This is a genomic window from Brucella tritici (assembly GCF_008932285.1).
In the GTDB taxonomy this organism is placed as follows: Bacteria; Pseudomonadota; Alphaproteobacteria; order Rhizobiales; family Rhizobiaceae; genus Brucella; species Brucella tritici.
This window is the reverse complement of sequence record NZ_WBVY01000005.1, coordinates 115,344-222,461: the sequence shown is the minus strand read 5'-3', so window position 1 is coordinate 222,461 and position 107,118 is coordinate 115,344. Positions and strand designations below refer to the sequence as shown.

The window sequence follows — 107,118 nt, the reverse complement described above, 5'->3', positions numbered from 1 at the left end:
CATCAACAGAACTCTCATCCCGCCAATGCCGCCGATCTACTCAAGCCAAACATCGCTGTCAAACTCTTTCAACCAACTCAAGGGACGAACCAGTCTGCCGCTAGCAGCGTCGCCGCCCTCGTTGTGGCGCCATATAGACCCCACTAAACAAATCTGTCAACGACCAATCCAAACTTTTCCAAAAAATCTTTCAACAGTCCAAATCCACCACAGACGCATCAGGCTCTTTATATATGGAACCATCCTGCTCTAGGCAGAGAGCCATCCCATGCGGTCCGCCACATCATTCGCAAGAGCGCGTACCCGCTTGCCCATATCCTCTATAGTGTCAGGACGGGCTTCTGCTGCCATCATGGACAGAGCGATGCCAGCCGTGGGGTGGAAAGGTCGATCGCATATCGCAGCGCCAATGCAGAACATGCCTTCGCGCAACTGGCCATTATCCAATGAATAGCCCCTTGCTCTTGCCTCAACCATCTCTGCCTCCAGCACCTTGAGCGAAGGCGCGCTCGCTGGCGTAATCAGTTCCGGCCATGCAGGTGGCAGATGACGCGCCAGTTCCTGCGGCGACATGGCGGCCAGCATGGCCTTGCCGGTCGCGGTAAAGACTGCGGGAACGCGCATACCGATGCGGAATGTGATTCCAAGAGGCGCGGTAGAGTTACGGCAGGAAAGATAAATGACATCCGGCCCTTCGAGATGCGAGAGTGTCAATGTATGCGCGCCGAGCCCATCCGCCTCCGCAACCGCTTCATGAAATGCATCGACAATGTCGCTGCTCGCCATGAACACATTGGCCCAGCGCACCGATTGCGACCCTATCGTGAAGCTTCCGTCACTGTTGAGCTTCAGCAGTTTGAGATGCACCAGCGTCTGGCAAAGTCCATGCACACTGCTTTTCGGCAAGCCGGTCCGGCGGGCCAGATCAGAAAGCTTGAGCCCGTCAGCAGATCCCTTGCCGCCTTCCTGAACGGATTGCGCTACCTGATCCAGGATTTGCGCCGCGCGCATAACCGCCGGCACCAGTTTCTGGGAACTCTCTTCGTCGCTCACCGTTTTCGTCATAGCTTTGCCATTCACCTCATCGACCGCCTGATTAACCGTTTGACTTTGGGTGTTGCGGCCTGTTTAATTCGAAATATCGTAAGCTGTTCAATATACTGAACACGCTTTCTCTGCAAGACTGGGATGGAACATCAATATGCTCGCTTTGAAAGACCCCTCACTGCTCAAATCGCAATGCCTCGTTGACGGGCGCTGGATAGACGCCACGGACGGCACCAAGATCGACGTCACCAATCCGGCAGACGGTTCGGTCGTCGGCACGGTTCCCTCCCTTTCTGTCGCGACCATCAAGGAAGCCATCGACGCTTCCGCAAAGGCTTTCCCGGCATGGGCCGCCAAGACTGCCAAGGAGCGCGCCGCGATCCTGCGCAAATGGTTCGACCTCATCGTGGCCAATGCTGACGATATCGCTCTTATAATGACGTCCGAGCAGGGTAAGCCGCTTGCAGAAGCACGCGGCGAAGTTCTCTATGCGGCATCATTCATCGAATGGTTCGCTGAAGAAGCAAAGCGCGTTTATGGCGACACCATCCCTGCCCCGCAGGCGGGACAGCGCCTGACAGTCATCCGCCAGCCGGTCGGCGTCACTGCCGCAATCACCCCATGGAACTTCCCGGCAGCGATGATTACCCGCAAGGCAGCACCTGCCCTTGCCGCCGGTTGCACCATGATCGTGCGCCCTGCCGACCTCACGCCGCTGACGGCACTGGCGCTCGGCGTCCTCGCCGAGAAGGCTGGCATTCCGGCTGGCGTTCTCCAGATCGTTACCGGCAAGGCGCGTGAAATCGGCGCCGAGCTGACTAGCAATGATATTGTGCGCAAGCTCTCCTTCACCGGCTCGACGGAAGTCGGTCGCCTGTTGATGGCGCAGTGCGCCCCGACCATCAAGCGCATCTCGCTGGAACTTGGCGGCAATGCGCCGTTCATCGTGTTCGACGATGCCGATCTGGACGCAGCCGTCGACGGCGCCATGATTTCCAAATACCGCAATGCGGGCCAAACCTGTGTCTGCGCCAACCGCATCTATGTGCAGCGCGGGATCTACGACAAGTTCGCCGAGAAGCTCGCGGCCAAGGTCAGGGAACTCAAGGTCGGCAATGGCACAGAACCGGGCGTGGTCATCGGGCCGATGATCGAGCCGAAGGCTATTACCAAGGTCAAGGCACATATTGACGATGCCGTATCCAAGGGTGCGAAGCTCATCACCGGCGGCAAGGAACTGGGCGGCCTGTTCTTCGAACCGGGCGTGCTGACCGGCGTAACCCCCGACATGATTGTCGCAAAGGAAGAAACCTTCGGCCCGCTGGCGCCACTCTTTGCCTTCGACACGGAAGAAGAAGTCATCGCCATGGCCAACGACACGATCTTCGGTCTGGCGGCTTACTTCTATACGGAGAATTTCAGCCGCGCGATCCGCGTCAGCGAAGGGCTGGAATACGGCATGGTTGGTCACAATACCGGGCTCATTTCCAACGAGGTCGCGCCGTTTGGCGGTGTGAAGCAGTCGGGCCTCGGTCGTGAAGGCTCCAAATACGGCATCGAGGAATATCTCGAGACCAAATATATCTGCAGCGCCTACAAGCGTTAAAAACCGCTGCTTTCCATACCGTTCCATGGAAAGTAGTCTCAAAGAAGATGGCGCGCATTGTTCGCGCCATCTTTTTTATTTATAGACGGTGCAACCGCTAATATGGCTCTCGCCTAAGATAATCCGGAAAATACATGCTGCGCCGCCTTTACGACTGGACGATTTCGCTTGCTGCAAGAAAATCCGCCGAATGGTGGCTTGCCATCATCGCCTTTGTAGAAAGCTCGGTCTTTCTTGTCCCGGCCGATGTCCTGTTTCTGCCCATGGCGCTTGCACGCCCCGAACGCGCCTGGCGCTATGCCTTCATCGCGACGGTTTCGTCTGTCCTCGGCGGCATTGCGGGCTGGTATCTAGGCTATCACGCCTATGAACAGATCGCCAAACCGGTGCTCGAAATGTACGGCAAGCTGGACACGTTCGAGCAATTGCGCGGCACAACCAGCGCCGATGCTATATTGTTGATGCTGATTACCTCCGGCCTCGCGCATCTGCCGCCGATCAAGGTGGTGACGATCCTGTCCGGTGCAGCCGGCATCAATATCTGGCTGTTTATAGCATCGGCTATCGTTGCGCGCGGTGCGCGCTTCTATTTTCTGGCCTGGCTGCTGCGCCGATATGGCGAACCGATCCGCGATTTCATCGAAAAGCGCCTTGGCCTGATTGCCAGCCTCGTGGCCGTCGTCCTCATTGCGCTCTTCTTTGCTGTGAAATATCTTCACGTCTGAGCAGTTCGCCCAAACTCGGTCAAAATAAATTGCTTGGAGACAAGCCAATTTTTTCGCTTAGGTTTATCTAAAGAGCCGTTTCAGGGAATCCCATATGGCGTTTGCACTCAATAATCCGGTCGGCAAAACACAGGCCTGGACCGCAGGCATCATGACCATCGGCCTTGCCGCAACTGTCGGCACGGCACTGGGCTTCGAACATCTGGCTGGCTTCATGCCCTGCAAGCTCTGCCTCGAACAACGTACGCCTTATTATATAGGCGTTCCGATTCTGGCTGCGGCATGGGTCTCCTACGGCCTGAAATGGCCCCCGATCCTGACGCGCGGTCTTATTTTGATCGGCGCGCTCTTGATGACCTTCGGGCTGGCGCTTGCCATCTATCATACCGGCGTGGAACTGAAATACTGGCCGGGACCGATCGACTGCAGCGCCGCAACGATGAAGGTGACGCTGGATGCGGGCAATCTCCTGAGCGACCTCAATTCCACGCGTCCACCCGCATGCGACAGCGCGCCGGGTCACTTCCTCGGCTTGTCTTTTGCCGGATGGAACGTCGTCGCAAGCCTGCTCTTTGCAGCTATCGGCTACTACGGCGCTTTTGCGAAAAGTGGGAAGTAAGAGTGGAAAACTATAGGGATTAGGGCTCCAGTTCGACATCCCAATACAGAAAGTCGAGCCAGCTATCGTGCAGATGGTTGGGTGGGAAAAGGCGACCGTTATTGTGCAGGTCCTGCACGGTCGGCATGGCCGGTTTCTGGCGCGGCCACATATGCGCGACGGCGGGCATCATGCCGCCCTTGCGCAGGTTGCATGGTGAACAGGCGGCGACCACATTTTCCCACGTCGTCTCGCCGCCATGGCAACGCGGGGTAACGTGATCGAAGGTCAGGTCATGCGGCGAGCCGCAATACTGGCACTCAAAACGATCACGCAAAAAGACGTTGAAGCGCGTGAACGCAGGGTAGCGCGGCGGCTTCACATAATCCTTCAGGCAAATCACGCTCGGAACGCGCATGGAAAACGACGGCGATGAAACGATGTGATCGTATTCCGCCACGATGTTCACACGTTCGAGAAACACCGCCTTGATCGCATCCTGCCAGGACCAGAGCGACAGGGGATAATAGCTGAGCGGACGGTAATCAGCGTTCAGAACCAGCGCGGGCAAGCCACTGGTCGAGACAGTTCTGGGTGAGACGGCAACAGTCAAGGGCGCACCTCCTTCAGAGCAACTCCGAAAAAGGGCGAAATGGCTCTCCATGCGGAATTGCGCTTTCATCGAAGCGCCGCGCGTCCATTTGGGCGCAACAACGACGCTCCAACCTTCCACGCATCGGTCCAAAAATCGAAATCGATTTTTGAAAAGCCCGATGCGTATTCTCAAATAATTAGAGCACCTTTGTGCGCCCCATAGGGCGCACGGCGCTCTAAGGACGGGACTGCAATCAGCAGAAAATCAAGCGTCTGCGAATCGAAATTCCGTCATCAGCCGATACGGATAATGTAAGCCCGACGTGACAGGATTGTGAAGCGGAAACGCATTTATGCTTCGGGAAACACGCAAGTTTTACAGCAGCATCTATAAAAGTGGGGCCGCTTCGCGCCCCTTGATCGCTGCATAATAAGCCCAGAACAATCGCGCCGCCACGCCGCGCCACGGCGCCCAGTCTTCCGCCAGCTTGCGAAGGGCGACGGCATCGGGCCGGATCTCATGGGCGAAGGCGTGGCCAACAGCCGTCTGCAAGGCCACGTCGCCAGCCGGAAACACATCTGGATGACCGGCAGCAAACAGAAGATAGACCTCTGCCGTCCACGGGCCGATGCCCTTGATCGCCGTCAGGGCCGCGATTGCTTCCTCGGCAGGCAGATCGCAAAGCCCGTGCAGGTCGAGGCCACCTTCGGCAAGCGCTTGCGCGACTGCCAGAAGCGTTCTTTGCTTGGGGCGCGAGAGACCGGCAAAACGCCAGGCCTCCTCCCCGCCCGCAATATAGGCCTCCGGCGTCAGCGGATCGATGGCCTGCTTCAGCCGCGCCCAGATCGCGGCGGCACTGGCGGTTGAAACCTGCTGCGCAACAATGATGGAAGCCAGACTTTCAAATCCGGGTTCGGACCGGCGTAGCGGCACCGCATGGGAGCGGCTGCGAATATCGGCCAGCCGCATATCGGCGAGAACCAGAGCATCCAGCCCGGTCTCAATATCGCTCAATGTATCGATCCGCCGCATCGCACAGCCTTTCATTCTCTCGGTGCACAACGTACCAATGGAATCAGATGACATTCAACTGACATCGGCAACTGACATCGGCAACTGACACCGGAAACTGACACCGGAAACTGACATTGAACCCGCCATGACCGTACCCGTTTTCCGCTTTGCTCCAAGTCCCAATGGCCAGCTTCACCTTGGCCATGCCTATTCCGCTCTTCTGAATGCAGACATGGCCAGAAAGAGCAACGGGCGCTTCCTGCTGCGCATGGAAGATATCGACACAGCACGCTGTACGCCTGCGCTGGAACAGGGTATTTACGACGATCTCCGCTGGCTTGGCCTGACATGGGAAACCCCTGTGCGCCGCCAGTCGGAACATTTCGGCGAATATCGCAACGCCCTGACCAAACTTGCCGACAAGGGCCTCGTCTATCCGGCCTTCCTCAGCCGGGGCGAAGTTCGCGAGCGGATCGGCGAAGCTTTCGCCAAGGGCAAGGACTGGCCTTCCGACCCGGATGGAACACCGCTCTATCCACAAAGCGAGCGCGATCTGACTGAGAAAGAACAGATGGAACGCATCGCCTCGGGCATGTCCTATGCCTGGCGACTCAATATGGAGAAAGCACTCGACGTGGCTGGCGAAGCGCTCTTCTGGAACGAAAGCGGCCAAGGCCCGGACGGCGAGACCGGGCGCATTGCCGCCGACCCTGCCCGCTGGGGCGACGTGGTGATTGCACGCAAGGACACGCCGACCAGCTATCACCTCTCCGTTGTCGTGGACGATGCCTTGCAGGGCGTCACCCATGTCGTGCGCGGGCATGATCTGTTTCACGCGACATCCGTGCACCGGCTGCTGCAGAAGCTGCTCGGCCTGCCCGAGCCATTTTATCACCATCACGATCTTGTGCTGGGTGACGACGGATTGAAACTGTCGAAAAGCCGCCAGGATACGGCGCTCGCATCATTGCGCGAGCAAGGCTTTACGCCCGACGATATTCGCGCCAAGCTATCGCTATAAAAACTATTTTCGCCGCAGCGTCACAGATGATGTGCCTGCGCACCGATTGACGAAAGCCCGCCAAAGCGGTTCAAAGGCAGCATGATAGCTGGCACTGAAGAGTGCTGGCGGCAGATTTGTTTATTTTGAAGGAGGCAGAGCCATGGTTTCTCAGAAAGCCGGTAATTACGTTGAGATTGAAGGCTTGCGCGTTGCCCCTGAACTGGTGGAGTTTCTGGCTGCGGAAGCCGCACCCGGTACTGGCGTTGAACCAGAAGCCTTCTGGAAGGGCTTTGCTGCCATCATCCGCGATCTCGCACCAAAGAACCGCGCCCTCCTCGCCAAGCGCGACGACCTGCAGGCCAAGATCGATGCCTGGTACAAGCAGAACCGCGACAAGGGCTACAGCCAGGCCGATTACCAGCAGTTCCTCAAGGACATCGGCTATCTTCTGCCGGAAGGTGGAGAGTTTTCGGTTTCGACCACCAATGTCGATCCGGAAATCACCCATATTGCCGGTCCACAGCTTGTCGTTCCGGTCATGAACGCACGCTATGCGCTGAACGCCGCCAATGCGCGCTGGGGTTCGCTCTATGATGCGCTCTACGGCACCGATGCGATTTCCGATGCCGACGGCGCGGAAAAGGGCAAGGGCTACAATCCGAAGCGCGGCGAAAAAGTCATCGCCTGGGCGAAAAACTTCCTCGATGAAAGCGCGCCGCTTGCCACCGGCAACTGGACCAATGTCGCCGGTCTCGCCGTCAAGGACGGCAAGCTTGAAATCAAGCTGACCGACGGTTCTGCAACGGCGCTGAAGGATGCCAGCCAGTTCAAGGGCTACAATGGCGATGCCGCCGGCCCGACCAATGTGCTGCTGGCCAAGAACAACATGCATGTCGACATCGTCGTCAATGCGGACCATCCGATCGGCAAGACCGATCCGGCCCATATTGCCGATGTTGTTCTGGAATCCGCCGTCAGCACGATCCAGGATTGCGAAGATTCAATTGCTGCCGTGGATGCGGAAGACAAGGTTGCCGTCTATCGCAACTGGCTTGGCCTGATGAACGGCAAGCTGGAAGACACGTTCGAGAAGAACGGCAAGCAGATGACCCGTCGTCTCAACGGCGACCGCACCTACAAGGCTGCGGACGGTTCCACGCTGTCGCTCAAGGGCCGCTCCCTGATGCTGGTGCGTAATGTCGGCCACCTGATGACCAACCCGGCGATCATCGATGCCGAAGGCCACGAAGTGCCGGAAGGCATCATGGATGCAGCCTTCACCAGCCTGATCGCGCTGCACGATATCGGCCCGAATGGCCGTCACATGAATTCGCGCGAAGGCTCGGTCTATATCGTCAAGCCGAAGATGCACGGGCCGGAAGAAGTGGCGTTTGCCAATGAAATCTTCACCCGTACCGAAGAACTGCTCGGCATGAAGCCGAACACGCTGAAGATCGGCATCATGGATGAGGAGCGCCGCACCACGGTTAACCTCAAGGAAGCGATCCGCGCCGCCAAAGACCGCGTCGTCTTCATCAATACCGGCTTCCTCGACCGTACCGGCGACGAAATCCATACCTCAATGGAAGCTGGCCCGATGATCCGCAAGGGCGACATGAAGCAGGCCGCCTGGATCGGCGCTTATGAACAGTGGAATGTCGATATCGGTCTTGAATGCGGCCTTTCCGGCCATGCGCAGATCGGCAAGGGCATGTGGGCCATGCCGGACCTGATGGCGGCAATGCTGGAACAGAAGATCGCCCATCCGAAGGCCGGTGCGAACACCGCCTGGGTGCCGTCGCCGACCGCCGCCACCCTGCACGCGACGCACTATCATCAGGTGGACGTTGCCGCAGTTCAGGCAAAGCTGAAGAGCCGCCCGCGCGCCAAGCTCGACGACATTCTGTCGGTGCCGGTCGCAACCCGCCCGAACTGGACGCCGGAAGACATCCAGCACGAAATCGACAACAACGCGCAAGGCATTCTGGGTTACGTCGTGCGCTGGGTCGATCAGGGCGTTGGCTGCTCTAAGGTTCCGGACATCAACAATGTCGGCCTGATGGAAGACCGCGCAACGCTGCGCATCTCCGCACAGCACATCGCCAACTGGCTCTATCACGGCGTCGTTTCGGAAGCCCAAGTGATGGAAACCATGAAGCGCATGGCTGCCGTCGTCGATAAGCAGAACGAGGGCGATCCGCTTTATCGCCCGATGGCCGCTGACTTCGACAAGTCGATTGCCTTCCAGGCCGCCTGCGATCTGGTCTTCAAGGGCCGCGAACAGCCGAATGGTTACACCGAGCCAGTCCTGCATCGCCGCCGTTTGGAACTGAAGCAGGTCTCCTAAAAGTGGGAACCGGTTTTAGGAACAAGAATGCGCCAAAGCAAAAAGTGAAAGCTCAGGGGTGATTCTTTTCACTTGCAAATGATTGAATACGGCGGGAGAAATCCCGCCGTTTTCTTGTTCAATAAGGCTCTGAAATGACCCTCACCATCCGCCACGCGACGGAAGCCGACCTCCCTGCCCTGCTCGCCATCTATAATGATGCGGTAGAGAACACACTCGCCATCTGGAATGAAACGCTTGTCGATCTGGAAAACCGTCGTGAATGGCTCAAGGCCCGCAATCGTGATGGCTTTCCGGTTCTGGTTGCCGAACGTGAAAGTCAGGTCGTTGGCTATGCGAGCTATGGCCCATTCCGTCCGTTCGAGGGTTTCCGCCATTCCTCCGAACTTTCGATCTATGTGGCGAGCGACGCACGCGGCGGCGGCATCGGACGCGCTCTCCTGACCGAGCTTGTGGACGAAGCGCGCGAGCGCAAGGTGCATGTGCTGATTGCCGGTATCGAAGCGGGCAATACCGCTTCCATCGCGCTGCATAAATCGCAGAGCTTTGAGGATTGCGGCACGCTGAAACAGGTTGGCCAGAAGTTCGGGCGCTGGCTCGATCTGACCTTCATGCAGAAAATTCTCTGATTGAAAAAAGGCCGCTTTCGCGGCCCTTTTTATCAGTTCGGCTGTGGAACTACATTCCCGGCCGAGAGCTCAGTCAGACCGATCTCACCTTCGACCTGATCGCTGCGGGCCATCAGGTAAAGACCAAGGCCGCAGGTCAGAACGGCGATGAACACCAGATACCAGGCATGGGCCATCGGATTGACCGCCAGAAGCGACGTCACGATCACCGGCGTCAGACCGCCAAAGACCGCATAGGAAACATTGTAGGAAAACGACAGGCCTGAGAAGCGAACCGGTGCCGGGAATGCGCGCACCATCACATAAGGCACCGCGCCAACCATGCCGACCGAGAGCCCCATTACCGCATAAAGCGCGAACAGAACCGGCAGCGAAACCGCCGCATAGGTGTAGAAAACAAAGGTCGCGACGCCGAAGAAAATACCCGCAACGGCAAAGAAGCGCCCGCTGCCGATACGGTCCACGATAGCACCCGCCGTCACCGTTCCGAACATCAGGAACAGCGTGCCGAAGCTTGTGGCTGCAAGCGACTGCAAAGGCGTATAGCCATAAAGCTTCTGCAGGAAAGTGGCCGTCATCAGCGTGGTGACAACAATGCCTGCCGACAAGATCCAGGTCAGCAGCACGGAAATGACAACCCCATGCATGTGGTTGCGCAGAACGGTGCCAAGCGGCAGCTTGTCCTTCAACAGATGGCTGTTCTTCATCTCGGTGAAGATCGGCGTTTCCGCCAGCCAGCGGCGCAAATAAACGGCAAGCAGGCCGAAGATACCACCGATGAAGAACGGAATACGCCACGCATAGGCGGACAGCTCTTCGGGTGTGAAAATCCAGTTGATGGCAGTGGCGATCAGCGAACCGATCATGATGCCTAGCGTCAGGCCCGAACAGAGAAAACCACACGCCATGCCAACACGATTGGCAGGCACATGCTCGGCCACAAAGGTCCATGCGCCCGGCACTTCACCACCAATGGCGGCACCCTGCAACATACGGAACACGATCAGCAGGATCGGCGCGCCGACGCCCAGCGTCGCATAGGTCGGCAGGCAGGCCATGGCCAGCGTTGAAATCGACATCAGGAACACCGAGAAGGCGAAGACGCGCTTGCGGCCGAATTTGTCGCCGAAATGCGCCAGTACGATGCCGCCCACAGGTCGCACCAGATAACCGGCTGCGAAAATACCGAAGGTCTGGATCAGCACCAGCCAGTCCGGCATGTCGGGCGGAAAAAACAGATGACCTATGACGCTCGCAAAGAACACGAAGATGATGAAATCATAAAACTCCAGCGCGCCGCCAAGGGCCGAAAGGCCCAGCGTGCGGAAATCCTGCCGGTTAAGCGGACGCGGACTATTGCTTGCGTGGAGATTCGTCGATGCCATCGATTCGCTCTCTTCTGATCGGGTCGCTGATATGATGCCCTTATTTCAGGGCCGCGTTTTAATGCGCCAATTGTGCATGCACTGCAAGACTTGACTTCCGGACACCAAATCTTATTTTAGAATTATTCTAAACTTTGGATTCCCCAGATGCTGAACCGATTCTTTCGCAACGACCGACGCCCTTTCGATTCGCTTTCCGAACAGGAAATTCTGGCGCTTGCCATATCCTCCGAAGAGGACGATGCACGCATCTATCTCGCCTATGCCGATGGCCTGCGTGACGAGTTTCCGCAATCGGCGAAAATCTTCGAACAGATGGCAGCGGAAGAACACGGGCACCGGGATGCGCTGATCGAACGCCACAAGGCCCGCTTTGGCGACCGGATTCCGCTGATCCGCCGCGAACACGTCAGCGGCTATTACGATCGCAAGCCGGATTGGCTGGTGCGTCCGCTGGGCATCGACAAGGTGCGTGAAGCTGCATCGGAAATGGAAGAACAGGCCTATCGATTCTATGTCGAGGCGGCCAAGCGCGTCAGCGACGCAGACACTCGCAAATTGCTGGGCGACCTTGCCCAGCAGGAAAAGCAGCATGAAGCCAAGGCCGAATCGCTGGAACACACGCTGACACCGGATGATGTGCAGGATGAGGAGCGCGCAGCCGAGCGCAAGCAGTTCATCCTCACCTATGTCCAGCCGGGGCTTGCAGGCCTGATGGACGGCTCTGTCTCAACGCTCGCCCCGATCTTCGCTGCGGCCTTCGCGACACAGGATACGTGGCAGACCTTTCTGGTCGGCCTGTCCGCCTCCGTCGGCGCCGGTATCTCGATGGGCTTCACCGAAGCAATCCATGATGATGGCAAGCTGTCCGGTCGCGGCTCGCCGATCAGGCGCGGCCTGTCCTGCGGTATCATGACGACGCTGGGCGGCCTTGGCCATACCCTGCCCTACCTGATCAAGGATTTCTGGACCGCCACAAGCATTGCAGCGATTCTGGTCTTCTTCGAACTCTGGGCCATCGCCTTCATCCAGAACCGTTATATGGAAACACCGTTCCTCCGCTCTGTGCTTCAGGTGGTTCTGGGCGGCGGCCTCGTGCTGGCGGCAGGCATCTTGATCGGGAACGCCTAAACCGTCACCGCATCCTGCGGTCGGGAAATCGGTTCCTCGAAAGTCTCGATCGCAATGCGGCCTTGCCGGGAAACGGTGACAAAACTGTTTGCCGGCACCGCCATCCAGTTGGCGGCCTCGCCGTCCAGCGGCTCCGACACCACGCATATGCCGGACGATCCGCCAAGTGTCGCCGTATAAAGCGTCGGCGCGAAAGCGTCGGTCGCATAGCGGATAGCGTAAAGCTGGTTTCCATCGGAGAAGGCCGCAGTCAGCCGCAGAAATGGCGGCACGCCGCCGCGCACCGATTCCTCGACAACCGTTGCCACCATGCGCTTCATGGCAAGCACAGGGTCACTGTCGAGACCGAATTCCAGCATCAGAAGAAAGATCAGTTCCGAATCGGTTGCGCCATGTTTCTGGCCATAGACATCATCGCTCAAATGGCTTTCCAGCCTGCGACGCAGCCGGTCGAAGTGACCGATCTGGCCGTTATGCATGAAGCTCCAGCGTCCGGAAACGAAGGGATGGCAGTTGGACCGGCTGGTCAGGCCGCCGGTCGAAGCCCGTACATGCGCAAGGAAAAGGCGCGATTGAATTTGTCGCGCCAGACTACGGAGGTTCTGGTCGGACCATGCGGGCAGAATATCCCGATAAAGGCCGGGCTCATCACGATGGCCATACCAGGCAACGCCAAATCCGTCGCCATTGGTACGCGTTTTGGCTTCATGCGCATCGTGGCTTTGTGCCACGAGCGAATGGCAGGGAGACGATATGATGTCTTCCAGATAGGTTTCAGGTCCGAGATAGGCGGCCCAACGACACATTTGCGATCCGGTGTTTACCGGCCCCGGTTATGCGTCCGCTCATAAAGCTGGCGAACGATTGTGCTCGCCGTCTTCTCGAACAAAAATGGCAAAATTGCATGAATCAGTGCTGCAAAGGCCGCACAAAAAAGCTTGAACGAAAAACGTCCGGCAAAGGCCATATGTTCAAAATAGGTCTCGTCAACCGATTGAGGGTGCTCGGTGAAGAGGCGCGTGATGCGAGTGGTCATTGGAAATACTCCCGTCAATGAGTAAGTTGTTCCCGTTATACGGCGCATATCGCGCCTTTCTGGAAAATAATTCTAGCAAATGCATCTGAGATGAAATCTCAAAATATCCTTGATAATTACCATTTATTGGGACAATCATCCCACTATGAAACCAGTTCTCGACGAAATTGATCGCAAAATCTTGGATGAGCTGCAAATCGATGGCACCCTGTCCGTTGATTCTCTCTCCGAGCGGGTACACTTATCGCGCAATGCCTGCTGGCGGCGGGTCAAGCGCATGGAGGATGAGGGGATCATCAAGGCGCGCGTGGCCCTGGTCGATGCCGAGATGGCGGGTTGCGGCCTGTCCGTCTTCATTCTTGTTCGCACATCGAGCCACGACCCCGATTGGCTGGGCAAATTTCGCAGTGCCATGGGGCGCTTTCCGGAGATCGTCGGGGTTTATCGCATGACCGGCGATCTGGACTATGTGCTGAAGGCGCGCGTTTCCGACGTCAAAGCCTATGACCGGCTTTATCAGCGGTTGATTGCCAGCGTTCCGCTGTCAGATGTTTCGGCTTCATTCGTCATGGAAGAGATCAAGGAAACGACTGCGGTGCCGCTGGAACGGGATTAAATCCGCTGCGAAGGGCAGCTCATAGTGTAAAAGCATGATCCTGTGCAGCACTATCATTGCAAAACGCCAAATAGACGGTACACCTTTCATTGGTTTTCACGTATGAGCGTCGCCAATTTAGAGCGCATCCTGAAAAGTGTGAAACGGTTTTCAGACAAGATGCGCGATGAAACAATGTCTCGCAGGCCAACTGAATTCTTGCAGGAAAGGCTCCCTCATGACCGCAGCTTCCTCTTCCGCGCCAACGCTCGGCATCATCCGCCTCGAACACGCGAAAGGCCTTGAACTTCCGGCCTATGAGACATCGGGTTCGGCTGGCATGGACCTGCGTGCAGCCGTTGCCGAAGATCGCCAGATCGTTCTCCTGCCGGGGCGCCGCACGCTGGTGCCGACAGGGCTGATCTTCGAAATTCCCGAAGGCTTTGAGGTACAGATTCGCCCGCGTTCGGGCCTTGCCTTCAAGAACGGCATCACCTGCCTCAATACGCCCGGCACAGTCGATTCCGATTATCGTGGCGAGGTGAAGGTTCTTCTCATCAATCTGGGAGATGACGATTTCCGCATTGAGCGCGGCATGCGTATTGCGCAGGCTGTTTTTGCACCTGTCGTCCAGCCGAAGGTTGAAGAGCGCACGAAAGTAACCGAGACGGCGCGCGGCGCTGGCGGCTTCGGTTCGACCGGCACGGCGTAAACAAACAAATCGCACGAAAAAGCCCGGTTCGCCGGGCTTTTTTATTGCCTGTTTTTTACTGCGTCAGCGCCGCACGCTGGCAAAGAACGCCAGTGACCTGAACGTCAGCTTGTCCAATCTTGATACCCAGCATATCAAGCAATCCGAAAATCAGACCATCCACCGGCGGTCCCAACGGCGTGAGCAATATGCCTAGAAGCTGAGTAAGCCCTCCCAAAGGTAATGGCAGAATGCCGATCAGCACGACTTCAAGATCGAGGCCGCTTATCAATCCACCAAATAGCGACCCAACAAGCTTGTTCGTATCCGCCGTCTGTACCCGTTTGGCGGCGATATCGGCAGAAGTGAAGGTCTTGATCTCCTGTTTGGGATTACCAAGAGGCAATTCAACGCGTCCGCGAAGCTCGGCAACTTTGAGAAACAGTACTTTCACTTCAGCAATGGTCGTCTTTTTGACAACTGGTGTTTTGCTGAAATTCCTCATCAAATCCGTATCCGTGTCGCCGAGATAAACACCAGCCACACCCGGTTTGACACCAAGTTTGACCGTGGCACTTCCCGGTCCCTGCGGGCAGCTTATACTTTTGAGTTCGGCTTCTCCGCTCGCCACATCAATAAAGATAGGCACGTGAACATTGGCCAGATAGGAAACAATACCGTCATTGCCGACCTCAAGTGCCAAAAGCAGACGTATCTGTGCGGTGCGTACCAAAGTGCCTGCCCCTCCCACAGCGAAGAAAGGCGTCTGTTGGGCCGGCTCTCCAACGGCGATATCCAGCTTGAGCCCGACAAGACCGGGCAAACCGATCTCGGAACCAAGCTTGACTTGATTTCCCCCGCCCAACATTGCCGCTGCAGTTATCATCTGCAGCACATTGGCAGTGACATTGTAGTTGTTGGACGATCCGAGTGATGCGTCAGCTATAGATCCAAGGCCCAGCAATTTTCCAATCGGCAACTTCGTTTTAAGCGCCCCGGTGTTTTTCCCGAGGAGCGACAGGGCAGCCTTTGCTGTTGGATTATTCGTTATGACCTCCGCCATAACGCTGGCGAGCGCGCCGACAGATACATTTGTATCAAGCAGACTCTGGTATGTGCCTGCCGTCAGATTCACTTTGGGCGATATGGCAAGTTCATCGAGAAACTGCAGCAGATTGATATCGGTTGCCGCAAGAGCGTTATAGTCCGCGAGCTTCAGATTGAGGGTGGTCCCCAGGAACCCGCCAAGAAGACCGTTTAACGCGCTGTCTGTCGTATTCAGGCTCAACAATCGCGAACCGATCGAAAATGCCGCCTCGGCCTTTGTCGCCGCCATGCCGGTAGCCCCAAGCGCGGGACGATTGAGGAATGCCTGACCGAAATAGAGATTGCCCGGACGCGCCAGCCGGACGCGAACCGCATCGGGGCTGGCCCCGCCAGCCACGAAACGGTTCTCAACCGCACGATTCTTGTCGGGAAAGTAATTGCCCTTCTCCACCCAGACACGGGTCTTGTTATCGGCCTTTCCGTTGACCACGGACGGATCGTAAGCGCCTGTCATCAACACCGGATCAAGACCGTTTGCCTGCAATTGTCGCAACACCGCATCATTGGCCTGCGAAAGGGAAGCTGCGCCCGCAACGGCGGCAAAATCAGCCATGCTTTGCAGCTGGCGCCGCTCCAGAAACAGCGAACTTGTGTCTACGCAGAATGCCGCTACCGCCAGAAACAGTGGAGATACCAGCGCCGCCATCGTCGCCAGATTGCCGCCCCGCGCACGCAGGAAACGCGATACCAAACCCCGCATATCGAATGCCCCCACCCCTTAGTCAGATTCCGCCAAGCCTTATTGTCGATGCCCTTGTAATGGTCGTGTCCGGAAGCGGCAGGCCCGTCATCAGGTTCCAGATGGGCAGGTTTTGCGCATTGTAGCGGATCGTCACCGTGAACTGGTTCGGGTCCGACTGGGCATTGTCGACATTCACCTGCATCTTCGCCGGATCGATCAGCGAATATTTTGCCGCGTTTTTCTGGATGTAGGTTGTCGCCAGCGTCAGCCGCTCCGGAGGATCGATACCCGCCAGCGCAGTGCGCGTGGCGTCAGCCGCAAGCTGCTGCACGGCATTCGCCACGCCCAGATAAAGGCCGAAGGCGATCATGCCCATCAGTATCAGAAGAAAAACCGGCGCCAATATTGCGAATTCGACCGCTGCCGTGCCGCTTTTATTTCGCTTGAAAAATAACAATGTAGGTATTCTTCGGTGCAGGCTTGAAAACCTGTCCGATATAAATGAAAACCTTTTCCGCCCCATAATAAGGTAAGCCATTTGCCCTCCCGTCCAAGAGCATCGAAACCTTATTTCCATGTCAGTCTGAAGCAACATGCATCATGCATGCGCCGACCATCCGCCTTTGCGGACAAGTCACGTTTTAAATTCTTCCGTCTACTTTCAGATGTGATTTCCCGATCTTATTTAATCAGGAGATAATTTAAGAACACTTAATTACTGCAATCAGTTTGTTTCTAATGGAAAATTCCGAAAGAATAACCGCAAGTTGTATATTGGTGCCAACTTGGTTCGCTTCATCGCTTGCTGTCGTGCGGCGTCCCAAAGGAACCGGGAGGCGTCCATCCCTTTGTGTCACCGGCAATTATTGCATGACAAATAATTAAGATGAAATCCTGAGCTTTCAGGGATAGATATCCCGTCAGCGATCCATAGTGGGCAAGTATTGTCTCGCTTTGGTTGCATACGACAGAGAATATGCGGGACATATTGATAAATCTCCGGAGATCGGAGGTTCTGAAAGCTAGAGGGTTTGACGGTGCTTACAACTTCCGATTCTTCCAAAACCGGGCAGCGGACGGCACCTTCGCAGAAGCGCACGCGCAGCAAGGGGCGCCGTTGGTGGCTCTGGCTGGTCATTGCGGCAATCGTGGCTGGCGCGGGCTGGTATTTTTACGGATCAGGCCAGGCAGACGGCCAGAAGACGAGTTATCTGGCCGAGACAGTCACACGTGGCAATATCGAAAACGCCATTACCGCCGTCGGCACACTCAGTGCACTGCGCAGCATCAATGTCGGCGCGCAGGTTTCCGGCCAGCTTAAAAGCGTGAAAGTCGAAGTGGGCGATCAGGTCAAGCAGGGCCAGCTTATCGCCGAAATCGACCCGTCACCCTTCGAGAAAAAGGTGGAAATCGCAAGCGCGCAGCTCGACAATCTCAAGGCACAGCTTTTGAGCAAGGAAGCCCAGCTAACGCTCAAAAAGGCCAATGCGGCGCGACAGCGTTCGCTTCTGGCCACGCGCGGCGTATCCCAATCCACCGTCGATCAGGCCGATGCCGATCTCGCCATGGCCGATGCGGATGTGAAGGCGCTCGGCGCGCAGATCCGCCAGCAGGAAGCCCAGCTTGCCAGCGACAAGGTCGATCTCGGCTACACCAAGATCTACAGCCCCATGGAAGGCACGGTCGTCGATCAGGCCGCCAAGGAAGGCGAAACGCTGAATGCCGTGCAGAGCGCACCAACCATCGTGACCGTGGCCGACCTCAAGGTCATGACCGTGGAAGCGCAGGTTTCGGAAGCCGACATCGGCAGGCTGAAGCCCGGAATGCCGGTCTATTTCACCTTGCTTGGCCAGCCGGAGAAACGCTTTACCGGCACGCTGCGCCAGATCAAGCCGACACCTGCGACCGAGAACAATGTCGTGCTCTATTATGCACTGTTCGACGTCCCGAACCCGACCGGCGAACTGATGATCAATATGAGCACGCAGGTCTATTTCATTCTTGATGAGGCGAAAGACGTATTGATCGTCCCCTCCTCCGCTCTGAACTACAAGCGCGAAGGCCCCCAGAACCAGAAAGGCAAGCCGCAGATTTCGGTCAAGGTCGTCAGCGACAACGGCTCGATTACCGAACGTCAGGTTCAGATCGGCGTGCGCAATCGCGTGCAGACCGAGATCAAAAGCGGCCTTGAGGAAGGCGACAAGGTTATCGTCACCAGCGCTTCCAGCGGAGCCGAAGCCGCCGCAGGGCAGCGTGGCCGCAGGCCCGGCATGCGCCTGTTCTGATGAGCCGCCTCATGACCAACACGCCGCTCATCAGACTGGATGATATCCGCAAAACCTATCACAATGGCGACCTTGCCGTTGAGGTGCTGCACGGCATCACGCTCGATATTCAGGCCGGGGAGTTCGTCGCGATCATGGGCGCGTCCGGCTCCGGCAAATCGACGCTGATGAACATTCTGGGCTGTCTCGACAGTCCGAGCGGCGGACAATATCTGCTTGATGGCGAGGACGTGTCGACACTGGATACCGATGCGCTGGCAGCATTGCGCCGCCGAACCTTCGGCTTCGTCTTCCAGAGCTATAACCTCATCTCGACCTCGACCGCACAAGAAAACGTCGAAGTGCCCGCAATCTATGCGGGCCTGCCCGCATCGGAGCGCCATGCACGCGCCGCAGAGCTGCTCAATTCGCTGAAGCTCGGCGACCGCCTCGATCATCGCCCGAACCAGCTTTCCGGCGGCCAGCAGCAGCGCGTTTCCATCGCCCGCGCGCTCATGAATGGCGGGCGTATCATCCTTGCCGATGAGCCGACCGGCGCACTCGACAGCCAGAGCGGCGAGGATGTGATGGAATTGCTGCGCTCCATGCACGCGCAGGGTCATACCGTCATCGTCATCACGCATGCCCGCGAAGTGGCTGAACGTGCCGATCGGCTGATCGAAATCCGCGACGGCCAGATACTCTCCGATACTGTGAAGCGCGCCATTCCCGATACGCAGGCGCCGTTCCGGTTGCAGGAGAGCCTTGAAGGCAATTCCGCCCGCATTGCCGATGTTTCGGAAGCGGTCAAGATGGCCATGCGCGCCTTGCGGGCCAACATCTTCCGGACAATTCTCACCCTGCTCGGCATCATCATCGGCGTCAGTTCCGTCGTGACGATGCTCGCCATCGGCACCGGCGCGCAGAACTCGATTCTCGACCGCATCAATGCGATGGGCACCGATCTCATTCTGGTGCGTCCCTCCATGGCGGGTTTCCGCGGCACAGGCTCGATAGCGACACTGGTTCCCGAAGATGCCACTGCCATTCTGGAACTGCCGAACATCAAAACCGCCGTCCCCGAAGTCACCGGCACCGTGACGCTGCGCCGTGGCAATGTCGATTATCAGTCGCAGGCAAACGGGACTGTTCCTGCCTTTTCCGAAGCCAAATCGTGGAAGGTTGCCACCGGTGATTTCATCAGCCAGAGCGATCTGGATAATTATGCGCCCGTCGCAGTGCTGGGCAAAACGGTCGTCAACACGCTGTTCCCCGATGGCGGCAATCCTATCGGGCAGTATATCCTGATCCAGAAGATTCCGTTTCAGGTGATCGGAACTCTTGAACCGAAAGGCGCAGGCTTTGGCGGTTCGGATCAGGACGATGTGGTGATCGTACCGCTCTCCACCGGCAATTTGCGACTGTTTGGCCAGAAATATGTGCGCACCATCACCGTACAGGTGAAGGATTCCGACCTCATCAACACGACGCAGGAACAGATTCAGGACCTGCTCGACCAGCGCCACAAGAAGCAGGACACGATGATAACCAACATGTCGTCCATCCGCGAAGACGCGACGGCAATGGGCAATACGATGACGCTGTTTCTGGGGTCCGTCGCTGCAATCTCGCTTCTGGTCGGCGGCATCGGCGTCATGAACATCATGCTGGTGAGCGTGACTGAGCGCACCCGCGAGATTGGCGTGCGGATGGCGACCGGCGCAAGGCGGCGCGATATTCTGCTGCAATTCATCACCGAGGCATTGACCGTCTCGGCCATTGGCGGTGCATTTGGCGTCGTGATCGGGCTTGGCGCTGCGGCCATCGCTGGCTGGGCCGGTCTTTCCGTCGGCTATAGTGTCGGGCCTGTCCTGCTGGCCTTCGCCTGCGCTTTCGCCACCGGCCTGATCTTCGGCTTCCTGCCTGCGCGCAAGGCTTCCCGCCTGCTCCCGGCTGTGGCACTGTCTTCTGAATAACCAATACAAACCGGAAGGCAGTGCAGCGATGATTCTCCTCAAGCGAGGCCTGCCCGTCGCAGCCATAGCGCTTGCCGCGGTAGCTGCGCTGACGCAGCCGGGCCGCACGGAGACCTGCAACCGCCAAACCTTTGAAAATACAGACTACACCATCTGCCATGCAAAGGCGGATGGCGCGGGCTTGCATCTGTTCTGGAAAAATGGCGACGACGAGCCCTATCGCAATTTTTCAAAAGTAGCTGACGCTGCTGCAAGTCGCGGCAAGACACTGGTTTTTGCGCTCAATGCCGGCATGTATCAACCTGATTTTTCGCCGATGGGCCTCTATATCGAAGATGGCCGCGAGCTCCGCCCGGCAAGCAAAACAACGCCTGTTCGTGGGTCCGGTCCGGTGCCTAACTTCTACAAGAAGCCGAACGGCATCTTCTATCTCGGCGACAAGGGCGCGGAAATCCTGCCGACAGACCGTTTCCTGAAACAAAAGATCAAGCCGCAACTGGCCACCCAGTCCGGGCCGATGCTGGTTATCCGCAACAGGATCAATCCGATTTTCATCGTCGGCTCAACCGACAAGACCCGGCGCAGCGGCGTCGGTGTTTGCAGTGGCGGCGCGATCCGATTCGCGATCAGCGAAGACGCGGTCAATTTCCACGATTTCGCAAAATTGTTTCGAGACCATCTCCAATGCCCCAACGCCCTGTTTCTCGACGGCGGTGGTGGCGCTGGCATTTACGTTCCAGCGCTGGGACGGAATGATGTCTCGTGGCACGGCGGTTATGGCCCGATCTTCGGTTTTGTGGAGTAATGTTGAATCGGCAGGAAATGAAAAGGCCGATCTGATTTTCAGACCGGCCTTTCAGATCATCGCGCTGACGACTATTCAAACTTCATAGGCACCAAAACCGCATTCCGAGGCTGAGCGATAGCAGCGGGAGGAGCGGGCAAAGGTGAAGCTCGTTTTGCTGCCTCCAGTGCAAGCTGGTCCAGTTTCGGGTTACCTGATGAGCCCGACAGCTTCGCCGAAAGGATATTTCCAGAAGGGTCTACGACAACATAAAGCTGCAAGACACCCTTGGCATCTCTACCCAATTGACGCTTAAGATATCGGGTATGTCTCATCATGTGCGAATAGAGCTTGGATTTCCACTTGTTGGAGACTACTCCCGACTCGGCAGCGTTCTGCCCACGTCGATTCGCCGTTGCTTTGGCTCCGGCATCGGCATCCATACGCGGCGCTGCCGCCTGACGGGTTTCCGGCGCTTTCTCGGCCTTCTTGGGCTTGGGCTTTTCGACCTTGGGCTGCTTCGGCTTTTCCGGCTTCGGCTTCTCGACCTTTTTCGGTTCGGGCTTCGGCTCTAGCTTGGGTTCCGGTTTTACTTCCGGCTTTTCGACCGGCAGCGGAACAGCCACTTCGGGCTTTTCAGCCTCGACCACATCCGGAATGACTTCTTCCGGTTCCTGAACGGCTTGTGGTTCCGGCTCAGGTTCGGGTGGCGTCACCTCTTCCGGTTCAGGCGGTGTCGGCTCTTCCTGCGCCGGTTCCGGTTGCGGGGCCGGTTCCGGCTCAGCCTGTTCCTGCGGTGCTTCAGCCGTTTCCGGCTGGGCTTCTTCCGCAACCTGTTCTTCCATCGGCGCTTCCGGCTCCGGCGCAAGTTCCACCACCATGGCGGCAACCTGTGTGCCATCGGGCTGGTCATCTTCCTGTGCCATATGAATGGCATAGGCACCGGCGGCATGAACTGTCAGAACAAGGATACCCGCGCCAAGCCAGCGCCCCGCATCATGCCAGAAGGAATGATGATGAGTGTCAGCCGAAGCCACCTTTACAGGAGGATGGTCGGGCGGAAGTGCATTCATTGCGCGGCTCCCTGCGCTGCGGGAGTTTGCGAAGCGGGTGCCGGTTGTGCAGGCGCACCGGCAGGTGCTGCTCCGCTCTGGTCGGCGCCAATGGTTTCGAGACCGACCAGCGCAATCTTCAGATAACCGGCTTCACGCAGAAGATTCATCACGCGCATCAATTCGCCATAGCCGACATTCTTGTCGGCACGCAGGAAGATGCGCGCTTCCTTGTTTTTCTCCGACAGGCCGTCCAGCGCCACACCAAGACGCTCGCGGGCAACCGTATCATTGCCGACACTGATGCTGAGATCGTCCTTCAGCGTCACATAAAGCGGCTTGTCGGGGCGCGGTGCAGGTGCTGCCGTCGAGGCAGGCAGATCCACCTTCACATCCACAGTCGCCAGTGGTGCAGCCACCATGAAAATGATGAGCAGAACCAGCATGACGTCGATGAAGGGCGTCACATTGATCTCGTGGTTCAGCTCGAGATCGTCGCTGCCGCCTTCGCGAACTTTACCAGCCATGGTGCCTACTCCGCTGCGTGCAGCGTGCCTTCACGCACACCGGCCGTTCTGAAATCGAGGTCACGGCTGACAAGGCGCTCGACCCCTGCCGAAGCATCGGCCAGCAGCGACCGGTAGCCGGTGATGGAACGGGCGAACACATTGTAGATAACCACGGCAGGAATAGCGGCGACGAGGCCGATGGCCGTCGCGAGCAACGCTTCGGCAATACCCGGCGCCACGACAGCGAGGTTCGTCGTCTGCGCCTGGCTGATATTGATGAACGAATTCATGATGCCCCACACCGTGCCGAACAGACCGACAAACGGCGCAACCGAACCGATGGTCGCAAGAATGCCGGTGCCCTTGGAAAGACGGCGTCCAGCCTTGGCCTCGATGCGCGACAGGCGCGACGAAACACGCTCCTTGAGGCCTTCGCCACCGGCGCGCGCCAGCGCAGGCCCCGAAAGGCGAACCTCATCTTCTGCTGCACGGACCAGAATTGCACCCGGCCCCTTGGCGCCCTCCAGCGAACGGACAGCTTCGGCAAGCGTGGCCGAATGACCGATAACTTTCAATGCCTTGGTAGCACGGCGGCGCGCACCGGCCAGTTCAAGCGTCTTGGCGACCCAGACCGTCCATGTGGCGAGCGAAGCCAGTGCCAGACCGATCATCACGGCCTTCACAACCCAATCCGCAGCCATGAACATGCCCCACGGCGACAGGTCGTGTGGGAGGATCAAACCGCTCTCGCTTTCAACCGGCGCGGCGGCAGGAGCAACCGTCTGGGACTGGATCAGTTCAGGCGAAGGTGCTGCGGCAGCAGGTGTTGTCGCGCTCGGCGCTGAAGCGGCGGCAGGTGCTGTATTGGTTGGTGCGGGACTGGAAGGCACCTCTGCGGCGGGGGCGGCCGGGGCATTCGTCGATGGGGTTACGTCCTGGGCCAATGCAGAAGCCGCACCCAGCAAGCCGATGCCCATCGCCGCAGCCATGAAGCCTTTTCGCCAGAAACCAGTCATTTTGATCGCCTTTTGATTGTTCAAATCCGCGCGCACATGACTAAACCTTCATGCAGGCCGTCGCGCCGCCTGTTGGGCCTCTTCTTAACTCCCAATAATATGATGACGCAAGTCATGTTTTCATTTTAGGGGCAATTTCGTCATGTAATCCAAGGGCAGACGAACATTTTTCGGCTCTCGCCTTTTTGCCAGTTGCACAATCGCGCCAAATCAGACCTGATAGGGTTAACGAAGCGCCTGAGGGTTGGATTTAAAAGAAAATTCCGGGTGCGCGGGAGGAAGTGCGGTTCCGGCCAAGCCGGGTTCTGGAGGACATGCCAATGATGCTCAAGGATATCCAGACGCTTGAACATGCGGCGCGCACCGCCATGGCGGGAAATGACGATCCGCTGCCGGTACAGCAGCGTTCGCTGAAGCCTACACATGTCGGACTGGCCTTCATCATGCTGGCCGGAGCGGCTTATTTGCTGCTCGCCTGAAGCAAAGCATTTCAACCCAGAAGAGCGCTCGCCCCATTTTTGCCACATGGAAACCACGTGTTTCACAATTTTGACGCCTGAATAACACAGAGTTTGAGCGGAACTGAAACCGTTTCCCCTCGTTTTTTCTCCTGTTGACGGCGAGATTGCCTCTCGCCTTCGGTTTGCCTTAATTACCGACAGGAGTTTCCATGAAAAGACTTCTCGCCTCTACGGCTCTTGCCGTGCTGATCGCACTGCCCGCTTTCGCGCAGGATGCTTCACCGGTTTTCTCCGACCAGAAACAGGAAAAGCCGGTTGCCAGCGAGAACGGATATTTCGTGGCATCGCCCGGTCAGTTGCTGGTGTCGGGCTTTGTCGGACAGGCGGTCTATAACGGCCCTTCCAACGATGCCGCGAATATCGGGACGGTCAACGACATGATCCTTGGTGCCGATGGCAGCCCGCAGGCGATTGTCATCGGAGTCGGCGGCTTTCTCGGCGTCGGAGAAAAGAATGTCGCAATCGGCTTCGACCATCTATCATGGGTGGTTCGCGATGACGGCAAGCGCTGGCTGATCGTGGACGCGACCAAGGAACAGCTTGAAAAGGCACCGGCATTCGACCGCAGCGCTGCCTTCGAGGCGGATGGCGCGCCGCGCGCCGACCCGCCTGCCGCCGCAAAGACGATCACCACGCAGAAGGCGGACAGGGTCATGCCCGATGGCATGAAGCCGGTTCCCTCCGAAGGACTAAGTGCGGACAAGCTGATCGGCGCAACGGTTTTCGGCGCGGATGAAACGAAGATCGGAACGGTCGGCGATGTTCTGATGACTGCCGACGGACAGACCGAGGCCTTCGTTGTCGATGTGGGCGGTTTCCTTGGCATCAATTCCAAGCCGGTGGCTGTTTCCATCGCCAATCTCGACGTTGCGACCGGCAAGGACGACAAGGTGAGCGTCTTCACACAGTTCACCAAGGAGCAGCTACAGGCGCAGCCTGCCTATTCGGACGCAGCCTATAAAAAGGACCCGGAAGGCACGATTCTTCACGGAGAAGCGGAGTAAGGCAACGATCTTGGCGGAAGCATTTCCTGCCATGCTTCCGCGCCCTGCGGCCACTTATGCCAGGGCGCCGAGATGCTAACGCATCACGCCCTGAAAATGCTCAATCGCCGCACAGGCTTAACCAAAACTCCATGAGTCAAACTCATCAAGTTTCGGCATGACTCCACCATTTACCATGACTTGCAACAACCGGCGGGTCTTGTTGCCGCTGATGGCTTTGCGTGCAACCATTAGGCCAGCCGCACGTTATCCGGACAACCCATTCGAACGACAACCAGAGAATAAACAGGAGAGCTGATATGGCGCGTGCATCCGCGAAAACGAGCAAGATCGAAGAAAAGATCGAGGAAGCGCTGACCGATGCCAGCACGGAAGACCTTCAGGCACAGGTCGAGCAACTGAAGGAAGACATCGCTGCCATTGCGGCAACACTTGCCAATCTCGGTTCGCAGACAGTCCGCGACGCAAAACGCAGCGCGAAGGAAACCTACAAGAGCGCCTATGTTCAGGGCGAGGACGCCATCGACGATCTGCGCAACAAGGCGCAGGATGTTGAAGCCCAGCTGACGGCAACGGTGCGCGAACGCCCGATTGCCGCACTCGCCACTGCGCTCGGTGTCGGCTATCTGCTGGCCCTGCTCTCGCGCCGCTGAGGCGGACCATGCTGAAAGCTCTCATGCCCCTTTTGGCCGCAATGGCAGGCGAGGAATTGAAATTCGTCGCGGGTCAAACCAAACGTGCGGCGATTTTCGGTGCGGCCATCGCCGTCTTCGCGATCATTGCGATCACCTTCTTCTGCGTCGCCGCCTTTCTGGCACTGGCGCAGAACTATGGCGGGCCGCTGGCGGCTCTCATCCTCGCTGCATTGTCGCTGATCTTGGCGCTTCTCATTCTCGCAGTCCTGAAAATTCAGGCTGCATCCGAGGCCAAGAAACGCAAGCAGAAAGTGGAGGCCGACAAATCGGCAATGGTGGCGACGGCTGCAATCGCAACCGTGCCTGCCATTCTCAAACGGCCCATACTGGCCGCCGCCCTGCCGCTTGCAGGCATCGCTCTGGTCTCGCTGCTTTCCGACAAGAAAAAGCGCCCGCCGCAGAGTTGACCGCTTGCTGACCGCTTCCCGTCATAACAAAAACGCCGGCTTCATGTCGGCGTTTTGTTTTCCCACTTTGTCGACAACGATAAGCTATTTGCCATTTGACGTTTGAAACGAGGATTTATATCGGAAGGGTATCAAACATCACATTCAATCGACTAGAGACGACAGACGAACAATCACCCTGGTTCCGACGCCGTCGTCGGTCTTGCAATAGACAGGCTTTTCGCCGAACTGCATGCAAAGCTGTTCGATTACCAGCGTACCGAGACCGTTCTTTTCAACGGATTTCTGATGGTCCTTGTCGAATCCCACGCCATCATCCTCCACGACCAGCACCGGAACCGCATCGTCACCCGGCTTCAGGCTGATCCGGATATGCCCTTCCGGGCGTCCCTTGAATGCATGCTTGATGGCATTGGTGACAAGCTCGCCCAGAATGATGCCGATTGTCGTTACATCGCGCGCTTTCAGATCCAGCGGCGCGAAATCGGTCGTGAACTCGATCTTGCGGTCCTGCCCGATGGCGTTGCGAATATCGTTGATGACGGTTCCGAGAAAATCGTCGACGCGCGCCGATTCCATATCCTCGCCCAGACGCAGGCGCCGGTGCGCCGTCGATACGGTCTGGACGCGATCACGAGCGGCGGCAAGAGCGGCACGGGCATCTTCGCTGCGCGTCTGCCGCATCTGAAGGCCAAGCAGGGATGAAACCGTTGCCAGCGAATTGCCGATGCGATGATTGGTGTCCTGCAGCAAAAGCTCGACGCGCTGGCGCTCGTGCTCGGCAATGCGGCGCTCCTGCTCCAGCTCGGCGGTCCGCTCCTTCACGCGCTGTTCCAGCAATTGCTTTTCGGAACGCAGCACCGTCTGCCCCTCGAACATCGACCGCGCATAACGCTGAACGCGGCTGAACAGCAAAAGCGCCAGCATGGCGGCCGAGGCCAGCGCTACAATGGACGTTGCCGTCATCCAGTAGCGCATGCTGTTGATCCGCTTGTTGCGTTCGAGAAGCTGCTGTTCTTCCGCATCGATGAATTGCGTGACGGTGTTGGCAAGCTGATCCATCAGCACCTTGCCCTCGTCACCGCGCACTTTTTCAACTGCTGCCGACACATTGCCCGACTGGGCAAGATTGACCGTCTCGCGCACATCTTCCTGTTCGCGCTCGACCAGCGCGCGGATTTGTTTGACCCGCGCATCCTGCTGCGGGTTCTGGCCCGTCAGGGCTTCAAGATCCCCCAGCGTCTTGTCGACGCTCAAGATCGTATTGCGATAGAGATCGAGATAAGTCTCATCGAGCGTCAGAAGATAGCCGCGACGGCTCATCTCGATATTGCTGGCAAGACGTGCAACCTTGTCGACCTGCTGGCGCAAGGCGTAATTGCGGGAAATATCGACAACCTGATGGTTGACCCCGGACGACAGAAACAGCGTCATGACCGCCGACAGCAGCACAAGGCCGAGCGAGACGATAACCGCAACCGGCTTCGACGACGATTGAAGCAGTTTTTGCAACAAGGCTGATGGCAAGGACGCAACCCACAAACAAACAATCACTTTGCCGACAGGAAATATCAGCAGAAGCTAACCTACAATTGGTTGGATAAAATGCAATCGCTGTGGGCGAAAACAGGCGATGGTTTGGGATTTTAGCAACACAAGCCCCCCTTCCCATCTGAAAGGGGGGCGAGAGCAGCCTCGCTTTACGCGAAGCTTCTCAAGGTTGCCCGCGATGAATCGGCATCCGGACCGTAATCGCTTTCGCCTTCAATCTTGAGGATTTCCTGCAGGCGCGTGCGGGCACGGCTGACACGGCTCTTGATCGTGCCGACAGCACAGCCACAGATTTCCGCAGCTTCCTCATAGGCAAAGCCTGAAGCGCCGATCAGAATGATCGCTTCGCGCTGGTCGTCGGGCAATTGCTCCAATGCTGCGCGGAAATCCTGCAGATCGAGCGTGCCATATTGCGAAGGATGGACGGCGAGCTGCTCGCTGAACACGCCATCCGTGTCCTGCACCTCGCGACCGCGCTTGCGCATCTGTGTGTAGAACTCGTTGCGCAAAATGGTGAAGAGCCAGGCCTTCATATTAGTCCCCATTTCAAAGGACTCCTGCTTGGCCCACGCTTTCATGATCGTATCCTGAACGAGATCATCCGCCTTGTCGTGCTGGCCGATCAGCGATACCGCAAAGGCGCGCAGGCTCGGCAGCGATGACAGAAGCTCTCGCTTGAACTGTGCATTACTTTCAACCGACGGATCGGGTGCTGTGCTCACGCATACTCTCCTGTTCAGCCTGATCGAGTTTTTGGAGAAGATCGAGGAAGCGATCCGGAATCGTCTCGTCCTGTATCGAGGTGTACAGCGCCTTTAGTTTCAATCCGACTTCACAATTTGGTCCTAATATATCCTTCTGAACGCGACGGGACGACCGAACCCCGGCTCCGTTCATGTGAAGGTTTTCTTTTTCTGCCATATCTTGATCGTTCCGGGCTGATTGCCCTACCCTATTAATCTAAGCCCCTGCTTGTCCGGGAAATGCACGGGCTATCAAAAAGTTCCCTAATATATCTCCCAATGTCGGAACTTTTTTCAAAGCGTCCCGTTTAGAGTAGCATAATGCTGCGCTCAAAGCATGGGTGGGAGAGGACAATGATCTTGTCCGCCGATGTGCATTCAATGAACGAAAGCGGCAGTTGAGGAGTTCCAATACCATGACGTTATCGACGCGTATCGCGCCGCACCTTCCCTATCTCCGTCGTTTTTCTCGTGCTCTTACCGGCTCCCAGGCTTCCGGCGACGCTTATGTTGCGGCTGCCCTTGAAGCCCTCATCGCCGATGTGAGCATTTTTCCGGACACCTCGTCAGACCGGATCGGCCTCTATCGCCTTTTCTGCGATCTTTATAAGACGGCCTCCGTTCGTGTGCCGGAGCCGGCGTCGGAATTTGCATGGGAACAACAGGCGGCAAGAAATCTCTCGCATATCGCGCCCCTGCCGCGGCAGGCATTCCTGCTTGTGGCCGTGGAAGGCTTTTCCGACAAGGAAGCTGCCGAAATTCTCGAACTCGACGATGCCGAGCTGAGCCGTGTTCTTTCGGCTGCATCGACCGAGATTTCGCGTCAGGTTGCAACGCGCATCATGATTATCGAGGATGAACCGCTGATCGCGATGGATATCGAGCAGATGGTGGAAAGCCTTGGCCATGAAGTGGTCGGCATCGCGCGCACCAAGGACGAGGCGCTGGCGCTCTACAAGCAGGAAAAGCCGCGCATGGTGCTGGCCGATATCCAGCTTGCTGATGGCAGCTCGGGCATCGATGCGGTGAATGAAATCCTGCAGAGCGATACGATTCCTGTCATTTTCATCACAGCCTTCCCGGAACGTCTGCTGACGGGCGAACGCCCGGAACCGACCTTCCTTGTCACCAAGCCGTTCAATCCGGATATGGTGAAAGCGCTGATCAGCCAGGCCCTCTTCTTCGAAGAAGCCTCGCAGGTCGCAGCCTGAAACCAGAGATCATAAACTCCCGAAAGACAGACGCCTTTCGGGAGTTTTGTTGTTGACGCTTCCCGCCACGAAATCACACCGCGTTGCGTTCTGTCATGAGTATTTAGAGTTGTGAGTGCCTTAATTTTCCCGGAACCGCGGAACCAATATGGCTTCGATGTCGTTTCTCCTTCACACAATAAAGAGGAGACCAGACATGCTTTATTATGCGCTCGTATTTCTTGTGGTGGCACTCGTGGCAGGTGCGCTCGGCTTCGGCGGCATCGCTGGTGCGTCAGCTGGGATAGCGCAGATTCTGTTCTTCGTATTCCTTGCGCTGCTCGTCGTTTCGCTCGTCGCGTCCGCGATCCGCAAGGCATAACAGATAGAAAATCAAAGGCTGTTTTTGACCTGACGATACACCAGCCTATATTGCAGCTTAATGAGATTGCCCGCCGCATACGACTGTGCGGCGGTTTACCGGTTCCAAAATCCGGGCCAGTTCAAGGATCAAAAGACGATCACTCGATCCAGACCCGCCGACCAGTCGATGAAATGGACGCCATGGCACGGAAATTTCCGCTCAGTTCTCCCCGGACTTTTGCCTCTTTGCCAACGGGCGACCCAAATATTTGTTGCGTCGCATTCTCCTACGCAAAACCGTTTCGCACTTTTGCTGGAAATGCTCTGAATTCGGTTGCGGGATAATCGGGGCAAACATGACCGCTGGCACAAAATTCACCCTGCAGGAAACCGAACCCGACGCCGCCCGCCTGCGCTCATTGCTAAGGGCAGTGCGCAACAGCAATGTCTGCGTGCTCTATCAAACGCCCGATCTGGTTTATTCGTGGGGAGAAAACATCCCCCTCTACTGGCAGGAAAAATGGAAAGTCGGCGGAAACGACTGTGATTTCATTTTCTCCGCCACCCTGCACAAGCTCGATGGCGCAAAGCGCGCGGCGCTGGATACCGGCGAAGCGCAGAATGTGGAGATCGCCATCAATGATGGCGACAAGCTGCGCTGGATCGAATTCCATATCGATTGCGACCGCGACGACACCGGCAATATTCTGGGTCTCGTCACCACGGCCATCGAGATCAGCGAACTGAAGCGGCGCGAGCAGGTGCTGAAGACTTTGCTGCGTGAAGTCAGCCATCGCTCAAAGAACCTTCTGGCCATCGTGCAAAGCATCGCCAGCCAGACGGCACGCTTCACCGATTCCATCGACGACTTTCTGCTGAAATTTCGCGGGCGCATCCAGTCCTTGTCCTATTCGCAGGATTTGGTGACCGATTCGAACTGGCGTGGCGCCCTGTTTCGCGATCTCGTGCATTCACAGGTCGAGAAATATATCGATGTCAGCGACGAACGCCTGAGTATCGAGGGCGATAATCCCTATCTTTTCCCCGGCGCCGCACTGCATGTCGGCCTCGCACTGCATGAGCTCGTGGTCAATGCGACCTCCTTCGGCGGTCTATCGATCCCTTATGGCCGCGTGAAGATTTCAGCACAGGTCATGCATGTCGCCAGCGGCGACGACAGGCTGGAGCTTCGCTGGGAAGAAACCAATCCTGCAATGCCCGAGGTTTTCGAGCACGATCCGCGTTTTGGCAGCGCCGTGTTGCAGCGCATCGTGCCGGCCTCCGTCAATGGTCACGCCGAATATCGCATCGACGGGACCGGGGCCGTCTATTCTCTCGTCATCCCCACGGAACAGTTTGACGCCTGATCAGGCGACTACTTCTCAACAGCTACAAAAAAAGCCGCCATGGTCAGACCTGGGCCTGAACCACGGCGGCTTGCTCTGAATTTGCGGAACGCCAGCTGCATAACGTTTGACGGTTAGCGCGGCATTCTCGCCGCTCGCCTCGTGCGGGGAGGTTGAGGCGAACTCTGAAGGCCGCGTTGTGGGGGCGGGGTCACGACCTTCATGCGCGCTTAACGCCACAGAAGAAACTTGGTTCCGTCAGTTTCGTATTTTTTTGCAATAAAGTTCGAGCCGGTGATGCACGATCTCGTAACCGAGCGATCTGGCGATCTCTTCCTGCAGTTTTTCGATCTTGTCGGAGCGGAATTCCACCACATCGCCAGAGTCCATATCGATGATGTGATCGTGATGCGCGCCGCTTGCCTGTTCGAAACGCGAAGGCCCCCCGGCAAAGGCGTGCCGGTGGATGGCACCGCGTTCTTCGAGAAGCTTCATCGTGCGATAGACGGTCGAAAGCGAAATACTGCTGTCGATCTCGACCGCGCGGCGAAAAATCTCCAGCGCGTCAGGATGATCTTCCGTCTCGGTCAATATGTTCAGGATGATCCGGCGCGGCCGCGTGATGCGAACGCCTGCCTGGCGCAGTTCCTGTTCATAGTCGGGCTTCTTGTACGATTCTCTCATGCGCCGATTATGCACCGTCGCATCGCCAGTTGCAAATTTTTGCAACTGGCGCCGGCCCGATCTCCCCAAGCCATTATTGTGAATGTACTTTAGAGCGCGTTTCGATCTGATTGAATCAGATCGGCGCTCTAACTGTTTGTTTTAACGCGCATCATATCCGAAAACCGTTTCACACTTTTCGGAATGCGCCCTAGTGACTAATATCCACTAACCGTTCGACATCCGACACGTCAGCCTTGTCGTTCAGATGGTATTGTCCCCTGCCCACCCGCACGAAAAGCGCATTGCCTTCCGGTTGGTTGTCTGTGCAGTTTTCGGCAAGAAACGAGAAGTATCTGGAATAAGGCCAGCCCGGAGCGACCCGTCGCACATCTCTCGGCGAGAAAGGTTCGGCAAGAATACCTTCCACCCTGACAGCATTATGGATTTGAGGATAAATATTCGACCCAATTTTCCACATGCATTAACTTTATCACCACCACATGCAGCATTCATATCCCGCGAACACGGGATAATTGCAGATTTTTTGCTTGGTCATAAAATGCTTAGATAGATAAGCGAAAACAGGCAGAGAAAGAGGCCGATAAACGCAACGAGGCTGCGCCAGTAAAACAGCCCCCAAAGACCGAAAATTATCGCCACGGGCGCAGTATAGATGCTGAATATGACAAGATATCCATCATCACCGACGCCAAACAGCACGATATAGAAAAATATGAGTGCGGTCGCAGCACCAAAAGCCAGCGACACGATGGCGGAAAAGCACCAGTCCCGCTTGCGCACCGATCGGTGCGTATCCGCTTTATCCAAAGCCATTACCAACGATCGTCATCCGGCTGGAGCAAGCACGGTAAAGAGTGCAGCTCCGTCGCGATCCAGCTCTTCGACGGCCACCGGATAGGTGTCGCCTTCATGCGATTTTAGGCCGACCACGGACGCATTCATCGCATCGGATATCGCATCCTTGCTGCCCCAGAATTTGCCGCGCTTTGTCAGGTCCGCCCCGTCATCGGGAATAGCAACGCTAAACTCCACCGCACCTTTATCGATGCCGTCGCAAATGAGGTTCGCCGATCCTGTCTTGATTGAAACGCTCATTGTTCCTCCGTGCCTGGTTGGTCCCTCATCGGGTAGGTAACCTAGCGCGCATCCGGAAAAGTGTAAAATACTGCGTGGGAAAGAAGATGATGGTACGCCCAAGGGGAATCGAACCCCTGTTTGCGCCGTGAGAGGGCGCCGTCCTGACCGCTAGACGATGGGCGCTTAGAGCATAAGCCGACCGGAGTGAAACGCGCTTCCAGCCATGTTGCTGATATAATCGCCAAAGAGAAAAAGCGCAATCCTCGAAGGCAGAAACAAACAAGGCGGCAATCATGCCGCCCTGAAAATGCTCAATCGCCGCACAGGCCTAACCAAGTCTCGATGAGTCAAACTCAACGCGACTTGGTATTACTCGACATTGCCGAGTTTAATCCGGCCGATGATACGCGATTCGCGATAGTCATAGATGATAAGTTCCGTACCGCCATCCGGCAGCAGCGTTTCCAGCGAAAGTTCGTTGCCGGAAAGGCTTTGCGAGAGAAGACGGGTGCCCGGCGTCAGGTTGATCTGCGATTCGATCAGCTTCGGCGGTTCCGGCTTTGCCGGAGCGGACGCAGCCTGTCCGGGGATATCCGAACGGGCTTCTTCCGCTGGCGGGGTTTCCGGCGCGCGATTGATCTTGTAGACAACGGCGACAAGCACGGCCATAAGACCGATCAGCATGACACCGATGGAGACGGCCAGAAGCCGGATCATTTTGCGGCGCACACGTTCCATGGCTGGATCAAGCTGGGGCTCGGCCTGTTCTTCCGGGTAATAGCCCTGCTGATAGTCCTGATAGCCTGAATCCTGATGATTCTGGTATCTCGGATAGTGTGGATCCTGCATTCAACGACTCCGGTTCGAACTTCGCCATGTTATGGCGTGTGCCGCGTGATAGAGCATTTTGCAGCCAAATGGAAACATTTGACGCCGCATAAATGCGGTAAAACCAAGAGATAGAGCTGTTCTGACGATTTCGTTAAAACACGCCCGCTCTCATAGAGGCCCATTCTCTTAGAGGAAAGACACGAGTGAAAGAGCTTACGACCGACTCCAATGCCACAGGCAAGCGTCTCGACCAGTGGCTGGCCGCAGCATTGGGGCCGGAACTCTCGCGCAGCCGCGTTCAGTCCCTGATTGCCGAAGGCCATGTGACCATCGACGGCGCACCCGCCCGTGAAGCCAAGCAGAAGCTGCGCGAAGGCATGACAATCGCCATCGTGCTGCCTGAGCCGGAACCAGCCGAACCCATCGCCGAGAACATACCGCTCGATATTCTTTACGAGGATGATGATCTCATCGTGATCAACAAGCCCGCCGGGCTCGTCGTTCACCCAGGCAACGGCAACTGGACGGGAACACTCGTCAATGCCCTTATATATCATTGTGGCGATAGCTTGTCGGGCATCGGCGGAATTCGTCGTCCCGGTATCGTTCATCGTCTCGACAAGGACACGAGCGGCGTCATGGTTGTTGCCAAGAATGACCGTTCGCACCGGCATTTGAGCGAACAGTTTGCCGATCATGGTCGCACCGGCGATCTGGAACGCGCTTATCTCGCGCTCGTCTGGGGTATGACAGAGCGCCCGCAGGGCTTCATCGATGCGCATCTTGGACGCTCGCATCGCGACCGCACCAAGCAGGCCGTAGTCAATGAAGAACGCGAGGATGCCCGCCACGCCATCACCCATTATGTAACTGTCGAAAAATTCGGCCCCCGCGAAGATGCAACCGCACTGGCCTCGCTCGTCGAATGCCGTCTGGAGACTGGCCGCACCCACCAGATCCGCGTGCACATGGCGCATATCGGTCATCCGCTTGTCGGTGACATGGACTATGGCAGTGCCTACAAGACCAAGGCCAACAAGCTGCCGGAACCATTGAAAGAGGCCGTGCGCGGTTTCCACCGGCAGGCACTGCATGCATGGCTGCTCGCTTTCACCCATCCAGCGACAGAAGAGCTGATGCGTTTCGAAGCGCCGGTGCCGGAAGATATGGAGCACCTTCTGGAAAATTTCCGGAAGCACTCTATATAATACTGGTAATTATCACGGTTCGCCGGAACAATGGACGGTATATAAGTAAGAAGCTGATCCAACATCAAAAACGAGGGCGCGGTCGTAGCCGCTCCCTTGCCACAAAAAACAATTCATTTCAGACCAGCGCGCATCCCGAAAAGCGGGAACCGGTTTTCGGAACAAGATGCGCTAGAGCATGTCTCCCGAAAGTGGGAACCGGTTTCGGGATAAAGACATGCGTAAAAACAAACAGATAGAGCATTTCCAATGATTCAATCAAAACAGGAAATGCGCTAGAATAAAAAGACAGGGCATTTCCTGTGCTTCAGGAAATGCAGGAGACGCTTCAGCCATGCAACCTTTGGCCTTGAGCGGCGTTCACATTGTAGTGACAGATTGTTTCATGCGTTAAAGGATCGTGTTTTCGCCAAAATCATGCCTATATATGAGAGCTCGCGAGAGGGAAGTGCAGGAGGCAGCCCCCGCGACAGGTTCGCCAAACGGGAACCTGAAATTATAAAGGAGGGTGCTCTATGGCCCAGATGAATCTCCCAAGCATCACGTCCGGTGACGGTGGTCTTACCCGTTATCTGGAAGAAATTCGTCGCTTTCCCATGCTTGAGCCGCAGGAAGAATACATGCTGGCCAAGCGCTATCACGAACATACTGATCCCAAGGCTGCCCACAAGCTGGTGACGAGCCATCTGCGTCTCGTGGCCAAGATCGCCATGGGTTATCGCGGCTATGGCCTGCCGATCGGTGAAGTGATCTCGGAAGGCAATGTCGGCCTCATGCAGGCTGTAAAGCGTTTCGAACCTGAACGCGGTTTCCGTCTTGCCACCTACGCCATGTGGTGGATTAAGGCCTCGATCCAGGAGTATATCCTGCGTTCGTGGAGCCTTGTGAAGATGGGCACGACCGCCAATCAGAAGCGCCTGTTCTTTAATCTGCGCAAGATGAAGAGCAAGATTCAGGCGCTCGATGATGGCGATCTTAACCCGGATCAGGTCAAGCAGATCGCAACCAAGCTCAAGGTCAGTGAAGACGAAGTGGTTTCCATGAACCGCCGTCTGTCCGGTGATGCTTCGCTGAATGCCCCCCTTCGGGCTTCGGAAGGCGAATCCGGCGAATGGCAGGACTGGCTGGTCGATGACAGTAGCAGCCAGGAGCAGGTCCTGATCGAGCAGGACGAACTCGAAAACCGCCGCTCGATGCTGGAACAGGCGATGGATACGCTGAACGACCGTGAACGTCGCATTTTCGAGGCTCGCCGCCTTTCGGACGACCCGATGACGCTGGAGGATCTTTCCGGCGAGTTCGACATCAGCCGTGAACGTGTGCGCCAGATTGAAGTGCGTGCGTTTGAAAAGGTTCAGGCTGCGGTGAAGGCCGCTGCCTACAAGCAGCAGAAGGCGCTGAACCATGTCGAGGAAGCGCACGCCTGAAACAGATAATCTGCTGATTCTTTTACTGCCGCAAAGTGGGAGACCATTTTGCGGCAGAACTATTTGAGCGTTAAAGCATGTCGCAGCTAAATGGATTCATTTAGCGTTCGCGAACATGCGGCAAATAAAAGAATCTAGAGCGAGCGCTATGAATTCCATTAAACGCGACGCGCTCTAGTGTTCCCCCTCGCCTTTGGCGAGTTCAAACCCTTCATCTATCCAGCCTGCCAGCCCACCCGCCATGATCTTGACGGGCCGGTCGAGATTGGCGAGCCGCAAGGCACCACGCGCCGCGCCATTGCAATGCGGTCCCGCGCAATAGGTCACGAAAATAGTTTCCTGCGGCCATTCCGCCATCTTGGACCCGATGATCTTGCCGTGCGGCAGATTGATTGCGCCTGGAATATGCGTCTGTGCAAAAAGCGTCGGGCTACGCACGTCGAGAAGCACGAAATCGGCTCCTTTGGACAAAGCATCATGCACGTCCCAGCAATCCGTCTCGAATGTGAATTCGGCTGCAAAATGATCCCGCGCCAGTACGCTTGGCGCTGGCGGGATGGCAGTTACGGCTGATTTCCTGTCGGTCTTTGTCACACTATCCATGGGTGATCTCCTTTGTCTTCGGAAAGATTGTCGCCCATTTTCCAAATCACTTGCAATTGGCGTGATTGACAATATACGTAAAGATAATGACAAATCAGATACCAGACCTCAAAGGCCCACTCGTCGTAGCGCTTCTCTATGATCGGCTTTGCACTTTTGAATTCGGCATTGTCGCCGAAATCTTTGGTCTGCCCCGCCCCGAAATGGGAACGGGATGGTATCGCTTCGCCAGTTGCCCGATTGAGGACGGCCCGCTGCGTGCGCATGGCGGCTTTGTCATCACGCCCGATGGCAGCTCCGATCTCATCGATGAGGCTGACCTTATCATTGTTCCGGGCTGGAAAGGTGCAGAGGTTCCGGTGCCGGAAGCCATCAGCGAAAAGCTGCGTCGTGCTCACCGACGCGGCGCGCGGCTTGCCTCCATCTGTTCGGGAGCCTTTGTGCTGGCCGCGACAGGACTGCTGGACGGCGGCACCGCCACCACGCACTGGCGCTATGCCGACGCGCTGCGCAACAAACACCCTGCAATCGATGTCGATGACGCGTCGCTCTATCGCGAACATGATAGCATCTTCACTTCGGCGGGAAGCGCAGCCGGAATAGATCTACTGATAGAAATCGTCCGGCAGGATTTCGGAGCCGCCGCCGCAAATTCCGTTGCCCGGCGGCTGGTCATGCCCGCTCACCGCACGGGCGGACAGGCACAGTTCCTCGAACGTCCGGTCACAAAGCGCGAAGGCACCGCAATCAGCCCGGTTCTGGACCGGATGCGCACCGATCTTGCTACAGGATGGACAATCGAGCGCATGGCTGCCGAATGCCGGATGAGCCCACGCACATTCCTGCGACGCTTCACTGAGGCAACCGGCGCCACGCCCGGCGACTGGCTCACCATGGAGCGTATCGCGGCTGCCAGGGAACTCCTCTCCCGGGGAGAAACGAGCATCGACGATATTGCCGCCGCGGTCGGCTTTGGAAGCGCCCACACGCTTCGCCATCATTTCCGTCAGAAAATTGGCATCAGCCCCGCGGAATATCGCAGGCGGTTCCTCGCGGAAACCGTCACCCAACCGATATAAAACTGTCAAATCACTGTAATGGATTGGCTTTAGGGACGAGGGCGTGTTTCACCCAAGCTTCAAGGTCTCCCAATGAAAAAGCTCCTGCTCGCCGCAGCTATCGCGCTTACCGCTGCCACCGCCGCATCTGCTTCCGAATATGTCTCCTTCCTTGATTATCCGCAGAAGGAACAGGACGGGACGGAGTTCTTCACAGCCATCGAAATCCCGCAAGGCAGCTTCACCAAATACGAAATCGACGACAAGACCGGCCATATCGTCGTTGACCGCTACCAGTCCATGCCTGTCATCTATCCGGCCAATTACGGCTCGATCACCAGCACACTTGCTGGCGATGGCGATCCGCTCGACGCACTCATCTACACGCGTGAGCCGATTGTTCCCGGCGCGATCATCAAGGTTCGTCCCATCGGCGTCCTGAAGATGATCGATGGCGGCGACCAGGACGACAAGATCGTCGCTGTTCCGACCACGGACATCGATCCGACCTATGACAACATCAAGGAAATCACCGATCTGCCGAAGATCGAACAGCAGCGTCTCGAAGCTTTCTTCCGCGTCTACAAGCAGTTGCCGGAAGGCCGCAAGGTCGTTGAACTGGGCGGTTTCGACAACGCCGAAGCTGCGCGAAACGAAATTGCCAAAGCCATCAAGGCTTTCGCCGAAAAGAAGTAACCAGCGCGACTTTGGTTTGCCTCAAAACAAAAAAGGCCGCTTTGAGCGGCCTTTTTCGTCTTTGTGAATGATATTAGTTCGTACCGAGCACGTCGTTGAACGCCTTCTCGCCCGGCACGCCCTTTTCAAGGCTGATAAGGGCGCGGCGACCATTGCGATAGGAGATCGGAATATCGATCCACTGCAAGCGGCGCATCAGCGAAAGATTGGTGTCCTGCGCGGTGCGGGCATCGTTCAGCCACACGATGAAGAAATTGTCGCCGATCTTCGAAGGCACGGCGATCAGCGGATTGCCCGCCGCCTGTTCCGTGTCCTTGAAAGTGATGCGCTGCACATTATCCACAACGCCGCCGGGGAAACCTTCCGGCACGGTGAAGACCAGTTCGATCAGATGGCTCGCCGGAATGGACTGATCCGTATTCTTGCGGATGGTCATTTTCAGCTCGACCTTGCTGGTCGGCATCGTGACGGTGGCGCGGACCGCCGGTTCGGCAGGCTGGCCGTCTTCCGGACTTTCCTCGATGGTCGACCACACCACATTGCCACGTTCGACCGAATCCGAACCCGCACCGCCACGTTCTTCATAGAGAAGCGCCTGCTGACCCACGGCAACGGTCTGGTTCTGTCCGGGCTGCGCGCCGGTCTGCGTATTCGTTTCGGCAGGCGCAGGCGTGGAAGCGGCAGTCGACGTGCCCTCGCCGATACCATTGGCACCGGCGGCAGGACCACTATCGGTTTCGCTGCCATCAGGCATCAGCCGTTGCGTCATTTTCGGCTCGCCTGCAGGCTGCTGCGGCGTCTGTTCGCCACCTGTCGTCGCCGTATTGGTGTCGGCTGGCGGCGGCGTCGTATCTTCGGGATGCGTTTCGGTATCGGAACCGGTCGCAGGCGCGTCGCTGCGTCCGAGGCTCGATGCCAGTTCCTGAATCTTGTCCTTGTTGGCCCAAACCGCATAACCGGCACCGCCGACAAGCAGGACTGCAATCAGACCGGCGATCAGGCCCTTGTAGGAGCGCTTCTCCTTCTTGGAGGTGCGCTCAATATATTCGCTGCGGCGAGCCTGCGCCTTTTCCTTGGCGCGGTCCAGTTTCCAGTCGTCGCTACGCTCGGCTGCAAAGGCCGGCGCATCATCATCTTCGCTGGAGAAACTGTCGCGACGCTCATCGCGCGGTGCACTGGTGAATGCGGGTTCGTCATCATCTTCATGCGGCGGTGTGCGCTCTGCTGCGTCCTGATTCGCTTCCTGCAGGAAATCTTCCAGCGCATCCTCAACCGGCTCTTCCGGCGCGGCGGCTGGCGGCGCATAAAAAGCTTCGACCTCGGCAATGGCATCTTCGAGAATATTGCGCTGGCGGACAGCGACAGCCTGCGAGGCATTTGCCGTAACAAGCTTTTGCTCGATCGTCGCGCGCGCTTTCGCATATACGCGCTGGCGCAATTCGGGCGACTTGTCCGCCTGCGCATCGATCGTCTTTTTCAGTACCGCTACAAAATCCGCCATTCCGTCTTACCCGGTTTCCGCCCGTCCAGATGAACAATAAGCACAGGATGCAATAAATGTCCCAATAATCACAATAATCAAGGGAAAGCAAAGTCTGCGGCTACGATTTAGCGAAGACTTTCAAAATGATGCGGTGAAATAGTGGCAAAATTCACCCTGTTGCGAAGCTTTGTACGGCCGATTGCGTTCTTTGTACAACGGTCGAAACAAAATCGGAGCAGCTTCCGGAAAAGCTGCTCCGAACATATCGCTCATTGACTGCAAACAATCAGTCGTGGAACGGATCGGTGACGAGGATCGTGTCCTCGCGTTCCGGGCTGGTGGAGAGCATCGCCACCGGCGCGCCGATCAGTTCTTCGATGTGACGGACATATTTGACAGCCTGCGCCGGAAGATCGTTCCACGAACGCGCACCTGCGGTCGTTTCCGACCAGCCCGGCAAGGTTTCATAGATCGGCTTCACCCGTGCCTGCGCGCCCATGGAGGACGGCAGATAGTCGATGCGCTTGCCATCAAGCTCATACGCAACGCAAATCTTGATTTCATCCAGACCGTCGAGAACATCGAGCTTGGTGAGCGCAATGCCGGTGATACCGGAGGTACGAACCGTCTGGCGCACGATTACGGCGTCGAACCAGCCGCAACGACGCTTGCGACCCGTCACCACGCCGAATTCATGGCCCTTGGTGCCAAGGAATTCGCCGATCTCGTCGTCCAGTTCGGTCGGGAACGGACCTTCGCCAACGCGGGTCGTATAGGCCTTGGTGATGCCAAGCACATAGCCGATGGCCGTCGGGCCAAGCCCCGAACCGGCGGCAGCCTGACCGGCAACCGTGTTGGAGGACGTCACAAACGGATAGGTGCCGTGATCGTTGTCGAGCAGTGCGCCCTGCGCGCCTTCAAACAGGATGCGGTCGCCAGCCTTGCGGCGCTCATCGAGAACACGCCAGACCTGATCGATATAGGGCAGAATCTGATCGGCAACCGAGGTCAGTTCGGTCAAAATGGTTTCAACCGCGATTTCCTCAAGGCCCATGCCGCGACGCAGCAGATTGTGGTGGGCGAGCAGGCGTTCGACTTTCGGCTGCAGCGTCTCCGGCTCGGCCAGATCGATAACGCGGATGGCGCGACGGCCGACCTTGTCTTCGTAGGCCGGGCCGATGCCGCGCTTGGTCGTGCCGATCTTGAGACCCGAATTGGAGCCTTCGCGCATGGCATCGAGATCGCGATGGATGGAAAGGATGAGCGGAGCATTTTCAGCAATGCGCAACACATCCGGGTTGATGTCGATGCCCTGCGCACGCAGCTTCTCGGTTTCAGCAACGAAATGATGCGGATCGACAACGACGCCGTTGCCAATAACGCTCAGCTTGCCGCGCACAAGGCCGGATGGCAGCAGCGAAAGCTTGTAGCTGACGCCGTCGATAACAAGCGTATGACCTGCATTATGACCACCCTGGTAGCGCACGATGACATCGGCGCGTTCGGACAGCCAGTCAACGATCTTACCCTTGCCCTCATCGCCCCATTGCGATCCGACGACAACCACATTTGCCATTGAAGAAACTCCTTGGCTTCTATTTGAAAATCCAAGGATCAAAGCGGCCCGTTCATCGCCAGCTTGAGGCTACAGGGTGCTGATCCCTCGTCTCTATACAGATTGAAACGGGATTGCGCGACTCTTTCGTGCAATAAATTCGCGATTTTTAGTGCGAAACGTGGAAAAGAAAGGCGCTTAGGTTGCTTGAGATTCCGTTTGTGGCGTGGCGAAAATGGTGATCTTTGAGAACCGGCGCGCAACGTACTATGAGTACGTGAGCACCGGAAGCGCAAAAGAGCGCCATTTGCAGCCCGCCAGAATCGGAAGATCTGCAACCTAACCGGCGCGGACCATATACAGCGCATCCTCCGAATAGCTTTTCAGCTTTTCCTCAAGCGCCGGAAGGTCGCGCACGACGAAGCCCTTCTTTTCCCAGAAGCCCTGTGAGCCGCTGACGGCAACGAGAGACATGGTGACGAAGCCATCACGTTCAGCCTGCAAGGCCATCAGTTCGACGACGCGCGTGGCAGCACCGCTGGAACGGGCTTCGGGCAAGAGCGCTATATCGTGGATATAATAGGTGTTGGTATCCTCGGGGAGCTCTCCCAGAACAGCGTTGAGAGCCGGAACCGTATCAAGCTTCCACGGATGGCTGATGCCATAACCAAGGATTTCGGTGTCACGGGCGAGTACGAAGCAACCCGCCGGATAGAGTTTGAAGCGGTCCCGGAAGACCGCCTCATCTTCGAAGAAATCGAGATGGACAACATTAGCAACCGCAGTCACGCTCGCAATATCCTGCTCGTGCATGCGCCGCCATTCCGGCTGTACCATCTCTTCAACCATTTTCTCAAACTTCTCCGACGTTGAACTCAAGCGGTGTTGCCGCCTTGATTGCCTCTTGAGCCGTCAGTTCGTCAAGTGCTGCCTGTGGAATCTGTTCATCCACATAGAGCATGGCAATCGCGTCACCACCTGGATGGTCACGTCCGAGCGAGAAGTTTGCGATGTTGATATTGTGCTTGCCGCAGATCGTGCCAAGCAGGCCGATCATGCCCGGAACGTCATTGTTGGTGACGTAAAGCATGTGGGGGCCGACCTCGGCATCGAGATTGATTCCCTTGATCTGGATGAAACGCGCCTTGCCGTCCGAGAAGCAGGTTCCGGCGATGGAGCGTTCACGCAAGGTGGTCTTCACCGTAAGCTTGATATAGCCGTCGAAGATACCGGACTTGTCGCGCTTGACTTCCGAAACGATGATGCCGCGTTCCTTCACCATGATCGGTGCGGAAACCATGTTGACGTCGGCGACCTGCGGACGGATGAGACCGGCCAGAGCCGCACTCAACAATGCGCGCGTGTTCATCGTGGCTGTAGAACCGTCGAACAACACTTCCACTTCCTGGATCGGCTCATCCGTGACCTGACCGACGAACGCGCCAAGCACATCGGCAAGTTTCACGAACGGCTTGAGGCGCGGCGCTTCTTCCGCAGTGATCGAGGGCATGTTGATGGCATTGGAAACGGCACCCTTCACGAGATAGTCCGACATCTGCTCGGCTACCTGAAGCGCGACATTTTCCTGCGCTTCCGAGGTCGATGCACCGAGATGCGGCGTGCAGACGACATTGGGCAGCGAGAAAAGTTCGTTTTCCGTCGCCGGTTCCGTTTCGTAAACGTCTATACCGGCACCGGCCACATGGCCGGATTTCAGCGCTGCCACCAGATCCTTTTCCACGATCAGGCCACCGCGGGCGCAATTGACTATACGCACACCCGGCTTTGTCTTGGCCAGGTTTTCCGCATTGATGATATTGCGGGTCTTGTCGGTCAATGGCGTGTGCAGCGTGATGAAATCGGCGCGGGCAAGCAGCTCGTCAAGCTCAACCTTTTCAACGCCCAGTTCCTGCGCACGGGATTCGGACAGGAACGGATCGAAAGCCACCACATGCATCTTCAGGCCAATGGCCCGGGTCGCGACAATCGAACCGATATTGCCGCAACCGACGACACCCAGTGTCTTGCCGGTGATTTCCACGCCCATGAAGCGGTTCTTTTCCCACTTGCCTGCGCGGGTGGAAGTGTCTGCCTCCGGCAATTGCCGCGCCACAGCGAACATCAGCGCAATGGCATGTTCGGCAGTGGTGATCGAGTTGCCGAACGGCGTATTCATGACGATGATACCGCGACGCGAAGCCGCCGGAATATCGACATTGTCCACGCCGATACCGGCGCGACCGACGACCTTGAGCTTCTTGGCGGCTGCGATCAGCTTTTCCGTGACCTTGGTGGCCGAACGGATCGCCAGACCATCATAATCGCCGATGACTTCGAGAAGCTTTTCCTTGTCCTTGCCGAGATCAGGCAGGTAATCGACTTCCACGCCGCGATCCTTGAAAATCTGGACGGCAGTGGGCGAAAGCTTATCGGATACGAGAACGCGAGGTGCCATGGAGGCCTCCTTCAAACATTTTCAGACCAAACATTTCCCGTAAACACAGACCGATCTGCTTCAGGAAATGCTATGAATAATGGGGGATGCGGACCGTGGCCGCCCCAACGCGGACCACGGCGTCATGCACGAAATGCTCAGGCAGCAGCTTTCAGCGCAGCCTTCTGCGTTGCAAAAGCCCAATCCAGCCAATGCGTCAGCGCTTCCAGATCGGAAGTTTCCACCGTGGCACCGGCCCAGATGCGCAGACCCGAAGGTGCATCGCGATAGGCACCGATGTCATAGGCAACGCCCTCCTTGTCGAGCGCAGTGACGATGCCCTTGGCAAAAGCGGCCTGCTCGTCGGCAGACAAGGCAGTCACTTGCCTGTCGACAATCGTAAGGCAGACGGAAGTGTTCGAACGCGTTTCCGGCTTCACAGCCAGATTGGCAATCCACGGCGTCTTTGCGACAAAACCGTCGAGAACTGCAAAATTCGCATCGGCGCGCATAACCAGCGCATCGAGACCGCCAAGCGATTTCGCCCATTTCAGCGCATCGAGATAGTCTTCCACGCAGAGCATGGACGGCGTGTTGATGGTTTCACCGACGAAGATGCCTTCGATCAGCTTGCCGCCCTTGGTCATGCGGAAAATCTTCGGCAACGGCCAAGCAGGCTTGTAGCTTTCCAGACGCTCGACAGCACGTGGGCTGAGGATGAGGATGCCGTGTGCACCCTCGCCGCCCAGAACCTTCTGCCAGGAGAAGGTCACGACATCGAGTTTCGGAAAATCGAGGCGTTGCGCGAAAGCGGCAGATGTTGCATCGCAGAAGGTCAGGCCCTTGCGGTCAGCCGGAATGAAATCGCCATTCGGGACGCGCGCACCGGACGTGGTGCCGTTCCAGGTGAAAACGACATCGCGGTCGAAATCGACCTGCGAAAAATCGACAATCTCACCGTAAGGCGCTTCGAAGGTGCGAACATCTTCGAGCTTGAGCTGCTTCACCACATCCGTGACCCAGCCCGAGCCGAAGCTTTCCCACGCGACCATATCGACGCCACGCGCGCCGAGCATGGACCACAGCGCCATCTCGACAGCGCCGGTGTCGGAAGCCGGCACGATACCGATACGGTAATCGGCAGGCACCTGCAGCACTTCGCGGGTAAGGTCGATGGCTTCCTTGAGCTTGGTCTTGCCGATTTTCGCGCGGTGCGAACGGCCAAGCGCCGCATCGACCAGCGCATTCAGCGACCAGCCGGGACGTTTTGCACAGGGACCGGATGAAAAGTTAGGATTAGCCGGGCGAACTGCCGGCTTCGCAATCGTCGTCATGTTGTTTCTATCCTCTCAGATAGCACGCGTCTCGTTGGGGAGACGTGGCCCACTTACTGGGATAGCCGAAAGTGCATTTTTCCTCAATACGGCTTTCGGGGAATATTTTCATCAAACCCGCCCGGATTGCTCCAGGCGGGTAGAATTTCATTATCGCGTGACTGTTTGCGTCTCCGATGGCTCTTCTTCCATGCGCGCATAGTAGCTTGCGATCAGCGCACCGGAGATATTGTGCCAGACGCTGAAGACAGCGCTTGGCACAGCCGCCAGCGGCGAGAAATGCGCATTAGCGAGAGCCGCGCCAAGCCCACTGTTCTGCATGCCGACCTCGATGCTGATCGCCTTGCGCTTTGCCAAGGAAAGCCCGGCAAAACGCGCAGCGAAATAGCCAAGCAGCAGACCGCAGCCATTGTGCAGGAACACCACCGCGAAGATCAGCAGGCCGGACTCCGCTATGGCAGCCTTGTTGACCGCGACCACGGCAGCAACGATGAGCACGATACCGATAACCGACACAAGCGGCAGCATGGGGACTGCTGCCTTGACGAGGCCCGGAACCAGTTTCTGCAGGACGAAGCCAAGCGCCAGAGGCACTAGGATCACCTTCACGATGCTGTTGAACATGCTCATCGCATCAACGGGCAGATACTGGCTGGCGAAGAACCAGACCAGAAACGGCGTCACGAGTGGCGCCAGCAGTGTGGTGACACTTGTGCAGGCTACGCTCAGCGCCACGTCGCCCTTCGACAGATAGGTCATGACGTTGCTGGCCGTTCCGCCGGGGCAGCAACCGACCAGAATGACGCCCGCGGCCACTTCCGGCGACATCGGAATGATGCGCGTCAGCAAGACGGCGAGAAGCGGCATAATGATGAATTGAGCCAGCACGCCGATGGCGACCTCGAAAGGTCTTTTGGCGACTTCGGCAAAATCCTTGCCGGAAATGGTCAGGCCCATCCCGAACATGATGATGCCGAGCAGGACCACGATCCACGGCGCAAAAACGCTGAATGTAGATGGAAGTACAAAACCCAGAATGGCAAAAACAATAACCCAGACAGCGAATGTCCGGCCTACGAAATCTGAAAATGCTGCAATTGCTTTCATTACCCTCTCCTTTTCAGGAAATGCGTTCAACGCATTCTGTCACCTGTAAGGATTTGGGCCGCATATGAAAACGAAAAATTCGATATAGCTGAAATAATGAATTGCAAAGCGGGCCCGAAGGCCCGCCGCAATTATAGCAGGGCGCCAAGGTGCTAACGCATTACGCCCTGAAAATGCTCAATTTCCGCACGGGCTTAACCAAGTCTCGATGAGACTTGGTATTACCAGGTCGTAAAGCGCACACCAGCGCGCAACTGATGCGACTGAATATCCTTGTCGCTGAGCGTCAAGCCTGCTGCGCTTGCAATATCCGCACCTTCGATGACCCCATAACGATAGCCGATATCGAGCTTGATGTTGGATGCCACGTCGATGCCCACACCCGCCATCAGCGCCCAGGCGAGACGATAATCATCATCCGTCTTGTAGTCACCATAGGCCGTATTGATGGAATAGCGCACATTGGCGAAGCCGAGGCCCGCACCGAGATAAGGGGTGAAGCCGTAATAATTGCCGAGATCGACATAGGCGTTGGCCATCATGTCCCAGTTGCGAACATCGACGTCCAGATCCTCGAGGTTCTGCTTGGAATAGCCGAGCGTCACGTCGCCGCGCAGATTATCCGTGAACTGATAGCCGACACCGACAGACGCCACGACATTCTTGTCCAGATCATAGCTCTGAGATGCGCTCCACGAAGGCGCCTCGGTCTGAACCTTGACCTTGGAGGAGAGATTGTAGCCGATATCGCCACGCAGATACCAACCGGACCCGACCTCGACCGGCTGTTGCACCGGTGCGCCCGGCTCATAGCTGACCATATCGAGATCGGCGGCAAAAGACTGCGATGCGACGCATAATCCGGCCAGCACAGCAGCCGACGAACAGAAAGCACGCCATTGCATAGACATGATGAAATCCCCGCTTATGAATGTATCATCACATATGAATGAACATGGTTAAGATCACATAAATATAGGGATATGTTTACTATGATTCTAAACAAATAAGGCCCGGATGACCGGGCCTTATTTGTCTCGGAAATTACTTTTTTACTTGTAAACCGGACCGTCTACGATGGTCGAAACCTGCTGCGGGGCATAGGCTGTGCCTGCACCGCCGAACATGTAACGCAAGCCAACGCGCACATCATGCACATTCATGCCATTGTCGTGGCCGTCGCCGATCCACTGATTGCCCTCGAACATCTTGCCGCCATTGATGTGGCGGTAGCGATAGCCTGCATCGAGCTTGAGGTTCTGCGTGAGATCAACCGACGCACCAGCCATGAGTGCATAGGTAAAGCGCCAGTTGGCAGCGCCTTCCTGCGTACCGCCATAACGAACGTCGTCGAGATCGCCCCACTTCACGCGGGTGCCGCCAATACCGGCGCCGACATAGGGCGTAAAGCCAGCAAAATTGCCAAGATCGACATAGGCATTGGCCAGAATGGAGAGAGCGGAGAACCGGCCGCGCTCATCGGAAGCGCAGTTGATATCGCCGTTACAGGCCGAGCCGTAGGTATGACCATTGAACTTGGCGCGGGTCATGTAGTCGACCGTCAGATCGGTACGGAAATAATCCGTCACCTGATAGCCGACACCACCGCCCACAAGGAACGAACCCTTCAGATCGCCGTAAAGCGTGTTGCTGCCGAAGGTCGGCGAGCCGCCGCCGCAAGTCGCGCAATTATCAATGGTCGCGTAGTCGGCATCCTTGAACTTGGCCTTGGAGTAACCGATATCGCCGCGCAGATACCAGCCACCAACGGCAGGCGGAGCGACAACGACTTCCGGAACCTCCGGAACAGGCTCAATGATATCCGCCGCAAGAGCGACAGACGCCACAGCCATCAGGGCAACCGATGCCGCCACACCGGCAAAAAGAGTTTTCGTAAGACTTTTCATATGTCTGCCCCATCGAAGAATCGCGCCGCCGAAAGCGACGGTACGGATGTTTGAGGGGAGACTATTCGGCAAAAGTTAAATACAACTTAACCTTGTTTTTTTACCAAGTTCATTAACGCTTGCTAATTTACAGCAGGCGACCTGGCTGTCCCGACGGGCATCGCGAAAACCGCGCTCACTTTCAGGGTTCGCTCCAAACAAAAAGGCACGGGACAAAACCCGCGCCTTTGCTGAAATTGGTCGTGAAGTAATCAGGCGGCAGCGCTGCCTTCGGAGGAGATCACGTCGATGATGTCGTTGACGACCTTTTCCACCAGACCACGATCATCGCCTTCTGCCATGACACGAATAAGCGGCTCCGTGCCGGATGGGCGAATGACCAGACGGCCCTGAACGCCAAGACGCTCGGTTGCCTCGTCGATTGCGCTCTTCACGCGCTTGTTCTCCAGCGGCTTGCCGCCAGCGGTGCGCACATTTTTCAAAAGCTGCGGCACCGGATCGAACTTGCGGCAAACCTCGCTGATCGGCCTGCCCTGTTCCTGCGCAACCGCAAGAATCTGCAGCGCAGAGATCAGGCCGTCGCCCGTCGTCGCGAAATCGGACAGAACAATATGGCCGGACTGCTCGCCGCCGACATTGAAACCATGCTCGCGCATGTGCTCGACCACATAACGGTCACCCACCTTGGTGCGGGCCAGCGTCAGATGGCGGTCGGCAAGGAAGCGCTCAAGTCCAAGATTGGACATGACGGTTGCCACAATGCCACCGCCTTCGAGGCGGTCGGTTGCAGCCCAGCTTTCAGCAATGACAGCCATCAACTGATCGCCATCGATGACAGTGCCATTTTCATCGACCAGCAAGACACGATCCGCATCGCCATCGAGCGCAATGCCAACATCGGCGCGCACTTCGTGAACCTTCTTCATCAGGCCGATCGGATGCGTCGAACCGCAATCCTCGTTGATGTTGATGCCGTTCGGCTCGTTATTGATGGTGATGACTTCAGCACCCAACTCCCACAGAGCGGCAGGGGCTACCTTGTAGCCAGCGCCATTGGCGCAATCGACGACGACGCGCAGGCCGTTCAGGTCGATATTGCGCGGCAGCGTGCGCTTGGCAAATTCGATATAGCGGTAGATGTCGCCGTCAACGCGCTTGGCGCGGCCGACATCACCATGGCTGGCCAGATAAGAGGTCAGATCACCATCGATCATCGCCTCGATCTTGAGTTCGATCTCGTCGGAAAGCTTGTACCCATCTGGACCGAAAAGCTTGATGCCATTGTCATAGAATGGATTATGCGACGCGGAGATCATGACGCCGATATCGGCGCGCAACGAGCGGCAGAGCATAGCGACAGCAGGCGTCGGGATCGGGCCGAGCAGGAACACATCCATACCGGCAGCAGTGAAACCGGCCACCAGCGCGTTTTCCAGCATATAGCCCGAACGGCGTGTATCCTTGCCGATAACTACGCGCGAGGCCTGCCCCTTGCGGCGGAAGATATGACCGACCGCCATGCCAACTTTCATGGCAACTTCCGGTGTCATCGGAAAGCTGTTTGCCTGTCCGCGAATGCCATCGGTTCCAAAATATTTCCGTGTCATCTGTTTCGCCTTACGCTGAGCCATGAACCGCTCTCTATGCCTTCAAATATATGTCGCCCAAAATGATCGGCGAGCAATGGCCGCCGGTTGGCCGGACAGCAGATTTTCGCTGTTCTTAACGCAAAAACCCTCACAAATGCAATTTCGCCTTTGGCGGCAAGTTCGACCGTCCCACGTCCAAAGTCGTAATCTGACGCAATATGATGCGCCGAAATCCTTAACGAGCCTTTGCGGCAAGCCCCAACAAAGCCGGATAGCAAGAAAGCCGGGACCAAGCCCGGCTTCCTCTATTCAACTTCGAGCAGCTTACTGCGGCTGCGGCTCCATACCTGGTTCATTGCCAGGCTCGCTGCCCTTGCGCTTGCGCGGGCTTCCTGCCTTCGGCACGCCCGAACCGCGCGACGGCGTATCGTTGCCCTGTTCGCGAGATGGCTTGTTGCCCGCAATCAGTTCCTTGATCTCGTCGCCGGAGAGCGTTTCATATTCGAGCAGACCTTCGGCAAGCGCGATCCAATCCTTCTTCTTCTTGGTCAGGATGCGGGTCGCCTCGGCATAGGCCTCGTCGATCAGGCGGCGCACTTCGGCATCGATGATCTGCGCGGTTTCTTCCGAAATATTCTGCGTGCGGGACACCGAATGGCCAAGGAAGACCTCTTCCTGATTGTCGCCATAAGCCACACGACCAAGCTTGTCGGAATAGCCCCACTGCGTCACCATCGAACGGGCGAGCTTGGTGGCCTGCTGAATATCGGAGGAAGCACCGGAAGTGATGTTTTCCTTGCCGAATTTCAGCTCTTCAGCCACACGGCCGCCCATCATGATGGCAAGACGCGACACCATCCAGGTATAGGTCGCCGAATAACGGTCGCCTTCGGGAAGCTGCATCACCATGCCGAGCGCACGACCGCGCGGAATGATTGTCGCCTTGTGGACCGGATCAGCCTTCGGCACGTTGAGCGCAACGATAGCGTGGCCTGCCTCGTGATAGGCCGTATTGGCCTTTTCTTCCTGCGTCATGGCGGAGCGGCGTTCCGCGCCCATCATGATCTTGTCCTTGGCGTCTTCGAATTCCTGCATGGTCACAAGGCGCTTGTTGCGGCGTGCGGCCATAAGGGCAGCTTCGTTGACGAGGTTGGCGAGATCGGCACCGGAGAAGCCCGGCGTGCCGCGTGCGACAACCTTGAGATCGACATTGGGTGCAAGCGGCACATTGCGCACATGCACTTTGAGAATCTGTTCGCGACCGACGATATCCGGGTTCGGAACCACAACCTGACGGTCGAAACGGCCCGGACGCAGCAGTGCGGGGTCGAGAACGTCGGGACGGTTGGTCGCCGCAATCAGGATGATCGATTCGTTGGCCTCAAAGCCGTCCATCTCGACCAGAAGCTGGTTGAGCGTCTGTTCGCGTTCATCATTGCCGCCGCCGAGACCAGCACCGCGATGACGACCGACAGCATCGATTTCGTCGATGAAGATGATGCAAGGCGCATTCTTCTTGGCCTGTTCGAACATGTCGCGGACACGGCTCGCGCCAACACCGACGAACATTTCAACAAAGTCCGAACCGGATATGGTGAAGAACGGCACATTGGCTTCACCCGCAACAGAGCGCGCCAGAAGCGTCTTACCGGTACCGGGAGGGCCAACGAGCAGCACACCGCGCGGAATCTTGCCGCCCAGACGCTGGAACTTCTGCGGATCGCGCAGGAATTCGACGATTTCCTCAAGGTCCTGCTTGGCTTCGTCCACACCGGCAACGTCCTGGAAAGTAACGCGGCCATGCGCTTCCGTCAGCAGCTTGGCCTTCGACTTGCCGAAGCCCATAGCACCGCGCGAACCACCCTGCATCTGGCGCATGAAGAAAATCCACACGCCAAGGATCAGGATCATTGGCAGCCAAGACAGGAGAATGCCGATCAGCGAGCTGGAACCGTCGGTTTCAGGGCGCGCGGTGATCGCGACGTCCTTGCTTTCAAGGCGCGAAACAAGACCTGTATCGCCCGGCGAATAGGTCTGGAAGGTCGATCCATTGTCAGCAAAAGTACCGCTGATCCGCTGGCCGGTAATCGTGACCGATTTCACGCGACCGTTGGATACGTCGTCAATAAATTGCGAATAGGAAACTTCACGGGAATTGGAGCGCTGACCTGGGCTTTGGAACAGGTTGAACAGCGCGATCAAAAGAAGAGCAATGATCGCCCAAAGGGCGAAGTTGCGATAGTTCGGATTCATATCGGGTCCAATCGATACCACGGCCATTCCGCGGGCACGGAACGATGTTTCGGTCTAACATAGGATCGAAGGATGGCCTTGCCAAGGCGCGTTCGACCCCGCATCCTCGATTCTTCGCACTCTGGTTTACAAAAATTAGGACATTTCCGCGCAGATACGCCCGATGCGGGCTTCCACGGCCCTTGCAAGGTCGAAATCATGCCCCGGCAACACGTGATCGAAGATCGCAAAATGCCGTTCGATATGAATGTCTTGCAGAAAATTTTCGTCTGGCAGGAACGGCAGGGCGAAAAGCCTGCCATCTCTGTAAAGAGCTGGCGAAACCAGCAGGGCCTCACGTCTTCGAGATTCGATTTCGATATTCTGCGACTTCAGGAAGTCGGCAAGTTCCTGTCGTCCCGGTGCAGCGAGTTCGAAATCCATCTTGCCTTCGTTCAAGAAACGGAACCGGCCGTCCCAGATAATTGGCTTATCCCGCTCAAGACGGAGCTTCGGCAGATTACGTTTTTCACGAAGAAACCGATGCGGTGCACCGTTGTCGCCGCGCTCGATCAGGGCGCCGAATACGGTCAGGCGATGATTGTCATCATCTCCAGACAGAACCCGCTCAATGCGTGAGCGCTCGCTATCGCCCGGCAGGAAACGGCGTCCGCCAGCGATTGCTGCAAGCAATCCGGCGAAGAGCCGTCTCACATTGTCTGGAAGCACGGCGTAAAGCTGCGGATCGACGAGCAAAGCATCGGTCACATCAACGCGTAGGCTCGCCGGGTTGCCCAGCGCAGCAATCAAGGCCGCATTGTCCCGTTCGCGTGCCGCTCCAGCCTCGGCAATCTGGTCGAGTACAGTCTGCCTGTCTGCCTCCGCAGCTATACCCAGACGAATCCGCGGACGTTCATATTTGGTGTTGGCATTGCTGGGATCATCCACCCAGTTGATACCCCTGCCCTGCAAATCATCGCGCAAGGCCTGCCGGGAAACGGAAAGCAGAGGACGGTCAAGTTCGACCGAGCCTTCGAGCCCAAGACCGTCCAGCAACGAGCGCGACGACATGGCCGCAAGCCCGCGCGCCTCGGTGTGGGCGCTACGTTCCTTGCGCATCAGAAAGGTTTCAATCTGATCGTCCTGCGTATGGCCGGTGACGATGAAGGCGCCACCTGCGTCCCGCGCCGCCTGCACCAGCAGCCGATAGCGCGCCGTGCGCGCAGCAGCGGCGAGCCCGCTTGCCGGTTTGGCGTCGTCCCAGACGAGAATGCGGTGTTCAATCCCGTATTGTCGGCAAAGCAGGCCGACATTCTCGGCTTCGGCCTTCGATTCGGCACGCAACCGATGATCCACCGTCACGGCAATCAGCCGCGGTGGGTTCTTGAGCATGGCCATATAGTCCCGGAGGAGAAAAAGCAGGCCAAGAGAATCGCTGCCGCCCGAAACGGCGGCTATGACGGCCTTTGCCTTCTCAAATCCGAATGGCTCGAATAATCTGGAAATATTGCTTGGGCTAAGCCCCACGAAATAACTCCGCAATCAGCACTTTGCGCGGCTGCGCTCATCGGCAACGCGCTTCAAAATGGCAGGCGCTGCCTTGGGGTAACGTTCCGGAATCTGCGCGAAGGTCGCACAGGCAACATCGCGATTGTCCATTTTTTCAAGCGTCATGCCGAGCTTGAACATGTTTTCCGGCGCGCGCTTCGAATCGGGATAATCGCGCTGCGTATCGATGAATACCGTCGCCGCTTCCGGATAACGGCCCTGACCGTAAAGCGTTTCCCCCAGCCAGAAGCGTGCTTCCGCCGTGTTGGGGTCCGCCGGATAGCGCTTCACATGCTCGCGAAAACCGGTTTCCGCTGCCTTGTAGTCGCCCGACATCAGATATTGATAGGACGCCTGATAGAGCGAATTGGGGTTATCGTCGGTCGGAAGAGATGCGACCGTATCGCCTGCAGCCGTTCCGCCCGCTGTGTTACCTGGTGCCGCACCCGGTTGTGCCGTTCGTGGTGTGGCATCGAGCGTTTCGCCGATTACATTGCCACTGGCGTCGAACCGGATGGAACCCAGCGATTGCGGCGGCTCGCCACGTGCCGGTCCGCCCTGAGCGGGCGTATTCGAACCAATAGCCATGGAATCGGCGCCAGAAGACTGGCTGGCCGCAGCCTGCGAAGAAGCGTCATATCCGCCATTCTGTGGAGCGCTTCCGGAAACCCCGCCATCGAGGTTTCCGGTGTTGCCTAGACTGGTGTCTTGACTGGAACCGGCATCGGCGAGCGACGTGTCGCCGCCAGCCTGCTGGACATCCGTATCCGCGCGCTTGCCGGTTTCCAGAAACTGGAAGCGATTTTCGTTTGCTTCCTGCATCTTCTGCATCTGATCCTGCATTTCGAGGATCTGGAAATTCATGGCTTCTGCACGTGCACTCAATGCATCCGCGATCCCAGCGGGGTTGCCCATGCCCTGTGCACAGAGATCAGCCCCCGGCGATGCTGCGGCAGGAGCTGGCTGAGACGCACCGCTGGAAGCGGGCGAGGTCACGCCGTTCTTCTTTTCCAGTTCTTCAAACCGGAATTCATTGTCTTCCTGCGTCTTTTGCAACTGATTGTCGGTAAACGAAATCTGGGCGTCCACGTCCTCGACCTTGCCGGTCAGGTTGCGCACCAGTTCCTGTTGCAGACCAGGGCTTTGATAGCCGCCGCCCTGCCCGCCGCCGCTGCCATTATCACGCATGGCGTCATCGAGAATTGCCGTCGAACCGATGCTGACGCGATTCTGTCCGCCGCCACGCCCCTTCTCCAATGCCTGAAAACGCGCTTCGTTGTCGCGCTGGATTTTCAGCATCTTGTCGCGAAGCTGCAAGATGCGTGCATAGGACTGGGCGTTTTGATGCGCCAGATTGCAGACCTGCTGCGAAAACTGATCCCCGCCGGGAGCGCCAGCCTGCGCAAGCTGAATTCCCCCTTGCGAGGAAACAGATGCCGCCAGAACCGGAGCACTCACCAAAAGCGGCAGCATGGCAATTGCCAGCGTCACTTTCCTCATTGGTTTCCTCATTCCCTTTTGCCCCTGCTAATTCATCCATCCGATTCACCCATCCAATTCGGGGCGAACACGATGATCGAGTGCCGCGCCTGAACAGACGCTGAACATGATTGCCGCACGATCAGCTCCGCTTTTAGAGCATTTCCCGCAAAAGTGCGAAGCGGTTTTGCGTCGGGTAATGCGAAAAGCAAGGGCCTTTTGACGCCCACTATGACAAGTGTGACTTCGGCCAAAGTTTGTCGAAACGACCAATCAGGCGGTCAAAAATGAAAAAAGCGGCTCGAAAGCCGCTTTTCCGTAACACTGTGAGGTGCCCGCAGATTAGCTGCCTGCACCGTTGAGAACGGTGACAGCACGGCGGTTCTGCGACCAGCACGAGTCGGCGTCGCAAACTGCGACCGGACGTTCGTTACCGTAGGAGATGGTGCGCATACGGTTGGTCGGGACGCCACGCGAAGCGAGGAAGTCGCGGGTGGCAGCCGCACGGCGCTGGCCGAGAGCGAGGTTGTATTCACGCGTACCGCGTTCGTCGGCATGGCCTTCGACCGTGATCGAGTACTGCGGATAACGCTGCAGCCACTGGGCCTGCTTGGAAAGCGTCTGCTGTGCATCGGCGCGGATCAGCGAAGAATCGAGATCGAAGAAGATGCGGTCGCCGACATTGACCGTGAAGTCCTGCGAGGAACCCGGCGTTGCTGCGCCGCCTGCACCGAGACCCAGATCACCGGCATTGTTCGGAAGGTTCTTCTTGGACGCACAACCGGCAACGGCGAGCGACATGAAAAGGGCAATAGCGATCGGGCTACGTGCAATCGACTGGATACGGCGCATGGGCCGGAGCTCCTTAAGATTTGATGTTCCTGCGTAACCATCCAATAATCATATTGAGGTTAAGACAGGCTCAAGAAGTATGGTTAATATTTTCTTGCGGCCAAGTGCAACCGGCGATTTCCGGCAGCATTTCTGGTTCTAGCCCTTGGGGGCAAAATACGGCAGAAACACGGCTTCCTGGCAATGATTGTGGCAATTTAAGCATTTCCAACAAAAGTACGAAGCGGTTTTCCGTGAGGATAACGCGACAAAACAAAGAGATAGAGCGATTCCCCGTTTCCGGTTCAATCGGAACCGCTCTATCCAAGAAAAAGGCGCGAAACCGAAGCTTCGCGCCTTCAACTTTGGTAACTTTTCGCAAAAGCCTATTCGAGCAGCGGCGACCAGGCCGGATCGGACGCGAAGTTCGGCGTCTGAATCTGGCGTTCGTTGCGGCCGGTCAGATCGATGGTGAAGAGCTTCGGACCACCTGCACCCGCCGCCTTGCGGAAGAACATCAGAACGCGACCGTTCGGAGCCCAGGTCGGACCTTCATTGTGGAAGCCCGAGGTCAGCAGGCGTTCGCCCGAACCGTCTGTCTTCATCACACCGATGGAGAACTGGCCCTGCGACTGCTTGGTGAAGGCGATGAGATCGCCGCGCGGGGACCAGACCGGCGTGGAATAGCTGCCATCACCTGCCGAGATACGGCGTGGATTGGAGCCATCGGCACCCATGACATAGAGCTGCGGACGTCCGCCACGGTCGGATGAAAAGACAATCTGCGATCCGTCCGGTGAATAGGACGCGCTCGTATCGATCGCCTGGCTGTTGGTCAGGCGCGTGGTCGAACGATTGCGCAGGTCCATCGTGTAGATATTGGCGCTGCCGTCGTCCTGAAGCAGGCTCATCACGACCTTCTGGCCATCGGGCGAGAAGCGCGGAGCAATGGTCATGCCGGGGAAGTTGCCGACGAGTTCACGCTGTCCGGTTTCGAGCTGCAGCAGATACACCTTCGGAGAACCGCCTTCGAACGACATATAGGTGACTTCCTGACGGTTCGGCGAGAAACGCGGCGTCAGCGAAATCGCGCGACCATCGGAAATGTAACGCACATTGGCGCCGTCCTGATCCATGATGGCCAGACGCTTCACGCGCTTCTGTGCCGGGCCGGATTCATCGACGAAAACAACACGTGTATCGAAATAGCCCTTTTCACCGGTCAGGCGCTCATAGATCGCATCGGCGATGATGTGGGCGACGCGGCGCCAGTTGTCCGGCGTGGTGAAGAACTGCTGGCCAATCATCTGCTGGCCACCGAACGTGTCCCACAGGCGGAACTCAGCCTTGAGGCGGCCATCCGGCTGCTTGGTGATGCGGCCCGTGACGAGCGCCTGCGCATTGATGACCTTCCAGTCCTCGAAACGCGGAGCCGCGTCCGGATTGGAGATCTTCTCGATGAAGGCGCCCTTGTCGATAGGCGCGAAAAGACCCGACCGCTCAAGATCAGCCGCAATGACCGACGTGATATTCGGTCCGAGCTGGTCGGCCGAAAGGAAATCGGTGATGGCGATCGGCAGCGGCTCGATCACACCCTTGTTGATGTTGATTTCCACGACGGCGCGCGCCGGCATGGTGCAGACAAGGCTTGCGGCAATCATACACGCGAAAGCCGAAAAGACCGTCCGGATCTTTGTATTGATGATGCCGATTTTCATGTCTTCTGGGACCTCTTTGTCCTTGCAGTAAGTTGGTTGGCGACCGGTAGCCCGGTCAGAACATTTCGCTCGGGTCGAAGTTGACGATCACTTCCGACCATGAATCATATTTGTCGACTGGCAGATTGTACGGCGCGCAGCGTGCGACAGCGCGCTTGGCGCTCTCGGCTGCTGCACGACCAACACCATCACCGCCGCCGCCAGATGTTACTTCAGGAACGCCCTGAATGGAGCCATCTTGGTTCAGCTTCATCTTGACGGTCACGACCAGTCCGGGCGCGTCAGCCACACCGGCAGGCACGTTCCAGCATTTGGAAATCGCGCCGCGCAACGCATCCATTTCACTCTGGCTGAGCTTGGAGCCGCCAGTATTCTTCTTGCCGCCCAGCGATGCCTGATCGGTGGAACGCTTGGCGCCGCCACCTGCCGCCTTCTGCTTGTTCAGAAGGGCTGCAACCTCATCTGCAATCGCGTCTTTCTTCGATTGCGATGTTTGCGAAGCACTCTGCGTCGGCTTCTTCTCTTCCGTCGGCTTGCGATCCGGCGTCTTCGCGGTCTGAGCCTGTGGCGGCTTCGGCTTGGCTTCCGGCGCGGGAACCTTGTCTGGCAGCTTCGGCGTCTGGGCGTCGGGCGATTCAGCCTGCTTTTCGATGGCTTCCGCCACCGGATCAGGCTTCACTTCCTGCTTTTCTGCCGGCTTGGTCTGGACTTCCGTCGCAGGAACCGGCGTCGGCTTCGTCTCCGGCTTCTGTTCCGGTTTCGGATCAGGCTTCGGTTCCGGCTTCTTCACCGGTTCCGGTTGCGCTTTCGGTTCTTCCGCTGCCTCGATTGGCTTCGCCTTTGCGTCAGGCTTCGGCGGCGTCTGGGTATCAATTTCCTGATCGCCAAAATTCTCGGCGTTTGGGACAGTCTGCGGTTTGGTTGTCGGCACGGGAGCCGACTTTTCCTTCATGGGCGCGGTCTTTTCGCCCTGCTGGATTTGCGTCATCGACTCGATCGGTACGATATCGACCGGAAATGATTCCGAATCCTGCACGTCGAAAGCCTTCGGCGAGGAAAACGAAACCACTGCCAGCGCGACCGCAACGGCATGCAAGGCAACAGAAGATGTCAGGCCAGCCTTCATGATGGCGTCAGCTATCCTGCTCCTGGAGGGTCACAAGGCCGATGTTCTTGAAACCGGCGGCGGAAATGCGGGCCATGACTTTCATGACGGTGCCGTAATCGGCAGCCTTGTCACCACGCACGAAAATGCGCTCTTCATAGCCTGTCTTGGCGATGGCCTGGAGTTTCGGCACCACTTCTTCGATCGGAATTTCAGTTTCCTGCAAGAATATCTTGCCTTCGCTATTGACCGAAACGGTGATCGGCTGCGTGTCGGCGTTCATGGCCTTGGCCTGGGTGTCGGGCAGATCAATTGGCACGCCAACAGTCAGCAATGGTGCGGAGACCATGAAGATGATGAGGAGAACAAGCATAACGTCGACGAACGGCGTGACGTTGATTTCGCTCATCAATGCCTTCTTGCGACCACGCCTGCGGCGCCCGCCCGACTGCATTCCCTGATTTCCTACCGACATGCCCATTGCAAGATTCCCGAAGGCTGAAATTACACTCGATGCTTGAAGCCGCTTAGTTACGCGGCGTCAGCTTCTCATCAATTTGGCGCGACAGTATGGCGGAAAATTCATCCGCAAAGCCTTCCAGCCGTCCGCCGATCTTGCCCGCGTCTGCCGACAGCTTGTTATAGGCAATAACGGCAGGAATAGCGGCGAGAAGACCGATTGCCGTTGCCAGAAGCGCTTCGGCGATACCCGGTGCCACGACGGCAAGACTGGTGTTCTTGGAAGCGGCGATTGCCTGGAACGAGGTCATGATACCGACAACCGTACCGAACAGGCCGATGAAGGGGGCCGCCGAACCGATGGTCGCCAGAAAGCCCAGACGCGAGTCGAGCTTTTCACTTTCACGCGCCAGTGCCACATCCATAGCCTTGTCGATACGCATCTGGAGGCCGATGGGCGAGCGGGCGCCCTTCTCGAATGATTTCTTCCATTCACGCATCGCAGCCATGAAGATGGACGCCATGCCCGTAGTGCGGCGTTCACCGAGATTGCGATAGAGTTCCTCCAGCGACTGGCCGGACCAGAACGTCTGCTCGAAGCGATCAATCGCACGCCGCGCCCGTCCGTAAGCAATCGTCTTGTCCACGATGATAGCCCAGGTCCAGATCGAGGCGAACAGCAGGCCAAGCATAACCAGCTTGACGACCCAGTTCGCCTGCATGAACAGGCCCCAGAGGGTAACATCGGCGGCGGGGGCCGCTAACGCAACATTTTCCATCGATCTACCGTCCTCGAATCCAAACGCCCGGCCACATGACCGGGCGGTATCGCAAATCCGTTACTCAACGTCTGAAAACAGACGCTCCAAACCTGCGCAGCTTTTCATTTGAAGCCGTACCTGCCCGACGAGCGGTCGACACTTCGTTCCGCAATCGCCATTCCCGGATTTCAACTTTAAATCCATCACGCGCTTGTTACGGTTAATTTTGGTGAAAGGAAGGCGCTGCGCTTCATGCCTGCCTCTCCACCGATTCCGTCAGGGTGATTAATGGAATATTATGGTTAAAGATGCGTTAGCATTCGCCCAATTAGGCATATTTGCCGGTAGCGCATCGATTTTCGCATAGAGCATTCCAGCGGAGGCAGTCTGTGGAACCGTACCGGGACTCAGTCCTTGCGGCTGCTGGTAAAGGCTTCCCGCCACTCGTCGGGAATGCGGCGCGGATGGCCTTCTTTGGTTATCATCACGGCCTCTACCTTCGCCTCCGAAAGCAGACGCTCACCGCAGGTAATCTTCTGCGCCATGATAACCCGCGCACCACGAATTTCGCTGACGCGGGTTTCAATCAGAATAAGGTCGTCCATCTTCGCGGGCGATTTGTAATCGATCTCCATGCGGCGAACGACCCAGACCATTTCTTCCCCGAGCGCGCCTTCGGCCAATTCGATATGATGAACGTCCTGCAGGCGCAGGAAATCGGTGCGTCCGCGTTCATAGAATTCCAGATAGCGACCGTGATAGACGAAGCCGGAAAAATCCGTATCGGCATAATAAATGCGCGCATAGAGCAGATGTGCGCCGTCTTTCAGTTCGCCTGATACGGCAGCCTGCGCCAATTGTTCCTGTCGTTCCGTCATTCGTCTTCCATGAAGAGACCGTATTGCGACTGCTGGATGATTTCAGCAGGCGCAGGCAATCCGAGATGCTGCCATGCGATGGCCGTCAAAACGCGACCGCGTGGCGTGCGCTGCAGGAAACCCTGCTGGATCAGATAGGGTTCGATAATGTCTTCAATTGCGTCACGCGGCTCTGACAGACCGGCAGCGATGGTTTCGATACCGACCGGACCACCGCCGAAATTACGCGCAATGATATTGAGATAGCGCCGGTCGAGCTGATCCAGCCCACGATTGTCCACCTCAAGCCGCGACAGAGCTTCATCGGCGATCTTGCGATCGATGACATCCGCGCCTGCGACCAGCGCGAAGTCACGCACGCGGCGCAACAACCGCCCGGCAATACGCGGAGTGCCGCGCGAACGGCGGGCGACTTCCAGCGCACCATCCGGCGAAATGCCCATCTGCATGATGCGCGCGCCACGCCGCACGATATATTCCAGCTCCTCGACCGTATAGAAATTGAGCCGTGTCGGAATGCCGAAACGGTCCCGCAACGGCGTGGTCAAAAGCCCGAGACGGGTCGTTGCCGCAACGAGCGTGAACTTGGCAAGATCGATCTTCACCGAACGAGCGGCAGGCCCTTCGCCGATGATGAGATCGAGCTGGAAATCCTCCATGGCCGGATAGAGAATTTCTTCCACAGCCGGGCTCAGGCGGTGAATTTCATCGATGAACAGAACGTCGCGCTCTTCCAGATTGGTCAGGAGAGCCGCAAGATCGCCCGCCTTGGCAATGACCGGGCCGGATGTGGAGCGGAAATTGACGCCCAGTTCCTTGGCCATGATCTGCGCCAGCGTTGTCTTGCCGAGACCTGGAGGGCCAACGAACAGGACGTGATCAAGCGCCTCGCCCCGCACTTTGGCGGCCTCGATAAAGACTTTCAGATTGGCGCGCGCCGCCGCTTGGCCGACAAAATCGTCAAGCGTCTGCGGACGCAGCGTATTGTCTTCGTCTACGCGTCTATCGGCATCGATGAGAGGGTTGCGGTCGCTCATGCCTTCCTCCTCGCATGAACATATCGCTCAGGCAAGTAAATCAGAGCCTGAATCAAAAAGCGGCAGGCCGTGGCGAAAATGGTGATTTTCGAGTCCCGGAGCGCAATGTACTTAACGTACATGAGCACCGGAACGCAGAAAAACGCCATTTGCAGACCGGCATGGCGACTTTTGGAACAGGCTCTCACCGCGACAATTCCTTCAAACCCAGGCGGATGAGCTTGGCCGAATCGGCATTCTCCCCCGCTTCCTTCAAGGCCGCGGCGACGGCATTGGCGGCCTGATCACGCGAATAGCCGAGGTTGGAAAGCGCCGACACCGCATCGGCAACCGGCGCCGGAGCAGCGCCCGCGCCAAGTTCCTGCTTGAGCCCGATCGTGCCGCTCGCATCACCGGCGAAGGCAGGCGCCTTGTTCTTGAGTTCGGTCACGATGCGCTCAGCAACCTTCTTGCCGACACCCGGCGCGCGCGAAACCATGGCGATGTCGCGCAATGCAATAGCATTGGCGAGTTCTGATGGAGACAAAGTGCCAAGCACGGCCAGAGCCACTTTCGCGCCAACGCCCTGCACATTCTGCAACAGGCGGAACCATTCGCGCTCAAGCTGATTGGCAAAACCATAAAGGCGGATCATGTCCTCGCGAACATAGGTTTCGATAAACAGGATGGCCGCCTCACCCGCACCACCAAGATTGCCGAGCGTCCGTGCCGAACAAAACGCAACATAGCCAACACCATGCACGTCGATGACGGCATGATCCTCGGCAATTTCATCGATCACACCCTTGAGCTTACCGATCATGGCCACCTACGCGATAAGTTGTTGCAACCGGCGCGCACTTGCGATGCTTTGCCGGTGATGCGCATGACAAATGGCAATGGCCAAAGCATCGGCGGCATCGCTCGTATCGAACGATGCGCGCGGCATCAGCACTTTCACCATCATATGGATTTGCTGTTTTTCACCGTGTCCAACGCCGATTACAGCCTTCTTCACGGCATTCGGCGCATATTCGGCAACGGACAGTCCAGCCTGCGCGGGCGCCAACAAGGCAATGCCGCGCGCCTGACCAAGCTTGAGCGTCGCCGTTGCATCCTTGTTGACGAAGGTGTGTTCAACCGCCGCCTCATGCGGCATATATTCATGCAGGACTTTGGAAAGACCTTCATGCAACTGGCAGAGGCGCGATGCGAGATCCATCTCGGCATTCGAGGTCACAGTCCCCGAACCGATGAAATGCAGTGAATTGCCCAACGATTCGACGATGCCCCAGCCGGTACGGCGCAGGCCCGGATCGATACCAATGATGCGAATCGTTTCTTTCATAAGCGAACCCTATCCTCAGACGGATTCACTTGACAGCAGAAAAGTGAACAAAAGAGAAACATGCGCCATGAAGGGCGCATATGATCAGTTGTTATGAAGCGCCGAAAGCGGTCTTGAGCAAAACGATCTGTTCGGAAACCGGGTTGCCACGCGGAACGCCCTGCAGCGAAACCACTTCACCGTAAACTTCGCGATCCATGCGGCGCACACGCGCCTGAAGGCGCATGGAACGTTCAACCAGTTCCATGAATGCGGCAGGCAGTTCAGACCAGCCCTGCGCAATTTCGCCCGCCGACGGTGTATCAAGACGCACCTTGGCCTTTTCGGCGGAAACCTGCTGGCGGGTCATCTCACCGCTGCGCGCTGCGCGCTGGAGCAACAGCCAGGAAGCAATCTGCATCAGGCGCGTCGTCAGGCGCATCGATTCGGCGGCATAGAGCGTCGCAGCCACGCGCGAAAGATTGCGCGCATCCTCACGGCCTTCGCCGTCGAGATAGCTCGCAGCTTCCTCGACCATGTCCATGCCTTCGGCGTAGATCGGCTTGAACGAATCCGAGAAGACCATGCGCTCCGCGAGGCTGATCATATTGCTCGGCATCTGACCCTGTTCGCTAATCACTGCTCTGCCACCTTGCATGACCGCCTGTATCGGCGGCCCATTCCGTTGCCGTATTCGTCCGGTGGGATATGCCAGACGGATACGAATGAAACCATTGAACCGCTGTTCGACCATGGGGGAGGCTGAGACGGAACAGCTACGCTAAACAAGTCCACGATAAACTGCACCTTCATGCACCGTCGCGCAAGTTTATGTTTAACATTCGGTTAACATTTTCAGAGGCTTTTGATGAAAGCTTGCAAATAGAACGGATTGGGCAGTCATTCCGTTCCGCGCACCTGCATATGGAAATCGATATTTCCACAACGTGCAGCAAAAAGCGCATAAAAAAAGAGCCGCGATGGCGGCTCTCAGGAGTTTAACAGGGAGGCGTCAAACAGAGTGGCTAAACCACCCGGTAAGAATCCAGCCGAACTGGATGTAAACCATTTAACATTCTTAAGATTAATGAATGGTTAATTTCTGCGCAGCACTGTGGATAATCTCGCGCAAACAGGCGCTTTTCTCTCAAGGAAGAGCCGCCCTGAATGGGCGGCTGATCAGTGGTGATTGTTAATAACGCTGCATCGCAGGCTTCGAGCTTGATGCAACCTGGATCTTGACAGGCTCGGCAGCGGGAACAGCGGCTTTTGCCGAAGCGGTTGCGCCCTTCTTGCTCCAACCGATGGTTGGCAGCCATTCGAGATAATAGGCCAGCGCGAACTGCATGACGATGCCGGTTGCAATCAGCAGCGTGTCATAAGGCAGGCCACCAGGATTAACGAGCTTCATCACCTGTGCGACCATTGCCAGCAACGTACCGGCAATAAAGACCGGCAAGGAATGCTTGCCGAGAATCGCCAGCGGATTATCCGGCGCAGTCCGGGCAATGTTGTTCAGCGTCGGCACAACAGCGATGAGATAGGCAATCGCCAGCACATGCAGCAGGCGCGGGCCTGACAGGAAGGTCTTGTCGAAGCCGGTGAGGACCATCGGCATGCCCATCGATGCATCGACACCCCAGAGCGGGATGCGCACCCATGCCAGCGCCAGCACGAGATAGCCGACGGCAAGGCCTATCAGCAGCGGATGCTTCGGCAGTTCACCACCGCGACGTACATGCATCACGCCCGCAATACCGATCGCGAACAGGAACTGCCACGACAGCGGATTGAGGAACCAGACGCCTTCGGTCGGATAGTTGACCGGCGCAACGTGATAGAGGCCCGACAGGAACCAGACTGTGCCGGAAACACCGAGCATGAGCGGCAGGCTGATGCGCGCCAGCAGAAGCAGGATCGGGGTCAGAACCAGCATCACGGCATACATCGACAGAATGTTGTTATAGCCGAGCTGGTGGCCCATCGTGACGATGCCGAACAGCGCCTCGACCGGATGCTTGACCAGCGGCGCGATGTTGATCTGCGTCAGAAGTTCCGAACGTTTCAGGAAGATGGCCGCAGAGGCGAAAATGGCAATGGTCGCCATGGTCGTCATGATATGTGTTGTATAGAGTACGCCAGCGCGGCGCCACATCTTCAGCGACAGGAGCAGGCGATTGCCGGGAGCGAATTTCGATCCATAGGCCAGCGCCACAGCCATGCCGGAAATGAGCACGAAAGCCTCAGCCGAATCGGAGAAGCCCAGATTCTTGTGCGTGAAATGCTCATAGATTGTGCCGGGCACATGGTTGATGAAGATCGTTAGCAGCGCAAGCGCACGGAAAACGTCGATACGCGTGTCGCGCATTTTCGTCGGTTGTGCGGGCAACGCTTCTCTAGCGGTCGCAATGTTCATTTACCAGCCTGCCTATCTTTGAAGGAAAGCGCCGGCACTTGGGATTGCGAGGCTTTCCAATCTTCTTCGTGTCATTCCGGATGGGTAACCGGAACAGTTTCACACGTTCTGCCGGGGCGTTCGGTGCCCGGTCTTGGTGTGGCTTATATACCCGTTAATCCCGGCAGAACCGGGTTGGTTCCGATCAACTTTCGTTCCAGTGGATAACATTATGCCAGCCCGGACAGGCGCAAACCGGAGAGTGTTTTGTCAATGAATACTTGCCGAAGCGCGGTTGCGTCGCATAAATGCGATAAAACAAATAGATAGAGCGCCGTTTCCGTTTCCGGTAAACACAGTGCTTCTATTGCCCGAATTCCATCACGTTTTTCCCGTTAGGCTTGGCTCATGAACACGCCCGCTCACCAGACTGAAATCGAACGCTGCCGCATCGTGCTGGTTGCGCCTCCGCTTGCCGACGGCGCGGCTCTTGCAAAGCTTTTGACGGCTGCGCTCTCGGGCGGTGACGTCGCAAGCGTCATTCTCGACACCGGCGATCTCGATGAAGCCACTTTTCAGGCCACGGCCGAAAAAGTCATCCCCGTCATTCAGGAAAAAGGCGCCGCCGCGCTTATCCTGAATGATACGCGCATCGCGGGCCGGGTCGGGGCAGACGGCGTTCATATCGAAGGCAAGGCTGCCGATCTGGCAGATGCCATCGAAAAGCATACGCCGAAGATGATTGTCGGCACCGGCAATCTGCGTGACCGCCATGGTGCGATGGAGATCGGAGAATTGCAGCCCGACTATGTCTTTTTCGGCAAGATCGGCGCGGATAACAAGCCGGACGCCCATCCGCGTAACCTGTCGCTGGCCGAATGGTGGTCGCAGATGGTGGAAATTCCCAGCATCGCGCAAGCCGGAAGCACGCTGGAAAGCATCATCCCCGCAGCCGAAACCGGCGCGGATTTCGTTGCCCTCGGTCGGGCGGTCTTCGACGCCGAAGACCCTGCAAAAGCTGTCGCGGAAGCCAACCGGCTTCTCGATGAGAACGCGCCACGCTTTGAAAACTGATCCCTTCATCAAGGTCTTGCCGATGCCCATGAAGAACAAACTTCTTCTCGCTGCAATTCTGACATTCGCGCTGCCGGTCCTGCCTGCTCTGGCAGCAGGCGAGCCGGTGCACGGTCAGAAGGAGAGCCAGCAGGGTAATCACAAGGACAAGAAGGCCGACAAGCCAATCGGGCCAGCCGGGCCAGCCGGGCCAGCCAAGCCGGTGATGCTGCCGCAACCGGCAACCACCGAACCGATGCCCCACATCGATCCGAGCCGTTTCGGCGACAAGCCGGCGGACGAGGCATTCGGTGCATTTCAGCGCGGCCTCTATCTGACCGCTTTCAATCTGGCCAAGCCGCAGGCTGAAAAAGGCGATCCGGCTTCACAGGCGCTCATCGCAGAGATTTATGCACGCGGCCTCGGTATCCCTGCCAATCAGAAACTAGCGGCGGAATGGTACGAGAAGGCGGCCAAAAACGGTGTCGTCGAGGCGCAATTCCGCTATGCGGCACTTCTGCTTCAGGGCACCTACACCACGAAGGACCCGGTCAAGGCCGAGGAGTTGATGAAGAAGGCAGCCGAAGGCGGTAATGCCATGGCGCAGTTCAACTACGGCCAGATGCTGATGGTGAAGACACCCGGCAAGCCGGGCATCGACCTCGCCTTCCCCTGGTTCGAGAAGGCAGCCGAAGCCAAACTGGCCGACGCACAATATGCGCTCAGCCAGATTTATGCCAACGGTACGCCTACCATTCCGCGTGACGACAAGAAGGCACGGGTCTATCTCCTGCTTGCAGCCGCACAAGGTTACGATACCGCGCAGTTCGATCTCGGCCGCTGGCTGATCGAGGGGCGCGGCGGCGACCGCGACTATGAACAGGGTTTCGGCTGGATGCGTCTTGGTGCCCAGCGCGGCATGGTGATGGCGCAGGCCTGGCTTGCCCGTCTCTATCGCGACGGCATCGGCACCGAAGGCGATCTCGTCAAGGCTGCGGCCTGGTATATTGTTGCCCAACGCGCCGGTTTTCGTTCGCCGGACCTCAACGACATGATGGACGGACTGGCGGACGACCAGATCAAGCAGGCCATAGAAACCGCCAACAATCTGCGCGTTCGCTGATTTTTGGGCGAATTTTCTGGCCGGACCTGCTCTCTTTTCGTGCTCAGGCTTGCGCCAAGCGCCTTTTTATGGTCTTGAGACGCCGATTATCGTGGTTCGAGTATAAGGCAGGTGCGCAATCTCCGGAATAAAACCGGACGGTTGCCTTTTCGTCGTCATGCGCCGGACCGCACATGGTTTCACATTTTCATTCCGGATCAAGCTCATGAAGATCAATGGTAACGAAATCCGCCCCGGCAATGTCATCGAACATGCTGGCGGCCTGTGGGTTGCGGTCAAGACCAACGCCGTCAAGCCTGGCAAGGGCGGTGCCTATAATCAGGTCGAACTGAAGAACCTCATCAACGGCACCAAGCTCAACGAACGTTTCCGCGCTGCTGAAACCGTGGAGCGCGTTCGTCTGGAGCAGAAGGATTTCTCGTTCCTCTACGAACAGGGCGAAGCGCTGATCTTCATGGACACCGAATCCTACGAACAGCTTGAGCTGGCCAAGGATTTCGTCGGCGACCGCGCTGCTTTCCTGCAGGACGGCATGATGGTCACGGTCGAACTTTACGAAGAAAAGCCGATCGGCATCCGCCTGCCAGATCAGGTCACGCTTGCCATCACGGAAGCTGATCCGGTCGTCAAGGGCCAGACAGCTGCATCGTCCTACAAGCCAGCTGTGCTTGAAAACGGTATCCGTATCCTTGTTCCGCCGTTCATCGCATCAGGCGAACGCGTGATCGTTGATACCAACGAACTGACCTACGTCAGCCGCGCTTAATACGAAAAACGAGATCTGCGGCGCCCCGTATAGGGCGCTGCATAATCCATGTCGCAAAGATTGCGACCGTTCTTTCTCAGATCGCTCAATTCCCCGACTGTCCGCCAAACATGTTTCTGGCTGGATATTCGACCTTCTGTTTATGATTAACTGCTTGATCCCCTTCAAAATCCACGCTTCGGGATCGTGCTTACAAGGACAATGAAATGGCCCGCTCAGCCCTTCTCAACGTTATGGTACAGGCCGCTATGAAGGCCGGCCGCAGCCTCGCTCGTGATTTTGGCGAAGTCCAGAATCTCCAGGTTTCTCTTAAGGGCCCAGGCGACTATGTCAGCCAGGCCGACCGCCGCGCCGAACAGATCGTCTATACGGAATTGAGCCGCGCCCGCCCGGATTACGGCTTCCTGATGGAAGAATCCGGCGAGGTTGAATCCAAGGACGGACAGCATCGCTGGCTGGTCGATCCTCTCGACGGCACCACGAATTTCCTGCACGGCATTCCGGTTTTCGCAGTCTCCATCGCTCTCGAGCGTCAGGGACAGATCGTCGCCGGCGTCATCTACAATCCGGCCATGGATGAGCTTTACACCGCAGAACGCGGCGGTGGCGCATTCCTCAATGACCGTCGCCTGCGCGTCGCATCGCGCAACAAGCTGGTTGATTCCGTCATCGGCACCGGCATCCCTCATCTGGGTCGCGGCCATCACGGCCATTATCTGGTCGAACTGCGCAATGTCATGGCCGAAACCGCAGGCATTCGCCGCATGGGTGCCGTTGCACTCGACCTCGCCTATGTTGCAGGCGGTCGTCTGGATGGTTTCTGGGAAGATGGCATGCATCCGTGGGATATCGGCGCGGGCATCCTGATGGTTCGCGAGGCTGGCGGCTTTGTCTCGGACAAAAACGGCGGACAGGATATGTTCAGCAACCAGACGATCATTGCTGGCAACGAAGCCATTCACGGCGCACTTCTCAAGACAATCAAGAAGCCGATCTGAAATACTAACACGTTGGCAGAAATTCTGTTGTCCAAATAGACATTGAGGCCGAGCATCTAAGCGCTCGGCCTCTCTCGCAACTCAAATAAAAACTATTATCCGCCGATATATTGCAGCGCCTTGCCAACAGCTTCAAATATTTGACCAACAATTTTCAACCAAAACATAATGTCCTCCATTTATTCAAGTGAAGCACAAATAAATTACATCAACTTCTGTTTCTTGAAATCGCAACCATTTATTTATTAATTGGCAGCAACAAAGTTAAAATTTAAATCAGCAATACTATACAATATTCACCACACCGATGCAGACTTAAACCGTCCGCGGCCAATCGATAAACGTTAGCAAAAACGAAGGCAGATTCTTGTCTCGAAGAGAACGGTGCCCATGGGCAGTATTGCCGTTATTTATCGCTACACATTGGCACAAAGCCTCCGGAATTTCCGTGTAGGCGGATTCCACTACCGCTCGGAATGCAGTAGGCTCCCGATATGGACCCCAATATGGACAAAGCCATGGAGCGCAACGCATGAGCGATTTGAGAGTTTCCCGGGATCGTCTGGACGAGGGACGCGATTATGACCCCTACCGCCTGTCGAGCCCGCGTATTGTCATTCTCACCATGGCGATCTTCCTTATTATTGTAGCATTTCTGGCTGCAATTCTGATGCGGCAGATTCATACGTTCTTCGTTACCAATCCCGGTCTCAACGGGCTCATACTCCTGGTGCTTCTCATTGGCATCCTGCTGGCCTTCGGACAGGTCCTGCGCCTTCTGCCCGAGATCCGCTGGGTCAACTCATTCCGCGACGGCGACCGTGAAGGCACCACACGGCCGCCTGTCCTGCTCGCACCCATGCGCGCCCTGATCGGCCGCCGCCAGTCGATGGCGCTTTCCACTGCATCCATGCGTTCGATCCTCGATTCCATCGCAACACGCCTTGATGAAAGCCGGGATATATCGCGCTATCTGATCGGACTTCTGGTCTTTCTCGGTCTTCTCGGCACGTTCTGGGGCCTTCTGGAAACGGTTGGTTCCATCGGGCGCACCATTCAGACACTTGATCCCAATTCCGGCAGTACCGGCGACGTTCTCGATGCACTGAAGGCAGGCCTGCAAGCGCCGCTTTCCGGCATGGGCACGGCTTTCTCGTCATCGCTGTTCGGCCTCTCGGGTTCGCTGATCCTTGGCTTCCTCGATCTTCAGGCGGGCCGCGCGCAAAACCGCTTTTATACGGAACTGGAAAACTGGCTTTCTTCAGTCACCGATCTCGGTTCGGATACCGGAGCCGACCAGAATGGCGGCACTGAAGAAATCCGCGTTCTGGCCGACAGGCTGCAGAACCTGCATGGTGGCGATGCTTCCACGCAGCGCACCACGGCAGCGCTGGCCAATCTTGCTGAAGGCATACAGGGCCTTGTCAAGAACATGCGCAGTGAGCAGCAGATCATGCGTGACTGGGTGGAAAAGCAGGCCGACGAGCAGAAGGCTATCCGCCAGACGCTTGATCGTCTCACCAAGGCCATCGGCGAGCGCTCGCACGACCGCAAATCCGATCGCACGGACAAGGCGGAGTAAGCAGCCATGTCCCTCGCCCGCAACCGCCGCTCCCAGAGGCATGTCGATTACTGGCCGGGCTTCGTCGATGCCCTGACGACGCTGCTGCTCGCAATCATGTTCCTGCTCACCGTCTTCGTGCTGGCGCAATTCCTGCTCAGCCGCGAGGTCAACAACAAGGACAGCGTGCTTGCACGCCTCAACAGCCAGATACAGGAATTGACGCAGCTTCTGTCGCTGGAGCGCAGCAATTCGCAGGACATGCAGGACACCATCGCCAATCTGCAGGCTTCGCTGTCCAGCGCCGAAAGTGAGCGTTCGCGTCTGCAAAGCCTTTTGAACGAAGGCAGTGGCGCAGCCGAAAAACGTGCTGGTGAACTGTCGGAAAGCCTTGATGCCGAAAAGCAGGTCAGCGCCCGCGCGCTCAGTCAGGTGGAACTGCTGAACCAGCAGATTTCAGCGCTTCGCCGCCAGATCGCTGCACTTGAAGATGCGCTCAACGCTTCTGAAAGCCGCGATCGCGAATCGAACGCCAAGATCGCCGATCTCGGTCGCCGCCTGAATGTCGCATTGGCGCAGCGTGTGCAGGAGCTGAACCGCTATCGTTCCGACTTTTTCGGACGCCTGCGCGAAATCCTGTCGGACAAGGAGAATATCCGTATTGTCGGCGACCGCTTCGTCTTCCAGTCGGAAGTTCTTTTCCCGACGGGTTCGGCGGATATCAATCCGGCCGGCCAGGACGAGATGAAGAAACTTGCCGATGCGGTGATCCAGCTCAATCAGGAAATCCCGGATGACATCAACTGGGTACTGCGTGTCGACGGTCACACGGATAATGTGCCTCTGACTGGCACGGGACGCTTCCGCGACAACTGGGAGCTTTCATCAGCTCGCGCAACCGCAGTGGTCAAATTCCTGATCGCCAATGGCGTCCCCGCCAACCGGCTCGTCGCAGCAGGTTTCGGGGAATATCAGCCGCTTGACGCCTCCGATACACCCGATGCCCGATCCAAGAACCGGCGCATCGAGTTGAAGCTGACCGAACGCTAGGAAGAAATGACGGGAGGGCAAAGCCCTCCTGTTTCACTTCGCAGCGAACGCTCCAGCACCCGCCTCGAATTGCAGCTTGGCAAGACGGGCATAGATACCGCCCTTTTCGACAAGGCTTTGATGTGTGCCTTCTTCGACAATATGGCCATGGTCAAGCACGAGAATGCGGTCGGCCTTGAGCACCGTCGCGAGACGGTGCGCGACGACAAGTGTCGTACGATCAGCCATAAGGCTGTCCAGAGCCTTTTGCACCAGCATCTCACTTTCGGCATCCAGCGCCGATGTCGCTTCGTCAAGAAGAAGGATGGGGGCTCCCCGCAGGATTGCTCGCGCAATGGCGATGCGCTGGCGCTGGCCGCCCGAAAGCGTCACACCGCGTTCACCCACTTCCGTATCATAGCCCTTGTCGAGCGCCATGATGAAATCATGCGCAAGGGCTGCCTTTGCCGCTGCGATAATCTCCTCGTCGCTTGCTCCGGGCCTACCGAAGGCGATGTTTTCCCGCACGCTGGTGGCGAAAATCGCGACGTCCTGCGGCACGGTTGAAATGCGCGCGCGAACAGCTTGCGGGTCGGCGTCAGGCAAAGCCACGCCGTCGATCAGGATCTTGCCTGACTGCGGATCGTAATAGCGCATGACGAGCGCGAAGATCGTGCTCTTGCCCGCACCCGAGGGACCGACAATCGCAACGGTTTCACCGGGCTTCACGGTGAAGCTGATACCGTTGAGCGACGGCGCATCCGGTCGCGTCGGATAGGAGAAATGCACGGAATCAAACACGATCTCGCCGCGTGGTGGCACCGGCATGGCAACAGGCTTCGAAGGCGCAGCAATATCCGGCTGTTCGTCCAGAATTTCGACGAGCCGCTCTGTCGCACCCGCAGCCTGTGCCAGTTCCCCGCCCACTTCCGACAAGGCACCAAAGGAGCTGCCTGCAAACACAGCGTAAAGCACGAACTGTCCGAGCGTACCGGCAGACATCGTGCCCGCCAGCACATCACGCGAGCCGAACCAGAGCACTGCAACAATGCTGGAGAAGATCAGGAAAATCGCAAAGGCGGTCAGGATTGCGCGCGCCTGAATGGAGGAACGCGCTGCCTGGAAGGCTTTTTCCACCGCGCCGCCAAAACGCCCGACCACCATGTTCTCATTGGTGAAAGCCTGCAATGTGCGCATCGCGCCAATCTGTTCACTGGCATAGGCATTGGCCTTTGCCAGCATGTCCTGCGTCATACGGGAACGGCGACGCACCGAGCGTCCAAAGGCAATGAGGGGCACAACGATGATCGGAATGGCGGCAATGACCAGCGCAGAAAGCTTCGGGCTCGTGACAACCATCATCGCCAGTGCGCCTATACCCAGAATCATGTTGCGCAGCGCGACAGAGGCCGTAGCGCCCACCACGGACTTGATCTGCGTTGTGTCGGACGACAGGCGCGAAACGATTTCACCGGACTGCGACCGATCGAAGAATTCCGGTGAGAGCGCCGTCACATGCGAGAAGACCGCATTGCGCAGATCGGCAACCACCCGCTCGCCGAGCGAAATCACGAAGAAATAGCGCAGGCCCGACGCCAGCGCGAGGATGAGCGCCAGCAACACGAGCATGCCGAAGTAATTATTGACGAAGATAGCATTCGAACCCGTAAAGCCATGGTCGATCATGCGACGCAGCGCAACAGGCACGGCAAGAGTCGTTACAGCGGCCAGCACCAGCGAAAAGAGTGCCCCTGCAACCAGGACCTTATAGGGTACCAGAAACGGCATCATCCTCTTCAGCGGCTTCAGCGAGCGGCGTTTGCGACTTTCTTCTGCAGTCAATTCGTGATTCATATCAATTTCAGTATCCCGGTCGGCCATTCTTGTGTTTGCGCCCTTGTTATTGCCGTGCGCCTGATGTATAGGCTCGCCAACCCTTTTGGAAGCCGTTGCCTGTAGGTAATGGGTCTTCATATCTGCCATTGGGCGAAAGTGCCGCAGTTTCGATAGTCAAGGCTGCGCTTTTCACCCCAGACTTTCAGGATTGAGAAGATGAAAGCCAATATCCATCCCGACTACCACACCATCAAGGTCGTGATGACCGATGGCACCGAATACATGACCCGCTCGACCTGGGGCAAGGAAGGCGATACGATGAACCTCGATATCGACCCGACCACCCATCCGGCTTGGACGGGCGGTTCGCAGACCCTGCTTGATCGCGGTGGTCGCGTTACGAAGTTCAAGAACCGTTTCGGCAATCTCGGCATCTAATCCGATATTGCATCTGGTTGAAAAGCCCCGCTCTGGCGGGGTTTTTTATTGCCCAAATTTCTCATCATCAGAACACAAAAAATCCCGGTCAAAACCGGGATTTTTATAAGTAAGCCTGGAGTAACCGATCAGGCGCTCAGCTTTTCCATCACTTCGTCGCTGACTTCGAAATTCGTGTAGACGTTCTGCACGTCGTCATCGTCTTCGAGCACGTTGAGAAGCTTGAGAACCGAACGCGCTTTTTCCTCGTCCAGCTCGGTATTGGTCTGCGGCTTCCAGATCGTCTTGATCGATTCGGCTTCACCGAGCGCAGCTTCCAGAGCCTTCGACACTTCGCCGATATCTTCGAACGCGCAGATGATGACGTGTTCTTCTTCACCGGACTGCACATCGTCTGCGCCAGCTTCGATGGCTGCTTCCATGACCGTGTCGGCGTCGCCGACGGAGGCCTTGTAGACGATTTCGCCGACGCGGTCGAACATGAAGGACACCGAACCGGTCTCGCCCAGTGCACCGCCCGATTTCGTAAAGGCTGCGCGCACATTCGATGCAGTACGATTGCGATTGTCCGTCAGCGCTTCCACGATGACCGATACGCCGCCGGGGCCACGGCCCTCGTAGCGCACTTCATCATAATTTTCGCCGTCATTACCGGCCGCCTTCTTGATGGCGCGCTCGATATTGTCCTTCGGCATGGACTGCGCCTTGGCGTTCTGGATCGCCAGACGCAAGCGCGGGTTCATTGTCGGGTCAGGCAGACCCTGCTTGGCAGCGACGGTGATTTCGCGTCCGAGCTTGGAAAACATTTTCGACCGCACCGCATCCTGACGGCCCTTGCGGTGCATGATATTCTTAAACTGTGAATGGCCGGCCATGGCACCCCTGTTCTGTTTAAAATGCTGTGCACGGAGAAAGCGTCACGCATGAAACAGAGATCAAGCAGAGAAGGGCCACAGGTTGGGCCACAGTGCTTTCCGTGCAGAATGGCGGCGTTATAAGGAATTCAGGCCCATTCGTCCAGCAAAAGCGCCGTCTCCCTCGAATCTCTGTCAATAAAAGCAATATTGCTCGACCCGTCAGGCAAAGCAGATTATCTATAAATTCATGATTCAGCCCGCCCAGAACACTCCCAGCGAAACCATCGCAGCCCGTATCAGCCGCATTCTTGCCGACCGCATCATTGCGGGCGAGATAGAACCCGGCATGAAACTGCGACAGGATCACATTGCCGAAGAATTCGAGACCAGCCATGTGCCGGTGCGCGAAGCATTCCGGCGGCTGGAGGCTCAAGGACTTGCCGTTTCCGAACCTCGGCGCGGCGTCCGGGTCGCATCGTTTGACATCGGCGAGATCAGGGAAGTGGCAGAGATGCGGGCCGCTCTGGAAGTTCTGGCGCTGCGCCATGCAGCCCCGCACATCACGCAGGCAACGCTCGACGCCGCCGAACAGGCCACGCTGGAAGGCGACAAATCACGCGATGTCAGAAGCTGGGAAGACGCCAATCGCCGCTTCCATCGCCTCATACTCGAACCATGCAAGATGCCGCGCCTGCTTGCAGCCATCGACGATCTTCACGCTGCCAGCGCCCGGTTTCTCTTCGCGACCTGGCGGTCGGAATGGGAAACCCGCACCGACCACGACCATCGCGCCATATTGCAGGCGCTGCGCCAGAACGATGTCGAGAGCGCAGTGACCATCCTCGCTCGTCATGTACAATGGATCGGACACCGTCCGGTCAAGACCGCATCGGGCAAGACGCGCGATTCGTTTGCGATTGTCGGTTGATCAGGCGCTTGCACAGATAAGCACCTCTTTTTCATCGTGGCCACTCTGGTCACTCGTGCAGATTTTCGTCTGCGCGACAGGGTCTCTGCGCGCGGCTCCCACAGCCAGGCGCCGTTCTCTTTGCACCACCTCTTGCGTTTATCGTCAGGAGCTTTAAGAAGATATAGATCGAATCTCAATTTTATCTATAATTTGAGGAAGCTATGACGACCATTACCCAGACGCGCCCATCCTTTAGCCCGCTCAATCTGGAATCCCGCTCCCCTGCGATGCGCCTTGCGGCCGTTGCGCTTGGCACGCTGGTTCTCGCCATCTCGTCGCAGATCGAAGTTCCGATGATTCCGGTTCCGATCACGCTGCAGACCCTGATCGTCCCGCTGATCGGTGCACTCTATGGCTGGCGTCTTGGCATGGCCACGGTTCTGGCCTGGCTCGGCGAAGCCATGCTCGGCCTTCCGGTTCTGGCTGGCGGCGCCGGTGGTCTTCCGCATTTTGCAGGCCCGACTGCAGGCTATCTCGTATCCTTCCCGATCATCGCCGCAATGACCGGCTATCTGGCCGAACGCGGCTGGAACGGTAATCGCGTCGGCTTCGCCTTCGTTTCGTTCCTTATCGCCAATGTGGTCTGCCTTGCTCTTGGCGCAGTCTGGCTGTCCAGCATCATCGGCGTTGAAAAGGCCATTGCCTTCGGCATGACGCCGTTCCTCGTCGGCGCCCTTATCAAGTCGGCCCTTGGTGCTGCGATCCTCAAGGCCATCGCCCGCGACGGCAAGGCCTGATCAAACAGGTGACCATACGCCTGCGCGGCCATCACCTCCTTTGCATGCTGACTTATGTCGGCAAAGGCTACAGCCCGGCTTTCGTCGAAAACTACGACAGAATTGCCGGGCGGCTGAGCGAAGGAGAAGATATTCTTCTCGTCGATGGCCCGGACGACATTTGCGCGCCCCTGCTCTGCGGGGGCGATTGCCATTGTTACGAAGCGAGTGTTCGCAAGCGCGACCGGCTGGCATTGGAGGCCGTAGGCGACCTGATCGGCCAGCGCCTTGCTACGCAGAACCGTTTCGGACTCGACGCAGAGCGGCTTGCCGTAATGCGCGCCGCTTTCGCAGAAGGCACATTGCGCAAAGCCTGCGAGCGTTGCGAGTGGTCGAACCTCTGCACGGGAATTGCCACGACGGGCCAGTTTCACGACGTTAAAATAACAAGGCCATCCGTCTCAGGATGAGACGGATGGCCTTGTTGCATATTGCTTTTTGTTACTGATTCTTGCGCTTTCGCCGCGCCAGCATGTTGAGCGCTTCGACCAGCGCCGAAAAGCCCATCGCAGCGTAGATGTAGCCCTTCGGGACGTGGAAGCCGAAACCATCGGCGATCAGCGTCATGCCGATCATCAGCAGGAAGCCCAGCGCCAGCATGACAATGGTCGGGTTCGCCGCGATGAACCGTGACAGCGGGTCGGCTGCGAGCAGCATGACCGTTACGGCTGCGACGACGGCAATGACCATTATGGCGATCTCGTCGGTCATGCCGACAGCGGTGATGATCGAATCGACCGAGAAGACCAGATCGAGAATCAGAATCTGCACGATGGCAGCGCCCATGGTGAGCTGAACCGCCTTGCCACCGATATTTTCCTTGCCATCCTCGGGATCAACCGTGTGGTGGATTTCCTTGGTCGCCTTCCAGACAAGAAACAGGCCGCCAGCAATCAGGATGATGTCACGCCAGGAAAAGCCATGGCCGAACGCCTCGAAAATCGGGTCCTTGAGCTGGACGATGATCGAGATGGTGAAAAGAAGCGCAAGACGCAGAATGAGCGCCGCTCCGATCCCGAGGCGACGAGCGCGAGCCTGCTGTGAGGCGGGAAGCTTGTTGGTGAGGATCGAGATGAAGATCAGATTGTCGATACCGAGGACGACTTCCATCGTCACCAGCGTAACCAGCGCGGCCCAGCCGGCAGGGGTCGAAAGAAATCCCAGATACTCGGCAAAAAAATCCATTGAGTTGCGTCCCCTTGCGAAAAAACTCGTTGCAAGGAGATAGGAACGCGAAAAGCCCGTTCAACCGGCAGAAAGCTGCCAGGTCAAAATAGCCACTTGATTGTAGATAACATCATACTTCGAGCTAAAATAAGACGTTATCGCCAGAATGCCGGAATGGTTTCTTCCAGATGCGCACCGATGCGCAAGGGGGCGGCCTTTTCTGCAAGCCCCGTGCGATCCGAAATCTCTATGCCCACGCCGCAGACGGTGGCCGGGCCATTCGCCGCCTCGAAACGCCCTTTCGGCACTTTCGACAGGAAACGATTGAGCGGCTCTTCCTTGTCCATGCCGAGCGAGGAATCGTAATCACCGCACATGCCGGCATCGGACATATAGGCCGTACCATTCCGCAAAATCTGGCAATCGGCGGTCGGGACATGCGTGTGCGTTCCGACAACAGCGCTGGCGCGACCGTCGACAAAATGACCGAAACACTGCTTTTCGCTCGTCGCTTCAGCATGAAAATCGAAGAACACAGCATCGGCCTGCTCGCCAAGCGGACAGGCTTCCAGAATTTTCTCGGCCGCGATAAACGGATCATCAAGATCGGGATGCATGAACACCCGGCCCATGACGTTCGATACCAGAACCCGGGCGCCGTTTTTGGCGATGTAAAGCCCCTCGCCTTTTCCGGCTGTGCCTTTTGGGAAGTTTGCCGGGCGCAGAAAGCGGTCTTCGCGCTTCGAGAAATCCAGTGCTTCGCGCTGATCCCATACGTGGTTGCCGGTCGTCACGACGTCGGCGCCAGCACGAATGGTATCGTGGAAAATCTCTTCCGTAATGCCAAAACCGCCCGCGGCGTTTTCGCCGTTGACGATTACGAAGTCCAGCTTCAGATCGGAAATCAGCCCCGGCAGTTTTTCATATACCGCGGTGCGGCCCGACCGGCCCACCATATCACCAAGAAAAAGCAATCTCATGAGAATGTCTTATAAACCTGCGCCAAGCGAACGCAAGCCGATCAGGGCATTTTGCAGTCAGGCAGCATTGCCTGACGTCGCATAAATGCGAGAGAAAAAACTAATGCATGTCTCCCAAAAATGCGAACCGGTTTTGGGATAAAGACATGCATGAAAACAAAATTTAGAGCGGCCGCTCGGTGCCAACCGGGCGCAGGCCGCTCTCGGTCAGGATCTGGTCGAGTGCAATATCGTGCGGCTCATCGGGCACGCGCTCAACTTCCTGACAGTCGAAGGCCATGCCGATCAGAAGCGGCTGCAATCCGCGTTCCGTGAAACGCGCCAGCGCGCGGTCGTAATGTCCGGCACCGTAGCCAAGCCGATGCCCGCGCCGGTCGAAGCCTGCGAGCGGCATCAGCATGATCGCCGGATCGACCACCGGTGCATCTTCTCCGGGTCCCATCGTGCCGAAACCTGTCTGACGCAGTCTGGCATCGGGCAGATATTCGCGAAAGGCTATCGTTTCCCTATCCAGAACGACGGGGAGACAAAGTCGCGCGCCCTTGGCGCGAAATGCCGATAATAATGGGCGCGGGTCAATCTCGGAACGGATCGGCCAATAGCCAGCGATTAACGCGCCTTTGGGCACATCGATTGCCGCCTCGCCCTTGTTCGCGGCCGCCAGGGAAGCCTCGTAGTGAAAGCGCGGATCAAGAGCATCGCGGACCGCCAGAACCTTGCGTCTAAGTTCCTGCTTTTCCAGTCCAGGGCTACGCTCCGTTGCTGTCATTCCAAGCCACTCCCTGATGCCACGTTGCATCATGTAGTGGAACCGCAAAGAGCCAATCCGTCAAGTGATCGCGCCTGCCCCTTGCGCGATCTTCTCTGAACGGTCGCGTATGACCTTCAAAACAACGCCATGGAAGTCGTTCAGGAACAGTTTGCCCCACAGATCACAATAGAAATCAATCGGTGTGGCGATCTGATAATGGGTCGTCAGCGTCAGGCGTGTATGACCATTCGCCACCGGTTCAAGGCGATAATCACCCTGCGCAAGCTTCAGATAGCTGCTGTCAACCTTGATATGCGCTTCCACCTCAGGCGGTATGGAGCCGGGGCCGAAGCGAAAATCCCACGCCAGAAGCCGGTTCTCTTCCCATTGTGTGACAATTTCCTGAAAATTGACGCCATGCGTCCACTGCAAGTCTCGCACCGCTCCAACGCCAGTGCCGCTCAACCTTGCATCCACGGGCTGCGGCACACCAAGCATGCCATGGCTGAATGTCCAGGACAGCTCGTCCGGGCGCACATTGCGGATTTCAACCGTCTGCTGCCAGACCACTTCCGGCGGCGCCGCAATCTCGATCACCGTGGTCACAGCACCATCATGCGGGGTGTAGGACATCTGTAGTTCGGCTGGCAGAACGAGCAGCGGCAGCGCAATCACCAGCGTCGTGCTGCGCCGCGAACGAAACTGCCGGATGATCCATAGGGTCACCGTCGAACCGAGCGCCGAGAACACCATGAAGAACGGAGCGGCCATGGCCACGCAAATTCCGGCTTCATGGAAAAGGACCATGCTGGTGACGACAAGCCCGGCGATGATGGCCCATCCCATACGCACATGCCGCCACAGGCTTTTTTGCGCACGGGGGTCGGAAAGGCTGGAAGCAAGGCTTGCGACTGCCATCGGCAACAGCATCAGGCCTGCAATGACAGGCATCTCATCCACATATTGGCCCGACCAGATCATGACATAAAGCAGAAGACCGTAGACGAAAGCGATGGGTATCGCGACGGTCAGTCTTTCCGATGAATCGGGGGATACTGTTTCAGGAGATTTCATCAAGATGCGCAAATCGTTGGAGCTTTGCGCATGTTTACGAACAAATTGCCCGCTAGATCAAGCTCATAGCTATCCTGCGACAGCCAGAGGAAAAGAAAGCGGCGACCACGACGACCGATGGTAGTGATTGATCCCGGGAACCTACAAAGTAGGTGGGCGCCATATGCGAAAGCCCGCAAGCCTTCACAGGGACAGCTCCCTTAGAGATCAATAAGGCCCCGGGGATGCTGTTACACCTGTCGGGAAGCGCAGTTCGCCAAGGGCCAATATAGTACCTGCCCGATGGGAACGCCAGTGGCTTGCACCGGCTTAACAGGAAAACTTTTCAGAAAAATCTGGACTAGGATCAGCTGTTTCGCGGCGCAATGCGCGATGCCACCTGCTCGATGCGCGACGCTACATCCGAAAGCATGCCGGTCAGGGCAGCATCGTTGCTATCGGCGCGACCAAGCGCTTCATCCCGTGCACGGCGCAGGGTTTCAACTTCGCTCTCCAGACCGTTGATGCGTTTCTGCATCTCGGCCATCTCGTCCATCACCATGATCCCGGCCATGACCGTCAGACGCAGATCGCCGATCTCCCCGAAGGACGTTTTGAGATGCGTGACATATTGATCGAAACGGTCGGCAAGCCCGGACAGGTGCTCTTCCTGTCCTTCGTCACAAGCCATGCGGTAGGCTTTGCCATCGATGGTAACGGTTACGGTCGCTATGGTAGCCTCCTATCGGTCCAGAACGGCGCGGATTGTCTCCATCGCTGTCACAAGGCGGCGCGAAACTTCGCGATTTGCGGCTTCCAGCCGCTCGGCGCGCGCTTCCGACTGATCGAGTTCCTGGGCGAGACGGCTGCGATCCGCATTCATACGCTGCACCTCCTCCTCGGCCTCGGCGAAGTCGCCTTCCTTGTCCAGCCGCAGATCGACCGCTTGTTCAAGCGTATTGAGTGCTTTTTCCAGCCGTTCCAAGACTTGCCTGAGGGTCGTTTCGGGTGCCATCCATATCCTTTCCAATGCCAATTCGCGGGCTAACTCTGGGCATCGAATCGCACCTGCGGGACGGGCATCTTTGAAAAGATTGTAATAATCACCCGCCCGATAAGCAACAAATGAGGGGCATATCTAAACGTTCATGCACTGTTATCGGTGCAAAAACGGCTTTTCAGTGTTCCTTCTACAGCTTTCCACACAACTCAATCGATTAGTCGCGGACAGTTTATTGCCCAAAAGTCATCGGTTTATTGACTCCTTATACGCAGGTGCTATGTGTCCCGATGCCTTCTGGAGCGTGATCCCGAGACGCATGAAGCCGTTTTGGACGCGGATCGTGCTCAGGCAAAGGCATCGCCGCAACCCCGTTAACCCCTCCCAAGGAAAGACGGCTGAGACCATGACCAATTCCGACAAACAAAACCAGATGGCCAACGCGATCCGCTTCCTCTCTATGGACGCGGTGGAGAAAGCCAATTCAGGCCATCCCGGCCTGCCGATGGGTGCAGCCGATATAGCGACGACGCTCTATACCCGTTTTCTCTCGCATGACCCACAGAACCCGCATTGGCCCGATCGCGACCGTTTCGTGCTCTCCGCAGGCCACGGCTCGATGCTGCTCTATTCGCTGCTCTATCTTTCGGGCTACGAAGACATCACCATTGACGAGATCAAGAATTTCCGCCAGCTCGGTTCGCGCACAGCAGGCCATCCGGAATATGGTCACGCCGCCGGTATCGAAACAACGACCGGTCCGCTCGGACAGGGCATCGCCAATGCCGTCGGCATGGCGCTTTCCGAACGCATCCTCAATGCACAGTTCGGCGACAGCCTCGTCAACCATTACACCTATGTGATTGCCGGTGACGGCTGCCTCATGGAAGGCATCAGCCAGGAAGCCATCGCGCTTGCCGGTCATCTGAAGCTGAACAAGCTGATCGTGTTCTGGGACGACAACAACATCTCGATCGACGGCCCGGTCACGCTTTCCGACAATACTGACCAGCCTGCCCGTTTCGCCGCTTCCGGCTGGAACACGATGGCTGTCGACGGTCATGACCAGGATGCGATTGCCAAGGCTATCGAACTGGCCAGGGTTTCGGAAAAGCCGACGCTGATCGCCTGCAAGACGACCATCGGCTTCGGTGCGCCGAACAAGGCTGGCACCAACAAGGTGCATGGCTCCCCGCTTGGTGCCGAAGAAATTGCCGCAACCCGCAAGGCACTCGGCTGGAGCGCGGAACCATTCGTCGTTCCCGCAGAAGTGCTGGACGGCTGGCGCGTTGCCGGTCTGAATGCCGCCAAGAAGCGTCAGGAATGGGAAAAGCGCTTTGCCGCCGCCGACGCGGACACCCGCGCTGAATTCGAGCGCCGGATGCGTGGCGACCTGCCTTCCAACTTCGATGCGACCATCATCGAATACAAGAAGAAGCTTTCCGCCGACAAACCGAAGGTCGCAACTCGCAAGTCTTCGGAAATGGCACTGGAAGTCATCAACGGTGTCGTGCCGGAAACCATCGGCGGTTCTGCCGATCTCACCGGCTCGAACAACACCAAGACGAGCCAGACCAAGGCTATTACGCCGGAAGATTACGGCCAGCGCTACGTCCATTACGGCATCCGTGAACACGGCATGGCAGCAGCCATGAACGGCATGACGCTGCATGGGGGCCTCATCCCCTACGGCGGCACCTTCCTGACTTTCTCGGATTATTGCCGTCCGGCCATGCGTCTTTCCTCGCTGATGGGCATCCGCGTCGTTTACGTGATGACGCACGACTCCATCGGTCTTGGTGAAGACGGCCCGACCCACCAGCCGGTCGAACAGCTTGCCGCCTTGCGCGCCATTCCGAACCATAATGTGTTCCGCCCTGCCGACGCTGTCGAAGCGGCTGAATGCTGGCAGATTGCCCTGCAATCGAAGAAGACGCCATCGACGATGGCTCTGACCCGTCAGAACCTGCCGACAGTCCGCACCGAGCATCGCGACGAAAACCTTTCGGCTTTCGGCGCCTATGAGCTTGCTGCGGCAAGCAAGGATGCCAAGGTGACGATCTTCGCAACCGGCTCGGAAGTGGAAATCGCGCTCAAGGCCCGCGACCTGCTGGAAGGCAAAGGCATTGCCACCCGTGTTGTGTCCGTTCCTTGCTTCGAGCTTTTCGAACATCAGAGCGACGCCTACAAGACGGCGACCATCGGCGACGCGCCGGTAAAGGTTGCCATTGAAGCGGCAATCTCGCTCGGCTGGGAACGCTTCATCGGCGAAAACGGCATATTCATCGGCATGAAGGGCTTCGGCGCTTCGGGCGAGATCAACGATCTCTACAAGCATTTCGGCATCACGGCAGAACATGCCGCCGAAGCTGCGGAGAAGAAGCTCAACGCCGCATGATTTTAAGAACGCCGGCGTCGCAAAAACGCCGGCGTTTGAGTTTCCATTCCGGTTCGGTCGGACGAATCCTGTTCGATTTATCCGTTCCGGCGGAGTTTTGAAGCACTGCATGTGCAGTACCCTATCGGGAGATTAAGAGAAAATGGCAGTTCGCGTCGCAATTAACGGTTTTGGCCGCATCGGCCGCAACATCCTTCGCGCCATCGTCGAGTCGGGCCGCACCGATATTCAGGTCGTCGCCATCAACGACCTCGGCCCGGTCGAAACCAATGCGCATCTTCTGCGTTATGACAGCGTTCATGGCCGTTTCCCCAAGGAAGTAAAGGTTGCAGGCGACACCATCGACGTCGGCTACGGCCCGATCAAGGTTCATGCCGTCCGCAACCCGGCTGAACTGCCGTGGAAGGAAGAAGGCGTCGACATCGCTCTGGAATGCACCGGCATCTTCACCTCGCGCGACAAGGCAGCACTTCACCTTGAAGCTGGCGCAAAGCGCGTCATCGTTTCGGCTCCTGCCGATGGCGCCGACCTCACCGTCGTCTATGGCGTCAACCACGACAAGCTGACCAAGGACCATCTGGTCATATCCAACGCTTCGTGCACCACCAACTGCCTTGCACCGGTGGCTCAGGTTCTCAACGATGCTATCGGCATCGAAAAGGGCTTCATGACCACGATCCACTCCTATACGGGCGACCAGCCGACGCTGGACACCATGCATAAGGATCTCTACCGCGCACGCGCAGCAGCTCTCTCCATGATCCCGACCTCGACGGGCGCAGCCAAGGCTGTCGGCCTCGTTCTGCCGGAACTGAAAGGCAAGCTCGATGGCGTCGCCATCCGCGTTCCGACCCCGAACGTCTCGGTCGTGGACCTGACCTTCATCGCCAAGCGCGAAACGACTGTCGATGAAGTCAACAACGCGATCCGTGCAGCCGCCAATGGCCGCCTCAAGGGCATTCTCGGCTACACCGATGAACCGCTCGTCTCGCACGACTTCAACCATGACTCCCATTCCTCGGTCTTCCACACGGACCAGACCAAGGTCATGGAAGGCACCATGGTGCGCATCCTGTCGTGGTACGACAATGAGTGGGGCTTCTCCAGCCGCATGGGCGATACCGCTGTCGCCTTCGGCAAGCTGATCTAAGCTTCTGACCATGTTTCGAGCCCTTCTCCCCACCGTTGCGCGCTGGCGTCCGCTGGAAGGAGAAGGGCTCGAACATCTCAATATCGGCCCTACCGGCCGCACAATCCGTGCCGAAAGCGTGGTGATTGGCGACCGCGGAGGTAACCCCTATGGCGTGCGCTACAGCATCGACTGCAACAGCGCCTGGCATGTCCTCCATTTCCTGATCGAAACCACAGCCGGGCACCGTCTGGAGCTTGTTTCCGACGGCGACGGTCGCTGGAGCACGATGGCTGGCGATGCATTGCCCGAATTCGACGGCTGCATCGATATCGATCTGGCAGGAACGCCCTTCACCAACACGCTGCCCATCCGCCGCCTTGGCCTCACACCGGAAAGCGGCACCGTTCAGCTCGACATGCTTTACGTGCCGTTCGACAGTTTCCGCCCGCTGCGTGACCGGCAGCGATATACTTGCCTTGAGGAAGGGCGGCGCTATCGCTACGCGGCAGCCGACCGCACCTTCACTGCCGAATTGCCCGTCGATGAGGACGGGCTTGTCACCGACTATCCAACCCTTTTCCGGCGCCTGCCTGTTTGAGCACCCCTGCTCCACCAGCACCCGAAAGACAGTTCTGGGAGAAAGATCATGAGTTTCCGCACTCTCGACGATGCCGACGTCAAGTCCAAGCGCGTACTGGTCCGCGTTGACCTCAACGTGCCGATGGCGAATGGCGAAGTCACAGACCTGACCCGTATCGAGCGCATCGTTCCGACCATTGCCGAACTTTCCAGGAAAGGCGCAAAGGTCATTCTGCTTGCCCATTTCGGTCGCCCCAAAGGCGTTGCTTCGGACGAAAATTCGCTGAAGCATGTCGTGAAGCCGCTCGCCAAGGTTCTGGGACACGGTGTCCATTTTGCCGAAGACTGCATCGGCGACAAGGCCAAGGCCGCCGTCGATGCGCTGAAGGACGGCGATGTCCTGCTTCTGGAAAACACCCGTTTTCACAAGGGCGAGGAAAAGAACGATCCGGAATTCGTCGCGGCGCTGGCAGTCAATGGCGATCTTTATGTGAACGACGCGTTTTCGGCTGCCCACCGCGCCCACGCCTCGACGGAAGGCGTCGCACATGTCCTGCCCGCCTATGCGGGACGCGGCATGCAGGCTGAGCTTGAAGCGCTTGAAAAAGGCCTCGGCAATCCAGTTCGCCCGGTTGTCGCCATTGTCGGCGGCGCAAAAGTTTCGACCAAGCTCGATCTTCTTTCCAACCTGATCGAAAAGGTCGATGCGCTCGTTATCGGCGGCGGCATGGCCAATACTTTCCTGGCAGCGCAGGGACATGATGTCGGCAAATCGCTGTGCGAACACGAGCTGGCCCACACCGCCCGCGAAATCATGGCCAAGGCCGAAACCACCAAATGCGCGATCATCCTGCCGGTCGATGCCGTCGTGGGCTGGCACTTTGCAGCCGACACGCCGAACAAGACCTACGGAGTCGATTCGGTTCCAAGCGACGGCATGATTCTCGATGCCGGAGCGCTTTCGACCGATCTGATCGCCTCGGCCATCGATGACGCGGCTACGCTTGTCTGGAACGGTCCGCTCGGTGCGTTCGAACTGCGCCCGTTCGATACGGCAACGGTCAAGACCGCAAAACACGTCGCGGCCCACACCAAGGCTGGCAAGCTGGTTTCAGTCGGTGGCGGCGGCGATACGGTCGCAGCGTTGAACCATGCTGGCGTGGCCGACGACTTCACTTACATCTCGACCGCCGGTGGCGCCTTCCTCGAGTGGATGGAAGGCAAGCCCCTCCCTGGCGTCGATGTGCTGAAGAAGTAATGTGATAAACTGCATTCAAATAAGCTCGGCTGCTGCCGGGCTTATTTTTTGGGTGTAAGCTTCAAAAGCCGCCCCGGATTAACATCCTCGACCAGCCAAATGGCACCATCCGGCCCGACAGCCACATCGCGGATACGGTTTTCCATTTCAAAGCGCTCGGCTTCGTCCGCCTTGCCGTCCTTGTCGATCACGACACGCACCAGCGACATGACCGAAAGCCCTCCGATCAAAGCCGAACCACGCCATTCGGGGAACATGTCTCCCTCGTAAAAGGCAAGTCCCGCCGGAGCGATAACCGGCGTCCAGTACACCAATGGTGGCTCGAATTCCGGACGTGTGCTATGGCGCGGGATCGGCCTGCCGCTATAATTGTCGCCATTGGAAACAACGGGCCACCCATAATTGAGACCGGGCTTAATGAGATTAAACTCGTCACCGCCACGCGGGCCCATCTCGTGCTCCCAGAGCTTTCCATCGGGACCAAAGGCCAGTCCATACGGATTGCGATGGCCGGTCGACCAGGTCAGCGCCCGCACACCCTCCGCATCCGCATGCGGATTATCCTTCGGCACGGAACCATCGAGATTCATGCGGAGAATTTTCCCCATTGGAGCCGCATCGTCCTGTGCGGTCGCGGGCAACATGCGGTCGCCAACGGAAAAGAACAGATGCTTGCCGTCCGGCGCGAAAGCAATAATGCCGCCCGGCTGTCCGCCGCGAGCCGCCGCATCCTGTTTCCAGATCGTGGTCTTGTCCTTCAGCGCTACCTTGCCGTCACCCTCGTCCAGCACAGCGCGCGCCAGAACAACGCTGCTGCCGCTCTTCACCGGTTCGTTATAGGAAAAGTAGACTGCCTTGCTTTTTTCGAAATCCGGTGCGGGCGCAATATCAAGAAGACCGTTCTGGCCGCCAAAAGCGACTTCCGGCACACCAGCGACAGCAGTTTTTTCACCCGATTGCGTGACTATGAAAATCTTGCCGCCCTTCTCCGTCAATAAAAGCCTGCCATCGGGCAGAAAGGCGATCGCCCATGGCGTATCGAATTCGGCGACCGGGATTGCAGTAAACGGAGCATTTGCTTCAGCCTTCCGGCCACCGGCATTGATGCTCTCAGCCGAAACATCGGGTACCGGCAGGGCAACCATTGATGCGGCCAGAACAAACGGCAGGCTTAAAAGGGCTCGTCGCATATCTCCTCCTCAAATCTGGACAACGGAAAACGGGCGGGGTTTCCTCATTGGTTTCTTACATGGGGTCTGAGACGCGGATATCAAAACGAGTTTCGGGAAAAACCCGAGATAGCCAATCTGACCGCTCTTAAGATAACTTGTCTCATCTAAACCGTTTGAAAAATCTTTCAAACGTTTCAATAACTTGCGCTCGCCATAGTTTTAACCAACACTCCCTCATCGCTTTGACAGAAGGAGCATTGCATATGACTGAACGTCTTGAAGATATTGCGATTGCACTGGTGGCGGCAGGAAAAGGCATTCTCGCTGCCGACGAAAGTTCGGGCACCATCAAGAAGCGCTTTGACTCGATCCATCTCGCCTCGACGGAAAACACCCGCCGCGATTATCGCGAGATGTTGTTCCGTTCGGACGATGCGATGAAGAACTATATTTCGGGTGTCATTCTCTATGATGAAACCATAAGGCAGAAGGCCAAGGATGGTACGCCGCTCGTCGACATCATCCGAAAGGCAGGGGCAATTCCGGGTATCAAGGTCGATGCGGGTGCAAAGCCGCTGGCAGGCTTCGCCAGTGAAACAATCACAGAGGGGCTCGACAGTCTGCGCGAACGGCTCAACGAATATTATGAGCTTGGCGCACGCTTTGCCAAATGGCGCGCAGTGATTTCCATTTCGGATGGCCTGCCCACATGGGGTGCGGTGAAACAGAATGCACAGGCGCTCGCCCGCTATGCAGCGCTTTGCCAGGAAGCAAACATCGTCCCTATCGTAGAGCCGGAAGTGTTGATGGACGGCCAGCCGGGTGATCATACCATCGACCGTTGTTACGAAGTGACGGAATGGGTTCTCAAGATAGTGTTTACGGAACTTTACGATGCTCGCGTCAGGCTCGAAGGCATGATCCTGAAGCCGAACATGGTCATCGACGGCAAAAAGGCACGCAAAGCTTCCGTCGAGGAAGTGGCGGAGAAAACCGTACGCTGTTTCCGCAACACGGTTCCGGCAGCGGTGCCCGGCATCGCATTTCTTTCCGGCGGCCAGACCGGCGAGGAAGCGACAGCCCATCTTTCTGCGATGAACGCGGGCTTCGACATGCCATGGAAAATGACCTTCTCCTATGGCCGTGCCCTTCAGGCCGCAGCGCTGGACGCCTGGGCAGGTAAGGATGAAAATATCGCTGCCGGCCAGCGCGCTTTCGCGCATCGTGCAAAGATGAACGGTCTCGCCGCTACCGGCGGCTGGAAAAAAGATCTCGAAAAGGCAGCCTGACTCGTCTTGAAAAGAAGGGCCCGGCGATTTCAGCCGGGCTTTTTTCAGCCTTCGTGCAGATGGAATCCCACTGCCAGTGCCATGATCAATATGGCGATGACTGCGATCTTCCAGAAATCGCCGCGCCGCTTCAGTCCCGGCAGGCCAAGCGGTTTGATGATGTGCAGTCCCATCAGAAGAACAAGCAGCACAGGCAGGATTTTTGTCACAAATCACCTCTCTGCCTCCTTGTGACGCAGACAGGCCATCGCCGCAAGACACCTGCATCAGACACAGGCGTTTTACCGGCAAGTCTCGTTCTTCATCTTAAGTTTCATGGACGGGTCGCCGTCCAGCGGCGTAAACTGTAAGTGGAGGTGACGAAACGCGCATGGAGGAGATGGACCGAAACAGGTCGATTTTGCGCTTTCGTCAGCAGACCAGGTGTTTATTTTGACGCGCATCTTGTTCCGAAAGCCGTTTCACACTTTTCGGGATGCGCTCTAATCACGGCGCAACAACCGCCCCGGCGGCGTTGTGCGTGCTTCTGGGAGGAAGAGCATGACTTCGAAATATGCCGAAACCTATGCCGCATGGCAGAACGATCCTGAACGCTTCTGGGCTGAAGCGGCGCAGGCAATCGACTGGTTCACGCCATGGGATCAGGTTTTTGCGGGCGACGAAGGTGTCTATGGACGTTGGTTCAAGGGTGCTGAGTGCAACACATGTTACAATGCGCTCGACCGCCATGTCGCCAACGGACGCGGTGAACAGGTGGCGCTCATCTATGAAAGCCCCGTCACCGGCACGGTGCGCAAATTCACTTATCTCGAACTGCTGGAAGAAGTAGAAGCGCTCTCCGCCGTCATGCTTGACAATGGCGTGTCGAAGGGCGACCGCGTTCTCATCTATATGCCGATGGTCCCGGAAGCGGCTGTCGCCATGCTGGCATCGGCGCGTATTGGAGCTGTCCATTCCGTTGTCTTCGGCGGATTTGCCGCCAATGAACTCGCAACCCGCATCGACGACGCCAAGCCAGTGATGATTATCGCCGGTTCCTGTGGTATCGAGCCTACCCGCATCGTGCCTTATCAGGCCATGCTCGATAAAGCGATTTCACTTGCACATCACAAGGTCGATCATTGCATCATATTGCAGCGTGAGCAGCATCGGCATGAACCGGTGGCAGGGCGTGACATCGACTATCGCGAGGCCGTCAATGCCGCGCGCGGTCGTCATGTCCCCTGCACGCCGGTTGATGCCACCGACCCGCTTTATGTGCTGTACACATCCGGCACGACCGGCGAGCCGAAAGGCGTCGTGCGAGACAATGGCGGACATATGGTGGCGCTCGCCTGGTCCATGAAGAATGTTTTTGGTGTGGAACCCGGACAAGTATGGTGGGCCGCATCCGATGTGGGTTGGGTAGTTGGCCATTCCTACATCGTCTACGCACCGCTGATCCAAGGTGCAACGACTATCCTCTTCGAAGGCAAGCCGATCGGCACACCCGATGCTGGCACCTATTGGCGCATCATTGCCGAGCATGGCGTGGAAGTGATGTTCACCGCACCGACTGCACTGCGCGCTATCAAGAAAGACGACGCGGACGGCAATTTCGTGCGTCGCTACGACCTTTCGAAGTTCCGCGCCCTTTATCTCGCTGGCGAACGTGCCGATCCGGACACGATCCACTGGGCCGAGAACCTGCTGGGCTGCCCGGTGATCGATCACTGGTGGCAGACAGAAAGCGGCTGGCCCATGGTCGCCAATCCGCTCGGTCTTGGTCTTCTGGAAACCAAATACGGATCGCCCGCTGTCTGCCTTCCGGGTTACGATATCCGCGTGCTGGACGATGAAGGCCACGAAGTCGAGCGCGGCCAACTTGGGAATGTTCTTATCAAGCTACCACTGCCGCCCGGTTGCCTGCCAACGCTCTGGAATGCCGACGAGCGCTTTCGCAAGGCCTATCTGAACGAGTTCCCCGGTTATTATAAAACTGCAGATGCAGGCTATATGGATGAGGACGGTTATCTCTACATTATGAGCCGCACCGACGACATCATCAATGTCGCTGGCCATCGCCTGTCCACAGGGGCGATGGAGGAGGTACTTTCCAGCCATCCCGATGTTGCCGAATGTGCGGTGCTTGGTATTTCGGACCCGGTTAAAGGCCAGGTGCCATGCGGTTTCCTCGTGCTGAAATCCAACATCGACCGCGACCCGCAGGAGGTCGAGAAGGAATGCGTCAGCATGGTTCGTGACGTCATCGGACCTGTTGCAGCTTTCCGGCTGGCGCTGACCGTCAAGCGTCTGCCCAAGACACGGTCCGGCAAGATTCTGCGGTCAACTATCCAGAAAATCGCCGATGGCGAAGAATGGAAGATGCCGGCTACAATCGATGATCCCGCTATTCTCGAAGAAATCAGCACTGTTCTGCGCGAGCGTCACACCGGCCTCGCCTTCGCCTGATCCTGACGCTATTGACCGGCGGTTTCCGCCGGTCCACTCTCCACGCAAATTGGAGATCGATCATGCAGTTAGAAGGCAAGGTGGCAATCGTCACCGGCGCTGCCCGTGGTATTGGCTATGCCATAGCAAAGCGCTTCCTGATGGATGGCGCAAGCGTAGTCCTATCCGACATCGACAACGCCGCCGCCATGCGCGCAGCCAAGGATCTGGAGCAATTCGGCCCGGTTCGCCATATGGCGGCGGATGTGGGCGACAAGCTCGATGTCCACAATCTCCTCACCTTCACCATCACCAATCTGGGCGAGATCGACATCCTCGTCAACAATGCCGGTATCGTCCATCAGGCGGATTTCCTCGACCTGAAAGAAGAGGATTTTGACCGCGTCATGAGGGTCAATCTCAAAGGTGCCTTTCTGTGCGGGCAGGCAGTCGCCAGACGCATGGTCGAGAGGGTCGAATCGGGCGGAGATCCAGGCACGATCATCAACATGTCATCGATCAATGCGATCTTCGGTTTGCCGGAGCAACTCGCCTATTCCGTTTCCAAAGGCGGATTGAACCAACTGACACGTACCATGGCGGTAGCGCTCGCTCGTTGGGGAATTCGCGTCAATGCCATCGGCCCCGGTTCCATCGAGACGGACATGCTTTCCGTCGTGAACACAGATACCGATGCCCGCAACAGGATTCTTTCCAGAACACCGCTCGGTCGCATCGGCCAAGCCTCTGAAATTGCTTCGATAGCGTCGTTTCTGGCATCGCGGGATGCAAGCTATGTAACAGGCCAGACCATCTATGCGGACGGTGGGCGCCTGCCGCTGAGCTATACGGCGGCGCCACGCTACAAGGCGTGACGTTGCGATCCAATTATATTAGGACGATAATAAAGTCGGACTTCGCTCCTGACAGAAAGCTGTCAGGAGGGGTGTGCGATACTGCGTATCCAAGGATGAGGGAGATTCACCATGGCACTCGCAATCGCACCATTGATCGCAGTTTTGAAGGAATACAGGCGCAGATATGACGAACGCCGCCGTTTCATTCGCACCGAGCGGGTGATCGGCCGACTGCCGAACGATTTGCGCAAGGATTTGGGCTGGCCGGATCGCTATCTGGAACAGCGCGGCACCAAATACTGCAACGGAGAATAAACCGGAATGCGCCGTGCAGACCGCCTTTTCCAGATTGTTCAGCACCTGCGCGGTGGCAGGCTTGTCACCGCGCGTCAGCTGGCCGAACGGCTGGAAGTCTCCGAACGTACGATCTATCGTGACATTTCCGATCTGCAATCGACAGGCGTTCCCATCGATGGCGAAGCCGGTGTCGGCTATATTCTTCGGCAGGGTTTCGAACTCCCGCCGCTCATGTTCACGCGTGATGAAATCGTCGCTCTTGTCGCCGGAGCGCGTCTCATTCGCGCCTGGGGTGGCGTTTCCATGGCGCGTGGCGCGGAAGAGGCTCTGGTCAAGATCGAAGCCGTCCTGCCCAAGGAAGAGCGCGCCCGCATCACCAGCACTCAAATTCATGCCCCCACGGCCCGTATCAGCATGGATGAGCGCCGCATCATCGACGCGGTGGAACGCGCTGTCGATCAGGGCAACGTGCTGAATATCCGCTATCGGGATCTGGAATCGCGCGAAAGCGAGCGTAATATTCGTCCGCTCGGTCTGTGGTTCTGGGGCAAGGTCTGGACGGTTATCGGCTGGTGCGAATTACGCAATGCTTTCCGCACATTCCGGACAGATCGCATTGTTGAGGCCAGCGATGCAGGGCGCCTCTTCCGGGCCGAACGTGGCAAGACACTGGCCGATTTCTACCGCCTCATGGAATTGAGTGAATATAACGCGTTCAAAGACTGAATACCTCCCAAGACAGAAAGAAAAAGCCCGGCTGACAAAGCCGGGCTTTTTTGCATTTCGGTAAAACGATTTCTCGTCCCGACTATTCTTCTTCGTCTTCATCCGGCGTCGAGCTCTTGAGCGAAGAGAGCTTGGCAAAGACCTTGTCAGCATCGAGCTCTTCTTCTGCGGGTTGCTCGTCACGATAATCGAAATTCTCGGTCGCGGAAGCCGGCAGCAGGGTGCTATCCGATTCCGGCGCGGCCGGACGGTTGCGGGAGGCGCGTTCGACTTCGATGTCCAGATCGATCTGCGAGCAGAGGCCGAGCGTTACCGGGTCCATCGCCGTCAGATTTGCCGAGTTCCAGTGCGAGCGATTGCGAATCTGTTCAATGGTCGACTTGGTCGTACCGATCAGGCGGGAAATCTGCGCGTCCTTCAGTTCAGGATGATTGCGCACCAGCCACAGAATCGCATTCGGGCGATCCTGACGCTTGGAAAGCGGCGTATAACGCGGGCCCTTGCGCTTGGCTTCCGGAACGCGAACCTTCGGCTCGGAAAGCTTCAGGCGATGATATGGATCCTTTTCGCCTTTCGCGATCTCTTCGCGCGAAATCTGACCCGTAATGACCGGGTCCAGACCCTTGATGCCCTGAGAGGCTTCACCGTCGGCAATAGCCTTCACTTCCAGCGGGTGCAGCTTGCAGAAAGCGGCAATCTGGTCAAAAGACAGAGCCGTATTATCGACAAGCCAAACGGCCGTTGCCTTCGGCATAAGAAGCTGGGTGGCCATTAGATATAATCCTTCTGTTCGTCCGCTCCGGTGGCGCGGGACGTGGGCAAAACCACAATTTCCGGGAAATCACGGCCTATATATCGTTTTTTTGTCGCCAGAGCAAGAATGGCTCTGAACGTTAATGTCTGCAGACAAGTATGGCGGCTTTTGGCCCGGATACTAAGCAATATCGAGTACGATCTTGCCAATATGTCTTCCTTCCTCCATGCGCTCATGCGCACGCCAGGCATCTTTCAGCGAAAAGATCATGTCCATCACCGGGGCGACGCGGCGCTGCGCCAGAAGCGGCCAGACCTTCGCCTCCAGTTCCTGCGCAATGCCAGCCTTGAAGTCGACCGGTCGCGGACGCAGCGTAGAGCCGGTATGGGTCAGACGCTTGGTCATCAATATTGCGAAATTGGCCGTGGCCTTCGCACCGTTGAGAAAAGCGATCTGCACGATGCGGCCATCTTCCGCAGCAGCTTTGTAATTGCGGTCGACATAATCGCCACCGACCATATCGAGAATCACATTGGCCCCTTTGCCCTTGGTCACTTCCTTGACGACCTCGACAAAATCCTCTTGCCCGTAATTGACGGCGTGATCTGCTCCGAGTTTCAGGCAGACTTCGCATTTTTCCTTCGAGCCCGCTGTTGCAATGACGGTCGCGCCAAATGCCTTTGCAAGCTGGATAGCCGTCGTGCCGATACCCGACGAGCCGCCGTGAACCAGAAAAACCTCGCCCTTCTTCAACCCGCCGCGCTCGAACACATTGTGCCAGACGGTGAAGAAAGTTTCAGGGATCGCTGCCGCTTCGATGTAGCCATAGCCGGAAGGCAAGGGCAGCGCGTTCGTCTCATGCACGACGGCATATTCGGCGTAGCCGCCACCCGCCAGCAGTGCGACCACCTGATCGCCCACCTTGAACCGTTTGACGCCGCTGCCGACGACAACAATGTCACCGGCAATCTCCAGACCCGGTATATCCGACGCGCCAGGAGGTGGCGCATATTGACCCAGTCGCTGCAAGACATCTGGCCGGTTGACCCCGGCGGCGCGTGCCCGCACCAGAATTTCACCTTCCTTGGGTTCAGGCACCGAGCGTTGAACAGGTCGAAGCATATGGGCTCCGCCCGGTTCAGAAATTTCGATAGCGGTCATCTGGGAAGGCAAGTCGGCCATCATATTCACAACTCCATTCAGATTTCTGGCCCTACGCATCGTCGCAGAAATGCCGCATGGCGGATGCAAGACGTCACGTTAGGGAAATCGTCATCGATTTTCTCAAATATATATGCGACGATTCAAGGTGTTAAATCTTTTCTGAGCCATCATTGACCACGGAGGACGGCTATGAGCGGTTTCGATGAGGATGTGGTAAAGCCCCGCAACAGCGTGGCGCTAAGCGAAGAGGAACTATCGCTGCTTTCGGTTATCGAAATCGACCAGCGCATAGCCTTGCTGCAATCCGAAATAGAGCGATTGAAGACAGAACGCCTCAAGAAGGACGATAGCCGCGCTGCGGCAGAAGCATTGTTTCGATAGGAATGGAGTCGTCAACGGAAATGGATACCGGAGTAAAGCAACCGGAACCATTTCCGAGCGACGCGCTTTAGGAACAACAATCATTGATCGCTGCAATCGCTCATCAGCCTCAGCACTGACAGTTCGGCTTCAGACTTCGGGAATAGAGTTTTGCGCATTTACATTCAGGTTCTGGCCCTCCTCTGCGGCACAGCCTTCCTTCTCATAGCTTCGGGACTTCACGGTCTTCTATTGCCGCTGCGTGGCGGTGTGGAAGGCTTCTCAGTGGCATCGCTCGGCATGCTCGGTACCACTTGGGCGGGTGGCTTCGTTGCCGGCTGTCTGTTCGCGCCGCGCCTTGTGCGCCGCGTCGGCCATGTACGGGCATTCGGTTGTTTTGCCGCATCGGCTGCGGTTATCGCTTTGCTTTCCGGCATCTTCGTGGATGCAACCATCTGGGTGATCCTGCGCGCCTTCACCGGCTTTTCGATGGCTGGCGCCTTCATGGTCATAGAAAGCTGGCTGAATGAACGTGCAACCAACGAATCGCGCGGCAAGATTTTCGGCATGTATATGATGGTCAATTACGGGGCCACCATGTCCGGCCAGATGCTCGTGGCAGCCGGAGACGTGCGCTCCGATCATCTGTTCATGATAAGCGGCATATTCTTCTGCCTGGCTCTCATTCCAACGGCGATCTCCACAGCCGTCAGCCCCAAGCCGCTGACCGAAGTGCAGCTTGATCTCAAGGCGCTCTATAACAACTCACCTGCAGCCTTCGTAGGTTGTATCCTGATCGGCATTGCCAATGGCGCATGGGGTACGCTCGGAGCTGTCTTCGGCGCTAAATCCGGCATTTCGACCACCGAAATCGCCTTGATGGTCAGTGTCACTATCGCAGCCGGAGCCTTGATGCAGATTCCAATCGGACGCATTTCCGATCTGGTAGACCGACGTTTCGTGCTGGCAAGCGTTGCGGCGCTGGCGGCACTGGTTGGCCTCATTGCCTTTCTCGTCGCTCCGTCCAGCGGCCCCGTCATCATTACGATGACCGGCTGTTATGGCGCGCTCGCCTATGCGCTCTATCCCGTCGCCGTCGCCCACGCCAACGATCACGCAACGTCGGAAAGCTTTGTGAAAGTATCGAGCGGGCTTCTGTTGCTTTACGGCTTCGGTACCATGCTCGGACCGCTGCTGGCGGCTGCGGCCATGGATATTTTCTGGCCGTCCGGCCTCTTCGCCATCACCATGCTCGCGCATATTTCCATCACCGGCTATGCACTGTTCCGTTCACGCAAGCGCGCATCCGTTCCGAAAGAAGAAAAGGATCAGTTCAAAAGCATGCCGTCGGAACGTGGCGCAACACCGGAAGCGCTGAACCTCGATCCAAGAGCAGAGACGGAAGGTTGACGGACGCTGAAAATAGCGTCGATAAATGCAGTCGATTAAATAGTTGAATCAATATGTTCGGCGGCTGTGACACAGCCGCCAATACTGAATTTCGGCATCTTCGCTTTGGAATGCAAACTACATTCACGACAAAGAACCTCCAGCTCGTCAGAGCCGTTCGGTCTCCAATGTCGACGGTTTGAGACGCCTTATCGAACCGCGATCTAAGCGCGGCTTCCCTGTTAGTGACGTGTTACCTGGGATCTCAGTTTTTCGATCTGGTCCTTAAGCATGAGCTTCTTGCGCTTGAGAGATGCAACGTGCAGGTCGTCCATTGCCGGTGACGCTATAGCTTCGGAAATTTCCTGCTCCAGAGCGCCGTGCTTCTTTTCGAGCGTGGCAAGATGGGACTCGATAGCCATCATCAGATCTCCTTTGGTTGATTTCCCTGATTTACGGAACAGCGCGGACCTCGTTTGCCCGTTTGTCCGCTATCCCGCCATTCAACCTGCATGAACGCCCGGCACACCTCCTGTATTCCGGGCCAAACACGCAGTCCCGGCTGCCAAGGATGCGGTATTGTTGTCGCCTTCGACAGCCGTCATCCATGACAGAACCATGACAGTTTGGCATGAGTTTGGTGCAAAGTCGATTTTGTCGTGGTAGCATTTTCCTGAGGCGAAAAATATGATAAGGGCTTCGCCGGAAACGGGCTGACGCCGCACCTTTGAGGGTTTGGCGCGGCCCGTAAAACTATTCAACAGAACGGGGCACCGCATGTCCGATCAGGAACAGGCCGAAATCAGATTGGCCGTCGCACGACTGAAACAGGAACACGCGGATTTCGATGCTGCCATAAACGCCATGATAGCGGTTGGCTGCGACCAATTGCGCGTCCAGCGTATGAAGAAGAAAAAACTCGCAATCAAGGACAAGCTGCAGGAGATGGAAGATCGGGTGATCCCCGACATCATCGCCTGAATGTCCATAATGATCCATGACAGAGCCGGGGTTCGCCCGGCTTTATCATTTTAATACCACCCTAAACATGCACGAAAGAAGCGGAGCAGGAAGATCAATGAGCGTTACTGCCGATGTCGCCATCATCATGGGAAGCCAGTCCGACTGGGAAACCATGCGCCATGCAGCGGACACACTGGAAGCACTCGGCATTTCCTTCGATGCCCGGATCGTTTCCGCGCATCGCACGCCTGACCGGCTCGTTGCCTTTGCCAAAGGTGCCAAAGCGGAAGGGTTCAAGGTCGTTATCGCAGGTGCGGGCGGCGCGGCTCACCTGCCCGGCATGGCTGCAGCCATGACACCACTGCCTGTCTTCGGCGTTCCGGTCCAGTCCAAGGCGCTTTCGGGTCAGGATTCGCTCCTCTCCATCGTGCAGATGCCAGCTGGCATTCCCGTCGGCACGCTCGCCATCGGTCGCGCCGGTGCGGTCAACGCCGCTCTTCTCGCCGCCGCCGTTCTGGCGCTTTACGATGAAGCGCTTGCAGCCCGCCTCGATGAATGGCGCACTGCGCAAACGGAAAGCGTGGCTGAGCGCCCTTCGAACGAGGCCTGATATGAACAACTCCGCACTCAATTCTGCACTCAGGCCCGGTGCAACCATCGGCATCATCGGCGGCGGCCAGCTCGGCAGAATGCTTGCCATGGCCGCAGCACGTCTCGGCTTTGAAACCGTAATCCTGGAACCACAGGCCGATTGCCCGGCGGCACAAGTTGCCAATCGCCAGATCGTCGCTGCCTATGACGACCCGAAAGCGCTTGCCGAACTTGCAGCAGCGTCCGATGTCATTACCTACGAATTCGAGAACGTGCCGGTCAGCGCCGCCGACAAGCTGGCCGAAACCGCTCTGGTCTTTCCTCCCCCGGCAGCGCTCGAAGTCTCACAGGATCGCTTTACCGAAAAGCAGTTTCTCAACTCCAGCGATATCGAGACAGCACCCTGGCGTCTTGTGGACGATGAAGAAACCCTGATTGCAGCTCTGGGTGCCCTTGGCGAGCGTGGCATCCTCAAGACGCGGCGTCTTGGTTATGATGGCAAGGGACAGGTCCGCCTGACGTCACTCGATGAGGCTGAGGCGCATAAGGCGATTCTCGCGATCAATCGTGCCCCGGCAATCCTCGAAGGCTTCGTTGATTTCGAGCGTGAAGTCTCAGTGATCGCAGCACGCGACCGCTCCGGCAATATCGCCATCTTCGATATTGCCGAAAACGTTCACAAGGACGGTATCCTCGCGACTTCGACCGTACCGGCTTCCATCTCCGAAAGCACGGCGGAAGCCGCCCGTAAAGCCGCCACAAAGCTCCTGAATGCGCTTGATTATATCGGCGTGCTCGGACTTGAGTTCTTCGTCCTGAAGGACGGCACGCTTCTGGCAAACGAATTCGCCCCCCGCGTCCATAATTCAGGCCACTGGACCGAAGCAGCTTGCGCTGTTTCGCAGTTTGAACAGCATATCCGCGCCGTAGCCGGATTGCCTCTGGGCAACACGGATCGGCATTCCGATTGCGTGATGGAAAACCTGATCGGCGACGATGTCGAGAAGGTACCAGCGATTCTCTCCGAAAAGGATGCCGTGCTGCATCTTTACGGTAAAAAGGAAGCACGTCCGGGCCGCAAAATGGGCCATGTGACGCGCATTCACCCCCGCGGGAAATAATGTTCATCGGGAATCCCGTCGATTCCCGATGAATCTTTGCCACCTGCCAAGAATTTCAGCTCCAGTGCCCTGAATCTGCGGCTCAGGAGTTGACATTTGCCTGAAACCTTGTGTATTTCGGCCAACCCTTCGGGCATCTAACAGTGCCTGTAATCAATTGGCGCCTCGAGCGCCTGTTTTTATGAAGCCCCGCGGCATCTGCACGTCAACGGGCCAACAAGACCGGTGATTGACATGAAGATCAAGAACTCGCTTAAAGCGCTCAAGGGCCGTCATCGCGACTGCCAGCTGGTCCGCCGCAAGGGCCGCGTTTACATCATCAATAAGACTGCCCCGCGCTACAAGGCTCGTCAGGGCTAATCTTATTTCTGATTTTGCATTTGACGTTTCGCTGCGCATGGTAAAATCTATGCTCATGCGGAACGTTTTTGCATGTCTGATTTCTTTTTCTGTACTCGCGTCGCTTGGTACGACGGTGCCCCTTGCCCATGCCGAAGTGGCACCCGGCAAAATGCCGCTTACCGCCCCTCTGACACCCGTTCAGACCGGCCCCGACACGGAACAGAAAACTACCCCGGAAAAGCCTGAATCGGATGCAGTCCAGACGCCTGAAGAGCGCCTTGACAAACTCTTTGCCGATCTTCGCCGCACGACGGACGAAGCCAAGGCGCGGCGCATTGCTTCACAGATCAATACGCTGTGGTCACAGTCCGGCAGCGCAACAGTCGATCTCCTGATGCAATGGGCCAACACAGCGATGCTGGAGCGGCGCTATCCTTCGGCAATCGACTTCCTGAATGAGGCGATCGCGCTCGACCCGGAATATGCCGAGGCCTGGAACCGCCGCGCTACGGTCTATTTCCTGCAAAAAGACTATGCCCATGCCATGTACGACATCAATCGTACACTGGAGTTGGAACCACGCCATTATGGTGCCCTGACCGGCATGGCGGCCATCTTGCGCCTGCGCGGCCTCAAGGAACAGGCGCTAAAAGCCTATGAGCAGGCTCTCATCGTCTATCCGATGATGCGCGACGCACAGAAGAACTTCAACGATTTGGCCGACGAACTGACGGATACGCGGACTTAGAGCGGCTTCTGCCTCCCCACAAAACATTCTCAAAATTCGGCAAGACCAAAACAAAAAACGCGCCCTGAAGGAGCGCGTTTCTTTAGATGCCGTCTGCCATAACTGGATGAGATTCCGGCTGTAGCGAGCCGGAATCGAAGATGGGCGCTTGAGCGACCAAACTGGCGGAGTTTGAGAGCCGGCGCGGAATGTACTTCCACGCATAGTCCCGAAAAGTTGCAGACTTTTCGGATGAGACTTTGCGTCAAAGAATGCACATGAGCACCGGAAGCGCAAAACAACGCCATTTGCAGGCCGTCACGGCTGGAATATCTCCAGTTTAGATGCCTGACTTCCCGTCGGGTCCAATATAGGCGATGCGCAGCATGTTGGTCGCGCCAGGCGTACCGAATGGGACACCGGCGGTAATGATGACGCGGTCGCCGGCCTTGCCGAACTCCTCGTGGAAAACGATTTCGCAGGCATGGTTGACCATGTCTTCGAGATCATGCGCATCGGCGGTCACCACGCAATGCAGGCCCCAGACGAGCGACAGCTTGCGTGCGGTATCGACGACCGGCGACAGGGCGATGATCGGCGTGCGCGGACGCTCACGTGCAGCACGCAGACCGGTCGTACCGGAAGCAGTGTAGGTGACGATGGCCGAAAGCTTCAGCGTCTCTGCGATCTGGCGTGCAGCAAGCGAAATCGCGTCGGCACCCGTCGGTTCTGGTGCGGCACGCTGCGCATCGATGATGGTCGAATAGGTTGGTTCCTTTTCAACCTGCTCGGCAATGCGGTTCATGGTGGCAACGGCTTCGACCGGATACTGGCCCGAGGCCGATTCTGCCGAAAGCATGATCGCATCGGCGCCTTCAAACACAGCCGTTGCAACGTCGGACACTTCAGCGCGGGTTGGGACGGGCGCTGTAATCATTGATTCCAGCATCTGCGTCGCGACAACGACCGGCTTGCCAGCACGGCGCGCCTTGCGGGTAATCTGCTTCTGAATGCCCGGAACGCTTTCGAGCGGCACTTCAACGCCAAGATCGCCGCGCGCGACCATCAATGCGTCGGAAAGCTCGATGATTTCATCGAGACGCGTTACAGCCTGCGGCTTCTCGATTTTCGACATCAGGCCGACCTTGCCGCGCGAAACCTTGCGCACTTCGGCCAAATCTTCCGGACGCTGGATGAAGGAAAGCGCAACCCAGTCGATTTCTTCCTTCAGGACGGCGTCGAGATCCTTGCGGTCCTTTTCTGTCAGCGCGCCCACGCCAAGCGTCGTATCAGGCAGGCTGACGCCCTTGCGGTCCGAAATGCGCGTTCCGGAAACCACCTTGCAGCGGATCGACTTGCCGTCGCTCGCCTCGGCGACCAGATGCAGCTTGCCATCGTCGATCAGCAGGCGATGACCCGGCTCGACAGCTTCAAGAATTTCCGGATGCGGAAGATAGACGCGATGTTCATCGCCGGGCGCTTCGTTGTTGTCGAGGGTGAAGGTCTGGCCGGGAACGAGATCGGCCTTACCGTCCTTGAACTTGCCAACACGCAGCTTCGGGCCCTGAAGATCGGCCAGAATGCCGATCGGACGGCCCAGTTCCTTTTCCACATTGCGGATGCGCTTGACGAGGGTGCGCATCAGGTCATGGTCGGCATGACTCATATTGATGCGGAACACATCCGCGCCTGCCTCAAACAGCTTGCGGATGACGGCTTCCTCACCCGACGCCGGACCTAGCGTGGCGAGAATCTTGACCTTGCGGTTGCGCTTCATTGACTATTCGTTCCTGTAACAGTGGGGTTTTCTGTCGGCGTTTCATCGGTGAGCTGAACCATCCAGCTCGATTGTTCCCCGGTGTCGTATTCCTGGAAGCCATTGCGCTGGAACCCCCGCGCAAAGCAATCCTGGACGCCAGTAATACGGAATTCTTTCTCGGCCACGCACATATTGACCTTGCCCTCCCAGCGTCCGCCACCCTGAGCGTCTTCCGCATAGAGGTAATAATAGCGCGAGGTCAGCGGCCCCTCGATGAGGGTCTTGCAGCTTGATCCGTCGATGTGCCACCAGCCTTCGGTCACCCAGCCGGTCTTGGCTCTGTAGCCGATAGACACGCCCACAAGGTTCTGGGTTGCATTGCATACGCGGAAATCCGCACGAGCCTCTATGGATGTCATGCCCAGCGCAGTCATCAGCACACCGGCAAACAAAACTAGAGATAGTGGAAGTCGCATACGCAGAACCCCTTCAGCCCGCTATCGGTTTTATCGAACAATTTGTATTGCACAGGGAAATCCCATCTCGGGCAAATCCCATTTCGGGTCGCTCTCTTTTCGGCAGTTTCGCCTTTGATGTCAACGCAATCCCATTGAGAACAGGTCGTCTTCATTAAAGAATGATCGTTGCAATCCGGGCTTTCTCATGACAGACCTGAAACAGCTTCCCGCACAACACAGAAATAATCCCCTTATTTAGCCTCGGATTTCGCTCCATGCCGCTTCAATCCGGATCAACCGCTTCGTCGCCGTTCTCGCCAGCGCATAGTGTCGACGGCGATTTCAGTCTCGGCCTGCTCCTGACCGCCGACCACGCACGGCGTGATGTTCCAGCCGAATATGGCACACTTGGTTTGCAGACAAGTGAATTCGACCGGCACATCGCCTATGATATCGGCGTAGAGAATCTGACCCGCAAACTTGCAAGCCGTCTGAACGCGCCTGCGGTCCTCGGCGGGTTTTCGCGACTGCTGATCGATCCCAATCGCGGCGAAGACGACCCGACGCTTATCATGCAATTGTCCGATGGTGCGGTTATTTCCGGCAACTACCCTATGTCGGCAGGCGAACGCGAAGAACGGCTCGAACGCTTCTATCGCCCCTATCACGATACAGTCGCACGTGCGAGCGAGCGCGTGACGGCTGAAAGCAGGGCAGCGCCTTTCATTGTTTCGATCCATTCCTTCACGCCGCGCTGGAAGGAAAAGGCCCGCCCCTGGCAGATCGGCCTTCTCTGGGACAAGGACGACCGCGCCGTAAAGCCGCTTTTGTCGTTGCTGCGCGAAAACGCTGATCTGACGGTTGGCGATAACGAACCTTATGACGGTGCCCTCAAGAACGACGCCATGTACCGCCATGCGACGGCTAAGGGCTTCGCCCATGTCCTGATCGAGGTACGACAGGACCTGATTGCCGATGGCAAGGGTGCAGATGAATGGGCCGACAGGCTGGCGCCGATGATCGCGCGCATCAACACCTTGCCCGGCATTCATGCGGTCCAGCATTTCGGCTCGCGGACTGATCGCAGTGAGTAACAGGCCTGTCAGGAGAGGCTTTACCCGCTATCCACAGGGCTTGACCCGCCAAATCGGGTCGTGCATCGAAAAAAGCTCTTAATTTTGCCTGCGACTCGCGGGAAAAACGGTCCAGACTTTCGATAAGCGGTTTTCGCGCAATGCGTGTCCGCATCATCACAGACTTTGAATTGGAGAACTCCTCGTGAGCGACGACATTACCAGCGAAGCCCAAACCATTGCTGTCGGCCAGTTGCGCGCTTTCATCGAGCGCATCGAGCGCCTGGAAGAAGAAAAAAAGACCATCGCCGACGATATCAAGGAAGTTTACGCGGAATTGAAGGGTTCAGGGTTTGACAGCAAGGTCGTGAGGACCATTATTCGTCTGCGTAAAAAAGAAGACCATGAACGTCAGGAAGAAGAAGCCATGCTGCAGCTTTATATGGATGCACTTGGCATGGGCTGATTTCGGCTCTTCCCGAAGCCTTCCTTCTTCCTGAAATCGAAACCCGACGGATCGCCCGCGATTCGTATTCAGAGGAAGGGGATAGGGTCTATGGAGTTCAGGAAGCTCGGACGTACCGAACTCAATGTTTCGCCGCTTTGCTTCGGCGGCAATGTATTTGGATGGACGGTCGATGAAGCGACATCATTCTCGCTTCTCGACCGTTTCGTTGATGCCGGATTCAATTTCATCGACACGGCGGATGCCTATTCCGCCTGGGCGCCCGGAAATGTGGGCGGCGAATCCGAAACCATTATCGGCAACTGGCTCAAATCCCGTGGCCTGCGCGATAAAGTCGTTATTGCCACCAAGGTCGGCTCCGAAATGGGCCCCGACGAGAAAGGCCTTTCCCCGGCCTATATCCGCAAAGCGGTCGACGCCTCCCTCAAACGGCTGCAGACGGATTATATCGACCTCTATCAATCGCACTGGGACGATCCCGAAACTCCGTTCGAAGATGTGCTCGGCACCTATAAGGAGCTCATCGACGCAGGCAAAGTGCGCGCCATCGGTGCGTCCAATCTCACACCTGAACGGCTGACAGAGGCGCTTGACGTCGCCCGGACCAATAATCTGCCGCGCTATGAAAGCCTGCAACCGCTCTATAATCTTTATGATCGCGCTGATTTCGAAAATGGGCTGGAGAAAATCTGCCGTGAAAACGAACTCGGCGTTATTTCCTATTATTCGCTGGCAGCAGGGTTCCTGACCGGCAAGTATCGTTCCGCTGACGATCTTGGACAAAGCGCACGCGGCAAATCGGTCGAAAAATATCTGACGGATCGTGGCTCGCGGATCATTGCTGCACTCGATGACGTTGCACGCAATCTCGATGTCACGCCTGCGCAGGTTGCAATTGCATGGCTCATCGCACAGCCGTCGATCACAGCCCCTATCGCCAGCGCCACACGCTCGGCCCAGCTCGGCGACCTGATCGCTGCAGCCGAACTGAACCTCAGCGATGATGAAATCGCCTTGCTGAACAAGGCGAGCAGTTAAGTTCGAAGATTATGTCGAAGGGTAGCCTTACCCTTCGATTTCCTCTCGCAACATTTCCAG

The 107,118-nt window shown here is 57.2% G+C and carries 111 protein-coding genes, 1 tRNA gene, 1 other RNA gene and 1 pseudogene (1 of these 114 cut by a window edge); 52 read left to right on the top strand and 62 right to left on the bottom strand.

Translation table 11 applies throughout. From position 1 onward, the window contains the following. Positions 1-249: 249 nt before the first annotated feature. Positions 250-1,065, bottom strand: a complete 816-nt coding sequence (locus F9K94_RS20090; protein WP_151647974.1) for an IclR family transcriptional regulator — start codon at positions 1,063-1,065, stop codon at positions 250-252. A 136-nt stretch (positions 1,066-1,201) separates the two neighbouring features. On the opposite strand from F9K94_RS20090, the gene F9K94_RS20085 reads away from it, so the two are divergent. The 3 genes from F9K94_RS20085 (at position 1,202) to F9K94_RS20075 (ending at position 3,997) form a co-directional block, all read left to right on the top strand. After that, a complete protein-coding gene (locus F9K94_RS20085) occupies positions 1,202-2,653 on the top strand; it encodes an NAD-dependent succinate-semialdehyde dehydrogenase (RefSeq protein ID WP_151647972.1) in 1,452 nt (483 codons plus the stop codon). Between the two features lie 134 nt (positions 2,654-2,787). After that, complete coding sequence (locus F9K94_RS20080) at positions 2,788-3,378, top strand: YqaA family protein (protein ID WP_061348074.1); 591 nt, start codon at positions 2,788-2,790, stop codon at positions 3,376-3,378. 94 nt (positions 3,379-3,472) lie between these two features. After that, a complete protein-coding gene (locus F9K94_RS20075) occupies positions 3,473-3,997 on the top strand; it encodes a disulfide bond formation protein B (protein ID WP_151647970.1) in 525 nt (174 codons plus the stop codon). Between the two features lie 19 nt (positions 3,998-4,016). On the opposite strand, the gene F9K94_RS20070 is transcribed toward F9K94_RS20075, so the two are convergent. Both F9K94_RS20070 and F9K94_RS20065 read right to left on the bottom strand, forming a co-directional pair. Continuing rightward, a complete protein-coding gene (locus F9K94_RS20070; RefSeq protein ID WP_010661320.1) occupies positions 4,017-4,589 on the bottom strand; it encodes an HNH endonuclease in 573 nt (190 codons plus the stop codon). A gap of 369 nt (positions 4,590-4,958) precedes the next feature. After that, the gene (locus tag F9K94_RS20065; protein ID WP_151647968.1) at positions 4,959-5,603 is read right to left on the bottom strand and encodes a DNA-3-methyladenine glycosylase family protein; all 645 of its coding nucleotides are present in this window, start codon (positions 5,601-5,603) and stop codon (positions 4,959-4,961) included. Positions 5,604-5,730: 127 nt separating this feature from the next. Between F9K94_RS20065 and gluQRS the strand changes: the two genes are divergently transcribed. From gluQRS to F9K94_RS20050, 3 genes are all read left to right on the top strand, one after another. After that, a complete protein-coding gene (gluQRS, locus tag F9K94_RS20060; protein WP_151647966.1) occupies positions 5,731-6,606 on the top strand; it encodes a tRNA glutamyl-Q(34) synthetase GluQRS in 876 nt (291 codons plus the stop codon). A 142-nt stretch (positions 6,607-6,748) separates the two neighbouring features. Next, a complete protein-coding gene (locus F9K94_RS20055; protein ID WP_151647964.1) occupies positions 6,749-8,935 on the top strand; it encodes a malate synthase G in 2,187 nt (728 codons plus the stop codon). Between the two features lie 134 nt (positions 8,936-9,069). Beyond that, positions 9,070-9,564: a GNAT family N-acetyltransferase gene (locus tag F9K94_RS20050; RefSeq protein ID WP_151647962.1), complete on the top strand. Its 495-nt coding sequence runs from the start codon at positions 9,070-9,072 to the stop codon at positions 9,562-9,564. Between the two features lie 32 nt (positions 9,565-9,596). On the opposite strand, the gene F9K94_RS20045 is transcribed toward F9K94_RS20050, so the two are convergent. Next, positions 9,597-10,949 carry an MFS transporter gene (locus F9K94_RS20045; protein ID WP_151647960.1) on the bottom strand — a complete coding sequence of 451 codons (1,353 nt, stop codon included), beginning with the start codon at positions 10,947-10,949 and terminating at the stop codon, positions 9,597-9,599. 147 nt (positions 10,950-11,096) lie between these two features. Here F9K94_RS20045 and mbfA point away from each other — a divergent pair, with 147 nt between their 5' ends. Then, complete coding sequence (mbfA, locus tag F9K94_RS20040; RefSeq protein ID WP_151647958.1) at positions 11,097-12,080, top strand: iron exporter MbfA; 984 nt, start codon at positions 11,097-11,099, stop codon at positions 12,078-12,080. Here the strand turns inward: mbfA and F9K94_RS20035 are convergent. Both F9K94_RS20035 and F9K94_RS20030 read right to left on the bottom strand, forming a co-directional pair. Continuing rightward, positions 12,077-12,886 carry a class II glutamine amidotransferase gene (locus F9K94_RS20035; protein WP_061348069.1) on the bottom strand — a complete coding sequence of 270 codons (810 nt, stop codon included), beginning with the start codon at positions 12,884-12,886 and terminating at the stop codon, positions 12,077-12,079. The genes mbfA and F9K94_RS20035 overlap by 4 nt on opposite strands. A 14-nt stretch (positions 12,887-12,900) precedes the next feature. Next, positions 12,901-13,116: a DUF6356 family protein gene (locus tag F9K94_RS20030; protein WP_006473246.1), complete on the bottom strand. Its 216-nt coding sequence runs from the start codon at positions 13,114-13,116 to the stop codon at positions 12,901-12,903. 145 nt (positions 13,117-13,261) lie between these two features. Between F9K94_RS20030 and F9K94_RS20025 the strand changes: the two genes are divergently transcribed. Further along, a complete protein-coding gene (locus F9K94_RS20025; protein ID WP_151647956.1) occupies positions 13,262-13,732 on the top strand; it encodes an Lrp/AsnC family transcriptional regulator in 471 nt (156 codons plus the stop codon). Between the two features lie 217 nt (positions 13,733-13,949). Then, a complete protein-coding gene (gene dut / locus F9K94_RS20020) occupies positions 13,950-14,423 on the top strand; it encodes a dUTP diphosphatase (protein WP_061348067.1) in 474 nt (157 codons plus the stop codon). A gap of 55 nt (positions 14,424-14,478) precedes the next feature. Here the strand turns inward: dut and F9K94_RS20015 are convergent, their stop codons facing one another. After that, positions 14,479-16,209, bottom strand: a complete 1,731-nt coding sequence (locus tag F9K94_RS20015; protein ID WP_151647954.1) for a TadG family pilus assembly protein — start codon at positions 16,207-16,209, stop codon at positions 14,479-14,481. A 22-nt stretch (positions 16,210-16,231) separates the two neighbouring features. Then, on the bottom strand, positions 16,232-16,648 hold the full coding sequence (locus F9K94_RS20010; RefSeq protein ID WP_109989170.1) for a TadE/TadG family type IV pilus assembly protein: 417 nt from the start codon (positions 16,646-16,648) through the stop codon (positions 16,232-16,234). A 580-nt stretch (positions 16,649-17,228) separates the two neighbouring features. Here F9K94_RS20010 and F9K94_RS20005 point away from each other — a divergent pair. From F9K94_RS20005 to F9K94_RS19995, 3 genes are read left to right on the top strand one after another with little or no spacing between them, the layout of a single operon-like run. Beyond that, complete coding sequence (locus tag F9K94_RS20005; RefSeq protein ID WP_151647950.1) at positions 17,229-18,476, top strand: efflux RND transporter periplasmic adaptor subunit; 1,248 nt, start codon at positions 17,229-17,231, stop codon at positions 18,474-18,476. 11 nt (positions 18,477-18,487) lie between these two features. Next, the gene (locus F9K94_RS20000; protein WP_235920658.1) at positions 18,488-20,431 is read left to right on the top strand and encodes a MacB family efflux pump subunit; all 1,944 of its coding nucleotides are present in this window, start codon (positions 18,488-18,490) and stop codon (positions 20,429-20,431) included. 28 nt (positions 20,432-20,459) lie between these two features. Further along, on the top strand, positions 20,460-21,236 hold the full coding sequence (locus F9K94_RS19995; protein ID WP_151647946.1) for a phosphodiester glycosidase family protein: 777 nt from the start codon (positions 20,460-20,462) through the stop codon (positions 21,234-21,236). 71 nt (positions 21,237-21,307) lie between these two features. Here the strand turns inward: F9K94_RS19995 and F9K94_RS19990 are convergent, their stop codons facing one another. From F9K94_RS19990 to exbB, 3 genes are read right to left on the bottom strand one after another with little or no spacing between them, the layout of a single operon-like run. After that, positions 21,308-22,288, bottom strand: coding sequence for a TonB family protein (locus F9K94_RS19990; protein ID WP_151647944.1), 981 nt, complete (start codon positions 22,286-22,288; stop codon positions 21,308-21,310). Continuing rightward, positions 22,285-22,794 carry a TonB system transport protein ExbD gene (gene exbD, locus F9K94_RS19985; RefSeq protein ID WP_151647942.1) on the bottom strand — a complete coding sequence of 170 codons (510 nt, stop codon included), beginning with the start codon at positions 22,792-22,794 and terminating at the stop codon, positions 22,285-22,287. Before exbD ends, F9K94_RS19990 begins: the two co-directional genes overlap by 4 nt. Positions 22,795-22,799: 5 nt before the next feature. Continuing rightward, complete coding sequence (gene exbB / locus F9K94_RS19980; protein ID WP_151647940.1) at positions 22,800-23,828, bottom strand: tonB-system energizer ExbB; 1,029 nt, start codon at positions 23,826-23,828, stop codon at positions 22,800-22,802. A gap of 284 nt (positions 23,829-24,112) precedes the next feature. Between exbB and F9K94_RS24490 the strand changes: the two genes are divergently transcribed. The 4 genes from F9K94_RS24490 to F9K94_RS19965 all read left to right on the top strand — a co-directional run bounded on the left by F9K94_RS24490 (position 24,113) and on the right by F9K94_RS19965 (position 26,419). Further along, on the top strand, positions 24,113-24,271 hold the full coding sequence (locus tag F9K94_RS24490) for a hypothetical protein (RefSeq protein ID WP_167522198.1): 159 nt from the start codon (positions 24,113-24,115) through the stop codon (positions 24,269-24,271). A 191-nt stretch (positions 24,272-24,462) separates the two neighbouring features. Beyond that, on the top strand, positions 24,463-25,317 hold the full coding sequence (locus tag F9K94_RS19975; protein WP_151647938.1) for a PRC-barrel domain-containing protein: 855 nt from the start codon (positions 24,463-24,465) through the stop codon (positions 25,315-25,317). A gap of 299 nt (positions 25,318-25,616) precedes the next feature. Then, complete coding sequence (locus F9K94_RS19970) at positions 25,617-25,970, top strand: DUF883 family protein (protein ID WP_061348058.1); 354 nt, start codon at positions 25,617-25,619, stop codon at positions 25,968-25,970. An 8-nt stretch (positions 25,971-25,978) separates the two neighbouring features. Beyond that, positions 25,979-26,419, top strand: a complete 441-nt coding sequence (locus F9K94_RS19965; RefSeq protein ID WP_061348057.1) for a phage holin family protein — start codon at positions 25,979-25,981, stop codon at positions 26,417-26,419. A gap of 144 nt (positions 26,420-26,563) precedes the next feature. On the opposite strand, the gene F9K94_RS19960 is transcribed toward F9K94_RS19965, so the two are convergent. From F9K94_RS19960 to F9K94_RS19950, 3 genes are all read right to left on the bottom strand, one after another. Then, positions 26,564-27,946, bottom strand: coding sequence for a sensor histidine kinase (locus tag F9K94_RS19960; protein WP_061348089.1), 1,383 nt, complete (start codon positions 27,944-27,946; stop codon positions 26,564-26,566). 173 nt (positions 27,947-28,119) lie between these two features. Then, complete coding sequence (locus tag F9K94_RS19955) at positions 28,120-28,692, bottom strand: RNA polymerase sigma factor (protein WP_151647936.1); 573 nt, start codon at positions 28,690-28,692, stop codon at positions 28,120-28,122. Further along, the gene (locus F9K94_RS19950; RefSeq protein ID WP_012091358.1) at positions 28,664-28,891 is read right to left on the bottom strand and encodes a NepR family anti-sigma factor; all 228 of its coding nucleotides are present in this window, start codon (positions 28,889-28,891) and stop codon (positions 28,664-28,666) included. Before F9K94_RS19950 ends, F9K94_RS19955 begins: the two co-directional genes overlap by 29 nt. Before the next feature lie 238 nt (positions 28,892-29,129). Here F9K94_RS19950 and F9K94_RS19945 point away from each other — a divergent pair, with 238 nt between their 5' ends. From F9K94_RS19945 to F9K94_RS19930, 3 genes are all read left to right on the top strand, one after another. Continuing rightward, positions 29,130-29,924 carry a response regulator gene (locus tag F9K94_RS19945; RefSeq protein WP_151647934.1) on the top strand — a complete coding sequence of 265 codons (795 nt, stop codon included), beginning with the start codon at positions 29,130-29,132 and terminating at the stop codon, positions 29,922-29,924. Positions 29,925-30,120: 196 nt separating this feature from the next. Beyond that, the gene (locus F9K94_RS19940; RefSeq protein ID WP_151556142.1) at positions 30,121-30,285 is read left to right on the top strand and encodes a DUF1328 domain-containing protein; all 165 of its coding nucleotides are present in this window, start codon (positions 30,121-30,123) and stop codon (positions 30,283-30,285) included. A gap of 337 nt (positions 30,286-30,622) precedes the next feature. After that, positions 30,623-31,633 (top strand): sensor histidine kinase, encoded by a 1,011-nt coding sequence (locus F9K94_RS19930; protein ID WP_151647930.1) that lies wholly within the window; start codon positions 30,623-30,625, stop codon positions 31,631-31,633. A gap of 237 nt (positions 31,634-31,870) precedes the next feature. Here the strand turns inward: F9K94_RS19930 and F9K94_RS19925 are convergent, their stop codons facing one another. The 6 genes from F9K94_RS19925 to F9K94_RS19900 all read right to left on the bottom strand — a co-directional run bounded on the left by F9K94_RS19925 (position 31,871) and on the right by F9K94_RS19900 (position 34,225). Next, the gene (locus F9K94_RS19925; RefSeq protein WP_061348088.1) at positions 31,871-32,296 is read right to left on the bottom strand and encodes a transcriptional repressor; all 426 of its coding nucleotides are present in this window, start codon (positions 32,294-32,296) and stop codon (positions 31,871-31,873) included. A gap of 190 nt (positions 32,297-32,486) precedes the next feature. After that, complete coding sequence (locus F9K94_RS19920; protein WP_151647928.1) at positions 32,487-32,756, bottom strand: hypothetical protein; 270 nt, start codon at positions 32,754-32,756, stop codon at positions 32,487-32,489. A gap of 74 nt (positions 32,757-32,830) precedes the next feature. Further along, on the bottom strand, positions 32,831-33,112 hold the full coding sequence (locus tag F9K94_RS19915) for a hypothetical protein (RefSeq protein WP_151647926.1): 282 nt from the start codon (positions 33,110-33,112) through the stop codon (positions 32,831-32,833). A gap of 12 nt (positions 33,113-33,124) precedes the next feature. Further along, on the bottom strand, positions 33,125-33,394 hold the full coding sequence (locus tag F9K94_RS19910; RefSeq protein WP_151647924.1) for a hypothetical protein: 270 nt from the start codon (positions 33,392-33,394) through the stop codon (positions 33,125-33,127). Positions 33,395-33,484: 90 nt separating this feature from the next. Continuing rightward, positions 33,485-33,559: transfer RNA gene (locus F9K94_RS19905), tRNA-Glu, on the bottom strand. Between the two features lie 186 nt (positions 33,560-33,745). Further along, positions 33,746-34,225: a hypothetical protein gene (locus F9K94_RS19900; RefSeq protein WP_061348051.1), complete on the bottom strand. Its 480-nt coding sequence runs from the start codon at positions 34,223-34,225 to the stop codon at positions 33,746-33,748. A 185-nt stretch (positions 34,226-34,410) separates the two neighbouring features. Between F9K94_RS19900 and F9K94_RS19895 the strand changes: the two genes are divergently transcribed. Together F9K94_RS19895 and rpoH are read left to right on the top strand one after the other, a co-directional pair. Continuing rightward, complete coding sequence (locus F9K94_RS19895) at positions 34,411-35,415, top strand: RluA family pseudouridine synthase (protein WP_151647922.1); 1,005 nt, start codon at positions 34,411-34,413, stop codon at positions 35,413-35,415. Positions 35,416-35,930: 515 nt separating this feature from the next. After that, positions 35,931-36,842, top strand: coding sequence for an RNA polymerase sigma factor RpoH (rpoH, locus tag F9K94_RS19890; protein WP_151647920.1), 912 nt, complete (start codon positions 35,931-35,933; stop codon positions 36,840-36,842). Between the two features lie 174 nt (positions 36,843-37,016). Here the strand turns inward: rpoH and F9K94_RS19885 are convergent, their stop codons facing one another. Beyond that, positions 37,017-37,445, bottom strand: coding sequence for a rhodanese-like domain-containing protein (locus F9K94_RS19885; protein ID WP_151647919.1), 429 nt, complete (start codon positions 37,443-37,445; stop codon positions 37,017-37,019). Positions 37,446-37,531: 86 nt separating this feature from the next. On the opposite strand from F9K94_RS19885, the gene ftrA reads away from it, so the two are divergent. Both ftrA and F9K94_RS19875 read left to right on the top strand, forming a co-directional pair. After that, a complete protein-coding gene (gene ftrA, locus F9K94_RS19880) occupies positions 37,532-38,524 on the top strand; it encodes a transcriptional regulator FtrA (RefSeq protein ID WP_061348047.1) in 993 nt (330 codons plus the stop codon). A 72-nt stretch (positions 38,525-38,596) separates the two neighbouring features. Next, complete coding sequence (locus tag F9K94_RS19875) at positions 38,597-39,199, top strand: inorganic diphosphatase (protein WP_061348046.1); 603 nt, start codon at positions 38,597-38,599, stop codon at positions 39,197-39,199. Positions 39,200-39,272: 73 nt separating this feature from the next. Here F9K94_RS19875 and F9K94_RS19870 read toward each other — a convergent pair whose 3' ends face one another. The 24 genes and pseudogenes from F9K94_RS19870 to F9K94_RS19750 all read right to left on the bottom strand — a co-directional run bounded on the left by F9K94_RS19870 (position 39,273) and on the right by F9K94_RS19750 (position 66,378). Beyond that, positions 39,273-40,700 carry a transcriptional regulator gene (locus F9K94_RS19870; protein WP_151647917.1) on the bottom strand — a complete coding sequence of 476 codons (1,428 nt, stop codon included), beginning with the start codon at positions 40,698-40,700 and terminating at the stop codon, positions 39,273-39,275. A gap of 268 nt (positions 40,701-40,968) precedes the next feature. Next, positions 40,969-42,258: an adenylosuccinate synthase gene (locus F9K94_RS19865; protein WP_151647915.1), complete on the bottom strand. Its 1,290-nt coding sequence runs from the start codon at positions 42,256-42,258 to the stop codon at positions 40,969-40,971. Positions 42,259-42,576: 318 nt separating this feature from the next. Next, the gene (locus F9K94_RS19860) at positions 42,577-43,086 is read right to left on the bottom strand and encodes a GNAT family N-acetyltransferase (protein WP_061348044.1); all 510 of its coding nucleotides are present in this window, start codon (positions 43,084-43,086) and stop codon (positions 42,577-42,579) included. Positions 43,087-43,090: 4 nt separating this feature from the next. After that, positions 43,091-44,692 (bottom strand): phosphoglycerate dehydrogenase, encoded by a 1,602-nt coding sequence (gene serA, locus F9K94_RS19855; protein ID WP_151647913.1) that lies wholly within the window; start codon positions 44,690-44,692, stop codon positions 43,091-43,093. Between the two features lie 137 nt (positions 44,693-44,829). After that, positions 44,830-46,005 (bottom strand): phosphoserine transaminase, encoded by a 1,176-nt coding sequence (locus tag F9K94_RS19850; RefSeq protein WP_151647911.1) that lies wholly within the window; start codon positions 46,003-46,005, stop codon positions 44,830-44,832. Positions 46,006-46,155: 150 nt separating this feature from the next. Next, positions 46,156-47,112, bottom strand: coding sequence for a bile acid:sodium symporter family protein (locus F9K94_RS19845; RefSeq protein WP_151647909.1), 957 nt, complete (start codon positions 47,110-47,112; stop codon positions 46,156-46,158). Between the two features lie 221 nt (positions 47,113-47,333). Beyond that, the gene (locus F9K94_RS19840) at positions 47,334-48,023 is read right to left on the bottom strand and encodes an outer membrane protein (protein WP_061348041.1); all 690 of its coding nucleotides are present in this window, start codon (positions 48,021-48,023) and stop codon (positions 47,334-47,336) included. A gap of 141 nt (positions 48,024-48,164) precedes the next feature. Beyond that, positions 48,165-49,019, bottom strand: a complete 855-nt coding sequence (locus F9K94_RS19835) for an outer membrane protein (protein ID WP_151647907.1) — start codon at positions 49,017-49,019, stop codon at positions 48,165-48,167. Positions 49,020-49,270: 251 nt separating this feature from the next. Next, positions 49,271-50,626, bottom strand: a complete 1,356-nt coding sequence (gene glmM, locus F9K94_RS19830; protein WP_151556130.1) for a phosphoglucosamine mutase — start codon at positions 50,624-50,626, stop codon at positions 49,271-49,273. 306 nt (positions 50,627-50,932) lie between these two features. Continuing rightward, positions 50,933-52,861 carry an ATP-dependent zinc metalloprotease FtsH gene (ftsH, locus tag F9K94_RS19825; protein WP_151647986.1) on the bottom strand — a complete coding sequence of 643 codons (1,929 nt, stop codon included), beginning with the start codon at positions 52,859-52,861 and terminating at the stop codon, positions 50,933-50,935. A 135-nt stretch (positions 52,862-52,996) separates the two neighbouring features. Next, positions 52,997-54,367: a tRNA lysidine(34) synthetase TilS gene (tilS, locus tag F9K94_RS19820; protein WP_151647905.1), complete on the bottom strand. Its 1,371-nt coding sequence runs from the start codon at positions 54,365-54,367 to the stop codon at positions 52,997-52,999. A gap of 15 nt (positions 54,368-54,382) precedes the next feature. Then, on the bottom strand, positions 54,383-55,900 hold the full coding sequence (ybgF, locus tag F9K94_RS19815; RefSeq protein WP_151647903.1) for a tol-pal system protein YbgF: 1,518 nt from the start codon (positions 55,898-55,900) through the stop codon (positions 54,383-54,385). A gap of 309 nt (positions 55,901-56,209) precedes the next feature. Continuing rightward, positions 56,210-56,719 carry a peptidoglycan-associated lipoprotein Pal gene (gene pal / locus F9K94_RS19810; RefSeq protein WP_061348035.1) on the bottom strand — a complete coding sequence of 170 codons (510 nt, stop codon included), beginning with the start codon at positions 56,717-56,719 and terminating at the stop codon, positions 56,210-56,212. Positions 56,720-57,084: 365 nt separating this feature from the next. After that, on the bottom strand, positions 57,085-58,416 hold the full coding sequence (gene tolB / locus F9K94_RS19800; protein ID WP_010661373.1) for a Tol-Pal system beta propeller repeat protein TolB: 1,332 nt from the start codon (positions 58,414-58,416) through the stop codon (positions 57,085-57,087). 55 nt (positions 58,417-58,471) lie between these two features. Next, complete coding sequence (locus F9K94_RS19795) at positions 58,472-59,542, bottom strand: hypothetical protein (protein WP_151647899.1); 1,071 nt, start codon at positions 59,540-59,542, stop codon at positions 58,472-58,474. A gap of 7 nt (positions 59,543-59,549) precedes the next feature. Next, positions 59,550-60,002, bottom strand: coding sequence for a protein TolR (tolR, locus tag F9K94_RS19790; RefSeq protein ID WP_109989135.1), 453 nt, complete (start codon positions 60,000-60,002; stop codon positions 59,550-59,552). Between the two features lie 46 nt (positions 60,003-60,048). Then, entirely contained in the window at positions 60,049-60,759 is a 711-nt protein-coding gene (gene tolQ / locus F9K94_RS19785) for a protein TolQ (protein ID WP_010661376.1), read from the bottom strand. Between the two features lie 389 nt (positions 60,760-61,148). Beyond that, positions 61,149-61,619 (bottom strand): YbgC/FadM family acyl-CoA thioesterase, encoded by a 471-nt coding sequence (locus F9K94_RS19780; protein ID WP_061348033.1) that lies wholly within the window; start codon positions 61,617-61,619, stop codon positions 61,149-61,151. Next, positions 61,616-62,656, bottom strand: a complete 1,041-nt coding sequence (gene ruvB, locus F9K94_RS19775) for a Holliday junction branch migration DNA helicase RuvB (protein WP_010661378.1) — start codon at positions 62,654-62,656, stop codon at positions 61,616-61,618. The genes F9K94_RS19780 and ruvB overlap by 4 nt, the downstream gene beginning before the upstream one ends. A 41-nt stretch (positions 62,657-62,697) precedes the next feature. Then, positions 62,698-62,805 (bottom strand): annotated as a pseudogene (locus F9K94_RS19770) (flagellar basal body P-ring protein FlgI); the annotation flags it as partial. A 35-nt stretch (positions 62,806-62,840) separates the two neighbouring features. After that, positions 62,841-63,458 (bottom strand): Holliday junction branch migration protein RuvA, encoded by a 618-nt coding sequence (gene ruvA, locus F9K94_RS19765; RefSeq protein WP_010661379.1) that lies wholly within the window; start codon positions 63,456-63,458, stop codon positions 62,841-62,843. A 6-nt stretch (positions 63,459-63,464) separates the two neighbouring features. Then, the gene (ruvC, locus tag F9K94_RS19760) at positions 63,465-63,983 is read right to left on the bottom strand and encodes a crossover junction endodeoxyribonuclease RuvC (RefSeq protein WP_151647896.1); all 519 of its coding nucleotides are present in this window, start codon (positions 63,981-63,983) and stop codon (positions 63,465-63,467) included. Between the two features lie 91 nt (positions 63,984-64,074). Beyond that, positions 64,075-64,581 (bottom strand): protease adaptor protein RcdA, encoded by a 507-nt coding sequence (rcdA, locus tag F9K94_RS19755; RefSeq protein WP_061348087.1) that lies wholly within the window; start codon positions 64,579-64,581, stop codon positions 64,075-64,077. Between the two features lie 573 nt (positions 64,582-65,154). Next, complete coding sequence (locus F9K94_RS19750) at positions 65,155-66,378, bottom strand: OpgC family protein (protein ID WP_151647894.1); 1,224 nt, start codon at positions 66,376-66,378, stop codon at positions 65,155-65,157. 387 nt (positions 66,379-66,765) lie between these two features. On the opposite strand from F9K94_RS19750, the gene F9K94_RS19745 reads away from it, so the two are divergent. The 6 genes from F9K94_RS19745 (at position 66,766) to F9K94_RS19720 (ending at position 72,908) form a co-directional block, all read left to right on the top strand. Beyond that, complete coding sequence (locus F9K94_RS19745) at positions 66,766-67,431, top strand: thiamine phosphate synthase (protein WP_151647892.1); 666 nt, start codon at positions 66,766-66,768, stop codon at positions 67,429-67,431. 28 nt (positions 67,432-67,459) lie between these two features. Further along, on the top strand, positions 67,460-68,533 hold the full coding sequence (locus tag F9K94_RS19740; protein WP_151647890.1) for a tetratricopeptide repeat protein: 1,074 nt from the start codon (positions 67,460-67,462) through the stop codon (positions 68,531-68,533). A 205-nt stretch (positions 68,534-68,738) separates the two neighbouring features. Further along, positions 68,739-69,299, top strand: a complete 561-nt coding sequence (gene efp, locus F9K94_RS19735; protein WP_010661385.1) for an elongation factor P — start codon at positions 68,739-68,741, stop codon at positions 69,297-69,299. A gap of 206 nt (positions 69,300-69,505) precedes the next feature. Continuing rightward, a complete protein-coding gene (locus F9K94_RS19730; protein ID WP_061348030.1) occupies positions 69,506-70,297 on the top strand; it encodes an inositol monophosphatase family protein in 792 nt (263 codons plus the stop codon). A 532-nt stretch (positions 70,298-70,829) separates the two neighbouring features. Then, positions 70,830-71,879, top strand: coding sequence for a MotA/TolQ/ExbB proton channel family protein (locus F9K94_RS19725; protein ID WP_151647888.1), 1,050 nt, complete (start codon positions 70,830-70,832; stop codon positions 71,877-71,879). Between the two features lie 6 nt (positions 71,880-71,885). Continuing rightward, entirely contained in the window at positions 71,886-72,908 is a 1,023-nt protein-coding gene (locus F9K94_RS19720) for a peptidoglycan -binding protein (RefSeq protein WP_151647887.1), read from the top strand. 33 nt (positions 72,909-72,941) lie between these two features. Here F9K94_RS19720 and F9K94_RS19715 read toward each other — a convergent pair whose 3' ends face one another. After that, complete coding sequence (locus tag F9K94_RS19715) at positions 72,942-74,870, bottom strand: ABC transporter transmembrane domain-containing protein (protein ID WP_192799540.1); 1,929 nt, start codon at positions 74,868-74,870, stop codon at positions 72,942-72,944. Between the two features lie 69 nt (positions 74,871-74,939). On the opposite strand from F9K94_RS19715, the gene rpmE reads away from it, so the two are divergent. After that, entirely contained in the window at positions 74,940-75,161 is a 222-nt protein-coding gene (rpmE, locus tag F9K94_RS19710; RefSeq protein WP_002964804.1) for a 50S ribosomal protein L31, read from the top strand. A gap of 128 nt (positions 75,162-75,289) precedes the next feature. Here the strand turns inward: rpmE and F9K94_RS19705 are convergent, their stop codons facing one another. Then, a complete protein-coding gene (locus F9K94_RS19705) occupies positions 75,290-76,036 on the bottom strand; it encodes a YebC/PmpR family DNA-binding transcriptional regulator (RefSeq protein ID WP_061348026.1) in 747 nt (248 codons plus the stop codon). Positions 76,037-76,265: 229 nt separating this feature from the next. Here F9K94_RS19705 and F9K94_RS19700 point away from each other — a divergent pair, with 229 nt between their 5' ends. The 3 genes from F9K94_RS19700 (at position 76,266) to F9K94_RS19690 (ending at position 78,174) form a co-directional block, all read left to right on the top strand. After that, entirely contained in the window at positions 76,266-76,946 is a 681-nt protein-coding gene (locus tag F9K94_RS19700; RefSeq protein ID WP_061348025.1) for a GntR family transcriptional regulator, read from the top strand. 203 nt (positions 76,947-77,149) lie between these two features. Then, the gene (locus tag F9K94_RS19695; protein ID WP_151647885.1) at positions 77,150-77,725 is read left to right on the top strand and encodes a biotin transporter BioY; all 576 of its coding nucleotides are present in this window, start codon (positions 77,150-77,152) and stop codon (positions 77,723-77,725) included. 8 nt (positions 77,726-77,733) lie between these two features. Beyond that, entirely contained in the window at positions 77,734-78,174 is a 441-nt protein-coding gene (locus tag F9K94_RS19690; protein ID WP_151647883.1) for a DUF1284 domain-containing protein, read from the top strand. Positions 78,175-78,205: 31 nt separating this feature from the next. On the opposite strand, the gene F9K94_RS19685 is transcribed toward F9K94_RS19690, so the two are convergent. The 7 genes from F9K94_RS19685 to F9K94_RS19655 all read right to left on the bottom strand — a co-directional run bounded on the left by F9K94_RS19685 (position 78,206) and on the right by F9K94_RS19655 (position 82,730). Continuing rightward, a complete protein-coding gene (locus F9K94_RS19685) occupies positions 78,206-78,949 on the bottom strand; it encodes a TerC family protein (RefSeq protein WP_151647881.1) in 744 nt (247 codons plus the stop codon). A 137-nt stretch (positions 78,950-79,086) separates the two neighbouring features. After that, entirely contained in the window at positions 79,087-79,911 is an 825-nt protein-coding gene (locus tag F9K94_RS19680; protein ID WP_010661395.1) for a TIGR00282 family metallophosphoesterase, read from the bottom strand. Between the two features lie 163 nt (positions 79,912-80,074). Next, positions 80,075-80,680 (bottom strand): 5-formyltetrahydrofolate cyclo-ligase, encoded by a 606-nt coding sequence (locus F9K94_RS19675; protein WP_151647879.1) that lies wholly within the window; start codon positions 80,678-80,680, stop codon positions 80,075-80,077. A gap of 60 nt (positions 80,681-80,740) precedes the next feature. Continuing rightward, positions 80,741-81,736 (bottom strand): SRPBCC family protein, encoded by a 996-nt coding sequence (locus F9K94_RS19670; protein ID WP_151647877.1) that lies wholly within the window; start codon positions 81,734-81,736, stop codon positions 80,741-80,743. A 99-nt stretch (positions 81,737-81,835) separates the two neighbouring features. Next, positions 81,836-81,994, bottom strand: a non-coding RNA gene (gene ssrS, locus F9K94_RS19665) — 6S RNA. 88 nt (positions 81,995-82,082) lie between these two features. Next, a complete protein-coding gene (locus F9K94_RS19660; protein WP_029376275.1) occupies positions 82,083-82,448 on the bottom strand; it encodes a cell division protein ZapA in 366 nt (121 codons plus the stop codon). 9 nt (positions 82,449-82,457) lie between these two features. Continuing rightward, on the bottom strand, positions 82,458-82,730 hold the full coding sequence (locus F9K94_RS19655; protein ID WP_010661399.1) for a DUF4164 domain-containing protein: 273 nt from the start codon (positions 82,728-82,730) through the stop codon (positions 82,458-82,460). A 391-nt stretch (positions 82,731-83,121) separates the two neighbouring features. Here F9K94_RS19655 and tkt point away from each other — a divergent pair, with 391 nt between their 5' ends. From tkt to F9K94_RS19635, 4 genes are all read left to right on the top strand, one after another. Continuing rightward, positions 83,122-85,113 carry a transketolase gene (gene tkt, locus F9K94_RS19650; RefSeq protein WP_151556109.1) on the top strand — a complete coding sequence of 664 codons (1,992 nt, stop codon included), beginning with the start codon at positions 83,122-83,124 and terminating at the stop codon, positions 85,111-85,113. Positions 85,114-85,255: 142 nt separating this feature from the next. Then, the gene (gap, locus tag F9K94_RS19645; protein WP_061348018.1) at positions 85,256-86,263 is read left to right on the top strand and encodes a type I glyceraldehyde-3-phosphate dehydrogenase; all 1,008 of its coding nucleotides are present in this window, start codon (positions 85,256-85,258) and stop codon (positions 86,261-86,263) included. A 10-nt stretch (positions 86,264-86,273) separates the two neighbouring features. After that, positions 86,274-86,843, top strand: coding sequence for a putative glycolipid-binding domain-containing protein (locus tag F9K94_RS19640; RefSeq protein WP_061348017.1), 570 nt, complete (start codon positions 86,274-86,276; stop codon positions 86,841-86,843). A gap of 48 nt (positions 86,844-86,891) precedes the next feature. Continuing rightward, positions 86,892-88,082, top strand: coding sequence for a phosphoglycerate kinase (locus tag F9K94_RS19635; protein WP_151647875.1), 1,191 nt, complete (start codon positions 86,892-86,894; stop codon positions 88,080-88,082). A gap of 41 nt (positions 88,083-88,123) precedes the next feature. Here F9K94_RS19635 and F9K94_RS19630 read toward each other — a convergent pair whose 3' ends face one another. Then, a complete protein-coding gene (locus F9K94_RS19630) occupies positions 88,124-89,272 on the bottom strand; it encodes a PQQ-dependent sugar dehydrogenase (protein WP_151647873.1) in 1,149 nt (382 codons plus the stop codon). A 245-nt stretch (positions 89,273-89,517) separates the two neighbouring features. Here F9K94_RS19630 and F9K94_RS19625 point away from each other — a divergent pair, with 245 nt between their 5' ends. Next, on the top strand, positions 89,518-90,543 hold the full coding sequence (locus tag F9K94_RS19625; protein ID WP_151647871.1) for a class I fructose-bisphosphate aldolase: 1,026 nt from the start codon (positions 89,518-89,520) through the stop codon (positions 90,541-90,543). Between the two features lie 44 nt (positions 90,544-90,587). Here F9K94_RS19625 and F9K94_RS24485 read toward each other — a convergent pair whose 3' ends face one another. Further along, positions 90,588-90,752 carry a hypothetical protein gene (locus F9K94_RS24485; RefSeq protein ID WP_181153344.1) on the bottom strand — a complete coding sequence of 55 codons (165 nt, stop codon included), beginning with the start codon at positions 90,750-90,752 and terminating at the stop codon, positions 90,588-90,590. A 331-nt stretch (positions 90,753-91,083) separates the two neighbouring features. Here F9K94_RS24485 and F9K94_RS19620 point away from each other — a divergent pair, with 331 nt between their 5' ends. The 4 genes from F9K94_RS19620 to F9K94_RS19605 all read left to right on the top strand — a co-directional run bounded on the left by F9K94_RS19620 (position 91,084) and on the right by F9K94_RS19605 (position 94,853). Further along, complete coding sequence (locus F9K94_RS19620) at positions 91,084-92,994, top strand: propionyl-CoA synthetase (protein WP_151647869.1); 1,911 nt, start codon at positions 91,084-91,086, stop codon at positions 92,992-92,994. Positions 92,995-93,056: 62 nt separating this feature from the next. Then, on the top strand, positions 93,057-93,848 hold the full coding sequence (locus F9K94_RS19615; protein ID WP_151647866.1) for an SDR family NAD(P)-dependent oxidoreductase: 792 nt from the start codon (positions 93,057-93,059) through the stop codon (positions 93,846-93,848). A 111-nt stretch (positions 93,849-93,959) separates the two neighbouring features. Then, positions 93,960-94,145: a hypothetical protein gene (locus tag F9K94_RS19610; RefSeq protein ID WP_061348011.1), complete on the top strand. Its 186-nt coding sequence runs from the start codon at positions 93,960-93,962 to the stop codon at positions 94,143-94,145. A 6-nt stretch (positions 94,146-94,151) separates the two neighbouring features. Continuing rightward, positions 94,152-94,853, top strand: coding sequence for a helix-turn-helix transcriptional regulator (locus F9K94_RS19605; RefSeq protein WP_061348010.1), 702 nt, complete (start codon positions 94,152-94,154; stop codon positions 94,851-94,853). Between the two features lie 82 nt (positions 94,854-94,935). Here the strand turns inward: F9K94_RS19605 and F9K94_RS19600 are convergent, their stop codons facing one another. Both F9K94_RS19600 and F9K94_RS19595 read right to left on the bottom strand, forming a co-directional pair. Continuing rightward, positions 94,936-95,625 carry a DUF1013 domain-containing protein gene (locus tag F9K94_RS19600; protein ID WP_061348009.1) on the bottom strand — a complete coding sequence of 230 codons (690 nt, stop codon included), beginning with the start codon at positions 95,623-95,625 and terminating at the stop codon, positions 94,936-94,938. A gap of 162 nt (positions 95,626-95,787) precedes the next feature. After that, on the bottom strand, positions 95,788-96,792 hold the full coding sequence (locus F9K94_RS19595) for an NAD(P)H-quinone oxidoreductase (RefSeq protein ID WP_151647864.1): 1,005 nt from the start codon (positions 96,790-96,792) through the stop codon (positions 95,788-95,790). 168 nt (positions 96,793-96,960) lie between these two features. Here F9K94_RS19595 and F9K94_RS19590 point away from each other — a divergent pair, with 168 nt between their 5' ends. Together F9K94_RS19590 and F9K94_RS19585 are read left to right on the top strand one after the other, a co-directional pair. After that, on the top strand, positions 96,961-97,152 hold the full coding sequence (locus F9K94_RS19590; RefSeq protein ID WP_125335378.1) for a DUF1192 family protein: 192 nt from the start codon (positions 96,961-96,963) through the stop codon (positions 97,150-97,152). 150 nt (positions 97,153-97,302) lie between these two features. Continuing rightward, on the top strand, positions 97,303-98,541 hold the full coding sequence (locus F9K94_RS19585) for an MFS transporter (RefSeq protein WP_012091309.1): 1,239 nt from the start codon (positions 97,303-97,305) through the stop codon (positions 98,539-98,541). Between the two features lie 221 nt (positions 98,542-98,762). Here the strand turns inward: F9K94_RS19585 and F9K94_RS19580 are convergent, their stop codons facing one another. Then, positions 98,763-98,945 carry a YdcH family protein gene (locus F9K94_RS19580; RefSeq protein WP_012091308.1) on the bottom strand — a complete coding sequence of 61 codons (183 nt, stop codon included), beginning with the start codon at positions 98,943-98,945 and terminating at the stop codon, positions 98,763-98,765. A gap of 352 nt (positions 98,946-99,297) precedes the next feature. Between F9K94_RS19580 and F9K94_RS19575 the strand changes: the two genes are divergently transcribed. The 5 genes from F9K94_RS19575 to F9K94_RS19555 all read left to right on the top strand — a co-directional run bounded on the left by F9K94_RS19575 (position 99,298) and on the right by F9K94_RS19555 (position 102,285). Beyond that, positions 99,298-99,501 carry a YdcH family protein gene (locus tag F9K94_RS19575; RefSeq protein ID WP_006471281.1) on the top strand — a complete coding sequence of 68 codons (204 nt, stop codon included), beginning with the start codon at positions 99,298-99,300 and terminating at the stop codon, positions 99,499-99,501. A gap of 97 nt (positions 99,502-99,598) precedes the next feature. Continuing rightward, entirely contained in the window at positions 99,599-100,093 is a 495-nt protein-coding gene (purE, locus tag F9K94_RS19570) for a 5-(carboxyamino)imidazole ribonucleotide mutase (protein ID WP_010661420.1), read from the top strand. A gap of 1 nt (position 100,094) precedes the next feature. Then, positions 100,095-101,195 carry a 5-(carboxyamino)imidazole ribonucleotide synthase gene (locus F9K94_RS19565; protein ID WP_061348005.1) on the top strand — a complete coding sequence of 367 codons (1,101 nt, stop codon included), beginning with the start codon at positions 100,095-100,097 and terminating at the stop codon, positions 101,193-101,195. 234 nt (positions 101,196-101,429) lie between these two features. Continuing rightward, positions 101,430-101,555, top strand: a complete 126-nt coding sequence (gene ykgO / locus F9K94_RS19560; RefSeq protein ID WP_010661422.1) for a type B 50S ribosomal protein L36 — start codon at positions 101,430-101,432, stop codon at positions 101,553-101,555. 37 nt (positions 101,556-101,592) lie between these two features. Beyond that, positions 101,593-102,285, top strand: a complete 693-nt coding sequence (locus F9K94_RS19555; RefSeq protein WP_151647862.1) for a tetratricopeptide repeat protein — start codon at positions 101,593-101,595, stop codon at positions 102,283-102,285. A 319-nt stretch (positions 102,286-102,604) separates the two neighbouring features. Here F9K94_RS19555 and pyk read toward each other — a convergent pair whose 3' ends face one another. Beyond that, positions 102,605-104,041: a pyruvate kinase gene (pyk, locus tag F9K94_RS19550; protein ID WP_061348003.1), complete on the bottom strand. Its 1,437-nt coding sequence runs from the start codon at positions 104,039-104,041 to the stop codon at positions 102,605-102,607. Next, positions 104,038-104,499, bottom strand: a complete 462-nt coding sequence (locus F9K94_RS19545; protein WP_061348002.1) for a DUF1036 domain-containing protein — start codon at positions 104,497-104,499, stop codon at positions 104,038-104,040. Before F9K94_RS19545 ends, pyk begins: the two co-directional genes overlap by 4 nt. Before the next feature lie 257 nt (positions 104,500-104,756). Here F9K94_RS19545 and F9K94_RS19540 point away from each other — a divergent pair, with 257 nt between their 5' ends. The 3 genes from F9K94_RS19540 (at position 104,757) to F9K94_RS19525 (ending at position 107,058) form a co-directional block, all read left to right on the top strand. After that, complete coding sequence (locus F9K94_RS19540; protein WP_151647860.1) at positions 104,757-105,575, top strand: N-formylglutamate amidohydrolase; 819 nt, start codon at positions 104,757-104,759, stop codon at positions 105,573-105,575. Positions 105,576-105,759: 184 nt separating this feature from the next. Beyond that, the gene (locus F9K94_RS19530; protein ID WP_061348000.1) at positions 105,760-106,020 is read left to right on the top strand and encodes a DUF2312 domain-containing protein; all 261 of its coding nucleotides are present in this window, start codon (positions 105,760-105,762) and stop codon (positions 106,018-106,020) included. A gap of 90 nt (positions 106,021-106,110) precedes the next feature. Further along, on the top strand, positions 106,111-107,058 hold the full coding sequence (locus F9K94_RS19525; protein ID WP_151647856.1) for an aldo/keto reductase: 948 nt from the start codon (positions 106,111-106,113) through the stop codon (positions 107,056-107,058). A 27-nt stretch (positions 107,059-107,085) separates the two neighbouring features. Here F9K94_RS19525 and F9K94_RS19520 read toward each other — a convergent pair whose 3' ends face one another. After that, positions 107,086-107,118, bottom strand: partial view of an ABC-F family ATP-binding cassette domain-containing protein gene (locus tag F9K94_RS19520; RefSeq protein ID WP_151647854.1) — the final stretch only. 1,785 nt of this gene lie beyond the right edge of the window; the window shows 33 of its 1,818 coding nt (coding positions 1,786-1,818); its start codon lies off the right edge, out of view; its stop codon occupies positions 107,086-107,088.

Excerpts from the sequence above, each read along its gene's own strand:
- F9K94_RS20090 (WP_151647974.1), bottom strand. The coding sequence starts at position 1,065 with ATGACGAAAACGGTGAGCGACGAAGAGAGTTCCCAGAAACTGGTGCCG.
- F9K94_RS20085 (WP_151647972.1), top strand. The coding sequence starts at position 1,202 with ATGCTCGCTTTGAAAGACCCCTCACTGCTCAAATCGCAATGCCTCGTT.
- F9K94_RS20080 (WP_061348074.1), top strand. The coding sequence starts at position 2,788 with ATGCTGCGCCGCCTTTACGACTGGACGATTTCGCTTGCTGCAAGAAAA.
- F9K94_RS20075 (WP_151647970.1), top strand. The coding sequence starts at position 3,473 with ATGGCGTTTGCACTCAATAATCCGGTCGGCAAAACACAGGCCTGGACC.
- F9K94_RS20065 (WP_151647968.1), bottom strand. The coding sequence starts at position 5,603 with ATGCGGCGGATCGATACATTGAGCGATATTGAGACCGGGCTGGATGCT.
- gluQRS (WP_151647966.1), top strand. The coding sequence starts at position 5,731 with ATGACCGTACCCGTTTTCCGCTTTGCTCCAAGTCCCAATGGCCAGCTT.
- F9K94_RS20055 (WP_151647964.1), top strand. The coding sequence starts at position 6,749 with ATGGTTTCTCAGAAAGCCGGTAATTACGTTGAGATTGAAGGCTTGCGC.
- F9K94_RS20050 (WP_151647962.1), top strand. The coding sequence starts at position 9,070 with ATGACCCTCACCATCCGCCACGCGACGGAAGCCGACCTCCCTGCCCTG.
- F9K94_RS20045 (WP_151647960.1), bottom strand. The coding sequence starts at position 10,949 with ATGGCATCGACGAATCTCCACGCAAGCAATAGTCCGCGTCCGCTTAAC.
- mbfA (WP_151647958.1), top strand. The coding sequence starts at position 11,097 with ATGCTGAACCGATTCTTTCGCAACGACCGACGCCCTTTCGATTCGCTT.
- F9K94_RS20035 (WP_061348069.1), bottom strand. The coding sequence starts at position 12,886 with ATGTGTCGTTGGGCCGCCTATCTCGGACCTGAAACCTATCTGGAAGAC.
- F9K94_RS20030 (WP_006473246.1), bottom strand. The coding sequence starts at position 13,116 with ATGACCACTCGCATCACGCGCCTCTTCACCGAGCACCCTCAATCGGTT.
- F9K94_RS20025 (WP_151647956.1), top strand. The coding sequence starts at position 13,262 with ATGAAACCAGTTCTCGACGAAATTGATCGCAAAATCTTGGATGAGCTG.
- dut (WP_061348067.1), top strand. The coding sequence starts at position 13,950 with ATGACCGCAGCTTCCTCTTCCGCGCCAACGCTCGGCATCATCCGCCTC.
- F9K94_RS20015 (WP_151647954.1), bottom strand. The coding sequence starts at position 16,209 with ATGCGGGGTTTGGTATCGCGTTTCCTGCGTGCGCGGGGCGGCAATCTG.
- F9K94_RS20000 (WP_235920658.1), top strand. The coding sequence starts at position 18,488 with ATGACCAACACGCCGCTCATCAGACTGGATGATATCCGCAAAACCTAT.
- F9K94_RS19995 (WP_151647946.1), top strand. The coding sequence starts at position 20,460 with ATGATTCTCCTCAAGCGAGGCCTGCCCGTCGCAGCCATAGCGCTTGCC.
- F9K94_RS19990 (WP_151647944.1), bottom strand. The coding sequence starts at position 22,288 with ATGAATGCACTTCCGCCCGACCATCCTCCTGTAAAGGTGGCTTCGGCT.
- exbD (WP_151647942.1), bottom strand. The coding sequence starts at position 22,794 with ATGGCTGGTAAAGTTCGCGAAGGCGGCAGCGACGATCTCGAGCTGAAC.
- F9K94_RS24490 (WP_167522198.1), top strand. The coding sequence starts at position 24,113 with ATGATGCTCAAGGATATCCAGACGCTTGAACATGCGGCGCGCACCGCC.
- F9K94_RS19975 (WP_151647938.1), top strand. The coding sequence starts at position 24,463 with ATGAAAAGACTTCTCGCCTCTACGGCTCTTGCCGTGCTGATCGCACTG.
- F9K94_RS19970 (WP_061348058.1), top strand. The coding sequence starts at position 25,617 with ATGGCGCGTGCATCCGCGAAAACGAGCAAGATCGAAGAAAAGATCGAG.
- F9K94_RS19965 (WP_061348057.1), top strand. The coding sequence starts at position 25,979 with ATGCTGAAAGCTCTCATGCCCCTTTTGGCCGCAATGGCAGGCGAGGAA.
- F9K94_RS19950 (WP_012091358.1), bottom strand. The coding sequence starts at position 28,891 with ATGGCAGAAAAAGAAAACCTTCACATGAACGGAGCCGGGGTTCGGTCG.
- F9K94_RS19945 (WP_151647934.1), top strand. The coding sequence starts at position 29,130 with ATGACGTTATCGACGCGTATCGCGCCGCACCTTCCCTATCTCCGTCGT.
- F9K94_RS19940 (WP_151556142.1), top strand. The coding sequence starts at position 30,121 with ATGCTTTATTATGCGCTCGTATTTCTTGTGGTGGCACTCGTGGCAGGT.
- F9K94_RS19930 (WP_151647930.1), top strand. The coding sequence starts at position 30,623 with ATGACCGCTGGCACAAAATTCACCCTGCAGGAAACCGAACCCGACGCC.
- F9K94_RS19925 (WP_061348088.1), bottom strand. The coding sequence starts at position 32,296 with ATGAGAGAATCGTACAAGAAGCCCGACTATGAACAGGAACTGCGCCAG.
- F9K94_RS19920 (WP_151647928.1), bottom strand. The coding sequence starts at position 32,756 with ATGTGGAAAATTGGGTCGAATATTTATCCTCAAATCCATAATGCTGTC.
- F9K94_RS19915 (WP_151647926.1), bottom strand. The coding sequence starts at position 33,112 with ATGGCTTTGGATAAAGCGGATACGCACCGATCGGTGCGCAAGCGGGAC.
- F9K94_RS19910 (WP_151647924.1), bottom strand. The coding sequence starts at position 33,394 with ATGAGCGTTTCAATCAAGACAGGATCGGCGAACCTCATTTGCGACGGC.
- F9K94_RS19900 (WP_061348051.1), bottom strand. The coding sequence starts at position 34,225 with ATGCAGGATCCACACTATCCGAGATACCAGAATCATCAGGATTCAGGC.
- rpoH (WP_151647920.1), top strand. The coding sequence starts at position 35,931 with ATGGCCCAGATGAATCTCCCAAGCATCACGTCCGGTGACGGTGGTCTT.
- F9K94_RS19885 (WP_151647919.1), bottom strand. The coding sequence starts at position 37,445 with ATGGATAGTGTGACAAAGACCGACAGGAAATCAGCCGTAACTGCCATC.
- ftrA (WP_061348047.1), top strand. The coding sequence starts at position 37,532 with ATGACAAATCAGATACCAGACCTCAAAGGCCCACTCGTCGTAGCGCTT.
- F9K94_RS19875 (WP_061348046.1), top strand. The coding sequence starts at position 38,597 with ATGAAAAAGCTCCTGCTCGCCGCAGCTATCGCGCTTACCGCTGCCACC.
- F9K94_RS19870 (WP_151647917.1), bottom strand. The coding sequence starts at position 40,700 with ATGGCGGATTTTGTAGCGGTACTGAAAAAGACGATCGATGCGCAGGCG.
- F9K94_RS19865 (WP_151647915.1), bottom strand. The coding sequence starts at position 42,258 with ATGGCAAATGTGGTTGTCGTCGGATCGCAATGGGGCGATGAGGGCAAG.
- F9K94_RS19860 (WP_061348044.1), bottom strand. The coding sequence starts at position 43,086 with ATGGTTGAAGAGATGGTACAGCCGGAATGGCGGCGCATGCACGAGCAG.
- serA (WP_151647913.1), bottom strand. The coding sequence starts at position 44,692 with ATGGCACCTCGCGTTCTCGTATCCGATAAGCTTTCGCCCACTGCCGTC.
- F9K94_RS19850 (WP_151647911.1), bottom strand. The coding sequence starts at position 46,005 with ATGACGACGATTGCGAAGCCGGCAGTTCGCCCGGCTAATCCTAACTTT.
- F9K94_RS19845 (WP_151647909.1), bottom strand. The coding sequence starts at position 47,112 with ATGAAAGCAATTGCAGCATTTTCAGATTTCGTAGGCCGGACATTCGCT.
- F9K94_RS19840 (WP_061348041.1), bottom strand. The coding sequence starts at position 48,023 with ATGTCTATGCAATGGCGTGCTTTCTGTTCGTCGGCTGCTGTGCTGGCC.
- F9K94_RS19835 (WP_151647907.1), bottom strand. The coding sequence starts at position 49,019 with ATGAAAAGTCTTACGAAAACTCTTTTTGCCGGTGTGGCGGCATCGGTT.
- glmM (WP_151556130.1), bottom strand. The coding sequence starts at position 50,626 with ATGACACGGAAATATTTTGGAACCGATGGCATTCGCGGACAGGCAAAC.
- ftsH (WP_151647986.1), bottom strand. The coding sequence starts at position 52,861 with ATGAATCCGAACTATCGCAACTTCGCCCTTTGGGCGATCATTGCTCTT.
- ybgF (WP_151647903.1), bottom strand. The coding sequence starts at position 55,900 with ATGAGGAAACCAATGAGGAAAGTGACGCTGGCAATTGCCATGCTGCCG.
- pal (WP_061348035.1), bottom strand. The coding sequence starts at position 56,719 with ATGCGCCGTATCCAGTCGATTGCACGTAGCCCGATCGCTATTGCCCTT.
- tolB (WP_010661373.1), bottom strand. The coding sequence starts at position 58,416 with ATGAAAATCGGCATCATCAATACAAAGATCCGGACGGTCTTTTCGGCT.
- F9K94_RS19795 (WP_151647899.1), bottom strand. The coding sequence starts at position 59,542 with ATGAAGGCTGGCCTGACATCTTCTGTTGCCTTGCATGCCGTTGCGGTC.
- tolR (WP_109989135.1), bottom strand. The coding sequence starts at position 60,002 with ATGGGCATGTCGGTAGGAAATCAGGGAATGCAGTCGGGCGGGCGCCGC.
- tolQ (WP_010661376.1), bottom strand. The coding sequence starts at position 60,759 with ATGGAAAATGTTGCGTTAGCGGCCCCCGCCGCCGATGTTACCCTCTGG.
- F9K94_RS19780 (WP_061348033.1), bottom strand. The coding sequence starts at position 61,619 with ATGACGGAACGACAGGAACAATTGGCGCAGGCTGCCGTATCAGGCGAA.
- ruvB (WP_010661378.1), bottom strand. The coding sequence starts at position 62,656 with ATGAGCGACCGCAACCCTCTCATCGATGCCGATAGACGCGTAGACGAA.
- ruvA (WP_010661379.1), bottom strand. The coding sequence starts at position 63,458 with ATGATCGGTAAGCTCAAGGGTGTGATCGATGAAATTGCCGAGGATCAT.
- ruvC (WP_151647896.1), bottom strand. The coding sequence starts at position 63,983 with ATGAAAGAAACGATTCGCATCATTGGTATCGATCCGGGCCTGCGCCGT.
- rcdA (WP_061348087.1), bottom strand. The coding sequence starts at position 64,581 with ATGCCGAGCAATATGATCAGCCTCGCGGAGCGCATGGTCTTCTCGGAT.
- F9K94_RS19750 (WP_151647894.1), bottom strand. The coding sequence starts at position 66,378 with ATGAACATTGCGACCGCTAGAGAAGCGTTGCCCGCACAACCGACGAAA.
- F9K94_RS19745 (WP_151647892.1), top strand. The coding sequence starts at position 66,766 with ATGAACACGCCCGCTCACCAGACTGAAATCGAACGCTGCCGCATCGTG.
- F9K94_RS19740 (WP_151647890.1), top strand. The coding sequence starts at position 67,460 with ATGAAGAACAAACTTCTTCTCGCTGCAATTCTGACATTCGCGCTGCCG.
- efp (WP_010661385.1), top strand. The coding sequence starts at position 68,739 with ATGAAGATCAATGGTAACGAAATCCGCCCCGGCAATGTCATCGAACAT.
- F9K94_RS19730 (WP_061348030.1), top strand. The coding sequence starts at position 69,506 with ATGGCCCGCTCAGCCCTTCTCAACGTTATGGTACAGGCCGCTATGAAG.
- F9K94_RS19725 (WP_151647888.1), top strand. The coding sequence starts at position 70,830 with ATGAGCGATTTGAGAGTTTCCCGGGATCGTCTGGACGAGGGACGCGAT.
- F9K94_RS19720 (WP_151647887.1), top strand. The coding sequence starts at position 71,886 with ATGTCCCTCGCCCGCAACCGCCGCTCCCAGAGGCATGTCGATTACTGG.
- F9K94_RS19715 (WP_192799540.1), bottom strand. The coding sequence starts at position 74,870 with ATGGCAGATATGAAGACCCATTACCTACAGGCAACGGCTTCCAAAAGG.
- rpmE (WP_002964804.1), top strand. The coding sequence starts at position 74,940 with ATGAAAGCCAATATCCATCCCGACTACCACACCATCAAGGTCGTGATG.
- F9K94_RS19705 (WP_061348026.1), bottom strand. The coding sequence starts at position 76,036 with ATGGCCGGCCATTCACAGTTTAAGAATATCATGCACCGCAAGGGCCGT.
- F9K94_RS19700 (WP_061348025.1), top strand. The coding sequence starts at position 76,266 with ATGATTCAGCCCGCCCAGAACACTCCCAGCGAAACCATCGCAGCCCGT.
- F9K94_RS19695 (WP_151647885.1), top strand. The coding sequence starts at position 77,150 with ATGACGACCATTACCCAGACGCGCCCATCCTTTAGCCCGCTCAATCTG.
- F9K94_RS19685 (WP_151647881.1), bottom strand. The coding sequence starts at position 78,949 with ATGGATTTTTTTGCCGAGTATCTGGGATTTCTTTCGACCCCTGCCGGC.
- F9K94_RS19680 (WP_010661395.1), bottom strand. The coding sequence starts at position 79,911 with ATGAGATTGCTTTTTCTTGGTGATATGGTGGGCCGGTCGGGCCGCACC.
- F9K94_RS19675 (WP_151647879.1), bottom strand. The coding sequence starts at position 80,680 with ATGACAGCAACGGAGCGTAGCCCTGGACTGGAAAAGCAGGAACTTAGA.
- F9K94_RS19670 (WP_151647877.1), bottom strand. The coding sequence starts at position 81,736 with ATGAAATCTCCTGAAACAGTATCCCCCGATTCATCGGAAAGACTGACC.
- F9K94_RS19655 (WP_010661399.1), bottom strand. The coding sequence starts at position 82,730 with ATGGCACCCGAAACGACCCTCAGGCAAGTCTTGGAACGGCTGGAAAAA.
- tkt (WP_151556109.1), top strand. The coding sequence starts at position 83,122 with ATGACCAATTCCGACAAACAAAACCAGATGGCCAACGCGATCCGCTTC.
- gap (WP_061348018.1), top strand. The coding sequence starts at position 85,256 with ATGGCAGTTCGCGTCGCAATTAACGGTTTTGGCCGCATCGGCCGCAAC.
- F9K94_RS19640 (WP_061348017.1), top strand. The coding sequence starts at position 86,274 with ATGTTTCGAGCCCTTCTCCCCACCGTTGCGCGCTGGCGTCCGCTGGAA.
- F9K94_RS19635 (WP_151647875.1), top strand. The coding sequence starts at position 86,892 with ATGAGTTTCCGCACTCTCGACGATGCCGACGTCAAGTCCAAGCGCGTA.
- F9K94_RS19630 (WP_151647873.1), bottom strand. The coding sequence starts at position 89,272 with ATGCGACGAGCCCTTTTAAGCCTGCCGTTTGTTCTGGCCGCATCAATG.
- F9K94_RS19625 (WP_151647871.1), top strand. The coding sequence starts at position 89,518 with ATGACTGAACGTCTTGAAGATATTGCGATTGCACTGGTGGCGGCAGGA.
- F9K94_RS19620 (WP_151647869.1), top strand. The coding sequence starts at position 91,084 with ATGACTTCGAAATATGCCGAAACCTATGCCGCATGGCAGAACGATCCT.
- F9K94_RS19615 (WP_151647866.1), top strand. The coding sequence starts at position 93,057 with ATGCAGTTAGAAGGCAAGGTGGCAATCGTCACCGGCGCTGCCCGTGGT.
- F9K94_RS19610 (WP_061348011.1), top strand. The coding sequence starts at position 93,960 with ATGGCACTCGCAATCGCACCATTGATCGCAGTTTTGAAGGAATACAGG.
- F9K94_RS19605 (WP_061348010.1), top strand. The coding sequence starts at position 94,152 with ATGCGCCGTGCAGACCGCCTTTTCCAGATTGTTCAGCACCTGCGCGGT.
- F9K94_RS19600 (WP_061348009.1), bottom strand. The coding sequence starts at position 95,625 with ATGGCCACCCAGCTTCTTATGCCGAAGGCAACGGCCGTTTGGCTTGTC.
- F9K94_RS19595 (WP_151647864.1), bottom strand. The coding sequence starts at position 96,792 with ATGATGGCCGACTTGCCTTCCCAGATGACCGCTATCGAAATTTCTGAA.
- F9K94_RS19590 (WP_125335378.1), top strand. The coding sequence starts at position 96,961 with ATGAGCGGTTTCGATGAGGATGTGGTAAAGCCCCGCAACAGCGTGGCG.
- F9K94_RS19580 (WP_012091308.1), bottom strand. The coding sequence starts at position 98,945 with ATGATGGCTATCGAGTCCCATCTTGCCACGCTCGAAAAGAAGCACGGC.
- F9K94_RS19575 (WP_006471281.1), top strand. The coding sequence starts at position 99,298 with ATGTCCGATCAGGAACAGGCCGAAATCAGATTGGCCGTCGCACGACTG.
- purE (WP_010661420.1), top strand. The coding sequence starts at position 99,599 with ATGAGCGTTACTGCCGATGTCGCCATCATCATGGGAAGCCAGTCCGAC.
- F9K94_RS19565 (WP_061348005.1), top strand. The coding sequence starts at position 100,095 with ATGAACAACTCCGCACTCAATTCTGCACTCAGGCCCGGTGCAACCATC.
- ykgO (WP_010661422.1), top strand. The coding sequence starts at position 101,430 with ATGAAGATCAAGAACTCGCTTAAAGCGCTCAAGGGCCGTCATCGCGAC.
- F9K94_RS19555 (WP_151647862.1), top strand. The coding sequence starts at position 101,593 with ATGGTAAAATCTATGCTCATGCGGAACGTTTTTGCATGTCTGATTTCT.
- pyk (WP_061348003.1), bottom strand. The coding sequence starts at position 104,041 with ATGAAGCGCAACCGCAAGGTCAAGATTCTCGCCACGCTAGGTCCGGCG.
- F9K94_RS19545 (WP_061348002.1), bottom strand. The coding sequence starts at position 104,499 with ATGCGACTTCCACTATCTCTAGTTTTGTTTGCCGGTGTGCTGATGACT.
- F9K94_RS19540 (WP_151647860.1), top strand. The coding sequence starts at position 104,757 with ATGCCGCTTCAATCCGGATCAACCGCTTCGTCGCCGTTCTCGCCAGCG.
- F9K94_RS19525 (WP_151647856.1), top strand. The coding sequence starts at position 106,111 with ATGGAGTTCAGGAAGCTCGGACGTACCGAACTCAATGTTTCGCCGCTT.